Source organism: Aerococcus urinae, from assembly GCF_001543175.1.
GTDB lineage: Bacteria > Bacillota > Bacilli > Lactobacillales > Aerococcaceae > Aerococcus > Aerococcus urinae.
This window is the reverse complement of the sequence record NZ_CP014161.1, coordinates 1614243-1729585: the sequence shown is the minus strand read 5'-3', so window position 1 is coordinate 1729585 and position 115343 is coordinate 1614243. Positions and strand designations below refer to the sequence as shown.

Annotated in this window: 89 protein-coding genes, 7 tRNA genes, 3 pseudogenes and 1 other annotated feature; of the genes and pseudogenes, 87 read left to right on the top strand and 12 right to left on the bottom strand. The window is 46.3% G+C overall.

The genetic code is table 11. The features are described 5' to 3' along the window. Nucleotides 1-149: 149 nt before the first annotated feature. Entirely contained in the window at nucleotides 150-1082 is a 933-nt protein-coding gene (locus tag AWM73_RS07860) for an NAD(P)H-dependent flavin oxidoreductase (protein WP_060778824.1), read from the top strand. A 333-nt stretch (nucleotides 1083-1415) separates the two neighbouring features. On the opposite strand, the gene AWM73_RS07855 is transcribed toward AWM73_RS07860, so the two are convergent. Together AWM73_RS07855 and AWM73_RS07850 are read right to left on the bottom strand one after the other, a co-directional pair. Then, nucleotides 1416-1634, bottom strand: a complete 219-nt coding sequence (locus tag AWM73_RS07855; RefSeq protein ID WP_060778823.1) for a hypothetical protein — start codon at nucleotides 1632-1634, stop codon at nucleotides 1416-1418. A gap of 37 nt (nucleotides 1635-1671) precedes the next feature. Beyond that, entirely contained in the window at nucleotides 1672-3642 is a 1971-nt protein-coding gene (locus AWM73_RS07850; protein ID WP_060778822.1) for a fructose-bisphosphatase class III, read from the bottom strand. Nucleotides 3643-3910: 268 nt separating this feature from the next. Between AWM73_RS07850 and AWM73_RS07845 the strand changes: the two genes are divergently transcribed. From AWM73_RS07845 to AWM73_RS07830, 4 genes are all read left to right on the top strand, one after another. Next, nucleotides 3911-5143 carry a NupC/NupG family nucleoside CNT transporter gene (locus tag AWM73_RS07845; protein WP_076340271.1) on the top strand — a complete coding sequence of 411 codons (1233 nt, stop codon included), beginning with the start codon at nucleotides 3911-3913 and terminating at the stop codon, nucleotides 5141-5143. A gap of 332 nt (nucleotides 5144-5475) precedes the next feature. Continuing rightward, the gene (gene rihC, locus AWM73_RS07840) at nucleotides 5476-6393 is read left to right on the top strand and encodes a ribonucleoside hydrolase RihC (RefSeq protein WP_060778820.1); all 918 of its coding nucleotides are present in this window, start codon (nucleotides 5476-5478) and stop codon (nucleotides 6391-6393) included. 412 nt (nucleotides 6394-6805) lie between these two features. Then, a complete protein-coding gene (locus AWM73_RS07835) occupies nucleotides 6806-7003 on the top strand; it encodes a hypothetical protein (protein ID WP_060778819.1) in 198 nt (65 codons plus the stop codon). A 116-nt stretch (nucleotides 7004-7119) separates the two neighbouring features. Continuing rightward, complete coding sequence (locus AWM73_RS07830; protein WP_013669234.1) at nucleotides 7120-7287, top strand: 2-hydroxymuconate tautomerase; 168 nt, start codon at nucleotides 7120-7122, stop codon at nucleotides 7285-7287. A 68-nt stretch (nucleotides 7288-7355) separates the two neighbouring features. Here AWM73_RS07830 and AWM73_RS07825 read toward each other — a convergent pair whose 3' ends face one another. Genes AWM73_RS07825 through AWM73_RS07815 form a run of 3 tightly spaced genes read right to left on the bottom strand, consistent with a single transcriptional unit; the run spans nucleotide 7356 to nucleotide 9115 of the window. Continuing rightward, nucleotides 7356-8189, bottom strand: coding sequence for a hypothetical protein (locus tag AWM73_RS07825; RefSeq protein ID WP_060778818.1), 834 nt, complete (start codon nucleotides 8187-8189; stop codon nucleotides 7356-7358). Further along, complete coding sequence (locus AWM73_RS07820) at nucleotides 8189-8800, bottom strand: DUF1700 domain-containing protein (RefSeq protein ID WP_060778817.1); 612 nt, start codon at nucleotides 8798-8800, stop codon at nucleotides 8189-8191. The genes AWM73_RS07825 and AWM73_RS07820 overlap by 1 nt, the downstream gene beginning before the upstream one ends. Nucleotides 8801-8803: 3 nt before the next feature. Then, nucleotides 8804-9115, bottom strand: a complete 312-nt coding sequence (locus AWM73_RS07815; protein WP_013669698.1) for a PadR family transcriptional regulator — start codon at nucleotides 9113-9115, stop codon at nucleotides 8804-8806. A 216-nt stretch (nucleotides 9116-9331) separates the two neighbouring features. Between AWM73_RS07815 and AWM73_RS07810 the strand changes: the two genes are divergently transcribed. The 3 genes from AWM73_RS07810 to AWM73_RS07800 all read left to right on the top strand — a co-directional run bounded on the left by AWM73_RS07810 (nucleotide 9332) and on the right by AWM73_RS07800 (nucleotide 11945). After that, complete coding sequence (locus AWM73_RS07810; protein WP_060778816.1) at nucleotides 9332-9562, top strand: hypothetical protein; 231 nt, start codon at nucleotides 9332-9334, stop codon at nucleotides 9560-9562. 2 nt (nucleotides 9563-9564) lie between these two features. Then, entirely contained in the window at nucleotides 9565-9801 is a 237-nt protein-coding gene (locus AWM73_RS07805; protein WP_060778815.1) for a type II toxin-antitoxin system RelE family toxin, read from the top strand. Between the two features lie 251 nt (nucleotides 9802-10052). After that, a complete protein-coding gene (locus AWM73_RS07800; RefSeq protein ID WP_060778814.1) occupies nucleotides 10053-11945 on the top strand; it encodes a purple acid phosphatase family protein in 1893 nt (630 codons plus the stop codon). A 481-nt stretch (nucleotides 11946-12426) separates the two neighbouring features. On the opposite strand, the gene AWM73_RS07795 is transcribed toward AWM73_RS07800, so the two are convergent. After that, entirely contained in the window at nucleotides 12427-12606 is a 180-nt protein-coding gene (locus AWM73_RS07795) for a hypothetical protein (protein WP_060778813.1), read from the bottom strand. A gap of 159 nt (nucleotides 12607-12765) precedes the next feature. On the opposite strand from AWM73_RS07795, the gene AWM73_RS07790 reads away from it, so the two are divergent. The 21 genes and pseudogenes from AWM73_RS07790 to AWM73_RS07700 all read left to right on the top strand — a co-directional run bounded on the left by AWM73_RS07790 (nucleotide 12766) and on the right by AWM73_RS07700 (nucleotide 49437). After that, nucleotides 12766-13389 (top strand): alpha/beta fold hydrolase, encoded by a 624-nt coding sequence (locus AWM73_RS07790; protein WP_060778812.1) that lies wholly within the window; start codon nucleotides 12766-12768, stop codon nucleotides 13387-13389. 227 nt (nucleotides 13390-13616) lie between these two features. Beyond that, the gene (uvrA, locus tag AWM73_RS07785) at nucleotides 13617-16439 is read left to right on the top strand and encodes an excinuclease ABC subunit UvrA (RefSeq protein ID WP_060778811.1); all 2823 of its coding nucleotides are present in this window, start codon (nucleotides 13617-13619) and stop codon (nucleotides 16437-16439) included. Nucleotides 16440-16895: 456 nt separating this feature from the next. Then, nucleotides 16896-18062, top strand: a complete 1167-nt coding sequence (locus tag AWM73_RS07780; RefSeq protein ID WP_060778810.1) for an exonuclease SbcCD subunit D — start codon at nucleotides 16896-16898, stop codon at nucleotides 18060-18062. Nucleotides 18063-18085: 23 nt separating this feature from the next. Then, on the top strand, nucleotides 18086-21208 hold the full coding sequence (locus AWM73_RS07775) for an AAA family ATPase (RefSeq protein WP_060778809.1): 3123 nt from the start codon (nucleotides 18086-18088) through the stop codon (nucleotides 21206-21208). A 449-nt stretch (nucleotides 21209-21657) separates the two neighbouring features. Beyond that, a complete protein-coding gene (locus AWM73_RS07770) occupies nucleotides 21658-22014 on the top strand; it encodes a PspC domain-containing protein (protein ID WP_060778808.1) in 357 nt (118 codons plus the stop codon). Beyond that, nucleotides 22007-22372, top strand: a complete 366-nt coding sequence (locus AWM73_RS07765) for a phage holin family protein (RefSeq protein ID WP_060778807.1) — start codon at nucleotides 22007-22009, stop codon at nucleotides 22370-22372. Before AWM73_RS07770 ends, AWM73_RS07765 begins: the two co-directional genes overlap by 8 nt. Nucleotides 22373-22808: 436 nt before the next feature. Beyond that, nucleotides 22809-23789, top strand: coding sequence for an HPr(Ser) kinase/phosphatase (gene hprK / locus AWM73_RS07760; protein WP_060778806.1), 981 nt, complete (start codon nucleotides 22809-22811; stop codon nucleotides 23787-23789). Next, nucleotides 23786-24676 (top strand): prolipoprotein diacylglyceryl transferase, encoded by an 891-nt coding sequence (gene lgt / locus AWM73_RS07755; protein ID WP_082702889.1) that lies wholly within the window; start codon nucleotides 23786-23788, stop codon nucleotides 24674-24676. The genes hprK and lgt overlap by 4 nt, the downstream gene beginning before the upstream one ends. Before the next feature lie 42 nt (nucleotides 24677-24718). Next, the gene (locus tag AWM73_RS07750) at nucleotides 24719-25801 is read left to right on the top strand and encodes an NAD(P)H-dependent glycerol-3-phosphate dehydrogenase (RefSeq protein ID WP_060778805.1); all 1083 of its coding nucleotides are present in this window, start codon (nucleotides 24719-24721) and stop codon (nucleotides 25799-25801) included. Nucleotides 25802-25970: 169 nt separating this feature from the next. Further along, the gene (galU, locus tag AWM73_RS07745; RefSeq protein WP_060778804.1) at nucleotides 25971-26846 is read left to right on the top strand and encodes a UTP--glucose-1-phosphate uridylyltransferase GalU; all 876 of its coding nucleotides are present in this window, start codon (nucleotides 25971-25973) and stop codon (nucleotides 26844-26846) included. 87 nt (nucleotides 26847-26933) lie between these two features. Further along, complete coding sequence (gene trxB, locus AWM73_RS07740) at nucleotides 26934-27866, top strand: thioredoxin-disulfide reductase (RefSeq protein ID WP_082702888.1); 933 nt, start codon at nucleotides 26934-26936, stop codon at nucleotides 27864-27866. A 683-nt stretch (nucleotides 27867-28549) separates the two neighbouring features. Further along, nucleotides 28550-30931, top strand: a complete 2382-nt coding sequence (locus AWM73_RS07735; protein WP_158083597.1) for a G5 domain-containing protein — start codon at nucleotides 28550-28552, stop codon at nucleotides 30929-30931. A gap of 16 nt (nucleotides 30932-30947) precedes the next feature. After that, nucleotides 30948-37817 (top strand): annotated as a pseudogene (locus tag AWM73_RS09195) (collagen-flanked surface repeat-containing protein); the annotation flags it as partial. Nucleotides 37818-38465: 648 nt separating this feature from the next. Beyond that, nucleotides 38466-38636: pseudogene (locus AWM73_RS09190) on the top strand (collagen-flanked surface repeat-containing protein); the annotation flags it as partial. A gap of 51 nt (nucleotides 38637-38687) precedes the next feature. Then, nucleotides 38688-42149: a collagen-flanked surface repeat-containing protein gene (locus AWM73_RS09185; protein ID WP_195869116.1), complete on the top strand. Its 3462-nt coding sequence runs from the start codon at nucleotides 38688-38690 to the stop codon at nucleotides 42147-42149. 310 nt (nucleotides 42150-42459) lie between these two features. Beyond that, nucleotides 42460-43701 carry an MFS transporter gene (locus AWM73_RS07725; RefSeq protein ID WP_060778800.1) on the top strand — a complete coding sequence of 414 codons (1242 nt, stop codon included), beginning with the start codon at nucleotides 42460-42462 and terminating at the stop codon, nucleotides 43699-43701. A gap of 238 nt (nucleotides 43702-43939) precedes the next feature. Continuing rightward, entirely contained in the window at nucleotides 43940-45661 is a 1722-nt protein-coding gene (locus tag AWM73_RS07720) for a phospho-sugar mutase (RefSeq protein WP_060778799.1), read from the top strand. A gap of 276 nt (nucleotides 45662-45937) precedes the next feature. Further along, nucleotides 45938-46834 (top strand): RNase adapter RapZ, encoded by an 897-nt coding sequence (rapZ, locus tag AWM73_RS07715; protein WP_060778798.1) that lies wholly within the window; start codon nucleotides 45938-45940, stop codon nucleotides 46832-46834. Beyond that, complete coding sequence (locus tag AWM73_RS07710) at nucleotides 46831-47835, top strand: gluconeogenesis factor YvcK family protein (protein WP_060778797.1); 1005 nt, start codon at nucleotides 46831-46833, stop codon at nucleotides 47833-47835. The genes rapZ and AWM73_RS07710 overlap by 4 nt, the downstream gene beginning before the upstream one ends. A 28-nt stretch (nucleotides 47836-47863) precedes the next feature. After that, on the top strand, nucleotides 47864-48787 hold the full coding sequence (gene whiA / locus AWM73_RS07705) for a DNA-binding protein WhiA (RefSeq protein ID WP_060778796.1): 924 nt from the start codon (nucleotides 47864-47866) through the stop codon (nucleotides 48785-48787). Nucleotides 48788-48960: 173 nt separating this feature from the next. Continuing rightward, the gene (locus AWM73_RS07700) at nucleotides 48961-49437 is read left to right on the top strand and encodes a GNAT family N-acetyltransferase (RefSeq protein WP_060778795.1); all 477 of its coding nucleotides are present in this window, start codon (nucleotides 48961-48963) and stop codon (nucleotides 49435-49437) included. Nucleotides 49438-49696: 259 nt separating this feature from the next. Here the strand turns inward: AWM73_RS07700 and AWM73_RS07695 are convergent, their stop codons facing one another. Then, nucleotides 49697-50053 (bottom strand): single-stranded DNA-binding protein, encoded by a 357-nt coding sequence (locus AWM73_RS07695; protein WP_076340230.1) that lies wholly within the window; start codon nucleotides 50051-50053, stop codon nucleotides 49697-49699. A gap of 196 nt (nucleotides 50054-50249) precedes the next feature. Between AWM73_RS07695 and AWM73_RS07690 the strand changes: the two genes are divergently transcribed. The 5 genes from AWM73_RS07690 (at nucleotide 50250) to AWM73_RS07670 (ending at nucleotide 56828) form a co-directional block, all read left to right on the top strand. Next, a complete protein-coding gene (locus AWM73_RS07690) occupies nucleotides 50250-50966 on the top strand; it encodes a response regulator transcription factor (RefSeq protein ID WP_060778793.1) in 717 nt (238 codons plus the stop codon). Between the two features lie 2 nt (nucleotides 50967-50968). Beyond that, entirely contained in the window at nucleotides 50969-52480 is a 1512-nt protein-coding gene (locus AWM73_RS07685; protein ID WP_060778792.1) for a sensor histidine kinase, read from the top strand. Nucleotides 52481-52671: 191 nt separating this feature from the next. Further along, the gene (locus AWM73_RS07680; protein ID WP_060778791.1) at nucleotides 52672-53310 is read left to right on the top strand and encodes a VanZ family protein; all 639 of its coding nucleotides are present in this window, start codon (nucleotides 52672-52674) and stop codon (nucleotides 53308-53310) included. Between the two features lie 3 nt (nucleotides 53311-53313). Continuing rightward, a complete protein-coding gene (locus AWM73_RS07675; RefSeq protein ID WP_060778790.1) occupies nucleotides 53314-54501 on the top strand; it encodes a class I SAM-dependent rRNA methyltransferase in 1188 nt (395 codons plus the stop codon). 608 nt (nucleotides 54502-55109) lie between these two features. Further along, complete coding sequence (locus AWM73_RS07670) at nucleotides 55110-56828, top strand: Mbeg1-like protein (protein WP_060778789.1); 1719 nt, start codon at nucleotides 55110-55112, stop codon at nucleotides 56826-56828. A gap of 343 nt (nucleotides 56829-57171) precedes the next feature. Here the strand turns inward: AWM73_RS07670 and AWM73_RS07665 are convergent, their stop codons facing one another. From AWM73_RS07665 to AWM73_RS07655, 3 genes are all read right to left on the bottom strand, one after another. Beyond that, entirely contained in the window at nucleotides 57172-57930 is a 759-nt protein-coding gene (locus tag AWM73_RS07665) for an SDR family NAD(P)-dependent oxidoreductase (RefSeq protein WP_060778788.1), read from the bottom strand. A gap of 310 nt (nucleotides 57931-58240) precedes the next feature. Then, nucleotides 58241-58666 (bottom strand): lipocalin-like domain-containing protein, encoded by a 426-nt coding sequence (locus AWM73_RS07660; RefSeq protein ID WP_060778787.1) that lies wholly within the window; start codon nucleotides 58664-58666, stop codon nucleotides 58241-58243. Nucleotides 58667-58863: 197 nt separating this feature from the next. After that, a complete protein-coding gene (locus AWM73_RS07655; protein WP_060778786.1) occupies nucleotides 58864-59553 on the bottom strand; it encodes a hypothetical protein in 690 nt (229 codons plus the stop codon). 475 nt (nucleotides 59554-60028) lie between these two features. Between AWM73_RS07655 and yaaA the strand changes: the two genes are divergently transcribed. The 39 genes and pseudogenes from yaaA to AWM73_RS07460 all read left to right on the top strand — a co-directional run bounded on the left by yaaA (nucleotide 60029) and on the right by AWM73_RS07460 (nucleotide 96818). Then, a complete protein-coding gene (yaaA, locus tag AWM73_RS07650) occupies nucleotides 60029-60751 on the top strand; it encodes a peroxide stress protein YaaA (RefSeq protein ID WP_060778785.1) in 723 nt (240 codons plus the stop codon). A gap of 317 nt (nucleotides 60752-61068) precedes the next feature. Next, nucleotides 61069-61563, top strand: a complete 495-nt coding sequence (locus AWM73_RS07645; protein WP_060778784.1) for a PTS sugar transporter subunit IIA — start codon at nucleotides 61069-61071, stop codon at nucleotides 61561-61563. Between the two features lie 161 nt (nucleotides 61564-61724). Continuing rightward, nucleotides 61725-63206 carry a glutamate--tRNA ligase gene (gene gltX, locus AWM73_RS07640; protein WP_060778783.1) on the top strand — a complete coding sequence of 494 codons (1482 nt, stop codon included), beginning with the start codon at nucleotides 61725-61727 and terminating at the stop codon, nucleotides 63204-63206. 118 nt (nucleotides 63207-63324) lie between these two features. Beyond that, the gene (locus tag AWM73_RS07635; protein ID WP_060778782.1) at nucleotides 63325-63690 is read left to right on the top strand and encodes a DUF488 domain-containing protein; all 366 of its coding nucleotides are present in this window, start codon (nucleotides 63325-63327) and stop codon (nucleotides 63688-63690) included. Nucleotides 63691-63705: 15 nt separating this feature from the next. Continuing rightward, a complete protein-coding gene (locus tag AWM73_RS07630) occupies nucleotides 63706-64539 on the top strand; it encodes a hypothetical protein (RefSeq protein WP_060778781.1) in 834 nt (277 codons plus the stop codon). A gap of 21 nt (nucleotides 64540-64560) precedes the next feature. Further along, nucleotides 64561-65475 (top strand): FAD:protein FMN transferase, encoded by a 915-nt coding sequence (locus AWM73_RS07625; RefSeq protein WP_060778780.1) that lies wholly within the window; start codon nucleotides 64561-64563, stop codon nucleotides 65473-65475. A gap of 103 nt (nucleotides 65476-65578) precedes the next feature. After that, nucleotides 65579-66922, top strand: coding sequence for an alpha-amylase family glycosyl hydrolase (locus AWM73_RS07620; protein ID WP_060778779.1), 1344 nt, complete (start codon nucleotides 65579-65581; stop codon nucleotides 66920-66922). A 22-nt stretch (nucleotides 66923-66944) separates the two neighbouring features. Beyond that, the gene (locus AWM73_RS07615; RefSeq protein WP_060778778.1) at nucleotides 66945-67751 is read left to right on the top strand and encodes a Cof-type HAD-IIB family hydrolase; all 807 of its coding nucleotides are present in this window, start codon (nucleotides 66945-66947) and stop codon (nucleotides 67749-67751) included. 51 nt (nucleotides 67752-67802) lie between these two features. After that, nucleotides 67803-68435 carry an NUDIX hydrolase gene (locus tag AWM73_RS07610; RefSeq protein ID WP_060778777.1) on the top strand — a complete coding sequence of 211 codons (633 nt, stop codon included), beginning with the start codon at nucleotides 67803-67805 and terminating at the stop codon, nucleotides 68433-68435. Beyond that, the gene (locus AWM73_RS07605; protein ID WP_060778776.1) at nucleotides 68428-69009 is read left to right on the top strand and encodes an ECF transporter S component; all 582 of its coding nucleotides are present in this window, start codon (nucleotides 68428-68430) and stop codon (nucleotides 69007-69009) included. Before AWM73_RS07610 ends, AWM73_RS07605 begins: the two co-directional genes overlap by 8 nt. A gap of 91 nt (nucleotides 69010-69100) precedes the next feature. Next, nucleotides 69101-69847, top strand: coding sequence for a pseudouridine synthase (locus AWM73_RS07600; protein ID WP_060778775.1), 747 nt, complete (start codon nucleotides 69101-69103; stop codon nucleotides 69845-69847). A gap of 51 nt (nucleotides 69848-69898) precedes the next feature. Continuing rightward, nucleotides 69899-71221 carry a uracil-xanthine permease family protein gene (locus tag AWM73_RS07595; protein ID WP_060778774.1) on the top strand — a complete coding sequence of 441 codons (1323 nt, stop codon included), beginning with the start codon at nucleotides 69899-69901 and terminating at the stop codon, nucleotides 71219-71221. A 209-nt stretch (nucleotides 71222-71430) separates the two neighbouring features. After that, nucleotides 71431-72711, top strand: a complete 1281-nt coding sequence (locus tag AWM73_RS07590; protein ID WP_060778773.1) for a hypothetical protein — start codon at nucleotides 71431-71433, stop codon at nucleotides 72709-72711. 132 nt (nucleotides 72712-72843) lie between these two features. After that, a complete protein-coding gene (locus tag AWM73_RS07585; protein WP_060778772.1) occupies nucleotides 72844-74241 on the top strand; it encodes a sugar transferase in 1398 nt (465 codons plus the stop codon). 563 nt (nucleotides 74242-74804) lie between these two features. After that, nucleotides 74805-76289: a nicotinate phosphoribosyltransferase gene (locus AWM73_RS07580; protein WP_060778771.1), complete on the top strand. Its 1485-nt coding sequence runs from the start codon at nucleotides 74805-74807 to the stop codon at nucleotides 76287-76289. Between the two features lie 45 nt (nucleotides 76290-76334). Further along, complete coding sequence (gene nadE / locus AWM73_RS07575) at nucleotides 76335-77165, top strand: ammonia-dependent NAD(+) synthetase (protein ID WP_060778770.1); 831 nt, start codon at nucleotides 76335-76337, stop codon at nucleotides 77163-77165. 544 nt (nucleotides 77166-77709) lie between these two features. Then, entirely contained in the window at nucleotides 77710-79125 is a 1416-nt protein-coding gene (gene cysS / locus AWM73_RS07570) for a cysteine--tRNA ligase (protein WP_060778769.1), read from the top strand. Beyond that, entirely contained in the window at nucleotides 79125-79529 is a 405-nt protein-coding gene (locus AWM73_RS07565; protein ID WP_060778768.1) for a Mini-ribonuclease 3, read from the top strand. The genes cysS and AWM73_RS07565 overlap by 1 nt, the downstream gene beginning before the upstream one ends. Beyond that, nucleotides 79519-80280, top strand: coding sequence for a 23S rRNA (guanosine(2251)-2'-O)-methyltransferase RlmB (gene rlmB, locus AWM73_RS07560; protein WP_060778767.1), 762 nt, complete (start codon nucleotides 79519-79521; stop codon nucleotides 80278-80280). Before AWM73_RS07565 ends, rlmB begins: the two co-directional genes overlap by 11 nt. Before the next feature lie 26 nt (nucleotides 80281-80306). After that, nucleotides 80307-80843 (top strand): NYN domain-containing protein, encoded by a 537-nt coding sequence (locus AWM73_RS07555; protein ID WP_013669408.1) that lies wholly within the window; start codon nucleotides 80307-80309, stop codon nucleotides 80841-80843. A gap of 21 nt (nucleotides 80844-80864) precedes the next feature. Further along, nucleotides 80865-81470 (top strand): RNA polymerase sigma factor, encoded by a 606-nt coding sequence (locus tag AWM73_RS07550; RefSeq protein ID WP_230080707.1) that lies wholly within the window; start codon nucleotides 80865-80867, stop codon nucleotides 81468-81470. Between the two features lie 111 nt (nucleotides 81471-81581). After that, nucleotides 81582-81734 carry a 50S ribosomal protein L33 gene (gene rpmG, locus AWM73_RS09015; protein ID WP_060785005.1) on the top strand — a complete coding sequence of 51 codons (153 nt, stop codon included), beginning with the start codon at nucleotides 81582-81584 and terminating at the stop codon, nucleotides 81732-81734. Between the two features lie 22 nt (nucleotides 81735-81756). Beyond that, entirely contained in the window at nucleotides 81757-81921 is a 165-nt protein-coding gene (gene secE / locus AWM73_RS07545; RefSeq protein WP_060778765.1) for a preprotein translocase subunit SecE, read from the top strand. A 124-nt stretch (nucleotides 81922-82045) separates the two neighbouring features. Next, nucleotides 82046-82606 carry a transcription termination/antitermination protein NusG gene (nusG, locus tag AWM73_RS07540; protein WP_060778764.1) on the top strand — a complete coding sequence of 187 codons (561 nt, stop codon included), beginning with the start codon at nucleotides 82046-82048 and terminating at the stop codon, nucleotides 82604-82606. 32 nt (nucleotides 82607-82638) lie between these two features. Continuing rightward, nucleotides 82639-82917: a hypothetical protein gene (locus AWM73_RS07535; RefSeq protein WP_060778763.1), complete on the top strand. Its 279-nt coding sequence runs from the start codon at nucleotides 82639-82641 to the stop codon at nucleotides 82915-82917. 141 nt (nucleotides 82918-83058) lie between these two features. After that, on the top strand, nucleotides 83059-83484 hold the full coding sequence (gene rplK, locus AWM73_RS07530) for a 50S ribosomal protein L11 (protein ID WP_013669514.1): 426 nt from the start codon (nucleotides 83059-83061) through the stop codon (nucleotides 83482-83484). 108 nt (nucleotides 83485-83592) lie between these two features. Next, nucleotides 83593-84294 carry a 50S ribosomal protein L1 gene (rplA, locus tag AWM73_RS07525; RefSeq protein WP_060778762.1) on the top strand — a complete coding sequence of 234 codons (702 nt, stop codon included), beginning with the start codon at nucleotides 83593-83595 and terminating at the stop codon, nucleotides 84292-84294. Between the two features lie 483 nt (nucleotides 84295-84777). Then, nucleotides 84778-84917, top strand: a sequence feature (ribosomal protein L10 leader region). Between the two features lie 37 nt (nucleotides 84918-84954). Continuing rightward, entirely contained in the window at nucleotides 84955-85473 is a 519-nt protein-coding gene (gene rplJ / locus AWM73_RS07520; protein WP_013668520.1) for a 50S ribosomal protein L10, read from the top strand. A gap of 68 nt (nucleotides 85474-85541) precedes the next feature. Beyond that, on the top strand, nucleotides 85542-85913 hold the full coding sequence (gene rplL / locus AWM73_RS07515; protein WP_060778761.1) for a 50S ribosomal protein L7/L12: 372 nt from the start codon (nucleotides 85542-85544) through the stop codon (nucleotides 85911-85913). Between the two features lie 434 nt (nucleotides 85914-86347). Further along, nucleotides 86348-87328 (top strand): LacI family DNA-binding transcriptional regulator, encoded by a 981-nt coding sequence (locus AWM73_RS07510; protein WP_060778760.1) that lies wholly within the window; start codon nucleotides 86348-86350, stop codon nucleotides 87326-87328. Between the two features lie 211 nt (nucleotides 87329-87539). Beyond that, nucleotides 87540-88487 carry a sugar kinase gene (locus AWM73_RS07505; RefSeq protein ID WP_060778759.1) on the top strand — a complete coding sequence of 316 codons (948 nt, stop codon included), beginning with the start codon at nucleotides 87540-87542 and terminating at the stop codon, nucleotides 88485-88487. A gap of 15 nt (nucleotides 88488-88502) precedes the next feature. Then, nucleotides 88503-89495 carry a 2-keto-3-deoxygluconate permease gene (locus tag AWM73_RS07500; protein ID WP_060778758.1) on the top strand — a complete coding sequence of 331 codons (993 nt, stop codon included), beginning with the start codon at nucleotides 88503-88505 and terminating at the stop codon, nucleotides 89493-89495. A 133-nt stretch (nucleotides 89496-89628) separates the two neighbouring features. Then, on the top strand, nucleotides 89629-90231 hold the full coding sequence (locus AWM73_RS07495) for a class I SAM-dependent methyltransferase (protein WP_060778757.1): 603 nt from the start codon (nucleotides 89629-89631) through the stop codon (nucleotides 90229-90231). Nucleotides 90232-90505: 274 nt separating this feature from the next. After that, entirely contained in the window at nucleotides 90506-91723 is a 1218-nt protein-coding gene (locus AWM73_RS07490) for a quaternary amine ABC transporter ATP-binding protein (protein ID WP_060778756.1), read from the top strand. Beyond that, nucleotides 91716-93462, top strand: a pseudogene (locus tag AWM73_RS09145) (ABC transporter permease/substrate binding protein). The gene AWM73_RS07490 and the pseudogene AWM73_RS09145 overlap by 8 nt, the downstream one beginning before the upstream one ends. A gap of 176 nt (nucleotides 93463-93638) precedes the next feature. Next, the gene (locus AWM73_RS07475; RefSeq protein WP_060778754.1) at nucleotides 93639-94082 is read left to right on the top strand and encodes a hypothetical protein; all 444 of its coding nucleotides are present in this window, start codon (nucleotides 93639-93641) and stop codon (nucleotides 94080-94082) included. Nucleotides 94083-94208: 126 nt separating this feature from the next. Next, on the top strand, nucleotides 94209-94472 hold the full coding sequence (locus tag AWM73_RS07470) for an ACT domain-containing protein (RefSeq protein ID WP_060778753.1): 264 nt from the start codon (nucleotides 94209-94211) through the stop codon (nucleotides 94470-94472). Nucleotides 94473-94486: 14 nt separating this feature from the next. After that, nucleotides 94487-95842 carry a PFL family protein gene (locus AWM73_RS07465; RefSeq protein ID WP_197904471.1) on the top strand — a complete coding sequence of 452 codons (1356 nt, stop codon included), beginning with the start codon at nucleotides 94487-94489 and terminating at the stop codon, nucleotides 95840-95842. 241 nt (nucleotides 95843-96083) lie between these two features. After that, nucleotides 96084-96818 (top strand): glycerophosphodiester phosphodiesterase, encoded by a 735-nt coding sequence (locus AWM73_RS07460; protein WP_060778751.1) that lies wholly within the window; start codon nucleotides 96084-96086, stop codon nucleotides 96816-96818. A gap of 173 nt (nucleotides 96819-96991) precedes the next feature. On the opposite strand, the gene msrA is transcribed toward AWM73_RS07460, so the two are convergent. Beyond that, complete coding sequence (gene msrA, locus AWM73_RS07455; protein ID WP_174519261.1) at nucleotides 96992-97507, bottom strand: peptide-methionine (S)-S-oxide reductase MsrA; 516 nt, start codon at nucleotides 97505-97507, stop codon at nucleotides 96992-96994. A 347-nt stretch (nucleotides 97508-97854) separates the two neighbouring features. Between msrA and rpoB the strand changes: the two genes are divergently transcribed. From rpoB to AWM73_RS07435, 4 genes are all read left to right on the top strand, one after another. After that, entirely contained in the window at nucleotides 97855-101451 is a 3597-nt protein-coding gene (gene rpoB, locus AWM73_RS07450) for a DNA-directed RNA polymerase subunit beta (RefSeq protein ID WP_060778749.1), read from the top strand. Nucleotides 101452-101654: 203 nt separating this feature from the next. Then, nucleotides 101655-105335, top strand: coding sequence for a DNA-directed RNA polymerase subunit beta' (gene rpoC, locus AWM73_RS07445; RefSeq protein WP_060778748.1), 3681 nt, complete (start codon nucleotides 101655-101657; stop codon nucleotides 105333-105335). Between the two features lie 295 nt (nucleotides 105336-105630). Next, a complete protein-coding gene (locus AWM73_RS07440) occupies nucleotides 105631-108213 on the top strand; it encodes a vitamin B12-dependent ribonucleotide reductase (RefSeq protein ID WP_060778747.1) in 2583 nt (860 codons plus the stop codon). A 797-nt stretch (nucleotides 108214-109010) separates the two neighbouring features. Further along, a complete protein-coding gene (locus AWM73_RS07435; protein WP_060778746.1) occupies nucleotides 109011-109604 on the top strand; it encodes a cob(I)yrinic acid a,c-diamide adenosyltransferase in 594 nt (197 codons plus the stop codon). Nucleotides 109605-109954: 350 nt separating this feature from the next. Here the strand turns inward: AWM73_RS07435 and AWM73_RS07430 are convergent, their stop codons facing one another. Next, nucleotides 109955-110668, bottom strand: coding sequence for a prepilin peptidase (locus tag AWM73_RS07430; RefSeq protein WP_060778745.1), 714 nt, complete (start codon nucleotides 110666-110668; stop codon nucleotides 109955-109957). Nucleotides 110669-110818: 150 nt separating this feature from the next. Here AWM73_RS07430 and AWM73_RS07425 point away from each other — a divergent pair. The 10 genes from AWM73_RS07425 to AWM73_RS07380 all read left to right on the top strand — a co-directional run bounded on the left by AWM73_RS07425 (nucleotide 110819) and on the right by AWM73_RS07380 (nucleotide 115111). Beyond that, nucleotides 110819-110891, top strand: a tRNA-Val gene (locus tag AWM73_RS07425). 4 nt (nucleotides 110892-110895) lie between these two features. Continuing rightward, nucleotides 110896-110968, top strand: a tRNA-Lys gene (locus tag AWM73_RS07420). A 34-nt stretch (nucleotides 110969-111002) separates the two neighbouring features. Further along, nucleotides 111003-111074, top strand: a tRNA-Gly gene (locus tag AWM73_RS07415). A gap of 29 nt (nucleotides 111075-111103) precedes the next feature. Then, a tRNA-Leu gene (locus tag AWM73_RS07410) sits at nucleotides 111104-111189 on the top strand. 18 nt (nucleotides 111190-111207) lie between these two features. Next, nucleotides 111208-111281 (top strand) — tRNA-Arg (locus AWM73_RS07405). A 4-nt stretch (nucleotides 111282-111285) separates the two neighbouring features. Further along, nucleotides 111286-111359: transfer RNA gene (locus AWM73_RS07400), tRNA-Pro, on the top strand. Nucleotides 111360-111415: 56 nt separating this feature from the next. Next, nucleotides 111416-111489 (top strand) — tRNA-Pro (locus tag AWM73_RS07395). Nucleotides 111490-112002: 513 nt separating this feature from the next. Further along, nucleotides 112003-112242, top strand: a complete 240-nt coding sequence (locus tag AWM73_RS07390; protein ID WP_060778744.1) for a DUF739 family protein — start codon at nucleotides 112003-112005, stop codon at nucleotides 112240-112242. 543 nt (nucleotides 112243-112785) lie between these two features. Then, nucleotides 112786-113490 carry an ABC transporter ATP-binding protein gene (locus AWM73_RS07385; RefSeq protein ID WP_060778743.1) on the top strand — a complete coding sequence of 235 codons (705 nt, stop codon included), beginning with the start codon at nucleotides 112786-112788 and terminating at the stop codon, nucleotides 113488-113490. Then, the gene (locus tag AWM73_RS07380; RefSeq protein ID WP_060778742.1) at nucleotides 113483-115111 is read left to right on the top strand and encodes a hypothetical protein; all 1629 of its coding nucleotides are present in this window, start codon (nucleotides 113483-113485) and stop codon (nucleotides 115109-115111) included. The genes AWM73_RS07385 and AWM73_RS07380 overlap by 8 nt, the downstream gene beginning before the upstream one ends. Nucleotides 115112-115343 lie beyond the last annotated feature (232 nt).

The window sequence follows — 115343 nt, the reverse complement described above, 5'->3', positions numbered from 1 at the left end:
TTATATCTCTTCCATAACAATATAGTTATCCCAGAACTCTAAACTTACTATTTTACATGTTGTGAATATAAGCACATAATAGAATTGTTAGAACTATTTCTTTTACAGTATAAAATTGTTGACTAAAAATCTTAAAAAGGAGAGATTGCATGAACCGAGTTTGTGAATTATTAAATATTGACTATCCGATTTTCCAAGGTTCCATGGCAGGGGTCGCTGAAGCGCCCTTAGCTGGCGCTGTTTCTGAAGCAGGCGGTTTAGGAGTGATTGCTACCGCTGGCCGTAAAGGGGACTGGTTACGTGAACAAATTAAAACTGTCCGCGAAATTACTGACAAAACCTTTGCTGTTAACTTAATGTTAATGTCTCACAACACCGAAGAAATCATGGAAGTGATTATTGACGAAGGCATTAAAGTGGTAACGACCGGTGCTGGGAATGCTGCGCCATTAATCGCACCTTTACATGAAGCGGGCATCAAAGTCGTTCCTGTTGTCGCTAATGCCCGTCAAGCCAAGAAAATGGAAGACGCTGGTGCCGATGCCGTGGTCTGTGAAGGGACCGAAGCGGGTGGCCACGTGGGTGAAGTGACCACCATGCCTTTAGCCCGTGCAGTTATCGCAGCCGTTGACATTCCAGTGATCATTGCTGGTGGGATTTCTGACGGTCATGGTTTAGCTGCAGCCTTTGCTTTAGGTGGTGAAGGGGTGCAATTAGGGACCGTCTTCTGCGCCAGTGAAGAAGCTCCAATCGCTCAAGGTTACAAGGAAGCCATCGTTAACTGTGGTTTAACCGATACTGTTGTTGTCGGTCGTTCCATCGGCGCCCCTGTGCGTTTAATCCAAAATGACATGGTCGCTAAACTCCAAGAAGAAATCGACAACGGCTCTACCCGTGATGAATTCGAAAAATCCAACCTTCAAATGTTACTAACCGCTATCACCAAAGGCGACACCGAAAACGGGATCGTAACCATCGGTCAAGTAGCCGGCAACATCACCGAAATTCGCCCTGTCAAAGAAATCATCGACTCCATCGTCGAAGAAGCTCGCGAAGCTCTGAAAAACATGCCAAGTATCTAAGAGTGCGACAGTCACACTAGAGGACGAAAACGCTACGCATACTATATCTGTAACTCGCTAACGCTTCGAACAGCTATAGCAATTGGAGAAAACTGTCATAAGCTCAGCTATAAGGATGTGAGAACGCCGTCAAAGACTTGAATTTTCTGAAGCAACTTCAAGGCTGGCGTACGAACTCAACTAGCCTGAGCGTTGGCAGTTTTTGAAATGGACGTTCGTCCTGTGACTGGAGCAGGTTTGGATAGAGTGTGATTAAAACACATTCTGCATAAACTGTACACATTAAAAAGGACTAGGAATTGACACCTAGTCCTTTTCTTGTCGCAAAAAATTTTATTCGATATCCTCTTCTAGTAAAAGTTCATTTTGTCTATAGTCGTCAGCATATTTTAAGATAGCTGGGTTTTCAAAGAGGTTCTCTTTGACTGGGGTGTAGACAATGGCGCCACTATTGTGACATGCAACCGAAAATTTCATTCCCACGCTAAGCTTATCGTTGTTAGGTAGGGGAAGAACTAATGAATTCCCAACTTGTCTAACTTGAACTTCCAAATGAATGACCTCCTAGTCATGAAGTAATGACACTCGCCTAATGCACTTCCTCCCCAATCAGCCCAGCTTGGTAGGCTTCAATCAGGGCTTTGAGGGCTTGGACCTGGCAAGTGAGCTGCTTACCGATATCCGTTTCTCTGACTGAGATCCGTTCCAACTCCTTGTCGACCACGCGGCGGGTGGATTCGATATCGGTTTCGTATTTAATAGCGTCTTCTTTACCATGGAAGGGATGGTGGGCGACCAGCTGCATGCCATAGGAGTTATAGAGCAGGGTAAAGCCCCCCAGTCCGGTCGTTTTTTGGTAGGCCCGGGCAAAACCGCCGTCGATCACAATCATCTTGCCCTCTGCCTTAATAGCATTTTCTCCGTCCTTGGCCTTAATGGGGGTATGGCCGTTAATGATATGGCCCTTGTCGGGATCGATGCCAAACTCTTCTAAGACCCGGCGGATAAAGTCGATGTCTTCCCGCCAGGAGTAGTAGACATTGCGGTGTTCTTGGTGGGTCTCCTTGTCTGCGATAAAGTAACGTTCAAAGGTGGCCATTTGTTTCTTTCCAAAGAGGGCAGACCCTTCGCCCTGCCAGAGATACCAGGCAAAATCCAGGTCGGGGTTTTTACTTTCATCACTTTGGCGTTTGGCATACATGCGCCGGACCACCTGGTCGAACTTATCCAAGAGGTCTTGGCCAGCCAGGGTTTGCCCATCAATAGTGGCTGCCATAAAGCTGCCGTCCTCGTTCATGGGGATACAGCCGTGGAACATGAGATTATTGTTATAAATCTTATACATGGACCCCTTATTAATCAAGAAGGCCACGTGCTTTTGTAGGCGTTGGCTATCCAAAAAGGCGGCTTGGAGGGCTTCCATGACCGCGTCCTCTTCTTCAGTCAGGGCATAGGGATCATCCGGGTCCACGGTGGGGAAAGAAGTATTGACTAAAGGATAGGTCTTGCCCTGCCAGTGAATGGTCCCGGCTTGGTAGTCGATCTTATCCAAGAGCAGGCGGTTGTCACAGCCGAATTCAGGGTGGCGGCGGATGACCTGGGCCTCTAACTTGAACTGGATAATGGCCATGGCTAGCTGCATGCGGGCTAATTGTTCCACCTCATCATGGTGGTAGTCATGGTCATCGGCTAATTTAGGCATGAAGCCAGTCAGGTCGGCCTCCCGGAAAACCGTATCAGCTAAATTGACCAAGGGCCGGAGCGGGATCCCATAGGCATGTTCGATCACAGAGAGGTTATCATAGCGGGCTTGGATCCGGACCACATTGGCGATTAAGGCCTTGGAGCCAGAAGCGGCGCCCATCCAGATCATGTCGTGGTTGCCCCATTCAATGTCCAGGGAATTCTTCTCCATTAAGAGATCGAGTATCCGGTCGGGAGCGGGTCCGCGGTCGTAGATGTCACCTAAGATGTGGAGGTGGTCGACGACCAGTTCCCGGATTAATTCCGCCAGGCAGGTGATCAGTCGGGGGGCTTCATCCAGGTCAATGACCGATTGGATGATACGTTTATAGTAGTGTTCCTTGTTGGAGAGGATAGAGTCCTTGAAGATCAACTCGTCCATGATATAGGCCATATCCGGGTTCATGGCCTTGTGGACCTTGGACCGGGTATACTTAGAGACCACAAATTGGGTCAATTCCACCAGCCGGCTAGTCGTCAGGGTGTAGAACTCATCGATTTCAGCCTGGGAGTCCATTTCCTTAGTCAGGGCGCGAAGTTTTTCTTCCGGGTAGTAGATAATGGTAGCCAGTTCAGCCCGGCGCTTGGTGGATAGGCGGTCGCCAAAGATTTCATTGATCTTTTCCTTGATATTCCCCGAGCCGTTGCGGAGGACATGGTTAACGGCATCGAATTCGCCGTGTAGGTCGGTCATAAAGTGCTCGGTGCCCTTGGGGAGGGACATAATTGCTTCTAAGTTAATCATTTCCGTGGATGCGGCAGCCTTGTTGGGAAATTTTTCGGCCAGTAATTGTAAAAATGCAGGACTAAATGCCATGGGACTTTCCTTCCTCTCTAGGCGCCAGGGAGCTTTTTAAACTCGCTGGCGCTGTCAATCTCTTTCTATTCTACCTGAAAGCGTTATCGATTTGCCTTTACAGGCGATGATTTAAAAATTATTTAGAGATTATAGCATTATTTCGAAAATTTGGGTAAAATATGGGTGAAAGCGTTTTTAATTCCTGATTTAAGCCAAAAGGGGGCGGTCGACTTTCTTTTCTAGGTAAATGGATAAGCTTTTAAGCTTTGGAAAGGTAAGTGATTCAATGAGTATTGTACAAGGCCTTGTGGGTCTACTGGTCATTTTTGGCTTATGTTATTTTCTGTCTTTTGACCGGAAAAACATTAAATATAAAAATGTTGCGATTATGTTAGTGGCAGAAGTGGTCTTGGCTTTGATCCTCTTCCGGACCAGCCTGGGTTTAACTATCCTGAACGGGATTGCCAGTGGGATGGACTGGTTGATGGCCCAAGGGATTGAAGGGGTTAACTTCGTCTTTGGCGGAATTCAATTGACCGCTGACGGTTTTGTCTTTTTCCTCCACGTTCTAGCGCCCCTAGTCTTTATTACCGCCTTGATCGGGGTTTTAAACTGGCTGGGCGTTTTGCCCTTTGTGGTGAAATGGGTTGGTTTTGGCATCAACAAACTGACCGGGGCCGGGGAACTGGAGTCTTACTTCCCCATTGCCTCTACCGTCTTTGGGACGCCGACTAACTATTTATCGGTGGTTGACCAAGTTAGACGGGCCAGCGAGAAGCAATTATTTACCCTGGCTGTGATTCCTATGTCAGTGGTGACGGTCTCCATGCTGGCGGCCTATATGAAATTAGTCAAACCCCAATACGTGGTGGTCGGTGTTCTTATGCAACTCCTGTCAGCCTTAGCAGTTTCAGTCATTGTCAACCCCTATGATGACAAGGAAGAGATTGCCAAAGGAACCCAGGCCTACCATGAACGGGAAGGCATTGAAGACGACCAAGCTGAGGAAGCTCAAGGGGAAAAGGAAAAAGAACCCTTCTTCTCCATGCTCAGTGACTATATGGTAACCGGTTGGAACACCGCCGTGATTGTGGCTGTTATGCTGATTGGTTTTGTGGCCTTAATTTCCATGTTGAACAGCCTCTTTGAAGGTCTCATCAATATTTCCTTTACCGAATTAGTCGGCTATGTCTTCTCCCCATTCGCCTTCTTAATGGGCGTTCCTAAAGAAGACATTGTCCAAGCCGGTTCAGTTATGGCCCAAAAAGTCTTGGCTAACGAAGTCGTGGCTATGACTTCGCTCTCCGGTTTAGAAGGCTTGAGTGAAAAGACCGCTGCCATTATGGGAACCTACTGCATGAGCTTCTCTAACTTTGGGACCCTAGGCATGGTCATCGGCGGGGTCAAAGCCATCGACGCCCACCAAGGAAACGTGGTCGCCAAATATTCTCTCAAGATCGTCCTCGTCTCCACCCTCGCTTCCATGGTTACTGCGACCATTGTTGGATTCTTGTTCTAGGGATAAGGATGTGAGGAAGTATCAGGGAGGGAGATTCCTTGGAAGAAAAGATGATAAGATCAGCTATAAGGATGTGAGGGCGCCATTAAAGTCTTGAATCACTGGAGAAAAATACCATAAGCACAGGGAACTGTGCGTTGGAATTTTTTGAAGTGACTTCAAGACTGGCAACCGAACTCAACTTGTTGATCGTTCAACTTTTCTGAAAGGATATCCCCTCACCCTTCCGAGCTCAACTAGAGTGCGACAGTCACATCAAAGGACGAAGACCAAGCGATTATAATGAAATTAGATAAAAAAGTTACTGAGTATTTACAAGGAGGAATTTTTTCATGGTAAGAAAAGTTATTTTTGATACAGACCCAGGCATTGATGACGCGATTGCGACCGCTATTCTTTTAAATTCTGACCAGGTCCAAGTGGAATTGATTACTGCTGTGGGTGGGAACGTGGCCTTAGAAAAGACCTCCACCAACGCCTTAAAATTAGTCAATTTCTTTGAAAAAGATATTCCAGTCGCTGCCGGAAACCGCGGCCCGCTCTTGACCGAATTTACCGATGCATCTGAAGTCCACGGCGAATCTGGCATGGACGGTTACGACTTTCCAGAACCCGACAAGAGCCAACTTTTAGAAGAACATGCGGTTCTAGCCATGCGCAAGGTTTTAATGGAAAGTGATGAAAAAATCACCATCGTGGCAGTTGGCCCCCAAACCAATGTGGCCCTGCTCTTGACCATGTATCCAGAAGTTAAAGACAAGATCGAAGAGATTATCATCATGGGTGGGTCTTTCACCCGGGGCAACAAGCACGTTATGGATGAGTTCAACATCGGAACTGACCCTGAAGCTGCCCAAATGGTGCTCCAATCCTCGGTAAAAACCGTCATGGTAGGATTGGATATTGGTTACAATGCCACCATTGGCTTAAAAGAGGCTGCGGAATTAGCGGAAAAAACCGAAACCGGGAAAATGATCCATTCTATGCTCCAACACTACCGGTCAGCTCAAAAGAACCAAGAATGGGAAATGTACGACCCAACCGCCATCGCCTACCTCTTGGAACCCGAAATGTTTGAAGAAGTCGAATGTAATGTCGAAGTCGAACTCGCTAGTCCACTGACTTACGGACAAACCGTCGTCGACCTCGACCATAAAACTGACCGCCCCGTTAACTGCGTCGTCCCCACCACCATCGACACCGCCCGCTTCAAAGAATGGTTCAAAGAAAGCATCTTGAAATGTAAATAAGGATGTGAGGTCGCCGCAAAAGGCTTGAATCGCTGGAAGAAAATACCATAAGCACAGGAAACTGTACCTTGGAATTTTCTGAAGCGACTTCAAGACTGGCGACCGAGCTCAACTATAGAGTGCGAGCTGATGACAAAAAAGCGAAACGCTGGAAGAAATATGCGGAAATCCTTGAAAAGGATTGCCAAATATTTCTGAAGTGGAGATCGATCTGCACCTGGAGCAGGTTTTAATAGAGTGCGACGGGTGCATGTTTTAGCAAAATAAGAATGTCTAATAGTCTTAAAATCGAAGCGATCTGCCGAGTGGTTCTCCCTAGGTAGATCGCTTTTAGAATAGTGAGTCTTTATCTTAATATGCTATAATTGTTAATAGATTTGAGCACTAAATTTTTTAGATAAGGGGGACTCGGATGAAACTTGATTTAAAAACATTACCAACATATATTGAAAAAGATATTCGTGACCTTCTTCATGAACAAGAAGTGGAAGGGCCTTTTATTGGTGAAATTGCCTGTGAACTCTATGGGTCCATTAATTCGGCCATGTGGGATAAAGAAATTTCTAAAGAAGTCGCTGATTATTTATTCTCTAAATATTTAGGATTATAAACAATACTACCTGCTTTATTAGCTAAAAATATAGTCAATAATCAATTTCTCAGATTGATCGCTCCTCTTTTTTTAAGGTATAATTTAAATTAAATTCTTAGGAGGAGGTTTTACCTATGCCGGTTGTAAACATTCAACTTATCGAAGGACGGTCCCAGGAAGTCAAGGCGGCCATTGCTAAGGAGATCACCGAAAGTATTTCTAAGCACGCCAAGACGCCTAAAGACCATGTCCACGTGATTTTTAACGACATGAAAAAAGGTGACTACTACAACAATAATTAACCACCAACTAAAAAAACAAGCCCGGGAGCTTTTGATCAACTCCTGGGCTTGTTTTCTTCTCTGGGGATTTAATTTTCTGGATAGCGGACGCTTACTGTATTGTTTTCGCCATTAAAGTGGATAGGGTCACGCCCCTCACCAATTTGATGGATAAAGGGTTCGGGTTCGCTAGGCTGACTGGTGCTTTCTTCAGTGGCCAAGTCGTCAAGGTCTTGATTGACTGGGATTTCCAGGCTTCGCCCATTAATGGTTGCTTGGGAATAACCGTGGTTGAAGGATAAGGTCGCATTGGCCTCGTCGACCGTCATATCCACAGCCACATCGTCGCCGCTAAAGGTCATAGGGAAGGTGGATGGGCTCTTGATGGTGACTTGGCCGTCATAAACTTCCCAATAGAGGTCTTTGAGGGCTTGGTTGAGACTGAGGTCAGCATAGTTCCCGCTGGCGTTGAGACGGCTTTGCGTGAAGTCCGGTCCGGCAATTTGAATCCGGATAGGGTGGCGGCGGAATTGACCGGTACCAAGAATCTTCTCATTAATTTTTAAGAAGGCCCCATCGGCTTGAATATCGAAGAACTTGGTATCATTAGGAATTTCGTCATTATCCAAGTCCTCGCCTTTAACGTCCCAGATCTTGATGGAATAGCTATCGGCAGGGATGATTTCAATTTCACTGTGGTCCCTAATGTCGATTTCCATCAGGTCAAAGCTTTGGTCAAAGTTCTTTTCATAGACCAATTGCCGGTGGTCAGCGTTTTGTTCGACCTGGTAGGCTTGGATTTCACTGACGATATGGTCATAGTCAAAGTAGAAGAAGGACATGAAGCCCAAAACTAGTGCTAGGAAAGCGACCCCACAGAGGGTCCAGATGCTACGAACGACTGTATTCCTTTGTTTTTTCATTAGTAATCACCTCGTTTGCGCCGCCATTGAATGGCATACCAAGTTTTCTTGATCATATTCCAGCAACCCTTGATCAACCGGAAGATGAGGTAGATCAGGATAATCACCATACAGAAGCAGAAGATTACCGCAAAAACCTTGGTTAAGGGATGGAGCGTATTCAATAAGCCCAGTTGGATGGGGCCACTGATAAAGGCTTGGGGATTGACCAGGCTGGCTAGCAGGGTGATAGCGACCACAAAAATGGTAAAAACCAGGGCCAGAAAGCCGGTGAGTAGTCCCAGAACTCCTCCGCCTAAGCCTAAGAGTACACCCAAAATCAAGGGCAGGCAGACGATCACCAAGAGGGCGATTAAAAGATTGCGCCGGGTCTTGTGGCTAGTGGGCTCTTTTGCTGGCCGTTCATCGATAAAGACCCGCTCATTGTCTAAGTATTCCTTGGCGATTTGTTTGGGACTCCCCAGTTCCTGGCAGATTTCTTCTTCCGACTTGCCTTGGTTGAGAGCGATTTGGAAATGTTCCTGGTAGTCACTCAGGATATCATTAATGACTGAATTGGGCAGTTTATGTAAGTAGAAACGTAGTAAGTCAATAAATTCTTCTTTTTTCATGAGCTAACCTCCTTCAAGGATGGCATTGACTCTTTGGACGAAAGTTTGCCATTCCGCGATCTGTTCTTGGAGCGTGGCCAAACCCTGGCTGGAAATTTTGTAGTACTTCCGGGGCGGACCTGATTCGGATTCCTTCAGATAAGTTGTTACCAGGGCTTCTTTGTTGAGTCGGCGTAGGAGTGGGTAGATGGTGCCTTCAGAAATCGCGATGTGTTCTGAGATTTCTTGAACCAATTCATAGCCATAGCAATCCCGCTCTCGTAACTGCTGGAGGACCAGCATTTCCAAAACGCCTTTTTTCAATTGACTGTTCACATGGACAACTCCCCTCACTATTTTAATTCAATTAGTATCTTGCAATGCCTAGTACCTCTTCAAGTAAAGTATAGCACACTAGCTTGCATTGCACAATAGTTAGAAAGTCAATTCTTGCTCATCTCATATTATCGATTAATCGGTGCACTATGTTATAATGAGGAGGAAAGTTTTATGATTGAATAAGCGAATTATTGATAATTAAGGAGTGATTCCATGACTACTCTAGATAAGGTTAAAAATGAATTAAATCATTTAGATGAAGGGCAGCTGCAGAATCTTCTTACTTTGATTGACTATCTAAAAACCGCTGATCAAGACCTCTATGACGAAAAAGGCCAGGTCATTGTCGATCATTTTTATCGTGATTTAATTAATGAGGTGGATGAAGAGGATTCTGGAGAGAGCTTAAGTGAATCTGATTTGCGTAAAAGATTAGCCCTATAGCCATGCAAGACTTTATTTTTAAGAAAAAGGCCCTGAAGTTTCTCAAAAAACAAAGTAAAATCGATCAAGATCGTCTTATTACAGCTATTTATCGGATTCCAAAAGGTGATATTAAAAATATGGCTGACTATGACAATTTAAAGCGTTTGCGAGTAGGTAAATATCGCATTCTTTTTACTGAGATGGATGAAGGTATTGAAATTTTGAATATCGGAAGTCGCGGAGATATTTATAAATAAAAATTTTAGCTGAAGTATCTATTTTAAAGAGTCTATGACGAAAGGTTATAGGCTTTTTATTATCTCAATGATTAGTAAATAATGAACTTTATTTTAAAAATAGTTAGTATTATTCGCTTTTCTCACCAAAATTTCACTTTTACTTAAAACTTACGGTAAATTTACAGATTTTTTACAATGCTTTGCTATAGTGAGGGCAAGTTGGATTTACTTAAAGTAAAAATGATATTTTGAAAGGAGATACAGACCGTATGCATTGGGATGATCGTATTAAGAAAGTGGGGCTCTTGCTGACTTCGATTTTTGTCTTGGGAGCCTGCGCCGAAACGAATGACAACAGCGATAATGCTTCGGCCGATAGTGCAGTTGAAGAGAGCGTGGCTTCAGGGGATAATAGTTCGCAAGAAAGCGCTAAGGAATCCAAGGATTCTAAAGAAGGTAAAGGGTCCGAGGAAGTTGACCCAGTCTATGGGGAAGAGAATGGCTTAGATTTAATCGAACTCCAAGACGATAAACCTGAAGTGGCACCGGTTCCTGTCAATAATGAACCTAACCGGATTGCCACCAACCTCCTGGAAGAAACCACGGATGCCATGGGCTTTAACTGGTATACCACCGACAAAATGCCAGATGCCAAGGTGAAAGTGTCCAAATCTGAAGATATGTCCGATCCAGTTGAATTTGCTGCAGAAGCGACCGAAGTGACTTCTGAATATGCCGAGCGCGACAAGGATGGCTACTATATCTATGCGGCGGCGAAAAAAGATGACGAGGGTAATTTCATTGTTGACGAGAATGGTGCACCAAAAGAAGTTGAAGGTTACTTCACCGACGAACAAATTACACCAGACAATACCGAATGGACTTCTGAAGGGAGCTCCTTAGGTTACTTGGAACTCCAAGATGTGACAGAATACTCCTATAAGGCAGAGGCCGATGACCTCGAACCCGACACCCAATACTACTACCAAGTCGGTTCTGACGAGGGGGGCTATTCTAAGACTGGATCCTTTAGAACTTCCGGTGAAAAGGGCGAGCCTTTCCAATTTATCCACTATACCGATACCCAGAATGCTTATTGGAATGCTAATGTCAATAACGAGGCCGCTTACGGGGCCGATACTTTAGCCCATGCCCTAGAAGTTGCGCCAGACGCAGACTTTGCCCTCCATACTGGGGACTTTGTTGAAGTGGCCGAAGTGGAAGATGAGTGGGTAGACAACTTGGATATGTCTCAAGACCAAAACCTCCACTTACCTCATGCCTACACCCCAGGTAACCACGATGAATACACGGTTCTAGGGGATGAAAAGGACTTAACCGCCTTCAACGAACATACCAATGTGCCAATTACTAACGATGCTATGACCGGGGGCTCCTACTATTCCTACGACTACAACGGCGCTCACTTTGTGGTCTTAAACACCAACGACAATAAGGAATCGGAAGATAATCCTGAACAAGGCGCTATCGGTAAGGAACAAATGGAATGGGCCAAGCAAGATATCCAAGCAGCCCGTGATGCAGGAGCTAACTGGATCATCCTGGCCTACCACAAACCCATTTACTCAGCTTCCTACCACGCCCTCCAAGATGAGGACGTTCAAGTGACCCGGGAAGAATTCGCTAAATTAGCGGACGAACTCGATGTTGATGTGGTTCTCCAAGGTCACGACCACAACTTAACCCGGACTAAGTCCCTGGTTTACACCTCCGATAACTTCTCTTATGGGGAAGTTGAAGACACCGAAAAAGTCGAAAAAGATGGGGTGGAATACCACGTGAACCCAGAAGGCGTGACCTACATCATCCCGAATACCTCAGGAACTAAGGCCTATGATGCCATCTACATGAAGGGGGCTGACCATGTTCACAAAGTCCGTCCTAAATTAGACTGGATGACTGAAGATGATGTTGAGCTCTGGAACGGTCTCTTCGATGTGGCTAAACAACCCGACGAATCACCAAAATTCGACCACAAACACGAAAACTTCCGTCAATCCCAAAACCAAAACTTCGCGGTTTACACCGTCACCGAAGATGAATTCTTAATCGAATTCTATGAAATGAGCGGTAACCTCCACGAAGGGGAAGAACGGACCGTTGAATTAGTTGATTCTTACGGGATTAAGAAAGAGAAGTAGAGTGTGACAGTCACAATAAAGGACGAAATCGCTGGAGAAAACTGGTATAAGCTCAGTTATAAGGATGTGAGTACGCCGTCAAAAGACTTGAATTGCTGGAGGAAAATACCATAAGCTCAGCTAGTCTGAGCGTTGGAATTTTCTGAAGCAACTTCAAGTCTGGCGTACGAACTCAACTAGTCTGAGCGTTACCAGTTTTTAGTTGGGTTTGACTTGGCAGACTTGGAGTGATTTCACAAGTCAGAAACAAGCGAATGTTTCGCTTTTATTCTGACTTGCTCCAATCATCCAAGTCTAGGCGCCAAGTCTCACACCCTGTGTGAAGCGGACGGTCGTCCTGTGACTGGAACACGTTTGAGTAGAGTGTGACTGGAACACGTTTTAAATAGACTGTGACAGCAGTCAAATTCACTAGAGTCGCTGGCGAAAGTCAGCGGCTTTTTTGTGGTGGCATGGGCGCAGCCGATATTGTTGAAATGGATTAAAAATGAGAAGAAAAAGATAAATCATGGTAGATGTTGGGATTAAGCGTCCTAAAGAGTGTGACAAAAGTCCCAGGCTCACCCACGTGAAAGTTTGCGAGTTCGGAAGCAGTTTTACTTAAAATAATCGCTTGACTATTACCAATTTTGATTAATCTAGCGGATAATACTTTAGTCATAATCCTCTACCTTCTTGTGTTTATTACTTATATTAAAGCAATAAATATAACAATTGTCATAGGTAATAAGGCCGATTTTAAGTCTATATTTGGTTTTGTTAGCTGATATGAAATAATAGATTATATAATACTTACAAACAAATTTACGGAGGGCGATAGATGAAAAATATTTTAATTCATGGTTTAGGCCAAGACCATACAAGTTGGGACCCAGTGAAAGGGCATTTGGGTGAAGAAAATTTGGCGGTTCACTGTCCCAATCTCTTTGAATTAGTCAAAAATGACCGCTACACTTACCAAAATCTTTATAATCAGTTTGAAACTCACATCAATCATTATGATAGCAAGGTCAACTTGTGTGGCCTTTCTTTAGGGGGACTACTGGCTTTAGATTATGCCAAAAATTACCCTAACAAGGTCAATTCCTTAATTTTAATCGGGGTTCCCTACAAAATTCCCAAATTACTCATGGACATCCAGGCAATGATCTTTAGGCTCATGCCCAAAAGAACTTTTGAAAAATTAGGTCTAGCCAAGGATGAATTCGTTAGCTTGATAGCCTCAACGAAGGATTTAAACATAGCTACAAATTTAGAACAAGTAGATTGTAAGACCTTATTAATCTGTGGAGAAAAAGATCGATTTAATCTCAAGAGTAGTCGACATTTTCATGCCCAGATTAAAAATAGTGAACTTAATCTAATAAAAAATGCAGGCCATGAAGTCAATGTCGACAATCCCAAAGTATTAGCTGAGCTGATTTCGGAATTTTGGAAGAAATAGAATAGATCAGGTCATCTAGGAGATACAAGAGAGTCCTTTGCTTTAATTCCGTCTCTTGGCTGGTTATAATGAGGGGTGCAATCCCGACCGTGCTGCTGAGATGGCTTTCCTAGGTCTGGGACTTGATTTATGGTAAACTATTACCAGAACACCAGTTTGTATCAGAGTAAGGAGTGAAAGGGAAAAGCTTTAAGCTGCCTTTTTGCTCAATTAAGGAAGTGACCGATTTGAAAGAAGAAATTGTCGTGCGTGGTGCACGCTCTCATAATTTAAAAGATATTGATGTGACCATTCCCCGTAACCAAATGGTGGTGATTACCGGTCTATCCGGATCAGGTAAGTCTTCCCTGGCCTTTGACACCCTCTATGCCGAGGGTCAGCGCCGTTATGTGGAATCCCTGTCAGCTTTTGCCCGTCAATTCTTGGGCAATATTAAGAAGGCGGATGTCGATTCCATTGATGGTTTGAGTCCGGCGATTTCCATTGACCAAAAGACCACCAACCGTAACCCGCGTTCCACCGTGGGAACCATTACCGAAGTCAATGACTATCTGCGTTTACTTTTTGCCCGGGTGGGTCACCCAATTTGTCCTAATGACGGGACCAAGATCCAAAGTCAGTCCATCGACCAGATGATTGACCGGGTCAAGAATTTAGAAGAGCGGACTCGGATCCAGATCCTGGCGCCCATCGTTTATGGTAAGAAGGGCCAACACAAGAAGCTCCTGGAAAAGGTCCAACAACAAGGCTATGTCCGCGTCCGTATCGACGGTGAGATGTATGACGTGGAGGACCTGCCGGAACTCAATAAGAACAAAAAACATGACATTGATGTGGTCATTGACCGTTTGGTGATTAAGGAAGGCATCCGGGCGCGTTTAGCAGACTCCCTAGAAACCGCCCTGCGTCTGACTGAAGGTTATGCCTTGGTCGATATTATTGGCGGGGAAGAAATTCTCTTCTCCGAACACTATGCTTGTCCCCTTTGTGGTTTCACGGTGGGGGAACTGGAACCCCGGCTCTTCTCCTTCAACGCGCCATTTGGCCGCTGTCCAGAGTGTGACGGGATTGGTTCCAAGATGAAGGTGGACGTCGATATTGTAGTCCCCGACAAGACCAAGTCGCTAGAAGAGGGGGCCTTGGTACCTTGGTATAATAAGGCTTCCGGCTATTATCCGGCCCTTTTGGACCAAGCTTGCCAGGCCTTTGATATTCCCCAAGACAAGCCCTTTGAAGAACTCAGTGAAGACCAACAAAACCTGCTCCTCTATGGGTCTGGTGACCAAAGATTCCACTTTAACTATCAAAATGAGTTTGGTAATGTCACCGATAAGGATATGACTTTTGAAGGGGTGGCCAACAACGTCGAACGCCGCTACCACAATTCTTCATCTAATATGATCCGGGAAAGCATGCGCCAATATATGGCGGAACTGCCTTGTCCTAAGTGTCACGGTAAACGGCTCAATGAACGGGCCTTGGCGGTCAAGGTGGAAGGCTTGGATATCGCCGAAGTGACAGAAAAAGCCATTGGCCAAGTCATCGAATTCTTTAAGGACCTGGATCTAGAAGACCAAGACGAAAAGATTGCCCGTCCCATTATGGAAGAACTCCATGCCCGGTTAGGCTTCCTGGATGAAGTGGGCCTGGATTATTTGACCTTGGACCGTAATGCTGGCTCGCTATCGGGTGGAGAGGCCCAACGGATTCGGCTGGCCACGCAAATTGGGTCCAACCTGTCTGGGATCATGTATGTCCTGGACGAACCTTCCATTGGCCTCCACCAACGCGATAATGACCGCTTGATCCGGTCCTTGAAACGGATGCGCGACTTGGGTAATACCCTGATTGTGGTGGAACACGATGAGGACACCATGCGCCAGGCCGATTACCTGATCGATATGGGGCCAGGCGCCGGAGCCCATGGGGGAGAAGTGGTTTCAGCGGGAACTCCAGAAGAGGTCGCCCAAGACCCTGATTCCCTGACTGGCCAATATTTATCCGGTAAACAAGCTATTGAAGTGCCTAAAAAACGGCGCAAGACTGACAAGGGTTGGCTGGAAGTTAAGGGCGCCGCGGCTAACAACCTAAAAGATGTTGACGTCAAGTTTCCGCTGGGCTGTTTTAACCTGATAACTGGGGTATCCGGTTCCGGGAAGTCCAGCCTGGTTAATGAAGTGGTCAAGAAGTACTTACTCCGCCATCTCAACCGGGCCCAAGTGGTTCCTGGCAAGGTCAAGGCTATTGAAGGTTATGAATCCCTGGACAAGGTGATCGATATTGACCAAAGTCCGATCGGCCGGACCCCACGTTCTAACCCAGCTACTTATACTTCAGTCTTTGACGATATCCGTGACCTCTTTGCCCAAACTAATGAGGCTAAATTGCGGGGCTATAAGAAGGGCCGCTTTTCCTTTAACGTCAAGGGTGGTCGTTGTGAAGCCTGCAAGGGGGACGGGATTGTCAAGGTAGAGATGAACTTCCTGCCGGATATTTACGTGCCTTGTGAAGTCTGCAAGGGGACCCGTTACAATGCTGAGACCCTGGAAGTCCACTACAAGGGCAAGAATATTGCCGAAGTTCTAGACATGCGGGTGGACGAAGCCTTGGAATTCTTCCAATCCATCCCGAAAATCCACCGCAAGCTCCAAGCCATCGCTGACGTGGGCCTAGGCTATGTGGCCTTGGGTCAACCCGCGCCCTCCCTGTCTGGTGGGGAAGCCCAACGGATGAAACTGGCCAGTGAACTGCAAAGGGTAGCTAGTGGCAATACCATCTATATCTTAGATGAGCCCACGACGGGTCTCCACAGCCACGACATCAAGCGACTGATTGGCGTTCTCCAACGTTTGGTGGACGAGGGCAATACCGTCTTAGTCATCGAACACAACTTAGATGTGATTAAGACCGCCGACTATATTGTCGACTTGGGACCAGAAGGCGGAGACGGCGGCGGCACCATTGTCGCCACCGGAACCCCTGAAAAAGTGGCTAAAAATAAGGATTCTTATACCGGCCAATATCTCAAGCCATTACTGAAGAAGAAATAAGCACATTTTATCAAGTAGACAAGCTCTCCAAGTGGGGAGCTTGGTTTTTATAAAGGCGGTTATCCTATTTTTTTAGGGATAGTTATGGTAGAAGTGTGTTTTGTTAAATAGCTGTGAGCAGTAGTGGCGCTTTGAAATTGGTCCTTAGCCATGAACAAGCAAGTGAAGCGAATTATGCTGAAGCCGTTCGAAGCAAAGCGAGTTACGGATTCAGTATGCGTAGCTGGATCGTTGGCGCGCCGCCTTACGAGCCATTTGAGTCTCACTAGGTGAGAGAAGAAAAGAGTAGCAACGTTGCATACGCAACCTTGAACTATATCTCTAAGTCGCTTTGCTCCAAGAGCTATAGCTGCTTGAACCGGTGCCATGGCTTTTCAAGGACCAAATTTCAAAAGCAGAACGAATGCTCTTCAAGACTAATTATCAATTTAAATACTATTATAAGGAGTTGACCCTATGAAAATTATCCATACTTCCGACTGGCATATTGGAAAGATTGTCAATGACCGGTCCATGTTGGCTGACCAGGAAGTGGTCCTCCACCAGCTAATTGACGAGTTTAAGGCCCTTGTGCCGGACCTAGTCATTATTGCGGGCGACTTTTACGATCGGTCGCTTCCCAGCCGCGATAGTGTCCGCTTGGCTAATGACCTGATCGACCGATTGATGGTGGAATTAGCTTGCCCCGTGGCCATTATTGCTGGTAACCACGATGCTGGCGAACGGATTGCTTATGGGGCTAGGGCCTATGAGCGGCAAAATGTCCACCTGGCGGGCCTGCCGCAAAAAGTTCCTCAACACGTCGATTTACCAGGGGCCCGGGTCTACCTCCTCCCCTATGCCGACTACCAGGTCATCCGTGAGCTCTACCAGGATCCAAGTATTGACAGCTTGGAAAAGGCCGCAGCCAAACAGGTTCAAGCTATCACTGACCAGGAAGCTTTTGATCCTGACCGTCTCAACCTGATTGTCTACCATGGTTATGTGACTTCGTCTAGCTTGGAAGAAGCTGGGGCGGACCTGGAAGAATCGGAGTCGGAACGGCCCTTATCTATTGGAACGACTGAATATGTACCCAGCCGGGTCTTTCAAGCCTTTGACTATGTGGCGCTGGGTCACTTGCACGGGGCGCAGCGGGTCAAGGGGGAAAATGTCCGCTACAGCGGCAGTCCCCTCAAATACTCCAAGTCCGAAGCCCACCACCACAAGCAGTACTTGGAGCTTGACTTAACCAAGGAGTCCATCCAAGTCACCAAGCATATGATTCAGCCCAAACACGATGTTCGTGTCATTAAGACTAGCTTTGACCAGGCTTTAACGGGGCAGTCGGAGGACTATATTTATTTTGAACTGACTGACCAGACGCCGGTCCATGACGGAATGAACCGCCTGCGGGATAAGTATCCCAATATTATGAACCTGGAATACGTCAATATCGGCCAGGTCAGCGCCCAGATCGAGGGAAAGATCAGTAAAGACAAACTCAGTCGCCAAGTGGCTGACCCCTTAGAGCTCTTTGCTGATTTCTACCAAGAGACACTCGGCCAGCCTCTGACCGAAACACAAAGTCAAGCAGTGGAGACGGCCTGGTTAGCGGCGCAAAAAGACCAGGAAGACGACTAGCTGAGTGAGAAAGGAAGTGGACCATGATTCCCTTACGTTTAGAAATGAATGCCTTTGGGTCATACCGGGACCTGACCGTGATCGAATTTGACCGGGTCCGGCCCTATGGCTTGTTTATGATTTCAGGAGATACCGGGGCGGGCAAGACCACTCTCTTTGACGCCATTACCTATGCCCTCTACGGGGGTGCCTCGGGGTCCAGCCGGGAAGCCAACGAACTCAAGTCGCGTTTTGCCACGGACTTGGACCTGGCCTATGTGCGCTTTACTTTTGATAGTGATGGCCACCACTACCAGGTCTACCGCCAACCCAAACAAACTGGTCCCGGTGCTGTGGAAGGGCGGTCTAAGGCCTATCCTTCTGAAGTGCTGGAAGTCAAAATCGACGGCAAGTTGGTGTCGGGTAAGAAGAACGAATTGGAAAACTATCTCAAAGCAGCCATTGGTTTAGACAAGTCCCAGTTTACCCAAATCGTCATGCTGCCCCAGGGCGAGTTTAAGCGCCTACTGGAGGCTTCAAGCCGGGACAAGGAGGAAATTTTTACCCATATTTTCCATACTGGGGCTATTAATCGCTTCCAGGACTATTTGCAAGACCAGTACAGCCAGATCAAGAGCGATTTAGACCGCCTCAAGAAAAACCATGATGCGGCCCAAGAACGCTTAAAGACTTTGCTTAGTTCAGAAGACCAAGCCCTTTTAGAAGGTCGCTTAAAAGACCAAGGAGAGGCCAAGATAGGCGAGATTTTAGCTGATTTCTTAGGGGCTAAAGAGGCAGACTTCAAGCAAGCTGAGCAGAAGTTAGAAAACCTAGAGACCAAGCGGACTCATCTTAGCCAGGTCTTAGACTACTTTGACGCTCAGGCTGACCTGGCCCAGGAAAAAGATCGCCTAGAAGCCAAGCAAAGCCAGATGGCTGATTTAAAAACGGCCTATCAAAACTACCAGGCGTCTTTATCTTTTTACCAGGCTTTAAAAGACCAAGCCCAGGCTCAAGCAGAGGCCAAGGACCTGGCCCGAAGTCAGGCCCGACTGGATCAGGAGGAAAAAGATTATCAAGCTGCCCAAGCCGACTATGATAAGGAATGGGAGGCCCAAAAAGAAAACTTGGCCCGTCTGCCCAAAATTAAAGAACAGATCGATCGGGTCCAAGTAGGTCTCAAGGACTGGACCACTTATACAAGCACCCAAAAGGAAGTCCAGGACGGTCAGACTGAATTAGAAAACCTAGAGGCCAGCTATCAAAAAGGGCAAGGCCAAGTCGCTAGTCTAGAAGAAGCCATCAGCAAAGGTCAGGCCCAGGTGAAACAATTAAGCCAGGCCATTCTTGACCCCGACAGTTTGAGCCAAGAAAAGGAAGCGGTCAAAGAATCTGGGCGACAACTGGCTGATTTAAAGGCAGGACTGAACCAGATTAAAAAATGGGACCAAGCCATTGAAAAGGGGAAGGCGGACTTTCTCCAGGCGGAAGATACCTGGCAAAAAGCTAACCAGGCCTATCTGGAAGCCAAGCAGGCCTACCAACGCAATCTGGCGGGGATCATGGCCCAGGACCTAAGGCCAGATAGTCCCTGTCCCGTCTGCGGAAGTTTGGACCATCCCGCTCCAGCCCAAGTCAGTGCCGACACTTCTGCTGAGCATCTGGACCAAGCGCAAGTGGACCAATTAGAAGCCCGGGCCCAAGATGCCAGCCAAGCCTACCAAACAGCCAGCCAAGCTCTTAACTACCACAAGCAGAGCCGGGCCGACTTATGCAAACAATATAACTTTGATCCTAAGGCTAGCGCTAGGGACTGGCAAGATCGCTTAGATCAAGCCCAAGACGCCTATGACCAAGCCAGCGCTGCCTACCAAGAGAAACAGGAAAAAGACCAGGCTAATCAAGAAGCCCTGGCTGAAGCAAAGGAAAGGGTTAAAGAGCAAGAGACTAAGTTGCAAGCCCTCAAGCAGGAACTTTCTAAAAATGAAGGCCAGGTCAACCGGCAAAAAGCTTATCTAAACCAAGTCAAAGAGCGGCTCAAGCAAACCCAGTCCCTCTTGATTGGAGAGTCTCAGGTTGCCTTAGAAGAAAAAAAACAAGCACTTAAGACAGACCAGGCCAATTTAGAAAGTTTAGGCCAAACCTTAGCCCAAAGAGAACAAGCCCTGAAAGAAAAAGCTGCCGTTTTAACCACCAAGCGGGACTACCAAGAAGCGGCGGTCAAGAAAAACCAAGCACAGTCTAAGGCCATTGCTAAGCGTTTAGACCAAGCTCGGAGAGATTCAGATCTTAGTGATGACCAGGTCAAGGCCCTCCACCAAAGTGACCGTGACTGGCAGGCCATCAGTCAAGCCTTATCTGCCTATTCTAACCAGGTCTATGCCTATAAAAAGTCGCTGGAGGCCTTAAAGGCAAAAGAAAAGGATTTGGCGATTGATCAAGACCAAGCCACTTACCAAAAGGAAAAAAGCGAGCTCGACCAAAGCTATGACCAAGCCGCTAGCCAATTAAGTCAGGAGCGGGAAGATTTAATCCGCCTCAAGGACCAAGTGGCCATCCTAACCGATTTATGGCAGGACTACCAAGACCGCTACCAGAGCTTTGGCGATTTGAAGAAGTTGTCGGATGTCGCTAATGGGAAGCTCAACAAGAGCCAGCGGATTTCCTTCCAACGTTATATTTTAGGGATTTACTTGGATTGGATCGTCGACCGGGCCAACCAGCGTTTCTACCAAATGACCAATGGCAAGTACTACTTTAAACGAGCGGAAGACCAGATCGGTGGCAATCAGGCCAAGGGGCTCAACCTCAATGTCTTTGACTCCTATACGGCTAGCGAACGCAGCGTCCACTCCCTGTCAGGGGGCGAAAGTTTCCAAGCCTCGCTTGCTCTAGCCCTGGGACTCAGTGATGTGATCCAGGAAGAAGCCGGGACGGTGGATGTGGGCATGCTCTTTATTGATGAAGGTTTCGGGACCTTGGACTCGGAAACCCTCCAACAGGCCCTGGATACCCTGGTGGACCTCCACCAACGCTCGGGCCGCTTGATTGCTGTCATCTCCCACCGGGAAGAATTGAAACAGGAATTACCCATCCAGCTAGCGGTCGAAATGACCCCTAGCGGTAGCCAATGTCACTGGCAAGGCTTGCCGGGAGCAGAGGAGTAGAGGCTTTTTCACATCCTATCCAAACATGCTCCAAGCGCAAGGCAAGCGTCCACTTCAGAAAATGACGACAAATTCTCTAGTTGAGTTCGTGCGCCAGACTTGAAGTTGCTTCAGAAAATTCCAACGCACAGTTTTCTGTGCTTATGGTATTTTCCTCCAGCAATTCAAGTCTTTAGCGGCGCCCTCTCATCCTTTTTGAGAATTCTTACGTCTTTTTCTTCCAGTGGTCTTGCCTTCTGATGCGCTTGTCGCACTCTATTTCTTTAGAATCCTTTAAATTCGCGCTTTGCTAGGTGGGGAGAGTCGAGTCTTGGGTGTGCTTATGGTAAAATATTCTTATATCCCGCGTTCTAATACCTAATTTTGTTTATATCTTAGTGGCGGTTCTTTAATCGCTTGAACAGACGGGATCGATAGTACTTGTTTTAATCAAGATAAGGAGAGATTTTATGAAAGCACTGAAACGCTCATTAACCAACCGAGTTTTTGCTGGGGTTTGTGGTGGTTTTGCTGACTACTTTGGTATTTCCGCAGTTTGGCTTCGGATTGCCTTTGCGGTGGCTCTTTTTACCCCGCTACGTTACCTAGCTATTTTTATCTACCTGTCCCTGATGGTTTTAATTCCTAATGAAAGTGTGATTAACTTTAAGCGGACTTTCTTTGGTGGGGGACAAGGGGCTAGACAGCGGACCAATCCGCGCCAAGAAGCTTATAGTCAGCGTGAAGATGATGTGGAACCGGTCTACCGAGAGTTAAACAAACGCCAAATTAAGGAAGTGGAGAAGGTTAAGGTCGACCATGATTAGAAATATTATTCGTCTCTTGATCCAAGCCATTCTCCTCCAAGGTCTGGGTCGGATTTTCTGGCCAGCGGTCTATATTCAAGACTTTGCCTCGGCGGTGATTGTGGTATTAGTCATCGCTATCCTTTACAAGTTGGTTTACCCGATTTTGAAGATTTTAGCCCTGCCGATAAACTTTCTCACCCTGGGTTTATTTAACCTGGTCCTGAATGGTTTTATCTTCTGGCTGGCTTCCTCTTTGATGGGGACGGCTTATTTCTGGATATCTTCTTTCTTCTACTGTATGGTTTTGGCCTTAATTTATGGCCTGGCTCAAGAGTTGTTGAAGAAGATCTTTAACCCTTACCGAAGCGACTACTAGAGAGTGCGATGGAAATAGCTTTTACTTAAGTGTTATTAATCGTTAATGGACTGCGACGGCTGTTGCAGTCTTTTTTATTAGTTAGCCTTGGTTCAGGATTCTTTTTGGCTTTTGGTGCACCCGTCACACTCTCAAAACGTGTTCCAGTCACAGGACGAACGTCCGCTTCAGAAAATACCAACACACAGACAGTTGAGTTTGGAAGGGTGAGGGGATGTCCTTTCAGAAAAGTTGAACGATCAGCAAGCTGATCTTATCATCTTTTCCTCCAAGGAATCTCCCTCCCTGATCCTTCCTCACATCCTCATAGCTGTGCTTATGGTATTTTCCTCCAGCGATTTCGTCCTTTGTTGTGACTGTCACACTCTCTAGCCTTACTAATGGCCTGGGCCTATGGTAAAATGAAGTGAGATTTAAAAAGAGAAAGGAAACAATTATGGAAGCAGTAACCGTTAAAGAGCTCAGGGATCAGCTTGGGCTAAAGGTGCTCCAGGGAGAGGAGTATTTAGACCGTTTGATTCAAACCAGCGACATTTCCCGTCCGGGTTTGGAATTATCGGGCTATTTTAACTATTATCCCTCGGAACGGGTCCAATTGTTTGGCCGTAATGAGCACTCCTATTTGAAGAAAATGACTAGTGATGAGCGGCTCTTGATCATGCGACGGATGTCTCGGGAAGATACGCCGGTCTTTATTTTCTCCCGCGACTTGATGCCGGAATATGAGGTCTTTCAAGCGGCTGAAGAAAATCAGATCCCAATTTTACAGGGGAGTGCGGTGACCACCCGGCTCTATTCTAATATCACTACCTATCTTCAGGAGCGTTTGGCGCCCCGGGTGTCCAAGCATGGCGTCTTTGTAGACGTGTATGGTTTGGGAATTATGATTATTGGGGACAGCGGGATCGGCAAGTCCGAAACCGCCCTGGAGCTAATTAAGAACGGCCACCGTCTTGTGGCGGATGACCGGGTGGAACTCCATAAACGCGATGACTATTCTATCGTGGGTGAGGCGCCGGCCATCTTACAAAATATGATCGAAATCCGCGGCCTGGGCATTATTAATGTCCTTACCCTCTTTGGGGCTGGGGCGGTTAAACAAGCCCAACAACTGCATTTGATTGTCCGCTTAGTGATGTGGGATGATGATGAAGATTATGAACGCTTGGGCTCGGAGCCGGAAATGGTGTCGCTCTTAGGAGTGGATGTGCCTCAAATTACCGTGCCTGTCCGCACAGGGCGGAATTCTTCCAATATTGTCGAAGTCGCGGCCATGAATCTTCGGGCCAATAATATGGGCTACAATGCCGGTAAGGAATTCGAGGAAAGACTGACCCACTTAATCCAAGCCAACCAGGAAGCAGATGCCAAGACCCACGCTGAAAACGACCAGGCGGAAGCGGGCGATCAGTCATGATGACGACTTTACTGGGAAATTTGCTACCTAGCTTTAATCTCCTGACCATTGATCCAGTGGCCTTTTCCTTTTTAGGAATTGAGATCCGTTGGTACGGGATTATTATTGCCCTGGGTATGTTTTTGGCGGTGGAATTGATCCTTAAAGAAATTGAACGCAAGGGTTTTGATAGTGACCAGGTCATGGATATGATCATGTGGGCCATTCCCATCGGTTTTATCGGGGCTCGGCTCTATTATGTGATCTTTGAATGGGACTACTACCGGGAAAACCTGGGCGAAATTATTGCTATCTGGCAGGGCGGCATTGCTATTTACGGGGGCGTGATTGCGGGGGCTTTGACGGCGATTATCTATGCCAAGCGTCACGAGATGAAGGTGAGCTTCTTGGCGGATGTGATCATGCCTTACTTGCTTTTAGCTCAAGGGATTGGCCGCTGGGGCAACTTCGTCAACCAAGAGGCCCACGGAGGTCCGGTGAGCGAAAGCTTCTTGCGGGAGGCTCTCCACTTACCTAATTTTATTGTTGAACAAATGTTTATTAACGGCCAATACTACCATCCCACCTTTCTCTACGAATCCCTATGGAATATACTGGGGGTAGGGGTCTTACTCTTCCTCCGTCACCATCATAAGACCTTAAAACTCGGGGAAACCGGGCTCTTATACTTAGTTTGGTACGGGACCGGACGCTTCTTCATTGAAGGCTTACGGACCGATTCCCTCTACCTAGGCCCGATCCGGGTCTCCCAAGCCCTGTCCTTAGTTCTGGTGGTCGTGGGGATTGCCCTCTTGATCTACCGTCGCAGCCAAAAGTCAGACCTGCCTTATTACAGCGACTATGATTACTTAAGTAAGCGGCGGGCCCAAGCCAAAAAATCAGCCTAAGGGCAAGTCAATTTGTATGAAAGTGAATTAAAGGAGAAGATAATGGTAAAACAAGCAATTAGCTTACTGGGTGCTGGTTCCTGGGGGACCGCCTTGGCCATGGTCTTAGCGGAAAATGGCCACCAGGTGACTCTCTGGACCCACCGGCAAAATCAGGCGGATGAAATTAACCAAGAACACACCAATGCCGCCTATTTAAAAGAGGTCACTTTGCCCAAAGACATTGTCGCTACCTCTGATTTGGAAGCGGCCGTTAAAGGGGCCCAAGTGATCGGTTTTGTGGTGCCGACCAATGCCATTCGCGGAGTGGCGGGGCAAGTGGCCGACATTTTGCGACAAGCCGATGCGGATGCAGGCATGCCCCTGGTCTTCCATGCGGCTAAGGGACTGGAGTTAGAAACCCATGAACGAGTATCAGTGATCCTAGAAGAAAGTCTGAAAGGTCTAGCCATCCAAGGACCGGTGGTTTTATCAGGACCCAGTCATGCGGAAGAAGTGGCCCGCCATGATATCACCGGTATTACCGCTGCCTGCCAAGATCTGGCGGCAGCTGAAGCCCTCCAAGCCCTCTTTATGAATGCTTATTTTAGGGTCTACACCAATGACGACGTGGTCGGGGTGGAACTCGGTGGTGCCTTGAAAAATATTATTGCCCTCTGTTCCGGGGCTATCGCAGGACTTGGCTTTGGTGATAATGCTAAGGCCATCTTAATGACTCGAGGTCTGGCGGAGATTACCCGGCTAGGTGTGGCCTTGGGGGCAGATCCCTTTACCTTTGCCGGTTTGAGCGGGATTGGGGACTTAATCGTTACCTGTACCTCGCCTTTTTCTAGGAACTGGCAGGCCGGCTATCAAATTGGTCAAGGTAAGTCCGTCAGTGAAGTCCTCGACCACATGGGCATGATCGTTGAAGGCGTCCACACCACCAAGTCGGCCTATGAATTGGCCCAAAAAGTCGGTATCGAAATGCCCATCACCCAAACCACCTACCAGGTCCTCTATGACCATAAAGACTTGAGAAAACTGGTGGAAGACCTGATGAAACGCCAAGGTAAGCAAGAAGTCGGATTAGACCGCTTGGCCTTAGAACAATCCTTGGCCAAACAAGCTCGATTGAACGATTAAGCGCCTTTTTTAAGAGTTTATTGGGAACTAGCAATCGATAAAAAAGTACTAAGAATCCCCTTAAGGCTTGCTAAATTGCAAAACAACTTTTACATTAAGAGAAGAGACTAGTGACGCCAACTGTCACAATAATTACCGTGAAGATGGATTCACGAATAAAGGAGTAGCTATGACGAAAGTAAGAAAAGCCATTATCCCTGCCGCTGGTTTAGGAACCCGTTTCCTACCAGCCACCAAGGCGATGGCCAAAGAAATGTTACCAATTGTTGATAAACCCACCATCCAATTCATCGTGGAAGAAGCCCTGGCCAGTGGGATTGAAGATATTTTAATCATTACTGGAAAGAACAAACGTCCGATCGAGGACCACTTTGACTCCAATATTGAGCTGGAAGAAAACCTCCATGCCAAGGGCAAGGATGACTTACTGGAAATTGTCCAAGAAACCATTGGCCTCAACCTCTTCTTCAAGCGCCAATCCTATCCTAAGGGACTAGGGGACGCGGTCTTACAAGCCAAGGCCTTTGTCGGCGACGAACCCTTTGTGGTTATGCTGGGCGATGACTTGATGGAAGATGCAGTTCCTTTGACAAAACAATTGATCGACGCTTATCATGAGACTCATGCCTCAAATATTGCCGTCATGCGGGTGCCTCATGAAGATACGGGTAAGTACGGGATAATCGACCCCGAAGCCCAATATAAGGACGGGATCTACAATGTCCGCCAATTCGTGGAAAAACCTGACCCTAGCGAGGCACCGAGTGACTTGGCTATTATCGGTCGCTACCTCTTGACCCCAGAAATCTTTGACCTCTTGGAAACCCAAGAGCCTGGGGCCGGTAATGAAATCCAATTGACCGATGCCATTGACCGTTTGAATAAAACACAAAGGGTCTTCGCCCTGGAATTCAGCGGCCAACGCTATGATGTCGGCAATAAGTTAGAATATATGAAAACCTGTATTTCCTATGGCCTCCGCCATCCTGAAATCAAAGACGACTTACGCGCCTACCTACTTGACTTAGAGAAGGACTTGAAATAATTGTTTAGTCCGCTGGGTTCCTGTCGCGCAGATCGTTTGGAGGCTGGGGATTCAGTGTGACTAAAGAGAAAAAGTGGAGGAATCAACGTGAGTGAAGAAGTTAAGACTTATGATGTGATTGTTATCGGTGCCGGACCAGCCGGCTTAACGGCCGCCTTGTATGCTTCCCGGGCTAATTTAGCGGTGGCTGTCTTAGAACGGGGAGTTCCTGGTGGGGAACTGATTAATACTGCCACGGTGGAAAACTACCCCGGCTACAAGAGTATTTCTGGACCGGACCTGGCCAACAAGATGTACGAAAGCGCCATGCAATTTGGAGCCGAGTATGTCTTTGGTAATGTGAAGAAAGTAATCCCTGGTAAACCTTACCACCTGATTGAAACCGATAATGGGGATTACAAGGCCAAGGCTATTGTTATCGCTACCGGATCAGTGCATCGAACCTTGGATGTGCCTGGAGAAGAAGAATACAATGGTCACGGGGTTTCCTACTGTGCCGTTTGTGACGGGGCCTTCTATAAGGGCCGCGACATCAAGGTGGTCGGTGGCGGCGACTCGGCTGTGGAAGAGGGGAGCTACCTGACCCAATTTGCCAACACGGTCGACATTATCCACCGCCGGGACCAATTACGGGCCCAAAAAATTCTCCAAGACCGCGCCTTTGCTAACGACAAGATTTCTTTTACCTGGGATAGCGTGGTTAAAGAAATCAAAGGCGACGGTAAGCAAGTTACCAGCATTGTGGTGGAAAATGTTAAGACCCATGATCTGACTGAAGTCCCAGCTGGCGGGGTCTTCATCTATGTGGGGCTCCTGCCTAATAGTGAAGCATTTCGTGATTTAGGCATTACTGATGAAGAAGGCTGGATCCTAACCGATGAAAACATGGCCACCACTGTACCAGGAATCTTTGCCTGTGGGGATGTCCGCAAGAAGAAATTACGCCAAGTCTCCACCGCAGTCGGTGACGCCGGCAGCGCAGGACAAGAAGCCTACCAATACGTGGAAGCCTTAGGATAGAGTGCGACAAGCGCATCGAAGAGCAAGACCGCTGGAAGAAAAAGGCGTCTAAAATCTCAAAGAGAATTTAGCGCCTTTTTCTGAAGCGGACGCTTGCTCTGCGCTTGGAGCAGGTTTGGATAGAGTGCGACAAGCGTGTCGAAGAACAAGTTTTGATGATATAGTTTATATTTTATTAAGAGACTGGAACTTTTGTCCTGGTCTCTTTTTTTTGTGCGCTCAGAGAAGAAATTTTCAGCTTGAGATTTTCTGGAGAGTTCTGTTTAGCTAAGCGGTGAAAGTTTTATCCGATGATATGCAATCGATTATATTTATCAAGTGAAAAAAGTTTTTGTTCAGCAAAACGAAAAATAATTAAATTATTTCCAAATAAAGTTAATAATAAATATAATAAAATGTTTTTGGGCTATTATCCTCTTGAAAAATATATACCATAAGCAAAAGAGAAATGCCGTTAAATCAAGCTTCCTGGACTTTTTCAAGCGATAAATACTTATTAGTTTAAAAAATAATCAGGAGTTTTGATTTATTTTTAAAAATCTGCTAGTTTTTCAATTTCTTTTTTGCTTAACTAATAGCGAATTTTTATATTTTATTATACATTATTTGCTTTTTACACTTAAAAACTAAGAAGAATATAAAGAGGGTAATCAAAACATATGCTAGGGAAGAATAACTTTAAAATGATCAGTGAAAAAAGTAGCAATCGCTCCTATCGCTATGCCATCAAACGCTTAAATATCGGTGTGGCTTCAGTCGCTGTTGCTGTCGGCTTGCTCTTTATGGGAGAGACTTCTGTGGCTCATGCAGCTTCAATTGAAGGCGTAGCAAGTGAAAATGTAGCCGACCTTGCAAACGGTCAAGGCCATTCATCAGGAGAGGCAGATAAGGCAGTTTCTCCAGACAGCAGTTATTCCTTGACTGATAAGGTGAGCGAATCAACCAGCCGACCAGTCTTCAGTACAGAAAATCGGGCGACTTACTATACCGACCTGGAAGCCAGCGATGAAGTGCTTGTGGGTGGAGACGAGCAACCTGCCTACGTTGAATATAACCGAGAAGCTGACCAAACGCGCACCGTCGAAGACCGGGTCATTGACCGTAAGGAAGTGACTGATAGCCGAACCGTCACAGAAACTGGCCTGGGTAGAAATCATTTTGATCGGATAGGTCCCAATGTGACCAAATTTGACCCGACAGAATATAACCCAGCCAAGGCCGACCGTGGCCCTGAGAATGTTCAATCAGTTCAATTTGGCAATAGCAATGCCTTGGGATCACGGATGATTCACAATGTTCAAAGCCAACGCGGCGCCTTGGTGAAGAAGGAGGCGGTGAGCTTCGACAAAGACTTTGAGTTGAATTTAGAAGTTCGCCTGGACCACCACAACAATACCACGGCTGCAGACGGCTTTGGTTTCTTATTTATTGAAGGCGCCAACAAGGGTCAAGACTACCTCAATCAAGGCGGTATTCTCAAGAACCGCGGCGTCGCTAAGGCATTTGGTTATAAGATTGACATTCGTTACAACCCAGAAACCAATCAGATGGATAAGCAAGGCATGTCTAACCGCATTGCCGGCAACCAACATCGTGGTTACACAGCCTTCGTTCGCAATGACCAAGCAGGGACCAGTCGGATTGTCGGGTCTAGCCATGGTTTTGAATACAACAACAAGCGGATGCAAGGCCGTTATGAACGTGACGCTGATCAATTCCGTCCTGAAGAATTTGAGCCACTGCTTTTGAAATACAGCGCCCGTAGTGGTCAATTCCAAGCCATCTATGGGGACGGGGCTGGCCGCATTGTCCAATCCATCAATGCCCAAGCCTTGGGGATTGACCGCCGTAAGCAATATACTTTCGCCATTACCTCTGAAGTAGCCCCCTACTACCGTGGAGGTGCTGGGGTGGCTGTTCGTCAAGACGGTACGGCCCGGATCACATACTCTAAGCAAGAGAAAGGGCGTGTCGAAGAAACCCGCCTAGTCCGCCAAGAAAGAGCGAGTGGTTTCGATACCATTTACAAGTACAACCCCAATCTTGGCAAGGGTCTGCGACGGACGATCCAAGAAGGCAAGAAGACTATTGTCGAAAGTCAAATCCATATCAAAACCATCAACAAGAAAGAAGTCAGTCGCCGCTTAGTGAGCGAAAGAGTCCTTCAACAAGGGCAAAATCGCATTATCGAAATCGGCACCCAAGAGGTTCGCCAAGACTCTCAAGTAACCGTTAAGGAAATTCCTTACCAAACCATCACTCGTGAGAATCCTAACCTTGCAAAAGGAGAACGTCGCGTGATTCAAAGCGGAATCACCGGCCGCGTCGAAGAAACCACAACAACGACTTACGTCAATGGACGTCCACAGCCTAACCCAGAAATCACTAGCCGAGTAGTCCGTGACAAACGTGATGAAATTGTGGAAGTCGGTACCCAAGAAGTTCGTAAAGATTCCCGAGTAACTGTCAAGGAAATCCCTTATCAAACCATCACTCGCGAGAATCCTAACCTTCCAAAAGGTGAGCGCCGTGTGATTCAAAGCGGAATTACTGGTCGCGTAGAAGAAAGAACCGTGACCACTTACGTCAATGGGCGTCCACAACCTAACCCCGAAGTTACCAGCCGTGTCCTCCGCGACAAACGCGATGAGATCGTGGAAGTGGGAACTCAAGTTGTTGAAGTGAGAAGAGAAATTATAGTTAAAACAACTGATCCGAGAGTAATTGTGATAGATGATAGAACATTAGCTCCCCGAGAAGAAGTCGTTGTTAATCCTGGTCGAAAAGGGAAAATTAAGACAATCATTGAAACGACCTACATTAATGGAGTCCCTCAACCCAATCCAAAGGTAATTCGAACAGTTCTTGCAACGCCAATGAATCGAGTTATTCGACGAGGATTCACTTTTGACAGCTTTAGTCGTTCAAGTGAAAGAAGTTCAGTTCCAACAGCTTATTCCAATTCTCGAAGATATCGCCCATCAACCTATCGTCCAACTCGCGTGAGACGTTCTGCTAGAGCGCATTATTACAGACCTTCTTACTCAGGTTCCTTTAGAAGATAAGAAAGGAGAAACATATATGTTAGGAAAGAACAATGTCAAATTATACCGTGAAAAAATGGCGAATAAATTCTATCGCTATTCTATTAAACGCTTAAATATCGGAGTGGCTTCTGTGGCAGTCGCTGTTGGTTTGCTCTTTATGGGAGACGCTGCGGTAGCTCAAGCCGCCGTTAATGAAGCAGCCGCCGCTGAAACAAAAGTCAGCCTTCCAAGTAGTCAAGACCAAGGGCTAAGCTCAAGTCAAGGACAAATCAGTCCAGCTGACTTAGCTAGTTCGGACAAGGGTCAAGCCGTTGACAAAAAGGCTACAGCAAGTCAGCCAGTAAGTCCTCAAGAAAATGACAATCAGCCAGCCGCGCTTCCCTTAGATGAAAATACCCCAGCCAGTCCAACAGCCGTTTCTCTTCCAGAAACTCCAAAAGCTGAAGTGACAAGCACATCAGCGCCAAGTAACGATCTAACTTCAAGTTCGATAGAAGAAACAACAAGTCTTGCTCCAGAAGAAACACTTGCGACTACTTATGAAGCGCCAGAAAACGATCAACCGCCTGTGGTTACTGATAATCAGGCTAATTCATTAAGAATTGAAAATGAGAATCTTGAAGGGGATAAGAATGGCCAACGTTACCAAGATTATTTTGGTGGTCAAGCAGAAGCAGGTAAAACCATTAAGGCAGTTTATATCCATGATGGTGTAGAAACGCCAATTGGAGAGACTGTTGCTGAGTCCGATGGTTATTGGAAAATTCCATTAGGCGCCGTCAAAGAATTGCGTGATGGTGATAAGGTTCGAGTAACAGATGGAAGAACAAGCAAAGAAGTTTCTGTTGATAGCAAATTTGGAGCAGTCATTAGTCACTCTCCTCAAATTGTCAATGAAAAGGGAAATGGTAATTTAACCTTAGCTAGCAAAGAATTTTACATTGGTTTTGTTGATGGCATTGGCAAGCAATTGTCTGCTGTTGGAGCTAGAGTAATTGTTACTTATCCTGACGGAGACCCAGAGGAAAAACCACAAGAAATTCCAATAAATACTGCTGAAGATAAGGTAACTGTTAGGATTCCTAAAAATCATCTTCCACTAAAAGTGTTACCAGGGACTCAATTAAATGATTATGCTAATTCTGGAATTGAAATAACTTATGTAGATAGAAATGGCAAACCTATCGTTCTGAACGATTTCACTAGAGAATCGGTAAAAAGAGCGTATAAAAATAAAGAACGTACTTTCAATGTTCTTGATGGACTACCACTAACGAACGTTCCACAAATTGTTGATATCTATAAAATTTCTGGGACAGTCTATGATGACCGCAATGGTGATGGTTCAAGTACTGGCGACCAAACCCTAAGTAACATTAAGGTCAACCTCTACAACCCTGACGATGGGAAATTGCTAGCCAGCACAACCACCGACCTGAATGGCCGTTATACTTTTGAAGAATTACCTGGATACAATAGCTATGTGGTGAAATTTGAAGAACCCAATCGTTTTTCCACGGTTAAGGCAGGCAAGCAATTTGTCGGCACGGAAAAAATCATTAAGAATCTTAAGAAAGATGAAGTGGTTGACACAGCCTTTCGCAAGATTAAGCATTATGAAGTGCGTACTGAAACTGACAAGCACAGCTCATCGGTCGAGACAACCCCTCTCCTTCCTAAGGGTGTCCGCGTGGTTAAACAAACCGGCCATGACGGCGTCAACCGCGTGATTTATGAACAAACCCGTGATGTCTTAGGCGATGAGAACTTAACCGAAGACAACTTTACCGATTACTACACCAAGAAGAATTCCAAGGAATTGATTAAGCGTCAAGATGAAGTCATTCTTGAAGGAACTGGTTCAGCTCTCCCAGATCTGGCTATCGATGTCCAAACCAAGCCTGGGGAAAAAGATGGCAAAAAGGGAACCTATGTCACCTTTACCTATCCAAAATATGATCAAGAGGGCAATAAAACCACTGAAACCAAGACTGCCTTCATTCCAGACGGTGCTAAAGGTGATACCGGTGCCCAAGGGCCTCAAGGTGCTCCAGGTGAACCAGGAAAAGACGGTGGAACGCCACGCTTAGCCATTGTTAAAAATGAGAAGAAAAATCCCCAAGAGCCAAATTCTTATACAATAAAGATTACTAACCCCGATGGAACCAGCCACCAAGCCGTTATTGCAGATGGTAAGGATGGCAAGTCTCCTGAAATTGACTGGGTGGATAATAAAGATGACACCTATACCGTAAAAGTTAAAGATGTCGATGGGACCACCCACTCAGCTACAATCAGAAACGGTAAAGATGGTAAAACCTTCGCACCAGTTATCAAAAAAGACAAAAACGGTGTAACCACCATCAAGTTCTACCCAGTGAATCCAGAAACCGGCCAGCCCGACACCAGCCAAGAAGCCGTTGCCATAGGTGAAATCAAAGATGGTGAACGCGGTCCCCAAGGGGAAAGAGGCGCTCAAGGTCCTAAAGGGGACAAGGGTGACCAAGGAGAAAGAGGACTACAAGGTGCAACCGGTGCCCAAGGTCCAAAAGGAGACACAGGTGCACAAGGCGCCCCAGGTGAAAAAGGAAAAGATGGCGAAAATGGCAAGTCCCCATCCATCTCAACTAAGGATAACGGTGATGGTAGCTACACATTAACAATCACCAATCCAGATGGTTCAACCAATAGCACAGTAATCAAGAATGGTGTCGATGGTAAAGACGGCCTTGAACCAACAGTAACAGCTAAGCGTAACCCAGATAATAACGGTGTCACCCTAACCATCACCCCACGGTCTCGAGATGAAAAAGGCAATATCGTATCTGGAACACCACAAACAGTGGAAATTAAAGATGGAGCCAAAGGGGATCGAGGTCTAAAAGGAGACACAGGAGCTCAAGGCCCACAAGGTCCTAAAGGTGACAAAGGTGACCAAGGTCTTCCAGGCGAAAAAGGTGCCAAGGGAGATAAAGGTGAAACCGGCGCTCAAGGAGCTGCAGGAACCAACGGAAAAGATGGTAAGAATGGCGCAGACGGCAAGTCCCCAGAAATCTCTAGCGCCGAAAACGCAGATGGCAGTCACACCATCACCATCAAGAATCCAAACGGCACGACCACTTCATTTGTCGTGAAAAACGGCCAAAAAGGTGAAGCCGGAGCCCCAGGTAAAGATGGCAAATCACCAATTGTTTCAGCACAACGTGGATTCTCTGACAATACTAATAAAGTTCCAGGAACCTGGTTACGCATTAAGAATCCAGAGACCTTAGAAACCACCAACAATATCTTTATTCCAGACGGTGCTAAAGGTGAAAGAGGTGAAACCGGCGCTCAAGGCCCACAAGGTGAACGTGGTGTTGCAGGTGATAATGGTAAATCCTTCATCCCAGTGCTCACAAAAGACAATAATGGCACAACCACCATCAAGTTCTATCCAGTGAATCCAGAAACCGGTAAAGCTGATACCAGCAAAGAAGCCGTTGCTACCGGTGAAATTAAAGATGGCGCTAAAGGAGAAGCAGGGGCTCAAGGGCCACAAGGCGAAAAAGGCGCTGACGGCAAGTCCCCAGAAGTTTCAACCACGGAAACAAAAGATGGACACACCATCACCATCAAGAACCCAGATGGCAGCACGACTTCATTTGAAGTCAAGAACGGCCAAAAAGGTGACCAAGGTGAACGTGGTCTTCAAGGCGCAGCGGGTGCTGATGGTAAAGACGGCCTTGCGCCAAAAGTAACCGCTGTTCGTAACCAAGCCAATGATGGGGTAACTCTCACCATCACGCCTCAAAGTCGTGACGCCCAAGGCAAGATCGTTGACGGTACTCCACAAAGTGTCGACATCAAAGATGGCGCTAAAGGTGAAGCCGGTGCCCAAGGGCTTGCTGGTAAAGACGGTCTAGCACCAAAAGTAACAGCTGAGCGAAATGTGGCTAACAATGGTGTCACTTTAACCATCACTCCTCAAATTCGTGATGACAAAGGCAATATCCTTGACGGTAAACCACAAACTGTTGAAGTCAAAGATGGTCAAAAAGGTGACGATGGGAAATCTTTTGCTCCAGTGCTCACAAAAGATAAAGATGGCGTAACCACCATCAAGTTCTATCCAGTGAACCCAGAAACCGGTAAGGCTGACACCAGTAAAGAAGCGGTTGCTACAGGTGAAATCAAAGATGGCGCTAAAGGTGAACCAGGCGCTCAAGGTCCGCAAGGTCTAAAAGGTGATCAAGGTGAAAGAGGCTTACAAGGTGAGCGTGGCGAAAAGGGTGAAGCCGGCGCTCAAGGCCCACAAGGTGAAAAAGGGAAAGATGGTGTGGACGGCAAGTCCCCAGAAATTTCTACCACCGAAAACGCAGACGGCAGCCACACCATCACTATCAAGAACCCGAATGGTACCACCAACTCATTTACTGTTAAGAACGGTGAAAATGGGGTTGCTGGAACTAACGGTAAAGATGGAAAAGATGCTGCTCCACTAACTGTTACCAAGACTGAAAAAGATAAAGAAGGCAATACAGTTGTTACCTTATCTGATGGCACAGTCCTCAATATCGCAAAAGGTGATAAAGGTGACCAAGGTCTCCCAGGCGAAAAAGGTGCCAAGGGAGATAAAGGTGACACAGGTGCTCAAGGTCCACAAGGTCAAAAGGGTGACAAGGGAGATCGTGGAGAAACCGGCGCCCAAGGAGCTGCGGGAGCCAATGGAAAAGATGGTAAGAACGGCCTAGATGGCAAGTCACCAGAAATTTCCAGTGCCGAAAACGCAGACGGCACTCATACCATCACCATCAAGAATCCAAATGGTACTACCAATTCATTCGTCGTGAAGAACGGTGAAAAAGGTGCTCAAGGGCTAAAAGGTGAGCCAGGTGCTCAAGGTCCAAAAGGGGATAAGGGTGACCGAGGCGAAAGAGGTCTACAAGGTGAACGTGGTGCTGCAGGAGCTAACGGCAAGACCTTCGCCCCAGTACTTACAAAAGACAAAGATGGCGTAACAACCATCAAGTTCTATCCAGTAAATCCAGAAACCGGCAAAGCTGATACGACTAAAGAAGCGGTTGCCACGGGTGAAATCAAGGACGGAGCCAAAGGTGAAGTCGGCGCTCAAGGACCACAAGGCGAAAAAGGTAAGGATGGCGCAGACGGCAAGTCTCCAGAAATTTCCACCACTGAAACTCCAGAAGGACACACAATCACCATTAAGAATCCGAACGGCACGACCACTTCATTTGTTGTGAAGAATGGTGAAAAAGGTGCCAAGGGTGAAAAGGGCGACACCGGTGCGGCTGGCGTAAACGGCAAAGACGGTCTAGCACCAAAAGTAACCGCCGTTCGTAATAAGGCTAATGATGGTGTGACCCTCACTATCACCCCTCAAAGTCGTGACGACAAAGGAAACATTGTAGATGGCACCCCACAAATTGTGGATATCAAAGACGGAGCCCAAGGTGAAGCTGGAGCTCAAGGGCTTGCTGGGAAAGACGGTCTGGCACCAAAAGTAAGCGCTGATCGAAATGAAGCTAACAATGGCGTCACTTTAACTATTACCCCACAAATCCGTGATGACAAAGGCAATATCCTTGATGGTAAACCACAAACCGTTGAAGTCCACGATGGTCTAAAAGGTGACGACGGTAAATCCTATGCCCCAGTTGTTACAAAAGATAAAGATGGTGTAACCACCATTAAGTTCTATCCGGTGAATCCAGAAACCGGCAAAGCTGATACTACTAAAGAAGCTGTTGCCACAGGTGAAATCAAAGATGGAGCCAAAGGTGAACAGGGTGCTCAAGGGCCACAAGGTCTTCAAGGTGAAAAAGGGAAAGATGGTGTGGACGGTAAGTCACCAGAAATCTCTAGTGCTGAAAATCCTGACGGCAGCCACACCATCACTATTAAGAACCCGAATGGTACCACCAACTCATTTACTGTTAAGAACGGTGAACAGGGGGTCGCAGGAACTAACGGTAAGGATGGTAAAGACGCCGCTCCACTAACTGTCACCAAGACTGAAAAAGATAAAGATGGCAATACAGTCGTTACTCTATCTGACGGCACAGTCTTAAATATCGCAAAAGGGGACAAGGGTGATCAAGGTCTCCCAGGCGAAAAAGGTGCCAAGGGAGATAAAGGTGACACAGGTACTCAAGGCCCACAAGGTCAAAAGGGTGACAAGGGAGACCAGGGGGAACGCGGTGCTCAAGGAGCTGCAGGAACCAACGGAAAAGATGGTAAGAATGGCGTAGACGGTAAGTCACCAGAAATCTCCAGCGCTGAAAATCCTGACGGCACTCACACCATTACCATCAAGAATCCAAACGGCACGACTACTTCATTTGTTGTGAAAAACGGTGAAGCCGGAGCGCCAGGTAAAGACGGCAAATCGCCAGTTGTATTTGCCCAACGCGGTTTCTCTGATAATACGAAGAAAGTGCCCGGAACCTGGTTACGGATCAAGAACCCAGACACCCTAGAAACGACTAACAACATCTTTATTCCCGATGGTGCCAAAGGTGATAAGGGTGACACTGGTGCTCAAGGTCCAAAAGGAAACCAAGGTGAACGTGGCCTAGCAGGTGATAATGGTAAATCCTTCGCCCCAGTCCTTACAAAAGACAAAGATGGCGTAACAACCATCAAGTTCTATCCAGTAAATCCAGAAACCGGCAAAGCTGATACGACTAAAGAAGCGGTTGCCACGGGTGAAATCAAGGACGGAGCCAAAGGTGAAGTCGGCGCTCAAGGACCACAAGGCGAAAAAGGTAAGGATGGCGCAGACGGTAAGTCCCCAGAAATTTCAACCGCTGAAACAAAAGATGGCCACACAATTACCATTAAGAATCCAGACGGCAGCACGACTTCATTTGAAGTCAAGAACGGCCAAAAAGGTGATAAGGGTGATAGAGGTGAAGCTGGAGCAAACGGCAAAGACGGCCTAGCACCGAAAGTAAGCGCCGTTCGTAATCAGGCCAATGACGGTGTAACCCTCACCATTACTCCACAAAGTCGTGACGCCAAAGGGAACATTGTAGATGGCATCCCACAAAGTGTCGATATCAAAGATGGAGCTAAAGGTGAAGCCGGTGCCCAAGGCCTTGCTGGAAAAGATGGTCTGGCTCCAAAAGTAACTGCTAAACGGAGCGATGCCAACAATGGTGTCACTTTAACTATTACCCCACAAATCCGTGATGACAAAGGGAATATTGTTGACGGTAAACCACAAACCGTGGAAGTCCATGATGGTATCAAAGGAGATAAAGGGGTTGCAGGTGACAACGGCAAGACCTTCGCCCCAGTGATCACAAAAGACAATAATGGCGTAACTACTATCAAATTCTATCCAGTAAACCCAGAAACCGGTAAGGCTGACACCAGTAAAGAAGCGGTTGCCACAGGTGAAATCAAAGATGGAGCCAAAGGTGAACCAGGTGCTCAAGGGCCACAAGGTCTTCCAGGTGAAAAAGGTGACAAGGGCGATAAAGGTGACAAGGGAGATCGTGGAGAAACCGGCGCACAAGGAGCTGCTGGAACCAACGGAAAAGACGGAAAGAACGGCCTAGACGGCAAATCCCCAGAAATTTCCACTACCGAAAATGCTGACGGCAGTCATACCATCACCATCAAGAATCCAAATGGGACAACAACTTCATTCGTCGTAAAGAACGGTGAAAAAGGTCAAGCCGGATCCCCAGGAAAAGATGGCAAATCGCCAATCGTATTCGCCCAACGCGGTTTCTCTGACAGTACCAAGAAAGTTCCAGGGACCTGGTTGCGTATCAAGAACCCAGATACCTTTGAAACCACCAACAACATCTTTATTCCAGATGGTGCTAAAGGAGAAAAAGGGGATCAAGGCGCAGCTGGAACCAATGGAAAAGATGGTGTAGACGGCAAATCTCCAACTATCTCAACCAAAGATAACGGTAACGGCTCTCACACCATCACCATCACCAATCCAGATGGCAGCACAACTTCATTCGAAGTGAAGAATGGCCAAAAGGGTGATAAAGGTGACAAGGGGGACCGCGGTGAAACCGGCGCTCAAGGTGCCGCTGGAGCCAACGGAAAAGACGCCGCTCCACTAACTGTTACCAAGACTGAAAAAGATAAAGACGGCAATACAGTCGTTACTTTATCTGACGGCACAGTCTTAAACATCGCAAAAGGGGACAAAGGTGACCAAGGTCTTCCAGGCGAAAAAGGCGCCAAGGGGGATAAAGGTGATACAGGAGCAGCTGGAGCTAACGGTAAAGACGGTGTAGATGGGAAGTCCCCAGAAGTCTCAACCGCTGAAACCCCAGACGGTCACACTATCACTATCAAGAACCCAGATGGCACAACTACCTCATTTGAAGTCAAGAACGGCCAAAAAGGTGAAAAGGGTGACAAAGGAGACCGCGGTGAAAGAGGTCTGCAAGGTGAACGTGGCGCTCAAGGAGCAGCTGGTGCAGACGGAAAATCCCCACTGATCTCAACCAAAGATAACGGCGATGGATCTCACACCATCACTATCACCAATCCGGACGGCTCAACAACTACCACAACTATCAAAGATGGTAAAAATGGAAGCGATGGTAAAGACGCCGCTCCACTAACAGTAACCAAGACCGAAAAAGATAAAGACGGCAATACAGTCGTTACTTTATCTGATGGCACAGTTCTCAATATTGCAAAAGGGGACAAAGGTGACCAAGGTCCACAAGGCGAAAAAGGCGCCAAGGGAGATAAAGGTGACACAGGAGCAGCTGGAGCTAACGGTAAAGACGGTGTAGATGGGAAGTCCCCAGAAGTCTCAACCGCTGAAACCCCAGATGGTCACACTATCACTATTAAGAACCCTGACGGCAGCACGACTTCATTTGAAGTGAAAAACGGCCAAAAAGGTGATAAAGGTGATAAGGGCGACCGCGGTGAAACCGGCGCTCAAGGTGTCGCTGGGACCAATGGTAAAGATGGTAAAGACGGCAAATCTCTTACCGTCACCCACACTGCTAAAGACGACCAAGGCAACACCCTCGTTACCTTATCCGACGGCACCGTCCTCACCATCGCAAAAGGCGATAAAGGTGAAAAAGGTGACAAGGGTGACCGCGGTGAACGTGGCGCCCAAGGTATCGCCGGAAGCGACGGTAAAGACGGTAAAGACGGTAAGGACGGCAAGACCTACCTGCCAGTGGTAGAAAGAACCTCCTATGGGAATCTAATTAATTTCTACCCAGTCAACCCAGAAACGGGTAAGGTGGACACCTCTAAGGAACCTGTTGCCAGAGCCATTGTTAAGGATGGTCTAGACGGTTTAGCACCTAAAATTACAGCCCGCCGGAATGCTACTAACGATGGGGTTATCATCACAGTAACACCACAAGTTCGTGGTACAGATCGTTCGGTTTCGGATGACACACCTGAAGTCACTGAGTTAAAAGACGGTAAATCCCCAGATGTTGATGTAACAACCGATGCTAATGGCAACCATGTTGTGACAATTACCAAAACGAATGGCAAGCAAAAATCAGTCACCATCACTAACGGTAAGGATGGCAAAGCCCCAATCGTTGAAACCTTACCAGGAAAAGACAGCCAAGGACATAGCGGAACTAAGATCCTGGTTAAACATCCAGAGACTGGAGCTGTCATCTCTGAAAGCTTTGTCAGAGACGGTAAAGATGGAAAAGACGGAAGAGACGGCAAGGATGGCAAGGCGCCAATTGTTGAGACCAAGCCAGGCCAAGACCGTGCAGGGCAAACAGGTGCCTATATTCTTGTCAAAAATCCAGAAACTGGGGCAGTGATCAGCGAGACCTTTATCTCTGATGGTAAGGATGGCGAGTCGCCTAAAGTTGAAACCACTCCAGCCACCAATGAAAAGGGTGAAAAAGGCCATTACATCAGCTTCATCCATCCAAAGACGGGGCAAACATTCAGCAAAGTCTTTGTCAAAGATGGAAAAGATGGCAAGGACGGTCAAGATGGCCTAACTCCTGATATCAAGCCAGTCTTCGATAAGAATGGTAAACAAATCGGGGTTGAAATTTCCTTAACCGACCGCAAGGGTAAGCTCTTAAGTCGAGAATTTATCTATAATGGTGAAGATGGTCAAACCCCAATCATCGAAACTGAGCCAAGCGACAATCCTAAACAACCAGGCACCAAGATTATCTATAAGAATCCGAAAACTGGAGAAGTCATCCGCCAAGTCTTCGTTCGCGACGGCAAAGACGGTAAAGATGGCAAGGATGGCCGTGACGGTCGTGATGGTAGAGACGGTAAGGATGCTCAAGGGGTCGAGAAGATTACGGTCAACAATAACGGTGATCTTGTGATTATCAACAGCAACCACACCACTCAAGTGATCCCTCGTCCAAATCAAGGCGGCATTAAAGATGCCAAGGTTGATGAAGCCGGCCACTTGATCATTAGTCTTGACGATGGTCGGACCATTGACGCTGGTCTTGTTCGCGGTAAGGATGGTCGTGACGGTCGCGATGGTAAAGACGGCAAAGACGGAAAAGATGGCCGGGGCATTAAGAATGTCAAGCTTACCGACAATGGCGACTTCATTGTAGTTTACACCGACTACAGTATCGAAGTTGCGGGTAATGTCTGCGGGACATGTCCAAACCCAAGCAAACCATCCCATCCAGACCAACCGAGTCCAGATAAGCCTGGTAAAAAAGGTAAACCAGAAACTCCTGAAAAACCAGGAACCCCAGATCAACCAGGAACTCCAGACAAACCTGGTAAACACGACCAACCAGCCACTCCAGACAAACCATCTGATCAAGGGGACAAACCTAAGCCTAAGGACAAGGAAAAAACGCCGGAAATTCCTCATGAGAAGCCAAGTCCAGCAGCTCCAGCAGGTCCTCGTCCAAGAAAAACAGAGGAAGAAATGGGAGACAAAGTTCAAGAAGAAATCCCTAGTGAACATTCAGACTATCTGGTGACAACCAGCCTGCACAAGAAGAAGGATACGTCGGTGAAGACCTATACACTCACTTATCCTAAAGCCTTCAAAGCTAGCGAAAATGCGTCATTAAGTATTCATGACAATAATGCTTTGCCTAGTCAAGAAGCCAAGCAAGAAGTAGCTGAAGTGAAGAGTCAAGCAACCAGCCTGCCAAAAACAGGTTCAGAAGCTGACTCCACCCTTCCAGTTCTCTTAGCAGCTGCCTTATTGCTCACTGGAACAGGATTGGTTACAATCAGCAAGAAGGATGAATCTCTACATTAAAAAAAGGATGTGAGGACGCCGTCAGAGACTTGAATTGCTGGAGGAAAATACCATAAGCACACGAAAGTGTGCGTTGGAATTTTCTGAAGCAACTTCAAGACTGGCGTCCGAACTCGACTAGGAAGTGTGACAAGTGCATTAAAGAGCAAGACTTCTGAAGTAGAGCTAGCTCTGCACTTGGAATACAACTAAGAGGCCAAGACAAAAGTCGCGGCCTCTTTTTTATTGGGGATTAATAATCAAAATTCCCAACAAAATTTCAAATTACTGGTATAGTAAATAAGTAAGTCTTATAGAAATGAGGAATTCAATGAAAGAAAATAAGTTATTCTATGGTTGGTGGGTCGTACTCGGCGCCATTATCATGCTAGCGGTCATGGGACCGGCTTCGGTAGCCGTAGCCAACCTCTTCCAACCCTATGTCGTTGAAGAATTTGGCATTGCTAACTCAGCCTTTGCCATTGTTAACTCCATTGTGCTGGGGATGGGGATCTTTGTCTCACCCTTTGTCTCCCAACAATTCGCTAAGAAGGGGAATTTCAAGCGCTTTTATCTGATCGGTGTGCTTGCTTATGCCATTTCTTACGGTTTATATGCCTTTGCCCCGAATATTTATGTCTTTTATTTGCTCTCTATTGGGGTAGGCTTCGGTTATACCGCCACCACCATTATTCCAGTGTCCATGCTGGTCAATAATTGGTTTGTGAAAAGTCGGGGGACCGCCCTCAGCCTTTCCTTCGCTGGACTCGGTCTGGGCGGAATTATCTTCAGTCAATTACTAACTTGGTTAATTGGTGACATGGGTTGGCGGATGGCTTACTTAGTTTACGCCATTATCATGTTAGTGGTCGGAATTCCGATTGTGATGATGCTCTTTGTGGAACACCCTGAAGCTAAAGGTCTCCATGCCTTGGGAGCAGCTGAAGTGGATGACACGGCTGACCACCAAGAAGAGGACCAGACGGGGGTGAAATTACCCACCAAAGCAGCCTTCAAGAAGCCTTTCTTTATCATGTTATTAATCGGTACCGTCTTTATCGGTATCTCGAATAACGGGGGCTTGGGGCAATTCCCACCTTACGTCCAACAACTCCACGGCGCGGGTAAGATGGCCCAAATGGTATCCATCTACTCTGGGGTAGGGATTCTTGGAAAGTTAGTTCTCGGTGTGGTCAATGACAAGTTTGGTGTTCGGATCGCGACGCTTTACGCTTCTCTGCTTTGCGCCTTGGCTTACTTCTTGATGCTCTTCAGTGGCAACTATACCTTTGTCTTCCTGATGGCCATTTTCTTTGGCTTAGGGAACGCCATCGGTACCGTTTTACCGCCATTGATGACCTCATCGATCTTTAAAGCCGATGACTATCCTAAAGCATACGGAATTGTTCAAAGCGCCTTGATGTTAGGGATGACTTCTGGGTCGCTCCTCGCAGCAACCCTAGCGGATGTTTCTGGGACCTACCAAACGGCCTGGATCTTCCTGGCAGTCCTCTCAGCCTTAATCGCTGTTTTCTGGATCGCCGCCCACAAACAAGCACACAAGTATATTTAAGCAATAACTTAGACCACTTACCTCTTGGTCTCCTGATGGGAGATTAAGGGGTATTTTTTATTGAGTGCTTTAGGCGACGTCTTTGGGGAATAGGAGCAGACTAGAGTCCATTCACATTCCCTAGATATCCTATTCCCTCAGCAAAAACGATGGGAACGCTTGTTTCGGGAGAAAAGGGAGCAAAGCTAAGGCAAATTTGGTACAATAGAGATACGAAAAATGAAAGAGGAGTGATCCCATGACTTGGAAAGATGCTTATGAGCAATGGAAGAATTTCCCTGATTTAGATGGTCAGGTTCGTGCTGAATTAGAAGAATTAGAAAAAGACGAAGACGCCCTCCAGGAAGCTTTCTACAAAGAGGTAAACTTTGGGACGGCTGGCATGCGTGACTTAATGGGCCCTGGGACCAATCGTTTGAATATTTATACTGTTCGCCAAGCCACAGAAGGATTAGCCCGAGTAATGGAAGAATACGGCCAAGAAGCCGTTGACCGTGGGGTAGCCATTGCCTATGACGGTCGCCATCATTCTCTAGAATTTGCTCAAAATGCGGCTCGGGTGCTGGGCCAACATGGGATTAAATCCTATATCTTTGATGGGGTTCGTCCAACACCAGAGCTCTCCTTTACTGTCCGCCACTTGGGCACCTTTACCGGGATTATGATTACTGCCAGCCACAATAACGAATACTATAATGGCTACAAGGTATACGGGGAAGACGGGGGGCAAATGCCTCCTCAAGATGCTGATGCCTTGGTCAACCACGTCAAAGACGTCAATATGTTAACCATTCCCCTGGCTGATTTGGATGAAATTAAGGACAAGGGACTCTACCAAGTGATCGGTAAGGAAGTCGATGACGCTTACTTGAAGAACCTGGAAACCGTGACTGTGAACCCTGACATTATCGAAAAGATGAAGGACAAGGTCACTATTGTCTACACCCCGCTACAAGGGACGGGACAAAAATTGATGGAAAAAGCCTTAGACAAGGCTGGTTTTGAAAACATTGTCTACGTAGAAGAACAAAAAGAACCCAATGGGGACTTCTCCACCTTGGATGAACCCAACCCCGAATACCCAGAAGCCTTCACCTATGCCATGCGTTACGGCAAGGAAAGTCACGCGGACCTCTTGATTGCTACTGACCCGGATGCTGACCGGATGGGGGCGGCGGCTTTAATGCCAGACGGGTCCTACAAGATTATTTCTGGTAACCAAATTGGGGCACTATTAACCCACTATATCCTTACTGCTCGTAAGGAAGAGGGGACGCTGCCAGATAATGGCGTGATTGTGAAATCGATCGTGTCCAGTGACCTGCCCGCTAAGATTGCGGAATCTTTTGATATTGCGACCGAAAATACCCTGACCGGCTTTAAATTCATCGCCGAAAAAATCCAAGAATACGAAGAGACTGGTGAACATAGCTTCCTCTTTGGCTTTGAAGAAAGTTATGGCTACTTGATTAAGCCTTTTGCACGCGACAAGGATGCTGTTCAAGCGGCCCTCTTATTTGCCGAAGTGGGGGCCTTCTACAAGGACCAAGGCAAGACCGTTTATGACGGACTCCTGGACCTTTACAAGGAATATGGTTACTACCTGGAAAAAACCATTCCGCTTAAATTTGAAGGCCAAGCCGGCGCTAAGAAAATTGAAAGTATTATGGCTAACTTGCGCCAAGAACAACCCCAAGACATTGGCGGTCAAAAAGTCCTATTAACCGAAGACTTCCAAACTGGGGAACGGATTGACGACCAAGGTCAGGTGGAAAACTTCGACATGTCCCGGTCCAATGTCTTGAAATACCAACTGGCAGATGGGTCATGGATTGCAGTACGGCCAAGTGGGACCGAACCCAAGATTAAGTTCTACATCGGGGTCAAGGCTGATTCCGAAGACCAAGCTGCCCAAAAAGTGGACCAATATGGTCAAGTCATGCAAGCTTTGGCAGAATAAAAGTTTTAAAAAACACAATTCAAAAGCCGAACGAATGCTCATTAAGGCTATATGGTCAAGGCCAAAAAAAGTCAATGATTTAAAAAAGGAGCTGGGAATGAATCCCAGCCTCTTTTTGCCTTATTGACCGACTTTGGGACTCTAGGAGGAGCTGGCATCTTCACAAACGTGTTTCAGGCACACTCTAGATTTTTTAGGATTTATTTAATTGCTGGCCCGATTGATGCTTGTTATAATAAGAAGGATTAGGTCTGTGTTCAGACAAAAGGAGACATTATGTCAGAAAATAGTGAATTAAATATTGTAATTATTACTGGAATGAGTGGGGCCGGGAAGACGGTTGCCTTACAAAGTTTTGAAGATATGGGATACTTTTGTGTGGATAACTTACCGCCTTCTCTCTTGCCGACTTTTTCCGAGTTGATCAAGAAGTCTAAGGATATCAACCAAGTTTGTCTGGTGATTGACTTACGGTCGCGGGAATTCTTTGATGAATTTGTCCATGCCCTCCAACTCTTGGACAATAACCCTAAAATTCATTCCCAATTGGTCTACCTAGACACTAGTGATGCGGCCTTGGTGGCTCGCTATAAGGAAAGCCGCCGTAACCATCCCTTGCAAAAGGGCGGGACGATTTTAGAGGGGATCCAACGGGAACGGGAAGAGTTGAGTCCAGTTCGGGCCCTCTCCCACTTGACTATTGACACTACTTCGATCACTCCAAAAGAATTGCGGGCGGCCTTGATCCGCGAATTCCATGTCTCTGATGCCTCAGGCTTCACCATTGAAGTCATGTCCTTTGGCTTTAAGTATGGGATCCCCATTGATGCTGATATTGTCATGGACGTGCGTTTCCTGCCTAACCCCCACTATATCGACGAATTGCGTCCCTTAACTGGGGAAGACGATCCCGTTTATAACTATGTGATGGACCAGGACGATACTGAAATTTTCTACCAAAAATTTGTCGACCTCTTAGACTTTACCCTGCCCCTCTATGAAGCCGAAGGGAAAGCCAGCTTGACCATTGCTATTGGCTGTACCGGAGGCCAACACCGATCCGTGGCCCTAACCCGCCGAATCGGTCAACATATCATGGACACAACCAATTACACCACCCATATCAGTCACCGTGACCAGAACAAACGCAAAGGAACGGAGCGAAATCAATGAGTGAGTCAAGGAACTATTACCCTAAAATTACCGTGATAGGCGGAGGGACAGGTCTTCCCATTCTCCTATCCGGTTTGAAGAGCGCCAACTGCGACTTAACCGCTGTGGTGACTGTCGCAGATGACGGGGGCTCTTCGGGCAAATTGCGGTCGGCCTTAAATACCATCCCCCCAGGCGACTTGCGTAACTGCTTAGTGGCCTTATCGGACTCCGATAGACTCTATAAGGATGTCTTCCAGTACCGCTTTGCCCCTGAGGACCAGGAGTTTTCCGGACATGCCATTGGAAACTTGATTATTGCTGCTCTCACCGAAATGCGGGGGAGTATCTATTCGGCCTTGAAATTATTATCGGTCGCCATGGCAGTCAAAGGCCGGGTCCTTCCCGCCTGTGAAGAGCCCTTGATCCTACAAGCCCACTACCAAGAGGGCGATATGATCGAAGGGGAGACCACCATCGTTGAGGAAAAACGGCCCATCCAGTCGGTCTCGGTTCGTTTGGCTAATCAATCAGCCTCCGACCAAAGGGTTAAAGCCGGACGGGGCGTGGTGGATGCCATCATGGGAGCGGACATGGTGGTTTTAGGTCCGGGATCGCTTTATACCTCGATCTTACCCAATATCGTGATTCCAGAAATCCGCCAAGCCCTCCAGGAGACTTCAGCGACAGTGGTTTATATCTGTAATATCATGACCCAGTTGGGGGAAACGGAAGGCTTCTCGGATGCTGATCACTTGCGGGTGATCAACGATCATTTACAAGGCCACTATGTCGATGCCTGTCTATTGAATCGGACCACTGTGCCTTATGAATACATTGAAAACAATGAGGTCCTGGATTATCTGGTCCAAGTTAGCCACGACCGGCAAGCTTTGAAAGATCAGGAAGCTGAGATTATCGGCTGGGATTTTCTAAACCTCAAGGATTCTGGGGTTTACCATGACAAGGATAAGCTGGTCCAAGCCCTGATCCAAGTGTACCGTGACCACCATCAACACTAGTTATTAAGAAGAGAAAGTAGGCGATCATGTGGTTTCTTTTGCAGCCAGTGTCAAGAAAGAACTGACCCAATTAAAGCTTGACCAAGAGGAAGCGCGCGCAGAACTATCCGCCATTATTCGTATGAACGGTGCTTTGCAGATCGTTGAAGGCGAACTCTCATTGAACATTCAAACGGAAAATGCGGCTATTACCCAAAGAATTTATACCCTTTTAAAAACATACTTCCAGGTCCACGGGGAAATCCTGGTTCGGAAGAAGATGAAATTAAAGAAAAATAATGTCTATATTGTCCGGGTTAAACAAGCCGTTGACCTGCTCTTAGACCAACTGGGCATTCTCGGCGATTCCAGTATCTTAGAAAAAGCTCCAGCAGACATTATTTATAACGATCCCACGCGGCGGGCTTATTTACGGGGAGCCTTTCTGGCTGGGGGGTCGGTCAATAATCCAGAAACCTCCTCCTATCACTTGGAGATCTACTCCAGCCATGAAAGCCATGCCCTCCAGCTGGCAGAATTGATGAATCGCTATCATATGAATGCCCGGACCACCAATCGGCGCAAGGGAGTCATCACTTATCTCAAAGAAGCGGAAAAAATCTCTGATTTCTTGGCGCTTTTAGGAGCCTCTAGTGCCATCTTGCGCTTTGAAAATGTTCGGGTGACTCGCGACATGCGCAATTCGGTCAACCGCATGGTCAACTGTGAAAATGCCAATATGAATAAGACCATTGATGCGGCTGCCAAGCAAATTCGCAGCATCCAGCACATTCAAAACACCATTGGTCTCGATAAATTACCGGATAAACTCCAGGAAGTCGCCCAAGCCCGCCTCGATAACCCCTCGGCCACCATCAAAGAACTCGGCGAACTCCTCCCCTCCGGCCCCGTCTCTAAATCCGGCATCAACCACCGCCTCAGAAGACTCAACCAATACGCGGAAAATCTTTAGATGCCGGCGGGATGTATGGGGACAGTTATGACCTCAACCTCCCTGGCGGAACCTTTGGCTTTGCGGTTAATTTTGGTCGGATTGCCGGAGAAAACGCCGCTAAAATCTTTTAGCTAAAGCGTTGAATAAGAGCTAATTGTCAGGTGTTTAAGTTAGGAGGTTGAAGCTTAACAATGTCAAGTCAATATCAGATCTGTGAAGTGACTCCTAGGGAGAACTATATTTCAGAGCTTCTTGCGATTTGGGAGGCCTCTGTACGAGCCAGTCATGACTTTCTCTCGGAGGCTGCCATCAAGGCTATTAAAGCAGAGGTGCCAGGTGCTTTAATGACGGTTGACCACTTAGTGATGGTTAAGGCGCATACGGGACAAATTGCTGGTTTCATGGGAATGGCTGGCGAAAACCTGGAGATGCTCTTCCTTCATCCAAATTATTGGGGGCAAGGAATGGGTCGAGCCTTGCTTAAGGAAGGAATCGCCTCCTATGGGCTTAGCCAGCTAACTGTGAATGAACAAAATCCCCAAGCAGTTGGCTTTTATCAACAATTGGGTTTTGTTCCTTATCGTCGGACGGCCTTGGATACCGAGGGCAGACCCTATCCTTTGCTTTATATGCACTACCTCAATGAAGCCCAGGAAAGTGAAGAGTAAAAGGGGCAGGCGAGTGGTTTGGGGATAGAGATCAAAACCGCTCTAGCCCTTGTTGACTCTCTGTATTTCAACAAATAAATGTCAAAAGTAGATCGAATGCCCACCTAAGTGTAGGGTCCAGGAGGCTATTTTTATTTCAAAGTCACCCTTAAAAGAATACAGCCAGCTGATTTTTCTAAGAACTCAGCTGGCTGTTTAATTTTCTGAATAAATTAAAGGATAAGGAGCGTAAGCTAGGATTCTTACGGTCAAAAATGGATTAAACCTTAGTGACTTCAATATTAATATCTTGGACCGCCTTGTCGCCTTGCTTCTTGCGCAAGAAGAAGACTTCGCGGATAATGACTTCCAATTGGTAAACCTCCACTTGGTCTTTATTGGTATAGTGGTTCATATGCAAGTTCCCCACGATGCCAATTTCGTCGCCCTTGTCCAGGTATTTATCAATCAGCTGGGCGGTCGCATTCCAAGCGGTAATAGGGATAAAATCGGTCTGCTTCTCTCCTCCGACAAAGCGGTTGACGGCTAAGGTATTGTTTAGGACTTGGTGTTTACTTCCCGTTTGTGTCATTTCAATGTCTCGGGCTAAGCGGCCAATGAGTTGGACTTGGTTCATCACTTCACCTCCTCTCTTCCTATTAAGCCGCAAAGAACTAAGAATTTTCTCCCTTAAGAATTATTTATCTTTTGCATTCTTTGACAAATTTTTCAAAAAATTGCTTATAATAGGTAAGGAATAGGTCCTGCTTATGAAGTAGTGACCATCAGTGATGCCTTATTAAGAGGCACAGGAGAAAAAGGAGGGCCGTGGCGTGAAAATTTTGATGATTGAAGATAATACCAGTGTGGCAGAAATGCTATCCATGTTCCTTGACCAAGAAGAGGGATGGGAGAGTCATTTTTCCTATGATGGCCAGGAAGGTTACGACTATTTCAAGGCCCATGAGGATGAGATTGATATCGTGATTTTAGACCTCAATTTACCTTCAAAGGATGGCATTAGTATCTGCCAAGATATTCGCAAAAGCAACCAAGATGTAATTATTATTATGCTGACAGCACGGGATAGTGAAAGTGACCAAGTCCTGGGCCTGGGCCTAGGAGCAGATGACTATATTACTAAGCCCTTTAGTCCCTTGACCCTGGTGGCTAAGATGCACGCCTTATTGAGACGACGGGATGCCAATGACAACCGGGAAAGCCAAGCCCAAGAAGAGAAGAGCCTGATTAAGACCGAGTACTTAACCATTGACCCCAATACCCGGGAGGCTTCCTTCCACGGTCAAGCCATTGCGAATTTGACACCCAAGGAATTTGATATTCTGGCCCTCTTAGCTTCTCATCCTAAGCAGGTCTTCACCCGCGACCACCTCTTGACCAGTTTGTGGGAAGACCCCTTCTACGGGGACGAGCGGACGGTGGATGCCCACATCAAAAAACTTCGTCAAAAGATGGAAAAGAACGGCCCCCAAGCTATTCGAACCGTCTGGGGTGTGGGTTATAAATACGATGAAAGTGGGGAGAAGTAAACTTGCGTTACCTATACCAACAATTAGCTTCCTTTGCGATTTTGGTTTTGGTGACGGTTTGCGAACTTTCCTTTACCTTTTTTCGTTACACGGAGAGTCAGATCTACCAACAAGTCTTTGATGACTTAGAGACCGTCTATTCCGAAATCCAAGGTCGGCAAGTGTCTCGTGGGATGTTAGAAGAGGCCCAGAATTGGTTTGAAGATTCCTTTCAGATTAAGATTTTCTGGTATAACGCGGATAACCAACGCATCTATCCTCAGTCCCTCACTGACAAGGACAATGGCGACTATGCTGAAGCGGGCTTGCCCCAAGATGACATTGTTTCCATGAAAGAGAAGGGCCGTTTAGGTTTATTCGACTTTGATCTGGGCTTTACCGGGGATAGTCCCGATGCCTATGCTATTGCCGTGCCCCTAGAAGACGGCGATTCGGGTGACTACTCGGGCTACTTGGTGATCGGTCAGGCAGCGGGTGGCATTCGTCAAACCATTAATAAGTTAAAGGCCAATATTTTCCAAGGGGTGGCGATTTCGGTGGTAGCCGCGGTGATCCTAGCTATTATGATGGCCCGCTACCAAACCTCGCGGATCAACCGCCTGCGTCAGGCCACCCGTTCGGTCACCCAAGGCCATTATCTGCAAATTCCTTCCGCCCACCGCGACGAACTAGATGACTTGGCTGATGACTTTAATGATATGACGGCCTCCCTAGCCGAATCGGTAGTGGAGATCGAACGTCAAGAACGCATGCGCCACCAATTGATTATGGATATCGCCCACGAACTCAGGACCCCGCTCACCACCATGAACGGGCTTTTGGAGGGCTTGCGCTACCATATCTTCCCCAAGGACAAGGAAGAACGGAGCTTGGAGCTCTTGCATAAGGAAACCCAGCGCTTGATCCGTTTAGTTAACGATAACTTGGACTATGAGAAAATCCGGGCCCATGAAATTGTCCTCAACCAGGTGACTTTTCCTGTTAAATCGGTTCTAGAAGAACTGGTGATCCAGGCCAAGGAACTGACCGATAAGAAAGATGACCGGATTGTCTTGCATTGTCCGGACGACTTGACCGTGTATGCGGACATGGACCGCTTCCGGCAAATTATTTTTAACCTGGTCCACAATGCCATCCAGTTTACCGAATCTGGTACCATCACTATTGATGCTGACCTCGGTGAAGACCAGTGGACCACTATTCGCGTTCGCGACACCGGAATCGGGATGACCGAGAGCGAATTAGCCAATATTTGGGAACGCTTCTATAAGGTCGATCAGTCGCGTAAGGCCTCAGCTTATGGCGAATCGGGCCTGGGACTGTCCATTGTTAAGCAACTCATGAAAGTCCACCAAGCCGATATCCGGGTAACTAGTGAAATTGATAAGGGCACCCAGTTTACCCTGCGTTTCCCGCCTGAAAGTCAAGTCAAGGCTTGGGAAGATGATCACGAGGCAGCAAATAGTGACTCTCAAACCAGTGATGACTCCTCTGACTCAGCTAATCTCAGCTAAAACTTCATGGTTGGGATCAGCGAGGGGACTACTTAAAATTTTAACCAGAAGGAGACCTTCTACATGTCTACCTATTCCTATCCAGATAGGATGCCAAAAGCGATACTGAGAAAGATAAGCTATTTCCTTGACCGCTATCAAAACCTGCCGGTCAAGCAAAATACCTGGATTAGTGGGGAGTGGATCTCGCGATGATCTTCCTCGGCCCCCTCTATCACTTACTGGCTTATTTACTGGCGGACCGGGTGAATCATTTTCCCCTGATCCGCCTCTTAGTTTTTTCTCTGGATAAAACCATCCTTTATACTTTAATTTTTCTGGCTATTTCCGCCCTAATCGCCCATGTGAAAAAGCGTCACCAGCCTAAGTGGCAGGTCGATAGGTCCAAGTACGGCCATGTCTTAGCTCTCTTTGTCTACTTGGTCCTCCTCCTCCACCTGACAGTCTTGCGCTATGACTGGCAGTGGTGGCGCTTATCCCTAGTTCCTGGAGTAACTTTACGGGACTTCCACTGGCTGCCCTTGGTGGATACCATCAAACTGGCCTATGGGGATTCCAGTTTTTCCTATTGGTATAACTTTTTTGGCAATGTCCTCTGGTTTGTTCCTTTTGGCTGGTTATTGGCTTATTTCTTCCGGGGGCAACGGAGTTTCTTCCGAGTCCTTTTGATGGGAATGGCCTTTTCCTTTATGATTGAATGTGGCCAGCTCTTTTTAGGGACGGGACTTGGCCATATCGATGACGTGATTTTTAACAGTATGGGCGTGGTGATCGGCCATTTTGCCTATGACTTTAAACATTTCTTCCTAATGAAACATGAAAGCAGGTAAAGTATGCGAACACTCACTCTGAAAAAACGCGCCAGTCAAGCGGCTCGCGCGGGACGCTTATTATTAAAAGAACAGGACTTCGTCAAGCCGCCCCACTTTGAAGAGGGCGACCTGGTCCAAGTCCAAGACCAAGCCGGCGACTTTCTTGCTTTAGCCTACCTGGCCCGGCAAAACAAGGGCATTGGTTGGATCTATAGCTATGACTGTCAGACCCGCTGGGGAGTGGACTTTTTCCAAGAAGTCTTCCAAAGTGCCAAGGACAAACGCCAAGGCCTCTTCCACGATGACTTGACCACGGCCTTTCGGGTCTTTAACGGCGAGGGGGACGGCTTAGGTGGCTTGACGGTGGATTACTACGCTGGCTACCTGCTCCTGCAATGGTATTCTCTGGGCATTTACCAGAACAAGGCAGCCATTATTGAAGCTCTAAAGGCTGTCTACCCTGAAGCCATCGCCATGGAAGGAAAAAACCGCTTCAAAAACCAAGCTGTCCCTCATAAAAATGAACGGCTCTGGGGCCAAGCCACTGACCAGCCGGTCTTAATTAAGGAAAACGGGATCAAATATGTGACCCGTTTGGCCGATGGCTGGATGACCGGGATCTTTTTGGACCAAAGACTGGTCCGCGACTATCTCATGTCGAAACTCGCCTTAGGCAAACGAGTCCTCAACACTTTTTCCTATACCGGCGCCTTTTCCCTGGCAGCAGCCATGGGTGGGGCCTTGTCAACCACTTCAGTAGACCTGGCCAACCGAACCAAGGAACTCACTGCCGAGCAGTTTGCAGCCAATGGGATCGACCTAGGAAATAGTCATAAGGTTTATGTTATGGATACCTTTGACTATTTTGCCTATGCTAAGCGCCACGACCTGACTTATGATGTGATCGTGATGGATCCGCCCAGTTTCGCCCGCAACGGTAAGCAGATCTTCAAGGTGACCGACCAATACCCCCAACTGGTCCACGATGCTCTAGAAATTCTCAGTTCGGGTGGTTATCTGATCTGTTCTACCAATGCGGCTAACTATGCGACCAAAACCTTCCAAAGGGATATTAACCAGGGAGCCAAGGCTGGTGGACATCAGATTAAATTAGTGGAAAGCTTCCACCTGCCTGACGATTTTCCGGTACCGCCGCTAAGTCCTGAGAGCGATTATTTAAAGGTGAGGGTCTACCAAAAGCAGAACTAGGCTGATCGTTTGAGGAAATTTATAAATAAGTAAATAGTTATGGGAAAAAATTCAAAAAAGTATGTGTAAGCCCTTACATATGTTAGAAGATCGTGTTACAATAGATGCGAAGCAATCGAGAGATTGCATCATCCTTTCATTTTTGTTTTTTTCCTTTACAACCCACTTAGACAGTGGGTTGTTTTTTTATCTTTACTAAGTAATCTTAATGAGCATTCGTTCTGCTTTTGAATTTAGTCGTTGAAAAGCCATGGCACCGGCTCGAGCGCAAGGTCTCTCGCCTAGCGAGCTTCAAACGGTTCGTACGGCTTATGCCTACGATCCGATATTTCACATCGCTTGCTTGTTCATGGCTAACGACTAATTTCAAAGCGACACTACTGCTCATACCGATAAATAATATTTTTGATAAATACTTGCTCATATAAAAAAGAATACTTTATTATTATGCGCATTATCTAATTAAAATTTGCTCTAAGCGCAGAGCAAACGTCCATTTCAAAAAATGGTCCTGCCCTCTGATGCTCTTGTCGCACTCTTTTTATTTTTGGCTTCCTGAGCGGGTTTATTTATAATAGGGTTAAGTATAAATTGTGAGGAGGGTAGCGATGCGGATTGTTGATTATCTCAAGGCTAATAAGGATCGGTCCTTTTCTGATTTAGGACTTAATGAAGTGGATATTGCGGCTTTGACCGAGTTGAGTAACTTGCCCATCGCTGGGCTTTTGACCAGTGATTTAAGTGGGGAAGACTACTGGGATTTAGAGAGCCTCTACCAGGCTTTAAAGGACCAGGACTATTCATTTCAAGGCTTGTGGCAGTGGATTATGGATGGTCGCTATGCGCTTTTGGAAGCCATGGTGGATAGCCAACGTTTTCAACACATCCGTCTCTATGGCTTTGATTCCCAGTTGAACCGGGGGGCGGTGCTTCAGTTTGCGGCCTTGGTGGTAGAAGTGCCTCATTACTTTAAAATTATCGCCTTTCGGGGGACCGATGACCACTTAGTTGGTTGGCGGGAAAACTTCAAACTGGCCTACCAAAAGGCCATGCCCTCACAAAAGTCAGCCACTGACTACCTGCGCCAAGTTCTGGATAATTCGATAAATACTGAGGAAAGCATTATCGTCTCCGGCCACTCCAAAGGGGGTAACCTAGCTATTGTTGCTTCGATCCAACAAGATAAGGCCTACCAAGACCGATTGAGCGCGGTCTATGCCTTTGACTCGCCCGGTATTCACCGTGAGACCTTGACCCAGGAAAACTTTCACCGAATTCAAGGGCGGATCCATGAATATGTGCCCGAGGATTCCTTGATTGGGATCATTCTCTATGCGGCGGTTAAGCCCGTGGTGGTGAGAAGTTCGGGGATTTCCCTCATGCAACATCTGATGGAGATGTGGGAGGTGGAAGAGACCCACTTTAAGCAGGTTAAAAGCACGACCCCTACCAGTCAGCTGGCCCAAGCCACCATGAATGTCTGGATGCAGTGGCAGGGACAAGAAAATATTGAGCGTTTCTTCGTCTTGGTTTTTGAACTCTTGAACCAGACGGGGATCGATAGTTTTAAGGATATTGACCAGGATTTCTCTGGCTTTATCGCTAACTTGTACCGAGAAGGTAAGTCTTTAGACCGGTCGACCCAGCGTTTTCTGATGTCGACCTTGAATGACTTGGTCTTGATTGGACGGGCCTTGAAGCGTAGGCGCCGGAATAGTGCGGACTCTTACTATCCTCAGTCGATCAGAAATGAAGTCGCCCAAAAAGTTGGCCATTGGCACCAGGACCAACCCTGGGTCAGTGTCTTGGTTGGGGGCGCCTTAATCTTTTCGGGAATCGTTCTCTTAATCAAGCCTAGCTATGACCTCACTTTCCTTGCTGGCTTTTTCCTCTTAGTTATCTTTATCTCGGGGCTTTGGGACTTGCGCTACTTTTGGACCCAGCCCCAGTCACGCCTGCGAGGAACTTACTTATTGGCGGCCATTTTGGCTTTTATGCTCTCGGTGGCGGGGATCTATTTTGGCGGCCGATTTCTTCCTGTTCAGGTGGGGGTGTGGATGATTGGCTTGTCTCTAATCCGCGCTTGGCAATTTTACCGGATCCATCGCGATCACTGGGATATTCCGCTGAGTGGGATCCTGCTGTCCTTAGTGACTTTTGCCATGGGAATTGTACTTATCCGCCAGCCCCATCTGTCCGCCTACCTGCCTATTCTTTTGTCCCTGGCTTTTATTCTCCTGGGCTTAGTCATGGTGGTGTCTCTAATCATCTACCAACGGGAAAGTGAGCTCTATGACTTTATCAACCACTGGGAAGAAGAGAAATAGAGACCTTTACTTTTGAAAAGCGGTGAATTTATGGCATCATAAAATAGCGGAAGGGTACAGATATCCGCCATGACAATCAAAATAGCCAAGATAGTTCAAGATCCTGGTCATTCTTAGCTATGCGGTTTAGCTGGGGAACTAGAATTTCTCAATTTCATTCTCACTAAAAGTGGGGCAACGATGAAGGTGAAGATTTCTTTAATTATAATCAACATCCCCATTCTAGGGCAGTTATCATATTATAGGTTGTCATGAATTTATGTAGCTAGCCCATTGGAAAATAGAAAAGCCGACGCTTCTAATGAACGTCGGCTTTTTTTGCTGGTTTATCAGCAGTTTTATTCTATTCCCCACCGGTGATTCCGATGGCTTCGCCGGTAATCTTAGCGGCACCGTCAGAAGCTAGGAAGACAGCTAAGGCACCAATTTCTTCAGGTTCGATGAGTTCTTTCATCCATTGAGCGCCTAAGATATGGGTTTCCAGCGCTTCTTGTTTGGAAGTGCCATCTTTTTCAGCCAGGTCACCTAATTGATTTTGGATTAAATCGGTATTGGTAGCGCCTGGTAGGATAGAGTTAGCGGTCACGCCAGCTTGGGCATATTCCATAGCTACGGTATTGGTAAAGCCGATTTGACCATGTTTAGCCGCTACATAAGCTGACTTGTATTTATCCGGACGGCGACCATGACCGGAAGAAATGGTAATGACCCGACCCCATTCATTTTTCGTCATGTAGGGGAGGGAGTACTTGGTCATGAGGAAGGTCCCGGTTAAAATTGTGCCGATCACTTGGTCCCAGTCAGAGAGAGGAAAGTCCTCCACGGAATGAATTCTTTGTAAGCCGGCATTGTTGACTAAGACATCAATGTCACCGAGTTCTTTTGCGATGGCTTCGGTGGTTTCCTTCACTTCGTCTTCAACTTGGATGTCACAAGGGAAGCCGTAGAGGTTTTCGTGTCCTTCAGCCGCTTTGTCTAATTTTTCCTTGGTCCGACCGAGGATAGCCACCTTGTCACCGTTCTCTGCAAAGCTCTTAGCGATAGCTAGGCCGATTCCTGACCCGCCACCAGTGACAACAACAACGCGATTGGTATTTGCCATAAATGAGTCCTCCTTATGAATGTTTGTTAAAAATTATTTCTACGATAAAAACAGATGTGATTGTCGCAGTCTTTAGTTGAGTTCGGACGCCAGCCTTGAAGTTGCTTCAGAAAATTCCAACGCACAGTTTCCTGTGCTTATGGCCTTTTCCTCCAGCAATTCAAGTCTCTGACGGCGTCCTCACATCCTTCTCAAACCTGCTCGCTGACAAAAGTGAACTCCGCTTCAGAAATATTTGGCAATCCTTTTCAAGGATTACCTCGTATTTCTTCCAGTGTTTCACTTTTTTTGTCGTCAGCTCGCATCAACTTTATTGATGTGGTTCTACGCGTTCCCATTTGAGTTGGTCTTCAGGGTGGAGGCCGTTATAGATGGATAGGATCTTGCCGTCGATTTGGCCGACACGAGGTTGGGCTTGACCTTCCCAGCTAGGGTTCATGGAGACGTCCATGTGGTGGGTGACTTCCCCTTTTTCTTCGTCGACTTCGAAACGACCGGAATAAGCCATATAACCGTGAGCGGCTTCAGCCATTTCTTCGGTAGTCCCTGTGTGGATGTCTCCCGATTCGTAAGGGGTCCGGCCGACTTTGGATAATTGAGCAGACATGTAGCCGTCAGGGTTGTACATAATAAAGCCCTTAGCGTCTTTACCAAAAGGATAAACCTTTTCGCCGTCTTTTTCGGTTTCGTATGAAAGTAAACGCCAGGTACCAATTAATTGATCACGCATTGACATAGTTCTTCCTCCTCATGTTTTATTCTTGGTGGCCAGATTCTGACCACCTGATATTTTTATTATAAGGGTAATAGTCAGAAAAAGCTGGAAATTCAACTTGTGGACTTATCGACGTAAAAAAGAACAGAGAATAAAAAAGCCCTGAGCGCTATTCTAACTAGGAGAGTAGCGCCCAAGGTTAACTTTTTTAGATCGGTTTAGTCTTTATCAAGCAGTTGGTTGAGTTGGTCTTGGAGTTCATGAGCAACCCGGTCACGTTCTTGGCGGAAGTTTTCTTTTGGACCTTGGAAGGTGACTGCCTGTCCGCAATAGATTTTATGGGTCTTTCGATTAGCGTAGAGGGGGACAAATTGGATATGACGGTGGTATTTGCGGTAGTAGAGTTTCTCCAAGTGAAGAAAGCCTTCATAGATTTTTCCCACGGGTTGGTCCTTACTTTGATAGTCCACATCAGGGAAGATAGTGATGGGGACACGCTCTTCTAGGGCTTGGAGACTAGTAGTGAAGGTCTTCTTGAGCTGGCGACTTCCCCGATAAACAGGAATGACCCGAGCTTGCTTGAGGAAGAATGCCACGATCCAGGCCGCTGGAAAAGCCAAGAGCTTGGCGATGGCTTTAGGAAGATGGAAACGCTGGGTAAAGGTATAGCCCACAAAATGTTGGTAGCAGGCCTTAGGGTCGGTTAACTTAGCTAGGACCCAGATCCGCATAAAAATGGAGGTCCAGACGATAATCTTAAGCGGGCCTCTGAGGTTTTCGTGGTGGGAGACAAAGACAGTCGGTTGTCTCAAGTCGGGTATCGTATCTTGGTCGAGATGGTATGTGGGTATAAATAGACGCACAATTCCTCTCAAAAAGCGCAAAACTGGGCCAAACTCTTTTTCCATTTTCCTCTACTCCCCTAAAAACTGATAAAAAAACCATAATATAATTCGACTTTTTTGTCCAATAAAAGTTATTTTATAAAGTTCAGAGTGCGACAGTCACAAAAAAAGGACGAAAGCGCTGGAGAAAACTGGGATAAGGTCAGCGTAGCTGAGCGTTACCAGTTTTTGAAGCGGACGTTCGTCCTGTGACTGGAGCAGGTTTGGATAGAGTGCGACAAGCGCGTCAAAGAGCAAGACCGCTGGAAGAAAAAGGCGTCAAAATTCTTAAAGAGAATTTAGCGCCTTTTTATGAAGCGGACGCTTGCTCTGCGCTTGGAGCAGGTTTGGTAAGGATGTGAGGGCGACTTCAAGGCTGGCATCCGAGCTCAACTAATAGAGTGCGACAGTCACACAAAAGGACGAAAGCGCATCACATTCTCTTATCCACTCCTATGGTAAAATAAAGCTAACTGACCTAGTATAAAGGAGATTATTTATGAAGATTATTTTTTCCCCGGCCAAGGAAATGTCCCAAGGCCAGCCTCTTAAGGAAGACTGGCAACTTAGTCCACAAAGTCAAGTGCTGGTCCAGGCTTTGAAGTCTTTGAGCCCAGAAGAAGTGGCGAAAACCTTAAAGGTGAAGAATAGGTTGTTAGAGACTAACTTAGCTTATATAGAAGATTTTGATCAAGCGAAGACTTATCCGGCCATTAGCCTCTACCATGGTTTGGCCTACCGGCAGCTGGACTTGGATTTACAAGATCCATCGATCCAGAACTATCTTGACGAGCAGGTGCGGATTTTGTCTGCCCTTTATGGACCTATTCCTGCCACTAAAGCCATTAAGCCTTATCGTTTGGATTTGTCCATGCCTCTAAAAGTTGAGGGGCAGTCCCTCAGAAAATTCTGGCAGGGGACTTTTGACCAGGCCTTTGAGCCGGGTGAAACAATTCTTAACCTAGCCAGCCAGGAATTTGCTAGCTTGTTGGATTCGGACCGTTATGACTGGATCGATGTGGATTTTTACCAAATCAAAGATGGCAAATTCAAACAGCATTCCACGATTGCCAAGAAGGGGAGAGGTGCTCTCTTGAATTACCTGGTTAACCAGCAAGTTACTGATTTAAGTCAGGTCCAAGCCTTTTCTGAGGCGGGCTACCGCTACTTGGCTGAGGAGTCGGATGCCCATCACTTGACCTTTGTCCAAGAGCTTGATTAATAGCTTGGGCAAGGCACTGTTTCTTTTCAGAAAACAAATTTTCTAATCAAAACGTGTTCCAAAGTCAGCCCTGACGTCCACTTCACAAACTATGTGCGATAGGCTTTTGCCTATCTTCCATAGTTTGTTCCAGTTGCTATAGCTGTTCGAAGTGCAAGCGAGTTACAGATATAGTATGCGAAGCGGTTCGGGGCTCTTTTGACTTTGTCACACTCTCTTGGAAATTCCTACGAAAAGACCTGTTATTCCCACATGTTCATGGTAAACTATCCCTAAAATGAAATGCTGGTTGACTAGCCGTAAAAAGGAGTAGAAAAATGTTTGGATTCTTAAAGAAAAAAGCAAAAAACACCTCAGTAGAACTTGAAGCGATCGCTAATGGCCAATTAGTGGCCTTAGAATCAGTCTCTGACCCCGTATTTAGCCAAAAGATGATGGGCGACGGTTTTGCCATTGAACCAGAAGATGGAGCGATATATGCCCCAGTCAATGGGACGGTCACGACCGTTTTCCCTACCCAACATGCCATTGGCATTGAAAGTGATGAAGGGCTGGAGATCCTCCTCCATTTAGGTTTTAATACGGTTGATTTGGATGGCAAACCCTTTACGTCCCAAGTAGCTGCGGGTGACCAAATCCAAGCTGGCCAGGTCTTGACCCAAATGGACTTAGATGCTGTTCGCCAAGCCGGCGCCGATACCACCTGTGTAGTGGTCCTCACCCAAGCAGACCAAGTTGAATCTCTGGAAGTGGCTGACCCTAAAGCCGTCAAAGCAGGGGATAAGGTCGCCCAAGTGACCTTAAAGGGCTAAAGTGAAGCTTTAATGGCTTGATGAATCACTTTAGGCAGCTTGATCTAGCCATAAAGACAATTTTTACCTGCATTTTGGCCCATTCATTTTAATGCGGGGTCAACTTATGGTAGAATAGAAACGATTGAAATCTTTACAGACAAGAGGAGATGGCTAAATTTATGTCCGATAAGATCAGAGTGCGCTATGCGCCAAGTCCAACGGGTTACTTACACATTGGGAATGCGCGTACCGCTTTGTTTAACTACTTATTCGCCCGTCACGAAGGTGGCGACTTCATTATCCGTATTGAAGACACCGATAAAAAACGGAATGTGGCTGATGGTGAGAAGAGCCAAATTGACAACTTGAAATGGTTAGGTTTAGATTGGGACGAAAGCCCAGAAAACCCCGGTCAATACGGTCCTTACCGCCAATCAGAACGTTACGATATCTACCAAAAATATATTGACCAATTGATCGAACAAGGGGACGCTTACTATGCCTTTGATACCGAAGAAGAATTAGAAGCTGCCCGTGAAGCCCAAAAAGCAGCGGGGATCATGCCTCACTATGAAGGCACCTGGCGTGACCGTTCGGATGAAGACATCCAAGCTGCCCGAGACGAAGGGCGTCCTGAAACCGTCCGTTTCCGGATTCCAGAAGGGGAAACCTATACCTTTGACGACATGGTAAAGGGAGAGGTCAGCATCCACTCTGAAGATATTGGTGGCGACTTTATTATCTGGAAGAAAGATAAGTCCCCAACGTATAACTTCGCTGTGGTGGTTGATGACCACTCGATGGAAATTACCCATGTCTTACGTGGGGATGACCACTTGTCCAATACCCCTAAACAAATCATGATTTACCAAGCTTTAGGCTGGGAACCACCAGTATTCGGCCACATGTCCTTGATTACCAGTGCTGAAACTGGGAAGAAATTGTCCAAGCGTGATGGATCCATTATTCAATTTATTGAACAATACCGTGATCTCGGTTACCTTCCTGAAGCGATCTTTAACTTTATCGCTTTACTGGGTTGGTCACCAAAAGGGGAAGAAGAAATCTTCTCTAAGGAAGAATTTATCGAAATCTTTGACCCTAATCGCTTAAGCAAGTCACCGGCTGCTTTTGATAATAAGAAATTGGAATGGATCAATAACCGCTACATGAAGGCCGCTGACGAAGAAACCGTTGCCCGCCTTGCTATTCCTCACCTGCAAGCCGCTGGCCGGGTATCAGACGATCCAAATGAGGAAGAATTAGCTTGGACCAAGAAATTAGTGTCCTTATATAAGGATGAAATGTCCTACGCCAAACAAATTGTCGACTTGTCCGACATGTTCTTCCACGATTCCTTAGAAGTGGACGAACGTGGTAAGGAAATCCTGTCAGCAGACACCGCCTATGAAGTGGTTAATGACTTTAACAATAAGTTGGACGCTATCGAACCCTTCGATGAAGAACACATCATGGCGGCCATTAAACAAGTTCAAAAAGACACCGGCATCAAGGGTAAAAACCTCTACATGCCACTCCGTGTCGCGACTTCAGGCAAGGAACACGGTCCTTCCATTGGTCTAACCATTGAAGTCATGGGTAAAGAAAAGACTAAACACCACTTAGAAGAAGCCCTCGCTAAGATGGGAAAAGCTGAATAAGAAAATGTGGTAAAGAAACTTAGCTGCCTGATTGGGTAGCTAAGTTTTTATTTTGTTTAGCGGCTTTTGTTATACTATATTTATAATATCGATAAGTTTAGAAATGAGTGTATATGTGATGGAGATTGCGATTAAGCGGGCTTATGACGATTATGACCCTAGTGATGGGGAGCGGATTTTAGTGGACCGTTTGTGGCCGCGTGGGGTCAAGAAGGAAGAGGCCCATGTGGACGAATGGGAGAAGGATGTGGCGCCAAGTGACGACTTGCGCAAGACTTTCCACCAAAACCCTGACCACTTCGACCACTTTAAGTCAGCCTATAAGCAAGAACTCAACCAAGACCAAGCCGCCCATGAGGCTTGTCAGCGGCTCTGTCAAAAGGCATCTGACCATAAGATTACCTTAATCTATAGTTCCAAAAATGAAAGCGAAAATAATGCTGTTGTCTTACGTGAGCACCTGCTAGCCATGCGGGTCTATTAGAAGGAAGTGAAGCCTATGAAGCGATGGCTTAGAATAGCCTTAATTGGTATAGTGATGTCTGCTTTACAGCTGGTCTTTGACCTGTTTTTACCCAATCCCTCCTTTCAAGGAATTCTCCCGCCTTCGCCCTTGCTGGAAGCTGGGAACTATCCTTATTTAGCTTTTCTAGTGGGTTGGCTGGTCTTTAGCTTGATGACGGCGGGGTATGAACTGATCGACCTCCGTCTACCAGGGACTAAACGATATAAAACCTGGGTTTACCTGGCTTGTGAACTGGTGGTCTTCATCCTTTACCTGTGTGAACCCTTGCCCCACCGTTTGCCGGTTGATTATTTCTTAAATTCGCTCAAGGCAGTCCTGATCTTCATGGTTCAAGGCGCCCTCATTGAGAAATTATTGGCCACCAAACGCCAACATTACCAACGCAAACCCTTTATCTATAACCGGGCCTTAGTGGTCTATACCTTGTCCATGGTGATTTTTCGTTTCTTTGCCTACCGGGGCTTAGATATTTATAGCTTGGGAAATGATAATTTAACCATTTCCTTGCTTTGGGCAGCCATGCTGGGGCTTACTATGGGGGGTGTCTTTTGCGTCTTGCAACGTTATCTCAGGCGCCAAGATAAGAAAGGCAAAAATTACCAATTTACCTGGGGCTTTTTTGCCCCGGCCGTCTTGGCCTATCACGCCTTCTTTGCCTTACGGTATGAGATTGCCCTGGTTGATGTGGTGAGCCGGGCGGGAGTGGACATTATGGCGGTCTTCTTAGCCACCTGGATTGTCCTCCACTGGCAAATCGATGAGCTGGCCGGAATCAAGCAAAAGCCGACCGTGTCAGGTGAAATTTAATGAATCAGAAAGGGGAAGTCCATGGAAGCCGTAAAATTAGTTGAATTAATGGGAACTGTGATTGAAATGAAAGTCGGCCACCCGGAGGCCGAGGCCCTCTTGGAAAAGAGCGAGGCCAAATTGCGCGATTATGAATATCGCTTTTCCGCCAACCGCGATGATTCCATGTTGATGCGGGTCAATCAGGCGGCAGGAAAGGAGGCCGTTGAGGTGGATGAGGATCTCTTTGACCTGATCCAATTGGCCAAGAAAGTCTCGGTCTCAACGGAAGGGCGCTTTAACTTAGCCATTGGCCCCTTGGTCAAGCTCTGGCATATCGGTTTTTCCGATGCCCGGGTACCTAGCCAAGCGGAGATTGATGAGCGTCTGGACCTGATCGACCCCCATAAGGTCCAGCTCGATCCTACAACCCACAAAGTCTATTTAGAACAGGCCGGCATGGAGATTGACCTCGGTGCCATTGCCAAGGGTTATTTTGCCGACCAGATTGTAGCAGACTGGCGCCGGGCTGGGGCTGACTATGGCTTGATCAATCTGGGCGGCAATGTCTTGGTCATGGGCGATGCTCCCAACCGCCAGGACGGCTTTTGGCGGATCGGTATCCAACGTCCAGACGCCATTCGGGGTGAAGTTATGGCCACTGTCCCGGTAAAAAACCAGTCGGTGGTCACTTCAGGAATCTATGAACGCTCGTTCAAGCAAGAAGGCCATTCCTACCACCATATCCTGGATTCCAAGACGGGTTACCCCATTGAAACCGACCTAGCTTCTTTAACCATTATCGCGCCCCAATCGGTTTTCTGTGAGATTTGGACCACGGCACTTTTTGCTTTAAGTTCAGAAGAAGCAGTGGCTGCCATTGATGACTTAAAAGGGATTGAGGGCTTAGTCGTGACCCAGGCTGGTAAAATCTTGGTCAGCCAGGCCCTAGCCTAGTAGCAGAGAGAAATTAAGCGCTTTTTTAGGCCCTGATATGATATGATAAAAGCGACTGAAGAAAGGTGTAGGCACTTTCAAAAAAGGAGCGTGACATGGACCAATGGCTAAGGTAACCAATTTGACCTTAAGGCATAAGTTAGCTTATAAAATTTTTATCCGAAATTATACTGAAGCGGGGACTTTTCAAGCAGTCATCCCTGACTTAGCCCGTCTAAAGGCCTTGGGCGTGGATATTTTAATTTTGGCGTCGATTTTTCCCGTGACCGACCAGCATCCGGAAGGGGAGGTTGGTAACCCGAATTTTGTCAAGAATTTTAAGGATGTGGACCCTAGCTATGGGACCATGGAGGACTTTAAGGACTTGGTTCATGCAGTCCATCAAGCGGGCATCCAGCTGGTGATTGAATTTCCCATGACCCAATTGGCCAAGGATTCAGAGGTTATTCAAGACCGACCAACTTACTTCTTGCGCAATAAGGAAGGCCAGGTCTATACCCGTTTTCCGGGTTATGAGAAGGGGGTAGACCTCGACTTTTCTAACCCTAAACTTTGGGATGAATTGATTGCCACCTTGAAGGAGTGGGCCCTCTATGTGGATGGTTTTTCCATTCGCGATGCCCAATTGATCCGCACCGAGTTTTGGAATAGTGCCCGGGCTGAAGTGGAGGACGTCCATCCTTATTTCTACTGGATGGGTAACCTCCTCACTGATACGACCATGTTTCGTTTGCGGATGAATAATGTTCACTATTCGACCGAAGGAGAGCTCTATAGTAACTTTGATGTCCTGGACGAGGGCAATTTAGCGGAATTTTACTTGCGTTTTTACCACGGAATTTTGGACTTGGATAATCTAATCTATGTCCTGAATTTAAGCGAGATCCAGCTGCCCTTCACCGCCGTGAAAAACCGGGCTTTGGAATTTGCTAACCACCCCCGGGTTGCTTCCCATGTTAAGACCAAGGCGGATTTGCGGAATTGGACCGCCTTTTCCCTCTTTAAGAAGGGGATGGCCCACTTGATCATGGGGCAAGAATACGGCCTAACTGATTCTATTCCCTGGGACAAGGCGGAAAGCATGGACTGGACTCCCAATGAAGACATGACTGAGATGATCCAACGCCTCTCTTTGATTAAGAAGCGCGAAGCCTGCAAGAGCGGCTATTTCTTCTACCGGGGCGTCAAGCCCAATATCATTATTTGTGGCTACCATTATTACAAGCAACACTTGTTTGGCATTTTTAAATTGAAGACTGATGACCAAACGCCTTGTGAAGTGGAGCTCTCCCTGCCTTCAGGCGACTATACCAACTTGTTGAACGATGACACCTATACGGTGACTGATGGCCGCTTGTGCTTGGGCCAAGACCCTGTCATTATTTCCTACGAAGGTGATATGGAGGTTCAGGTCAATAGCCAAGCCAATGACTTCTTAATCCATTAGAAAATGAAAGGAATTTAAAGAAATGTATCGATTAGCTGCTTTTGACGTTGATGGCACCCTGTTAAAGAGTGACTCCAGCTTGAGTGAGGCCACCCACCAGGCCCTAAAGACCATGAAGGAGTCGGGGATTGAAATCGTGATTTCTTCCGGCCGGCCCTTGCCTGGGGTGGAGCTGATCCAAGACCTGGTCGGTAAGGATTTGGTCCGCTATTTATCCAGCTTCAATGGGGGCCGGATTGTGGATACTTGGTCAGACAACCAGGTGATTTTTGAAGCTATTCTTCCCCCTGCTGAAGTTGGGGAAATTTGTGACTTTCTAGCCGACTATGATGTGGATATTAATACCTATGATGACCACAATGTCCTCGGCCTCAAGGAACCCAACCATCAATATATGGCTCATGAAGCCCAGTTAACCGGGATGCCCATTAAGATTGAGAACTTTGTTGAGACGGAAGCCAAGGTTAATAAACTGATGGTGACTGGCGACCCGGCCTACTTAGAAACGGTCCGCCAAGACCTGCCAGAAGACTGGTTTAACCGTTGGAATATTGTGAAGTCTGCACCTTATTTCTTAGAATTTAATCCGGTTGATGCCAATAAGGGGGCCGGGCTAGCTCATTTGAGCCAAGAAATTGGGGTGGATCAAGCGCAAACCATGGCCTTTGGGGACCAGGAAAATGACTTGACCATGATTGAATGGGCGGGCTTAGGTGTTGCCATGGGCAATGCGGTGGCCAGTGTCAAGGCTGTGGCTGACTTTGTGACCCACACCAACGATGAAGAGGGGATCAGCCACGTGGTCGACCAGTTTATTAATAAAAACTAGCTAGCGAATGGATTCAGTGAGCGGTAAAATAGGCGCTGAGGAGGAAGAGCCATGTTAAAAGACTACCAAGCCTTTTTCAGGGACTATGAGGGTCAGCCTCTGGGGGTGGAACGCTTTTATGCGGTCTTAATCCCAATCGTTTCTCTTAAAGGTCAAGATCCGGCCTTGCTCTATGAACACCGGGCTCCGGGGATTTCTCAAGCTGGTGATGCTGCTTTTCCGGGTGGTCGGGTAGAAGCAGGGGAAAGCTTTGCCCAGGCGGCGGTCCGGGAAACCCAGGAGGAATTGGGAATCGATCGTGATAAAATTCAAGTTCTCGGCGAAATGGACTATATCGTTCAAACCAAGCGGGTCATCGCGGCTTATGTGGCTTATTTAACCATCGATCACTTGGACGACTTAGCCATTAACCAGGACGAGGTCAAGCACGTCTTTACCGTGCCTTTAGCCGATTTGGACCAAGACCAGCCTGAAATTTACCGGATGGAATCGAGACTTGACCGTGGCCATCACTTCCCTTATGATCGTATTCCAGGAGGGAAAAACTACCGCTTCAAGAACTATGTGGAGGAAATCCCTTTTTATAATATCGATCAAGAAAATCTTTGGGGGTTAACGGCCCAACTGACCCAGCGCTTCGTTCAGTTGACCGCTCACTTACGGAAAGGAGCTAGCGATGGCTAGAAGAAAAAATACCGCCCTACAAAATAAAACCATCAGTAGTTTATTTATTGCGATTTTAATTATGCAGACCTTTGTCCCCTGGATCGGCTACATTCCCTTGGGGCCAGCCAATGTGACCATCATCCATATCACTGTTATTGCCGGGGGCATGGTCTTGGGACCGGCTTCAGGCGCCATGTTGGGTTTGGTCTGGGGCGTTTTGTCCCTCTTCCATAACATGATCCAACCCACCATCCTGTCACCGATCTTTTTAAATCCCTTGGTATCGGTGCTGCCCCGGGTCTGTGTCGGTTTTTTGTCGGGCTGGGCAGCTCGCTTCTTAGCTAAGTGGCTGCGTCCGGAAGTCAGCCGGATTATTATTGGGGCTCTAGGGACCATTACCAATACCTCCCTAGTCATTATCATGACCGCTCTCTTTTCTTCCGAATCCTATGCCAAAGCCTTGAACATTCCCGAAACCGCTGTTTTAGGAACCTTTGTGGGGGCTTTAGGGATCAACTTTATTTTTGAAATTATTGCGGCAGCTGTTTTGGTGCCTATCATCGGCAGTGTCTTTGATCGAGTGAAAAAATAGGTCTTTTTTATTTTAAATCACATTCAGCCAACGTCTTGCTTCTTACTATTTGCTTTTAGTAGGGAGGGACGTTTTTTTAAAGGAGTTTTTTATGCGCTTACTGGATCTCATTCAAGCAGAATGTCACTTATCAGCCACCAAGGCCAAACGTCTTATCCATGCCGGGGAGGTCTTCTATAAGGGCCGAGCCCTAGTCGATATTAACCAGGCCCTAGATCCCGACTTGATGGCCATTTATTATCGGGGCAGGCGGATTGGCCAAGGCTTAGGCCACCACTACCTGGTCTATAACAAGGCAGCAGGACAAGTCTCCGCCAAAAAAGATTCCCATTGGCCCACGCCATATGACCACTTACCTGAGCGCTACCAAGGGACTTCCATTGTGGGCCGCTTGGACCGGGACGTGGAAGGTTTACTCTTGTTAACCGATAATGGTCAGCTCCATTACTTCCTCGAACATGCGCGTTTTCATATGCCTAAGACCTATCAGGTGACCGTCAATGGCGACTTGGCAGCTGACCTGGTGGAAAAATTCCAGGCCGGGGTGACCTTTACTGATGGGACGACTTGCCGGCCTGCCCAACTCGAAATTATCGGTCCTCGCCAGGCTTACTTAACTATTGATCAGGGCATGCGTCACCAGGTCAAGAAGATGTTCCTCGCCAATGGACTCAAGGTCACCCACTTAAAACGTCTGTCTTTAGGCCCGCTCCGGCTGGACCCTGACCTGAAAACTGGCCACTTCCGCCCCTTAACTGGAGGAGAAAGCGAACAAATTGTTAAAATCATGGAAAATAATTCGCGAAATCACTTGATAACTGACAATAATTCCGTATAATAGGAATGTATGATTTAATAATGTTCGTATTTAAGAAAGGAAACTCTACCTATGTCAAGCACGCCTCGTAACTCGCACTTAGAAGCCGGTATTGATGACAAGATTCCTGGCTCTGAAGCGCTAACCCTGGGTTTACAGCATGGCCTGTCCATGAATGTTTATATTGGCCCCATGATTATCGCTGGGATTGTCGGACTCAGCACCGGTCAAATGTCAGCTGTGATTCAATCGACCTTTATCGCCTGTGGCCTGGCTATGATTATCCAAACCAAGCTCATGCACCTGCCGGTAGCGCAAGGGGCTTCCTTTATTCCCATTGCGGCCATTAGTGGGATTGCCTTAGCCAATGGCGGCGGTATTGCTGGTTGGGGCGTTGCCATGTCGGCAGCCTTAGTAGGGGCCTTGGGATTACTCTTACTGGGTTTTTCCGGTTTGATGGATAAATTTGTTAATTACTTTATCCCGCAAATTGTAGGGGCCGTCCTCTTACTCTGTATCGGGCTGTCTTTGATGCCAGCAGCGGTGAATAACATCTACACTGCGCCCCAAGCCAGTGTCGGTCAAAATTTAATCCTGGGTTTGGTAGCCATCATTAGCATGGTAACGGCCACGCTCTTAGGCAACCGCCTGACCGGTTTTGCCGGTAAGATCTGCCGGATCGGCTCGATTTTGATTACCTTTTTGATTGGCTGTGTCCTGGCCCAGTTTATGGGAGTTTTAGACTTGAGTCCGGTGGCGGCTGCCCCTTGGTTTAGTTTACCCATGGTTATGTTTAAAGATTTTTCCTTCCAATTTGACCTTCCATCGGTTCTGACCATGCTGGTGATCTATTTACTGCTCTTGTCCGAATCAACTGGAGCCTGGATTGCCCTAGCTAATGCTTCAGAAAGCCCATTAAGCAAGGAACGGATTAATAAAGGGGTGGTGGGGGAAGCCTTGGGTTGTCTCCTGACCAGTTTCTTGGGGACCAGCCCGGTAACAGGATTTTCATCCAATGCAGGGATTATTTCCCTCACCCGGGTCGCCAGTCTCCCTGTTTTCTATTACGCTGGTGGACTCTTTATTCTCTTTGGCCTGTCCGGAAAATTATCCGCCTTGATTTCAGTCATTCCTGGTGCCGTTATTGGTGGGGTCTTCCTGGTCATCTGTGGAACGATTTTCCTAGCCGGTTTGCAAAGTTTGCAAAACGTGGAGATCAAGGAAAAGGAAACCTTCCTGATTGCCTTATCGGTAGGGACGGTGGTCTTGATCCAATACATGCCTAACGATTTCCTCTTGAGCCTACCACCCGTTCTCCAATATTTCTTCGGTTCACCAATTTCAGTGGCCTCCATTGTAGCCATGGCCCTAAATAAGGTCTTACCGGAAGGCTAATAACTATTCAAGCTGTTAAAGCATTCTCCTTAGAGGGTGCTTTTTTATTTTTCTTATGGTCATTTTTATAAAAATTTCTTAAAATGGCTGTATTTGCGGTAAATAAATAGTAGAATGAAGACTAAGTGTCTAATGAATGATAAAATTTAGTAAGTCAAGTTGAGACTTTGATCTCAATCAATGAATAAGTAATGAGGAGCGGAGAAAATATGAAGAAACGGCTGAATTGGAAAGCAGTCATTGTTGCCTTACTTTCCGTGGTGGTCGTCTTGGGCGGCGGTGTTTACGCGGTCATGCAGAACCAAGACATCAAGCAGGAAAAAAGTGATGGGAGCGTGGAGGCCGCTGAAAAGGCAGTTTCCGCCCTGTACTATGATGACCATAAAACTTTCCTAAAAGAAAATATCGCTAAAACTGAAATTGAAGCAGTGAGAGGCCAAGTGGAAGGGCTAAACCGTTATTCCGGTGCGCGCAAGGACCTGAATAAGCAGTTGGACCAAGTGGAAGCGCGCTTTAAGGCTCAAGAAGGGGTCAACCATCTCTTTGAAAAGATTAAGGATAAACCGGCCTTGAATGGGGCGACGGTGCAGAAATATGTCTTGCTCAATAAAGACCTTAAAGAGGATGACCTCAATCAATTTAAGGAAGACCAAGTCAAAAACTGGCCCAGCCAGGCTGATGAATTCTACCAGACCCTCAATGGTTTAGTCGACCAAGCGGATAAACAAGGCCAACGCTTTAAGGCCTTTGATGAAGCGATTCAAAAGCTCAAAGACAATCCCGGTTTGACCTATGACCAATTAGACCAAGCCATGGAGGACATGGAGAAAAAGATTGAAAAAGAAGACAATCCTTATTTGAAGGCGGAATTATTAGATCGCTTAGGCAAGGCTCATCAAGAAGTGATCGATGTTATCCGCAATCGCAAGCTACAAGCGGCTAATGATGCCAAGGCAAGCTCAGAAGAAAAAGAAAAAATTGAGGCGGAAGCTAAGCGTGAAGAAAGTCGGGTAGAAGAGGAAAATAAAAACCTACAAGCAGAAAGCCAACGCTTGCGCCAAGCAGCTGACCAAGCCAATGCTCAGTATGAACAACAAAGCCGGCAAAACCGTCCGGCTAGACAGCAACAAGCAAGAGAAGAGCAACCTGCAAATAATCAATCACAATCTCAATCTCAGACCCAAGCTTCTACTTCTCAAGGCCAATCCCCTAGTCAACCAGCTTCCAGTAGTCATACCAGCCAATCCTCTCCGGCTGAAAAACCTCAAGAAGCTAGTCAAAATAGTCAAACCGGTTCAGAAAATAGTCAAACAAACACGCCATCAACCAGCCAACCCGCCCCACAACCAGAAGGGCAACCCAACCAACCGAGTGTGGACCCAAGCCCGCAACCCTCTGGGGGCGAGCAAGGATCTCATCTAGGCGAAAGTGGCGTGGTTGAAAGCACAGCACCAACAACTACGGAGAGTGGAGCGGCGAATGGCCAGTAAGATTTAAATGAATCTTAACAGGGCAGCTATTCTCATTGCCTGCTTTTGTGCTAAAATAGGCCTAATGAACTAGGAAAGAGCGGTTCAGCCGCTCTTTTTTGATGGAAGAATCTACAGAGGAGGCTTTAAGCCATGCAAAAAAATGGAGAATGGACCAATTGGTACCGCATTGTCATTTGGGCAACTGAGGCGCTGATTTTATTCCTTTCCTATCTGATTTCCTTTTTAATCCGCTATCAAAGTCGCTATATTCCCTTAGAAAATGGGGAGGCCTTCCAGAGTGTCTTTCCTTGGATCATGCTGATTTTCTTAGTGATCAACCTCTTGTCCGGGGTCTATGTCCTCTACAACAAGACTCGGGGAGACCTATTTTTTATTACCTTGATTGACCAGGGTTTGATTGCAGCCATGACCATGATCTTGAGCTTTATCGGGCGTTGGTTTGCCTTTCCTCGCTTAGTGATCTTGATTGATTTCTTTGTCAGTGTGACCCTCCTGTATTTCTTTAGGAGTCTGGTCTTTAGTATCTACCGTCGCTATGCTTCGACCAAGCGGGTCATGATTATTGGTTACGAAGATGAGGTTTTTTCGGCCATTTATAACTTTAAGAATAGTAAGAGCTCTCGTCACCTGGTAACCCATGTGGTTTTATCGGATTTCTATAATAATATTTGTAAACGTCTGGACGATATCGATATTGTTTATATGGCTTCGTCCATTCCTGAAAAAGAGAAATTAAAAATATATGGGCTCCTCATGCAGAAAGAGAAGAAACTCTTCCTCAATTCCAAGTTTGAGAACCTGGTTATGGTTAACCCCAATATCATGAGCTTTGAAGATGAGTCGATTATTGAGACATCTGACTTTCGGATTCCTGCCGACCAGGCCTTGATCAAGCGCGGCTTAGATATTATTTGTTCCTTGATCCTGTTAATCATCGCTTCACCAATTATGCTCTTAACCGCCATTGCCATTAAGCTAACTTCCAGGGGCCCGGTGTTCTACAAGCAAGTCCGGATTACTGAGAATAGCAAGGAATTTGAAATTCTCAAGTTCCGCTCTATGGTAGTCGACTCTGAGGTCAAATCCGGGCCGGTCATCGCTCGTAAGAATGACTCGCGGGTTACCCCAGTAGGTAAGTTTATCCGGGCCGTTCGGATTGACGAATTACCCCAACTAATCAATATTTTGAAGGGGGACATGTCCCTAGTTGGCCCCCGTCCAGAACGGCCCTTCTTTGTGGACCAGTTCCAAAAACAAAACCCCCATTACTACTTGCGCCATAATGTCAAAGCCGGCCTAACTGGTTACGCCCAAGTCTATGGGAAATATGCTTCTGACTTTAATAGTAAGTTGAACTTTGACCTTATTTACATCAAGACCTATTCCTTGATTTTGGATATGAAGATCCTCTTACAAACCATTAAAGTCCTCTTCGAAAAAGTTTCCTCCAGTGGGGTTGATGAAGATAACCTGCCCAAAGAAGACCGCGAAGACATCGAAAAAATGGGGATTGAACTAGTGGAATAAGAGTGCGACAAAAGTCGTAAAGAGCCCTGAACCACTGGAGCAAACTATGGGAGATAGGCGAATGCCTATCGTACATAGTTTGTGAAGTGGACGTCAGGGCTGACTTTTGGAGCAGGTTTGGTAAGGACGTGAGGGTGACTTCAAGACTGGTGTTCGAACTCAGCTTGCTGATCGTTCAACTTTTCTGAAAGGACATCCCCTCACCCTTCCGAACTCAACTTCAAAGTGCGGCTAAAACACATGTCTAGAAAAACAATTACTTTTTAACAGGCTGGGAGCAAATTCCAGCCTTTTTTGCACCCGTCGCACTCTATCCAAACCTGCTCCGGGTGCAGATCGATCTCCACTTCACTAAAGTGCAAGAAATTCTTTTCAAGAATTTTTGCTCTTTAGCTCCAGTGTTATCGATCTTTGTTGCACCCGTCGCACTCTAGGGCTTACTGATCGTTAATTTATGTTACAATTGGGGTTAAATCTATGGCTTTAGCTGGTAAAATGGTATAATAGAAACACTCAAATAACGCTAAGTTGAAGCAAAATTAAGAGAATGTGGAGTGAAAAAAATGACAATCTATCCAGATGATAGTCTGGCCTTACACACTGACCTTTATGAAATTAATATGATGAAGACCTACTGGGAGGCGGGAAACGCTGACCAACGTTGCGTCTTTGAAATGTATTTCCGTAATAACCCCTTTGAAAATGGTTATGCCATCTTTGCTGGTTTAGAGCACTTGACCCAATACCTAGATAATTTGAAATTCAACGAAACGGATATTGCTTATCTGCGTGAAACCCAAAATTATCCCGAGGAATTCTTGGACTACTTAGCCAACTTCCAATTTAACGGAACCATCCGTTCCATGGTTGAAGGGGAAGTCTGCTTTGCCAATGAACCTCTCCTCCAAGTGGAAGGCAGTTTGGCTGACTGCCAATTGATTGAAACCGCCCTCTTGAATATTATTAACTTCCAAACCCTGATTGCTACCAAGGCTTCACGGATTCGGACGGTGTGTGGCAATGATTCCTTAGCTGAATTTGGCGCACGCCGGGCCCACGAACTCGATGCCTCCATTTGGGGAGCGCGGGCGGCTTACATCGGTGGCTTTGACTCTACGTCCAATGTCCGGGCTGGAAAGATTCTTGGCGTTCCTGTTTCAGGGACCCATGCCCATGCCATGGTCCAAGCCTACCGGTCTGACTATGAAGCCTTTAAGCACTATGCCGAGTCCCACAAGAATTGCGTCTTCTTAGTGGATACCTATGACGTCTTGAATTCTGGCGTTCCTAATGCTATTCGGGTGGCCCGAGAAATGGGCGACAAGATCAACTTTGTCGGTGTCCGTATCGATAGTGGGGACATTACTTACCTTTCTAAACGCGTCCGTAAGATGCTGGATGAAGCTGGCTATCCTGATGCCATTATCGTCGCTTCCAATGACTTGGATGAAAAAACCATCCTTAACCTAAAAATGCAAGGAGCTAAGGTCGATTCTTGGGGTGTCGGGACTAAGTTAATTACGGCCTATGACCAAGCCTCCCTGGGTGGGGTTTATAAGTTATGTGCCATTGAAGACGAAAAGGGTGATTTGGTGCCAACCATGAAACTTTCCTCTTCCCCAGAAAAAGTGACCACCCCAGGTAAGAAACAAATTTGGCGGATCACCAATAACCTGGATGGTAAGTCTGAGGGTGACTATGTGACGGTTGAAGATGAAGAGCTTGATACCAGTCAACCCCTCTACATGTTCCATCCTACCTATACCTACATTAACAAGACGGTTGAAGACTTTTCTGCCCGTCCGCTCCTACAAACCATCTACCAAGATGGCAAACGGGTCTATGACCTACCAGCTCTAGAAGAAGTCAAGGCCTATGCGGAAGAAAGCTTAGCGGCACTGTGGGACGAATACAAACGCATCCTCAACCCAGAAGCTTACCCAGTGGACTTGTCACAAGAACTCTATGACTTGAAGATGGATAGTATCCATGCCATCCATGAACGGGTCAAAGCTGGGGCCAAGAAGAACCCAGTCAATGCGGATTAGTTAGACCAGCGTCGATTGAAGCAGGAAGATGAGGAGAATAAGACCATGCGACAACAACAAGCAGAGATTATCCAAGCCTTAAAAGTGACGCCTAGCATCGACAGTGATGATGAAATTGAGCGCAGCCTGACCTTTATTACTGACTATCTCAAACGCTATCCTTTCCTGAAAACCTTGGTCTTGGGGATCAGTGGGGGGCAGGACTCCACTTTGGCGGGGAAGTTGTGCCAAATGGCCATTGAACAAATCCGCCAAACGACCCAAGATGAGACCTATCAATTCATTGCGGTGACCCTGCCTTACGGCCAACAGTACGATGCCCAAGATGTTAAGGATGCCCTGGCTTTTATCCAACCTGACCAGGTCTTGGAGGTCAATATTAAAGGGGCGGTTGACCAACAAGTGACCGCCTTAAAGGCAGCGGGGCTGGAGCTTTCCGACTTCAACAAGGGCAATATCAAGGCCCGGCAACGGATGGTGGTCCAATATGCCATCGCCGGCCAATCTAGTGGGGTGGTGGTAGGTACTGACCATGCTGCTGAAGCCGTGACCGGTTTTTATACCAAGTTTGGTGACGGAGCCTCTGATATTGTTCCTCTCTGGCGCTTAAACAAGCGTCAAGGCAAGCAGTTACTCAAGGCCTTGGGTTGCCCGGCCCACCTCTATGACAAGGTGCCCACCGCTGACTTAGAGGATGACCGGCCCCAATTGCCGGATGAAGAGGCCTTGGGAGTGTCCTACCAGGCTATTGATGATTACCTGGAAGGGCGGGAAGTGAGTGACCAAGACGCCCAAACTATCGAAAACTGGTACCAAAAATCCCAACATAAACGCCACCTGCCGATTAATTTGTATGACACCTGGTGGCGGGAATAATTGGATAAAGAATGCAAGAGGCTGCTGACTATGATCAGGGCCTTTTTTCTTGGCCTCGGCTGACTTGTCTTTAGCTTTATTTTTATTTATCGCTCATTTTTCTTTAAAAGGAACATTTCACTGGATAAGTTTGTTTATTAATTGCCCAGCCGAGAGGAACTTTAATTTCCTCTTAGTCCATTCTCATGAGACCGCTTTCATTTCTTGGATAAGATATCCCTTTTTAATCAGGGCTGATCAAGAGAAACTCAGGGCATCTTGTATTGCAAAGAAGTGGATGATTATCGCTGAAAATGATGGCTAATTTCAGAGTGAAAAAACCTGGAAACAAGGGCTTGGTTGACAGTTTCTGAGGAGATTGGCTTTAATGAAGGGGCAGTGAGAATTTTAGGTATTTCCTGCTAAAAAAGATTCAACTCGGGAGAGGGGGATGCCTGAGGTCACAGCCTAGTAAGGAGAGATTGTTAAAAACCGGCAATCAATGGTAAAATGGTCCTAAGATTCTATTTGAACTATTGAATTTATTGCTGAAGGGATTTTAAAAATGTTAACAGTTTACAATACCTTAACCAAATCCAAAGAAGAATTTCACCCCATTAATGACGGTAAGGTGAATATGTATGTGTGTGGACCGACTGTCTACAATTATATTCACATCGGTAATGCCCGCAGTATCGTAGCCTTTGACGTGATCCGTCGCTACCTGGAATACCGCGGCTATGAAGTGAACTTTGTGTCTAACTTCACTGACGTGGACGATAAAATTATCAAACGCAGCCAAGAAGAAGGTATCACTAGCCGTCAAGTCGCTGACAAATATATTGCGGCTTATTATGAAGATATTGACAAGCTCAATGTCAAACGCGCAACCCTCAATCCCCGGGTTCTGGAAAATATTGATGCTATTATTGAATTTGTCCAAGACCTGGTGGATAAGGATTATGCCTATGTGGTGGACGGGGATGTCTATTACCGGGCCCGGAGTTTTTCTTCTTACGGCAAATTGAGTGACCAATCTATTGATGACTTAAGAATTGGTGCCAGCGAGCGTGTGAGTGCCGATGAGCAAGGGAAGAAAGAAGATAGTGTCGACTTTGCCCTCTGGAAGGCGGCTAAGGCCGGCGAACCTTCCTGGGATTCTCCATGGGGGGCAGGACGGCCGGGCTGGCATATTGAATGCTCGGTCATGTCTACCCGTTACCTGGCCGACACCCTGGACATTCACGGCGGCGGGGCGGACTTAGTCTTCCCTCACCATGAAAATGAACGGGCCCAATCGGAAGCCCGGACCGGGAAAACCTTTGTTAACTATTGGTTACATAACGGTTTTGTGACCATGGGTGATGACGGGGAAAAGATGAGTAAATCCTTAGGAAACTTCGTCCTGGCTCACGACCTCTTGAAGGAAGTTGACCCCACCATCGTGCGTTTCTTCCTGGCCAGTGCCCACTACCGGGCTCCACTCAAGTTCAGCCACAGCAACTTGGAAGAAGCTCAAAGAAACTTGGAACGCTTGCAAACCGCCCATGATAATATCAACTATCGTTTACAAGATGCTAAGGAAAGTCTAGCAGATGATGAGAAACACTTAGGTGAATTACAGGCCATGGATGAACATTTTATCCAAGTGATGGATGATGACTTCAATGTTCCTAACGCCTTAACCGTGATTTATGAAGCTCTCAAACGGATTAATATCTATATGGAAGCGCCGCAAGTTTCCCAAGCGGTTCTTAAGGCCTATGACCAACAACTCAGCCAATGGTTAGCCATTATTGGGATTGAATTCCAAGAGGCATCTATCTTGGATAGTGAAGTCCAAGCCCTCATTGAAGAAAGAGACCAAGCCCGCTTGGATAAGGACTATGACCGTAGTGATGCCATCCGCCAAGAGTTACTTGACCAAGGGATCATCTTAGATGACACCCCTCAAGGAACCCGTTGGAGAAGAAGTAAATAATGGATAAAAAAGCAGTCAAACAATTAAGCGGCCTGACCCTGGCTTACCTGGGGGACGCGGCCTGGGAAATCCAGGTACGGACCCATTTAGTGGCTAGTGGTCTCACCCGCCCCCATGATCTTCACGAACGGGCCACCCACTTTGTCAGTGCCAAGGCCCAAGCCAAACTGGTCAATCACTTGTTGGATAGTCAGCTTTTAAGGGAAGAAGAAGTAGGAATTTTTAAGCGGGGGCGTAACAGTCAAAGCCACAGTTCAGCCAAAAACGCTGATATCCATTCTTACCGGCTAGCGACGGGGTTGGAAGCTTTGATGGGCTACTTATACCTGGTGGATACTGACCGCTTCCAGACCTTGACCCAAGCTAGCTTTGCATACTTAGAGGAGGATAAGGATGAGTCCTAAGTCAAAAAAATCGCCAAAAGATTTCGTCTTGGGCTACCATGCAGTCCAAGCTGCTTTGGACAGCTCACAAGAAATCTACCAAGCCTACCTGCAAGAAGGCCAACATTCTAAACGCCATCAAGCAGTCGAAAAAGGCTTGAAGGACCGTCAGATTCCCATTAGTTACCGGTCCAAGCGCGATTTGGACCAGTTGACCCAAGGGGCTAACCACCAAGGTTTTGTCTTGGAAGTGGCAGCCTACCAGTATTACAGTGTGGATGACCTATTCCAAGTGGCTAAGGACCGCGGGGAAGATCCTTTCTTTATCCTCTTGGACGGGATTATGGACCCTCATAACCTGGGCAGTATTTTACGGACAGCGGATGCCTGTGGGGCACATGGAATTATTATTCCTAAGCATCGGGCAGCTGGCGTGACCCCGACTGTGGCTAAGATTTCGACTGGGGCCATTGAATATGTGCCGGTAGCCCGGGTAACCAACATGACTCAAACCATTGAAGAGTTAAAGGAAAGGGGCCTTTGGGTCTTTGGAACCGACATGGAAGGCCAGGACTATTGGGACATGGATGCCAGCTTACCGATCGCCGTAGTCATTGGTAACGAAGAGAAGGGGATTTCTCCCCGGGTCAAGAAGGCCTTGGACGGGGTCTTAACCATTCCCATGCGGGGCCATGTCCAGAGCTTGAATGCCAGTGTGGCGGCTGCCTTAGTCATGTATGAAGTCTATGGAAAGCGGCGGCTGACCCCTTAAGAAATGCCAAGGTGGTGAAAAGATATATGCGCAGGGAAGTACTTATTGTGGATGGCTATAATATGATCGGGGCTTGGCCGGAATTGGTTAAACTCAAGGGCCAAGACGACATTGAAGGCGCCCGCGACCAATTGCTACAGCGCTTGTCTAACTATGCGGCTTACCATGCCTTGGCCTGTTGGGTAGTTTTTGATGCCATGTTTGTCCCCGGACTCTCCAAGTCCTATAAGAAGTACCGCTTAAATGTGGTCTTTACTGCTGAAGGGCAGACGGCAGACTCCTACATTGAAGCCATGATCCAGCGGCAAGTGGGGGTTTTAACCAATGTCACGGTGGCCACCTCGGACCTAGCTGAACAGCGGCTGGTCTTTCAACAGGGGGCTATCCGCCAATCCGCCCTGGAACTCTTGAAGAATGTTCAGCAAACCGAAAAAAATATCCGCCGGGGCGAAAAAAATCACGACCGGCTCGCCTTGAATTACCAAAGGCGGAATCCGTGGACCTATCACCAATTACAAACGCTCAAGAATCTGCTGGATGATCTCAGTCAGAGTGAGGAGTAATGGAGTGATACCGTGGAAGAAATGCTTTCCTATGAGGAAATGGAAAACCAAGATTTAATTCATTTGTTAGTGGAAGGCCGCGATGACCAGGCCTTTGAAGTCTTATATGAACGCCATCGTTCAACCGTTTATTTCTTTTTGCGTAAGTATTACGGCCATATTGAAGATGTGGATGACTATTTTCAATTAGCGGCCATCAGTCTCTATGAAGTCTGCCAGGACTACCAGGCCCTGGGTTACAGCTATAGTCTTTTTTCTGCCTTAGGGCGACGAATTGAAAGTCGGATCATTGACCAGATGCGTAAGCAAGGCTCCAAAAAACGCCTCCCCAAAGCAAAAACGGTCTACTATGACGGGATCGTCTGTGAAGACGGGGGACCTGCCTTCCTTAACCAGATTCCCCAACGGCATTATTCTAGTCCGGACCAGGCCTATTTATTGAAGGAAAGCTACCAAACTTACCAGCTGACCCTGTCTCCCTTAGAAAGGGCGGTCTTAAATGGTCACCTGGCCCAAAAAAGTGATGAGACCTTGGCCCAAGAATTGGGGGTGTCAACCAAGCAGGTGAGACATGCCTATTACCGCTTGCGGGCCAAGTGGCGCCGTCACCAAATCGAAGACATGTGAAAGCTCGCTCTCAATAAAAAAGCCAGAGGGGGCACTTTTCCCAAGAAAAAGTTGACTTTGACTTCTAAAGTCGTTACCATGTTTAAGATGGAAGAGAAAAGGAGCTTGACTATGGCATCCAATAAAATCATTTTAGCTTGTTCGGAGTGTGGTTCGCGTAATTACACCATTAAGAGTAATAACACCGCCCGGACTGAGCGACTTGAAGTGAAGAAGTACTGTCGCTTTTGCAACAAGCACACCTTGCATAAGGAAACCAAGTAGGATTAGTTATTGAGGAGAGCATATGATTAACGCATTTAAAGAACTAAAAAAGGTTACCTGGCCTAGCGGACGTGAACTACGTCGCGATACCGCTATCGTTATTTTTACCATTATCATCATGGCCATCTTCTTAGGGCTCACTGATGAAATCGTTACCCAACTATTTAACCTCTATATCCAACTCTAAAGGAGATCCTATTGCCCCTACTGGGCGCTTGTTTCTCTTAGTGAGTGTGGTATAATAACAGCAAGTAAACAAGGACCTTTCCCTAGCGGAAGGTTTTTTCATTTAGGATAAAAAGGAGAGACTTATGGCGACTGAAATTGAACCACAAAAACAATGGTATGTCCTGCACACTTATTCAGGATACGAAAATAAAGTCAAGGAAAACTTGGAAAGCCGGATTACGTCCATGGATATGGAAGAATATATCTTCCGCGTGGTTGTTCCAGAAGAAGAAAAATTACAAAAAACCAAATCAGGCCAAGAAAAAGTAGTGAAGACCCAAACCTTCCCGGGCTATGTCTTCGTAGAAATGATTATGAGTGACGAAGCCTGGTTCGTGGTCCGCAATACCCCCAACGTAACTGGTTTCCTCGGTTCTCACGGTCAAGGGTCTAAACCCGTCCCCCTACTTCCAGATGAAGTTCACCGCCTCTTACGTTCTCAAGGCATCTCTGCACCTAAACGTGATATTAGCTTTGAAGATGGCGAAGTGGTGGAAGTTATCGATGGCGCTTTCCTTGGTTTAGAGGGTCGGATTGAAGAAATTGATGAAGAACACCAAAAACTCAAATTAACCATTGAAATGTTTGGCCGGGAAACTATCGCTGAAGTGGACTTTGACCAAGTGGATAAGCTAGACGCCTAAGTCTAGGACCTTGACGAGGGGAGGAGTAGGACATGGCCTGGTTATGGCTATTTTTATTGGCAGTTCTTATCGGCAGCCTCTTGGGTCAAGTGCTCAACCATAAGGTCAAAGCAGGCGCACTTTTGCCTTGTATCTTCTGGACCCTTCTCGGAGCAGGACTGGGCCAAGTGATCGTTAGCGGCTGGCATCTCTTTGTGGCCTCGCTTTCCTGGCTGACTGTCCTTCCCCTAGCCCTCCTGTTTGGGATGGCCTATAGTGCTTACTATAATTATCGTTACCGCTACCGTAGTGAACAAATGGAGAAAAGTTAAAATATCACTTGCAAAGCGTGTTGCTTTGTGCTTTAATAATAAATTGTGTACGTCCTCTTAGAAGACGCTACAACTGTGGGAGGAGAAATCTTTAAACTCCACTAAACCACAACACGGACAAGAACTAAGGAGGAATGTTTCGTGGCTAAAAAAGTAGACTCAGTTGTTAAATTACAAATCCCTGCTGGGCAAGCAAGCCCTGCACCACCTGTTGGTCCTGCATTAGGTCAAGCGGGTATTAACATTATGGGATTCTGTAAGGAATTTAACGCTAAAACTCAAGAACAACAAGGGTATGTTATTCCTGTTGTGATTACTGTTTATGAAGACCGTTCATTTACTTTTGTTACCAAGACCCCACCAGCAGCAGACTTATTGAAGAAAGCCGCTAATGTGGAAAAAGGTTCCGGCGAACCTAACAAGAACAAAGTCGCTACCGTAACAAAAGATCAAGTACGTGAAATTGCAGAAACCAAAATGCAAGATCTTAACGCAGCCGACGTTGAAGCTGCTATGCGTTTGATTGAAGGTACTGCACGTTCAATGGGAATCGTTGTAGAAGGCTAATCCCTAGCAAACGTTGTCTAGATCGCTCAGTCAATCGCCATAACGCCTAATGAGGTGTTATGAGTGGGAGGACTATCCGTTAAAACCACATAGGAGGAATGAAATAAAATGGCAAAACAATCTAAGAAATTAAAAGCAGCATACGAAAAAATCGATGCGACTAAAAAATACGATGCCAAAGAGGCCATCGAATTATTAAAAGACATTGACTTCGCTAATTTTGATGCTTCCTTTGAAGTATCTTACCGTTTAGGGATTGAAGTGAAGAAAAACGACCAACAAATCCGTGGGGCTATGGTTTTACCTAAAGGAACCGGTAAAACTCAAACTGTTTTAGTCTTTGCTCAAGGTGAAAAAGCGCAAGAAGCTAAAGACGCAGGTGCTGATTATGTTGGTGACGACGACTTAGTTCAAAAAATCAATGATGGTTGGATGGACTTCGACGTTGTTGTAGCAACCCCAGACATGATGGGTAAAATCGGTCGTTTAGGTCGGGTATTAGGGCCTAAAGGTTTAATGCCTAACCCTAAAACTGGTACCGTTACCCAAGATGTGACTAAAGCGGTTAACGACATCAAAGCTGGTCAAATTGAATACCGTGCTGACAACGGTGGGAACGTTCATACCTTAATTGGTAAAGTTTCCTTCAGCACTGAAGACTTACTTGAAAACTTCAAGGCTATTCATGATACCTTAGTTCGTGAAAAACCAGCTGCAGCTAAGGGTCGTTACATCAGAAACTTAGTCATCACCACAACTATGGGACCTGGTATCCAAGTGGACCCAAGCTCAATCGGTGAAGACATCTAATTCAATCAAACAAGAGGCTGTGACTCAGGTCGCAGTCTTTTTCTTTAGTAAATCGTTATGAGCATCCGTTCTGCTTTTGAAATTTGGTCGCCGAAAAGCCATGGCACCAGTTCGGGCCAAAGTCCCTCACTTAGCGAGCTTCAAAGTCAGAGTGCGACAAAAGTACCAGAGCCCTGAACCACTGTAATAAACGAAGGTAGAGCCTTGTCTAAGGCTCGGACATCGTTTATGAAGTGGACGTCAGGGCTACTTTTGGAACAGGTTTGGGCTAGTACGGCTAATGCCTACTATCCGGTAATTCACATCGCTTGCTTATTCATGGCTAACGACCGTATTTCAAGCGTCACTCCTGCTCATAACAAAAAAACTAACTGACCAATCTTGAATATTGGCTCTTATTTACGAATAGTCAATAAGCCAATATTTTTTTCAAAAGAAGTGTTGACAAGTCTGATTGATTTGAGTATCATATCTAATGTTGATTATTTAAATCAAAGCGAACCGAAGACAGTTAGTGGCTTTTGGCCTTAATTTCTAACCGAGGGAGATAATAACACTATAAGCCTTATAGTGTCTGCATAATCTCTGTGTCTTTTGGGGACATGGAGTTTTTTATTGCTTATAAAAAACTCTATCTTATTTTATCGGAGGTGAAACTGAGTGAGTGAACAAGCTATTGCTAAAAAACAACAAGAAGTTGATGCAATTGTTGAACGTATTAATAATTCAATTTCCTTCGTGGTAGTTGACTATTTAGGTCTTACAGTTTCTGAGGTTACTGAGTTGCGTAAACAATTACGTGACGAAGATGTTTTCTTCAAAGTAATTAAGAATACAATGATGCGTCGTGCTTTAGACCAAGCTGGTATTGAATACCATGAAGAAGTCTTCCAAGGACCTACTGCTGTGGCTTTCAGTGCTGAAGATGCTGTTGCACCAGCACGTATCTTAGCAAACTTTGCTAAAGATGCTGATGCCCTAACACTTAAGGGTGGGGTTATCGATGGTAAGATCATGTCTAAAGAAGAAATCCACAAGATTGCTTCCTTACCAAGCCGCGACGGTTTACTATCTATGTTACTTTCTGTATTGCAAGCACCAGTCCGCAACGTGGCTTATGCTGTTAAAGCAGTACAAGACAAGATGGAAGAAGATGCTCCAGCTGAAGCAGCTGAATAATCAGTGGCTTTTAGCTTAATGATGTAGAATCCCAAAAAAATCACTTAAATAAATGGAGGAATTTAAAGATGGCTTTAAATATTGAACAAATTATTGCTGACTTAAAAGAAGCAACAATCTTAGAATTAGCTGACTTAGTATCAGCAATTGAAGAAGAATTCGGCGTTTCTGCTGCAGCTCCTGTAGCAGTTGCAGGTGCAGGTGCTGGTGAAGCAGCAGCTGAAGAAAAAACTGACTTCGACGTTGAATTAACCGAAGCAGGCGCAGCTAAGATCAAAGTGATCAAAGCTGTTCGTGAAGCAACTGGCTTAGGCTTGAAAGAAGCTAAAGACTTAGTTGACGGCGCTCCAGCAGTTGTTAAAGAAGGTCTTCCTAAAGAAGAAGCTGAAGCTCTTAAAGCTGCTATCGAAGAAGCCGGCGGTAAAGCTGAACTTAAATAATAAAATTAGAGTGTGACAGTCACGCTAAAGGACGAAACCGCTACGCATACTATATCTGTAACTCGCTAACGCTTCGAACAGCTATAGCAACTGGAGCTAAAGAGCAAAAATTCTTGCAAAGAATTTCTTGCACTTTAGTGAAGTGGACGTTCGTCCTGTGACTGGAGCACGTTTTGGAAATATTTCCATAGTTAAAGGGTTGTAACATCAGTTACAGCTCTTTTTTTATTAGAGTGTGACTGGAGCACGTTTTAGATATATTCATAACTCAAAGAATTTAAGATGTTTTGTCTTAAGCTCTTTTTATTTACTGGGGAATTGTCATCAGCATGGCCAATAAGCTCCTTGAAGGCTAATAAAAAGCATATTATATTTCAAAAAATCCCCTCTAGGTCTGCTATAATAGATAGGACTAAATGGGAAAGGGATTAGTAATGAATAAACGCGTGACCATCCAAGAAGTAGCCGACCAAGCCGGGGTATCTAAGACCACGGTGTCGCGCTATCTGAATAAGAAATATCATAAAATGTCGCCCGCTACCAAAAAGCGGATAAAGGCCGTCATTGAAGCGCTCGATTACCGGCCTAGCCGTCAAGCCCAGGCGCTCAAGTCCAAGCGCTCCTATTTAATTGGTGTGGTCATTGCCGATATTTCCAATATGTATGCTTCTTTATTGCTCAAGGGAATGAGCCAGGTCTTCAACCAGGCCAAGTGGCAGATGATCATCTTGGATTCCTTAGGGGAGGTCGACTTGGAAAGCCAATATCTGGAACGCCTAATTGACCAAAATGTCGATGGGATCATCCTCCAACCAGCGGCTATCACGAGTGAGAATTACCAGTTTATTGAAGACATGCAGCTGCCACTTATCCTGGCTGACCGGAAAACCTATCCTAGCCAGTGGTTAACCATTGGAACTGATAATGAAGCGGTCATTAGCCGACTTTTTGACCAGATCCACTTGGCCGACTACCAGTCCTTTGTCGTGGTGAGTGAAGTTCTGGCTCCGGTTTCTACCCGCCAAGACCGTTATCAAGCTGTCGTTACTGCCTGTGCTCCTGCTCCCGTCCACTTAATTGAAGTAGGACAAAATAACTGGCAAAAAGCCATCTTAGACCTAGCCGGACAACAGAAAACCCTCTTTTTCTGTAACAATGGCCGAGTCATGATTGAAGTCTTGCGTATATTGAAGCAAGGAAACTTTCAGGTTCCTCAAGAGGTGGGGGTGACGGGTTTTGACGACTGGCACATGACCGATATGATTGGTCCAGGTATTACCAGTATTGAACAACCCACGGAAAGGATCGGGGCCGCCCTAGCGGAAAACTTACTACAAGCCATAGAGTCTCAACAAATCTTGAAAGCCGGTTACCAGGCCATCCCCTCCCATATTTCTTTACGGTCCTCGGTGTAATGGGAAAATAACTTTTTAGATAAAAAATTTTAAGAATGAAAACTTAAGTGCCTCTAGGGGCACTTTTTTTGATAAATACTATCGAAGCGCTTACATTTTTTCTTGACTTTACCTGCTTTTGTCTTTATCCTTTAATTAGGAAACCGGTTAACCAACCATCAAAAAGGTTAACCTGACAGTGTAGTGAGTAGACTTAGAGGAGGCAATCGATATGCATTTAGATTTTGTAACTTTTGGTGAACCTTTATACATGTTTTATGCCAATGAACCAGGGGCTTTAGAAGACGTCAACAACTGGTCTCGGGCCTTAGCTGGGGCGGAAACTAACGTGGCTGCGGGCTTATGCCGTTTAGGCCACCAAACGGGTCTGGTGACCAAGTTAGGTGAGGACATGCTGGGCCGCTTTATTACTAAGGCCATGGCTAAGGAAGGCATCGATACCACAGGGGTTCAAACCACAGATGAACGTTTTACCGGCTGGTACATTAAGGAAAAGAATGAAGAGGATGACCCAGCCATTGAATACTTCCGTAAGGGTTCAGCCGCTTCAACCATGAGCGTGGAAGACTTTGACGAAAATTATTTTGGCCAAGCCGACTACATGCATGTGACGTCAATCTTTGCGGCTTTATCAGAAGACTGCTATAACTTCTCCAAAAAAGCGGTGGAATACATGCACAAGGCGGGTAAGGTAATTTCCTTTGACCCTAACTTACGTCCCCAACTCTGGGACCACGACCGCATGGTGGAATTCGTTAACGAAACCGCTAAATCAGTGGACATCTTCCTACCTGGTTTAGAAGAAGGCAAGATTTTAACCGGCTTAGATACGGCAGAAGATATCGCTAAGTTCTACTTGGATTTAGGTGTAAAAATTGTGATCGTTAAAACTGGAGCTTCAGGAGCCTACTATGCAACCAGTGAGGGCAAGAGTGGCCAAGTGGCAGGTTACCAAGTGACCCCAATCGATACCGTTGGTGCCGGCGATGGCTTTGCGGTCGGTGTGATTTCCGGCTTGAAGGAAGGTCTCTCCTTAGAAGACAGCATTTTACGTGGTAACGCTATCGGCGCCCGTCAAGTGACCTTTGAAGGCGATAATGACGGTTTGCCTACTCAAGAGGAATTAAAAGAATTTATGGCTAATACCAAACGGGCTTAAGGAAGGTGTTTTAAGATGAAAATTGAAAAATCGATAGCTAAAATCCCGGGAGGTAATATTATTGTCCCTCTCCTGGCGGGGACTTTACTTAATACCCTCTGGCCCACTGCCCACGAATATTTTGGTGGGGTGACGGGGGCCTACTTGACCGGGTCGTCAGCGGTCTTATTCTGTTTCTTCTTCTGTGTGGGCGCCTCAGTCAATCTCAATGCTTCTGGGGGCTACATTGCTAAGAAGGGTTTACTCTTATCCGGCGGCCGGCTCTTAATTGCTTTGGCCCTGGGTTTGATCTTGGGTGCCATCTTACCAGCAGAAGGGATTCAAAGTGGACTCTTGACCGGGGTATCGACTTTAGCTGTAGTTACCGCCTTTAGTCAAACCAATGGGGGCCTCTATGTTTCTATTATTCCTGAAGGACGGGAATATGACCTGGCAGCCTTCCCAATGATTGCGATTCAATCGGGACCATTCTTTACCATGTTGATTCTTGGCTTAACCGGGGCTAGTTTCCCCTTTGGTTCCATTATTTCTACCCTCTTACCCTTTGCCTTAGGTTTAATTGGAGGAAGCTTGGACCCAGATGTGCGGGAAAAATATGCGCCTGGGGTAGGAATTTTGATTCCTTTCTTTATCTTTGCCTTAGGTTACACTTTGAACTTTAAGACTATCTTCCAAGCGGGTCTGAGTGGCGTGATTATCGGTGTAGCTGTGGTACTAGTTACCGGTGGCTTGCTCTCCTTCTTAGACATTAAATGGTTAGGCTCAGATGGTGTAGCGGGTTGGGCCCAATCCTCTACTGCCGGAGCAGCCGTTGCCGTTCCAGCCGTGATTGCAGGGATCTCTGAACAATTCCAACCCGTAGCTGTATCCGCAACCGCCATTGTGGCTACTTCAGTCATTGTGACCGCTATTCTGACCCCACTAGTGACTTCATGGGCTAGAAAACAAGCTGAGAAGAAAAAACTTCCCGAAGCCCCCGCTGAAGTCTTAAAAGAAGTCAAAAAATAAGAATCAGCAGGCCTAGGCCCTAATAGTTAACTAACAAGCGATGGTAGAAAAACTAACCATCGCTTTTTTATTGGTAATTTATCTTGTAGCTAGGAAGAACTACCAGTAGAATAAGGAGGAAGGATGTGAAGTGATGAGCCATCAATATTTTGAAGACAACAGCCAATTGGCCCATGATAAGAAGACCTGGCAAACGGTGGTTAATGGGCGGACCTATGAATTTATCACCGATAGTGGGGTCTTTTCCCGGGGGCGCTTGGACTATGGAACCCGGGTGATGCTGGAAGCCCTCTTAAAGGAAGGGAAGACTTATCATAAGATCTTGGACTTGGGCTGTGGGTACGGTCCGGTAGGAACAGTTCTAGGCGACCATTATCCTAAGGCCCACTTGGACTTGGTCGATGTCAATGAACGGGCCCTGGCCTTAGCCAAGGAAAATCTGGCCCTCAACCAGGTGGGGCCCGCTGATTATTACTTTTCCTCGGCCTATGACAATCTCAGTCAGCAGGATTATGACCTGATTATCACTAACCCTCCTATCCGGGCTGGAAAAAAAGTGGTCCATGCCTTTATTGAAGGGGCCTATGACCACTTGAAAGCAGGGGGAGACCTGGTCCTAGTGATCCAGAAGAAACAAGGGGCTCCCAGCGCCAAAAAGAAAATGGAAGAGGTCTTTAATAACGTGACCGAGATTGACCGCGACAAGGGTTACTGGGTCCTAGTCAGTCAACGTTAAGCAGACAAAGGTTAGATTTTAGACGGAAATTTTAATAAAAATAAAAATTCTTAGAAAAGCCTTTACATTGTATTAAAAGTGAAAAAAGTCTAGAAAAAAAGCCGCTGCTTATGCCTATTGCTAAGCGGTTTTTTTAATTTTATGAGAAAAAGATGAGAAAAATGAGAAAAACTCTCTTCAGCCAGACCGGCTAGTCATAAGTTTTGAAATATAGACCGGCTTTTGATAGGTTTATTATTGTGTTTTTATTATCAATTGCGAGAGAGGAGAAATTATGGCGTCAATAAAAGTAGAAAATTTGACTAAAATATTTGGCTCAGCCCAAGCCATAGATAAAGCAAAAAAGTTAGTGGAAAAAGGTGAATCGAAAGAAGAAATCGTTAACCAAACCGGCGCCACGGTTGGGGTTTACGATGCTTCTTTTGAAGTCAATGATGGCGAGATCTTTGTCATTATGGGGCTTTCTGGTTCAGGGAAGTCGACCTTACTGCGAATGCTCAATCGTCTCATTGAACCGACCCATGGCCAAGTAAGTATTGATGGGGAAAGTGTCACGCAAGCCAATGATGAAGAATTGCGCAATATCCGCCGCAAGAAAGTCAGCATGGTTTTCCAAAGTTTTGCGCTTTTCCCTCATAAAACCATTCTCGAGAATACGGAATTTGGCCTAGAAATTCAAGGCGTAGACGGAGAAGAAAGAAGGAAGCGGGCCCAAGATGCCTTAGAAACCATGGGCCTATCAGCCTACCAAGACCAGCTGCCAGAACAACTATCTGGTGGGATGCAGCAACGGGTGGGCTTGGCGAGAGCTTTAGCTAGCGATACCGACATCCTCTTAATGGATGAAGCCTTCTCAGCCCTAGACCCCTTGATTCGTGCCAATATGCAAGACGAACTCATTGAACTGCAAAGTAAGCTCAATAAGACCATCGTCTTCATCACCCACGACTTGGATGAAGCCTTACGTCTAGGTGACCGCATTGTCTTGATGCGTAACGGCCATATTGAGCAAATTGGTACCGGGGAAGAAATCCTCGAAAATCCTGCCAATGACTATGTGGAAACCTTCGTTGGCGGCGTGGACCGGTCCAAGGTCTTTACTGCAGAGAATGCTATGGAAGCTCCGGGTTATGTCTTCAATAAGGACCGGGTTGGCGCTCGCGTAGCCTTGAAGATCATGCAAAACGAACATACCTCGACCTTGTATGTCATTGACAGCGATCGTAAAATTCATGGTTATGTCACTGACAAGGACCTGGCTGATTTAATCCGTCAAAATAAACATACGAAGAATATTCATGTGGACGAAATTATCCGTACCGATAATCCTTTGGTCAACCGCAACACGCCAATTAACGAAATGTATGACCTCATGAGTGATACTAATATGCCGATTGCGGTGATTGACGATGACGAACGTCTACTTGGCTATGTGGACCGTCGCTTAGTGATCGACCAATTATCCGGACAAGGAGGCGATAACAATGAATAATATCCTATTATTTCCTTTAGAACCCCTACCAGTTGCTGAATGGATTGAAGCAGCTACCTCTTGGTTAACGACAACTTTCTCAGGACTCTTTGATGTGGTCCAAAGTATTGGTTCAACGGTGATGAACTCGGTGAATGATGTTTTACTGTGGTTCCCGCCCTTCCTTTTCATTCTCCTAGTGGCTGTTTTGGCTTACTTTGCCACTAACCGGCGCTTTGGCGTTCCAGTCTTTGTCTTGCTTGGTTTAGGCTACGTTCTTAACCAAGGTTTGTGGAGCCAGTTGACGCAAACCATTACCTTGGTCCTGATTTCCTCCTTGGTTTCCATTGTTATTGGGATTCCATTAGGGATTTTATCGGCCAAGAGTAAGTGGGTTCATATTATCCTCAAACCGATTCTGGACTTTATGCAAACCATGCCGGCCTTTGTTTACCTGATTCCGGCGGTTGCTTTCTTTGGAATTGGGATGGTACCGGGAGTCTTCGCTTCTGTGATCTTTGCCCTCCCACCAACGGTTCGTTTTACCGAATTGGGAATTACCCAAATTTCTACCGAATTGATCGAGGCAGCCGACGCTTTCGGGTCAACCCCATGGCAAAAACTCTTTAAGGTTGAACTTCCCTTAGCCCAAGCTACCATTATGGCAGGGGTCAACCAAACCGTGATGCTAGCTCTTTCCATGGTTGTTACTGGGTCCATGATTGGGGCACCAGGTTTAGGACGCGATGTCTTATCTGCCTTACAACGGGCCCAAGTCGGTAGTGGTTTCGTGGCTGGTTTAGCCATCGTTATCCTAGCCATCGTGGTGGACCGGATTACCAATGGCTTTGCCTCACGTGACAAGTAAAGGAGGATGAATAGTGTTTAAAAAAATTGCCCTCGCGCTCTTAGCTATCCTTGGCTTACTCTTAACCTTTGGGAGTGAAGATTCCTATAAAAGTAGCCTCTTTTCAGGAGGTGGAGCTGGTGGCGAAACCGTTACCCTAGCTTATGTGAACTGGGACAGTGAAGTGGCTTCAACGCAAGTGATTGCTGAAGTCTTACGCCAAGAAGGCTTTAACGTTGAACAAGTTCCCTTGGATAACGCTATCATGTGGTCTTCAGTGGCCAGTGGCGAATCGGATGCCATGGTGTCGGCCTGGTTACCGATTACCCATGGGGAGCAAATTGAACAGTATGGTGACCAAATTGTTCATGCAGGTGTCAGTCTTGAAGGTGCCCGTACTGGTCTAGTGGTGCCAACTTATATGGACCAAGTCAACTCCATTGAAGACTTGAGTTCAGAAGCCGGCCAAACCATCACCGGGATTGAACCGGGAGCCGGCATTATGGCCTCCACTGAAAAAGCACTCCAAGAATACCCTAATCTAGGATCTTGGAACTTAGCTTCTTCTTCCTCAGGGGCCATGGCCACTTCTCTAGGCCAAGCTTACAATAACCAAGAAGAGATTGTGGTAACGGGCTGGAACCCTCACTGGAAATTTGCTAAGTATGACTTGAAATACTTGGAAGATCCAAAAGGGGTTTACGGCGAAGGAGAAACCATTAATACTTATACCCGTCAAGGCTTCCAAGAAGATAATCCTCGGGCTTATCAGATCCTAGCCAACTTCCATTGGACCCTTGAAGATATGGAATCCGTGATGTTAGATATTGCTAACGGGACGGACCCTAGTCAAGCGGCCCAAAAATGGATTGAAGCCAATCCAGACAAGGTGAGTGAGTGGACAGCGGAATAGGTCATCCGCTGACCAAAGTAAGAAAATAAAAAACATGAATTCACAAGCAAGCTTTTTTTAAAAAAGAAAGCTTGCTTTTTTGTTTGATGTCATAGTATAATGAATCTGTGAAATAAATCACTAACTTTGGATACTAACAAAGGAAAAAGCAATTAATGAGAAAGGAAGTTATTCGAATGACAAAAGCAATGAAGTCCTTAGAGTTTCATTTTCATAATGGTGGGGTATGGGAAATCCCTATAGAACATGTGGGAGATATCTGGATTGGCCGGATTACCACCTCTTATGGTCGGATTAACGGCCAAGGCGATATTGTCGAAATTCACCCATGTAAGACCTTTAAGATTGAAATCCTTCCTGATGCCGATGTTTTCCAATCCAAAAGCATCGTGCAAGGTGGCTTAATGGGCGGTATGTTTGAAAATGTGGTTAATAATAATGACCTAGAATACCTTACCATCCGTTGGTCAAGCGGCCGGGAATCAGAAATCTACTTCCCATTTAAGGCTTCCACTACCGACAAGGTCGATAATGTTTACATGAGCTCTAAAGTGAAAGACAATGGGAATCTTTATATTGTGATTAATCGTGAAGCCACTGTTGATGACATCTTTGAATAAGCGAATGAAATAGCCTTCATTCGATGAGAAGTCGGGACTGAACGTTCTGACTTCTTTTTTCATATTTTAAGAAAGTTTAACTTATGCTATCATAGGTTGCATAAAAATTAAGGAGGTTTACTGCTTATGAATGCGGTAATTACTGTTGTAGGTATTGATCAAGTTGGAATTTTGGCTAAGGTAAGTACGGCCTGTGCCGAGAACCAGGTGAATATTGTGGATGTCGCTCAAACGGTAATGGATAATTATTTCACCATGACCATGCTTGTGACAGTCGATGAAGGGCAAGTTGCTTTTGATGATTTCCAAGAAAGCGTCGAAAATTTAATACCAGGCATGCAGATTACGGTCATGCACGAAGATATCTTTAAGGCCATGCATCGTTTATAGGAGGCAGACTCGTGATAGAAATTAATGATATTCTAGAAACCGTCAATATGATTGCCAAGGACCACCTCGATGTCCGTACCATCACCATGGGGATCTCCTTACTCGATTGTTGTGACACCAATATCGAGCGGTCCTGTGAGAAAATTAAACAAAAAATCAGCCAAAAGGCCAAAAATTTAGTGCCGGTGGCTGATCAGTTGAGTCGGCAATTGGGGATACCGATTATTAATAAGCGCCTCTCGGTGACTCCAATTGCTCATCTGGTGGCTGTTTCTGGTGGGGACCCAGTCCGTTACGCCAAATGCTTGGACCAAGTGACTAAGGATATTGGCATTGACCTAGTGGGGGGCTATTCCGCCCTGGTTCAAAAAGGCTTTGCTGCGGGAGACCGGGCCTTGATTGAATCCATTCCCCAAGCCTTAAGTGAAACTGACAATGTTTGTTCTTCAGTTAATATCGGTTCCACCCGGTCAGGGATTAACTTAGATGCTGTCGCTCTAATGGGGCAAACCATCCGCCAAGCCGCTGAAGTCACCAAAGACCGGCAATGTGTCGGGGCTACCAAGCTGGTCGTCTTCTGTAATGCGGTAGAGGATAATCCTTTTATGGCGGGGGCCTTCCACGGCAGTGGGGAGGCTGATTGTGAGATCAATGTCGGAGTTTCTGGCCCTGGGGTGGTTCGTCAAGCCTTAGAACGTCTGCCAAAAGATGCGCCGATTAATCAAGTGGCTGAAACCATCAAAAAGACCGCCTTTAAAGTCACCCGCATGGGGCAGTTAATCGGAAGTCAAGCTTCAAAAGCCTTAGGGGTACCTTTTGGAATTGTGGATATTTCCCTAGCCCCTACCCCTGCGGTGGGCGATTCGGTAGCTCGGATCTTAGAAAGTATGGGCTTGGAAACCGTGGGTGGTCACGGGACAGTGGCGACCCTAGCTATCCTTAATGACGCCGTGAAGAAGGGTGGCTTGATGGCGGCTGAACGCGTAGGTGGACTCTCAGGGGCCTTTATCCCAGTTTCAGAAGATGAAGGGATGATTGCTGGTGCCCAAGCTGGAGTCTTGGACCTACAAACTTTGACTGCTATGACCGCAGTCTGCTCAGTGGGGCTAGACATGATTGCCGTACCTGGTGAAACCACAGCTGAAGTCTTAGCGGCTATTATTGCCGATGAAGCCGCTATTGGGATGATTAACGGGAAGACCACAGCGGTCCGTTTAATTCCTGCTATTGGTTACCAAGCTGGAGACTGCTTAGAATTTGGTGGTCTCTTTGGTTCGGCGCCAATCATGCCGCTAAAGACCGCTTCACCGGAAGTCTTTATCCACCGCGGAGGCCACATTCCTGCGCCAATTCAAGGTTTGAAAAATTAAGCAGTAAACAATCGATTATTGAGTCAAGAGACTGGGGGTTATGCCCAGTCTTTTTTTATGGAATCTCCCTCCCTGAACCTTCCTCACATCCTTATGTCCCTTAACCTTATCTTTACAAAATTTATTTGAACTTTACTTCAAATTTACTCTGCTTTAATAATGGCTGGTTAGAATAGGGGTGATGTGAGTAGGGCTAATTCGAGCAACTGGAAAAAGGAAGATAAGGAGATGCCAAACAAAAATGAAATTATATGCCCACCGTGGTTATAGCACCCGCTATCCGGAAAATACTATGCTGTCCTTTATTAAGGCTTATGAAGCTGGGGCGGATGGGATTGAGTGTGATGTTCAATTGACCTTGGATGGCCAGGTAGTCATTTGCCACGATGAGCGTTTAGACCGGACTGCTAATGCGACTGGTTGGCTGCGTGACTATAACTATGCGGACTTGCGTGGCCTCCGCTTTGACCGTCTCCACCTCCAGGACTCTAATCTCGACCTAGTTCGTATTCCCCATTTAAGCGAATTACTAGCCTGGGCTGAACTCTTGGACTCGACCTTGAATATTGAGTTAAAGACGGGACTTTTCCCTTATCCTGGCTTAGTTGAAGCGGTAGTTGACTTGGTCGAGGACTACCAGATGCAAGACCGGGTGATTATCTCTTCTTTTAACCACCAGAGTATGCTTAAGGTCAAGGTCTTGGCGCCTGACCTGACCTGTGCTTTCTTACAGGAAAATTATCTTGAAAACCCAGGAGCCTATTGTGCGGCTCGGGGAGTGGACTACTATCACCCTGACTACAAACTACTTGACCCGGCCACGGTGAATAACTTGCACGATCACGGCATTAAGATTAACGCTTGGACAGTCGATGATCGCAAGGTCTATAAGAAATTTAAGGGCTGGGACCTGGCGGGAGTTATTACTAATGATAGCCACTACCTAGAAAGTGCTCCAGTTTTAGCAAGTTATTAACAGACTTTGTGGAAAAGAAAAACAGCAGGGGAAGAAATTCCTTGCTGTTTTTAAATGAGCTATTATTTTAATAAATTCTGTTTTAGTTGCTATAGCTGTAGGAAGCAAAGCGAGTTACAGAAATAGTATGCGTAACGGTCTTGCTCTTTATCGCGCTTGTCGCACTCTACTCCTTATTTCCATTTATTTTCGATGAATTGGTGGCGGGCGATGGCGCTTTCGTCGGCTTGGTATTTATCGGGGCTCTTCTTATAGAAGTCTTGGTGGTAGTCTTCTGCTGGGTAGAAGGGGCCGGCGGGGGTGATTTGGGTGACGATAGGGTCATCGAAACGCCCGCTAGCGGCTAGGGCTGCTTTGGAAGCTTCAGCAGCTTGGCGTTGGTCTTCAGATAAGTAGAAGATTTCGGGACGGTATGATGAACCCCGGTCTTCAAACTGGCCCATAGCATCGGTAGGGTCAGTTTGTTGCCAGTAAATCTCCAGCAATTCTTCGTAAGAGATAATGGCGTTATCGAAGCTGATCTCTACCGCTTCGGTGTGGCCGGTTTTGCCACTTTTCACTTCTTGGTAACTGGGGTTAGCGATGTGCCCTCCCGTATAGCCAGAAACGACCGCTTCAATGCCTGGCAATTGGTCGAAGGGTTGGACCATGCACCAGAAACACCCTCCCGCAAAGATTGCACGTTCTATAGCCATAATGACATCCTTCCTCTTTTTTTATTTTGAATCTATTATACAAAAGCCCTGGCTAAGAAGCTATCGGGAAATCATTCTTTAAAAAAATTCTTGACAAAGGAGTAAATAGCTAGTAATATAAATAATGATTGATTATTAAATAGAAGAAGTGTACGAAATATTGTCCGTAGGCTTTGATGGGATAAAACAAAAGAAGTAGGCATGGCCTTGAGTCTTTTGTCTTTTTTTTGCCCAAAAACGGGTAAAAAGAAGCGAATTTATCTAATTTTAATCATTTCTTAATAGTTTCTTAATAATTTCAGGCTAAAAGATTTACTTTTTGGAGAGGTGGCTACTCATTCATGGCAGGACATAATGTTGAATACGGCAAACACCGCGTACGGCGTTCTTACTCGCGCATCAATGAAGTGCTCGAGTTGCCAAACTTGATTGAGATTCAAACCGAATCTTATCGTTGGTTATTGGATAAGGGCATTCGGGAAATGTTTAGTGATATTTCACCGATTGAAGACCACGGAGGCAAATTGGCCCTAGAATTCGTGGACTATTCCTTCCAAGAACCTAAATATGACATGTCTGAATCGCGTCAACAAGACACTAACTATGCGGCGCCAATGTATGTTAAATTGCGTTTAATCAATAGCGAAACCGGTGAAATTAAGGACCAAGAAGTTTTCTTTGGGGACTTCCCATTGATGACTGATAGTGGGACCTTCATTATTAACGGTTCTGAACGGGTTATTGTTTCGCAATTGGTCCGTTCCCCAGGGGTTTACTACAATGATAAAGTAGACAAAAATGGGAAACTTTCTTATGGAGCTACCGTAATTCCTAACCGGGGTGCTTGGTTAGAAATGGAAACCGATGCCAAGGATATTTCTTATGTACGGATTGATCGGACCCGTAAGCTACAAATGACTGTGTTAATGCGGGCCCTAGGCTTTGGTTCTGATGACCAAATCCGTGAACTTTTTGGTGACAGTGAAACTCTGAGTCTAACCTTAGAAAAAGATGTCCACAAGAACCCATCGGACTCCCGGACTGAAGAAGCCTTAAAAGATATTTATGAGCGCCTCCGTCCTGGTGAACCAAAAACCGCTGAATCCTCCCGTAACTTATTAAATACGCGTTTCTTCGACCCACGTCGTTATGACTTGGCTGCTGTTGGGCGCTACAAGATCAATAAGAAATTAGACTTGAAATCCCGTCTATATAAACAAACCCTAGCAGAAAACTTAGTCGACAATGAGACTGGTGAAATTGTCCTCGAAGCAGGGACTGTCTTCACCCGTGAAGTCTTAGATGACATTAGCGACAAGTTAGATAATGGCCTCGGTTTAGTGACGGTTTATCCAAATGATGATGCGGTGATTACTGATCCCGTTGACATTCAATTAATTAAGATCGTGGCACCGAAGGACCCAGAACGTGTTGTTCATGTCATCGGTAACGCTATGCAAAATTCTGACTATAAGTCCTTAACCGTTGCTGACGTTTTAACTGCAATGAACTATTTCTTAAACCTTTATGAAGGCTTAGGAACTACCGACGATATCGACCACTTGGGTAACCGTCGGATCCGTTCTGTGGGTGAATTGTTACAAAACCAACTCCGTATCGGTTTAAGCCGGATGGAACGGGTGGTAAGAGAGAGAATGTCTATCCAAGACATCGATACGGTTACCCCCCAACAATTGATTAATATCCGCCCAGTGGTGGCATCGATTCGTGAATTCTTTGGGTCATCCCAATTATCCCAATTCATGGACCAAAACAACCCACTTTCTGAGTTGACGCACAAACGTCGTCTCTCTGCCTTGGGACCTGGTGGTTTGACCCGGGACCGGGCCGGTTACGAAGTGCGTGACGTTCACTACTCTCACTATGGTCGGATGTGTCCAATTGAAACTCCTGAAGGACCTAACATTGGTCTGATCAACTCCTTGGCGACTTATGCTAAGATTAATGACTTTGGTTTCATTGAAACCCCATACCGCCGGGTGGACTGGAATACCCACAAGGTTACCGATAAGATTGACTACCTAACAGCGGATGAAGAAGACCGTTTTGTTATTGCTCAAGGGAACACGCCTTTAAATGAGGATGGTTCTTTTGCGACCGATACCATTATGGCACGTAAGATTGAAGAAAATATTGAAGTTTCACCAGAAGAAGTCGACTACATGGACGTTTCCCCTAAACAGGTGGTTTCTGTGGCAACGGCATGTATTCCTTTCTTGGAAAACGACGACTCCAACCGGGCCTTGATGGGGGCCAACATGCAACGGCAAGCGGTGCCGCTCTTAAACCCTCATGCACCTTTAGTAGGGACCGGGATGGAATACAAGGCTGCCCATGACTCCGGGGCTGCAGTGACCTGTAAGCGGGCCGGTGTGGTGGACTATGTCGATGCCCGTGAAATTCGTGTCCGTACCGAAGAAGGCGCCTTAGATAAGTATGAATTAGTGAAATTCTACCGGTCTAACGCCAGCTCCTGCTACAACCAAACTCCATTGGTACGCAAGGGTGACCAAGTGGACAAGGACGAAATCCTCGCCAACGGACCTTCTATGGAAGGTGGGGAATTAGCCCTGGGGCAAAACCCAATCATCGCCTTCATGACCTGGGATGGTTATAACTATGAAGACGCGGTTGTTCTTTCCGAACGTTTGGTGAAAGAAGACGTCTATACCTCAATCCATATTGACGAACTTGAATCTGAAGCCCGTGACACCAAATTAGGGCCAGAAGAAATCACCCGGGAAATTCCTAATGTGGGTGAAGATGCTCTCCGCAACCTCGATGAAAACGGGATTATCCGCATCGGTGCGGAAGTCACTGATGGCGACATCTTAGTGGGTAAAGTAACCCCTAAAGGAGTGACTGAACTCAGTCCTGAAGAACACCTACTCCATGCCATCTTTGGTGAAAAAGCCCGTGAAGTCCGTGATACTTCCTTACGGGTACCTCATGGTGGCGGTGGTATTGTTAACGACGTTAAAGTCTTCCACCGTGAAAATGGCGACGAACTCAAACCTGGCGTTTCCATGATGGTCCGGGTCTACATTATCCAAAAACGGAAGATCCAAGTTGGGGATAAAATGGCTGGTCGTCATGGTAACAAAGGGGTTGTTTCTATTGTTTTACCAGAAGAAGACATGCCTTACCTACCAGACGGAACCCCAGTCGATATCTGCTTGAACCCATTAGGGGTGCCTTCACGGATGAATATCGGACAGGTGTTAGAACTTCACTTGGGAATGGCTGCCCGGAACTTAGGTATCCATGTGGCAACCCCAGTATTTGACGGGGCCCAAGACGAAGACATTTGGGAAACCGTTAAAGAAGCCGGCATGGCTGAAGACGCTAAGACCGTTCTTTACGACGGCCGGACCGGTGAACCTTTTGATAACCGTGTTTCTGTAGGGGTTATGTACTACTTGAAACTCTCCCACATGGTCGACGACAAGCTCCATGCGCGTTCCATTGGACCTTACTCCCTGGTTACCCAACAACCACTTGGTGGTAAAGCGCAATTCGGGGGACAACGTTTCGGGGAAATGGAAGTTTGGGCTCTTGAAGCTTACGGTGCGGCTTACACCCTACAAGAAATCCTTACCTATAAATCAGACGACGTGGTAGGCCGGGTGCAAACCTACGAAGCCATTGTGAAGGGCGATCCAATTCCTAAGCCAAGCGTACCGGAATCCTTTCGCGTGCTCGTCAAAGAGTTACAATCCCTAGGTTTAGACATCCAAGTCCTCGATGAAAGTGACAAGGAACTTGACTTACGTGATGAAGACCCAGTCCAAGTCACCCGTCGTGATCACAAAGAAAATCAAGAACAAGAAGATGAAGACAAGGATAAGAACCAAGAAGAAAAACAAAGCGAAGGCAATGACGAAGAAATCATCGCCAAAAAACAAGCAAATGAATAGAGTGCGACAAGCGCAATAAGAGGGGAGACCATTGGAAGAAGTACGCAGTAAATCATCAAAGAGGATTTGCAAGGACTTCTGAAATGGAGCTCACCTCGCGCTTGGAACAGATTTTCAATAAAGTGTGACAGCCACACCAAAGGATAATGTCAATTTGCTCTAGCTCTTAGCAGTTTCAGTGATTAATGAGGGAGGTTGACCTCTTGGTCGATGTAAATAAATTTGAAAGTATAAAAATTGGTTTAGCCTCACCAGATAAGATCCGTTCTTGGTCTTATGGTGAAGTCAAGAAACCAGAAACAATCAACTACCGTACCCTAAAACCAGAAAAAGACGGTCTTTTCTGTGAACGTATTTTTGGGCCAACCAAGGACTATGAATGTGCTTGTGGCAAGTATAAACGGATCCGTTATGCGGGTGTAGTTTGTGACCGCTGTGGAGTTGAAGTGACCAAGGCCAAAGTCCGTCGTGAACGGATGGGCCATTTGGAATTAGCTTCACCAGTTACCCACATTTGGTACTTTAAAGGCATTCCAAGTCGGATGGGCCTGATTTTAGATATGAGCCCACGGTCCTTAGAAGAAGTGATTTATTTTGCTTCTCACGTAGTGATTGACGGTGGTGACACGCCTTTAGCTCCTAAGCAATTGCTTTCTGAACGGGAATACCGGGAGTATAAGGCGGAATATGGTGACCGTTTCCAAGCGGGCATTGGTGCCGAAGCCATTAAGGAACTTCTACGCCGCGTAGACCTTGATAGTGAATGTGCGGAATTAAAAGAAGAATTACGGACTGCCAAGGGTCAAAAACGGACCCGGGCGATCCGTCGCTTAGACATCATGGATGCCTTTAGAAAATCCGGCAATAAACCGGAATGGATGGTTCTCGATGTGATCCCAGTGATCCCACCTGAACTCCGTCCCATGGTGCAACTAGATGGGGGCCGTTTCGCAACTAGTGACTTAAACGACCTCTACCGCCGGGTAATTAACCGGAACAACCGTCTAAAACGTTTGTTAGACCTCAACGCACCAAATATTATTGTTCAAAATGAAAAACGGATGCTCCAAGAAGCCGTTGACGCCTTAGTCGATAATGGCCGTCGGGGACGTCCTGTGACTGGGCCGGGTAACCGCCCATTGAAATCCCTCTCCCATATGTTGAAAGGGAAGCAAGGTCGTTTCCGTCAAAACCTCTTAGGGAAACGGGTGGACTATTCTGGACGTTCCGTTATTGCCATTGGACCGCACTTACAATTCTATCAATGTGGTCTGCCTAAGGAAATGGCACTAGAACTCTTTAAACCATTCTTGATTCGGGAATTGGTGGACCGTGAAATTGCCACCAATGCTAAACATGCTAAACGGATGATTGAACGTAAGGATGACGCTGTTTGGGAACCCCTCGGAGAGATCATGCGTGAACACCCGGTATTGCTTAACCGGGCGCCTACCCTCCACCGTTTAGGGATCCAAGCCTTTGAACCAGTCTTGGTTGAAGGAAAGGCCATCCGTCTTCACCCCTTAGCCTGTGAAGCTTATAATGCCGACTTTGACGGGGACCAAATGGCGGTCCACTTACCTTTAGGAGAAGAAGCCCAAGCTGAAGCTCGTATCTTAATGCTGGCCGCTTCCCACATCCTAAACCCTAAAGATGGTCAACCAGTGGTTACCCCATCCCAAGACATGGTCTTAGGGAACTACTACTTGACCCAAGAAGAAGCCGGAATGACTGGGGAAGGCATGAAGATTTCCTCACTCAGCGAAGCCCATATTGCTTATACCAATGGGGCCGCTCAATTGCATACCCGGGTCGTGATTAGTCCGAAACACTTCCCTAAATATGCATGGACCGACCAACAAAAAGAACAATTAATGGTTACTTCTATTGGTAAATTGTTCTTTAATGAGATCATGCCGGCTGACTTTGCTTATATTAATGAGCCCACTTCAGAAAACTTAAATGGTCAAACCGCAGATCGTTTCTTCGTCAACCCTGGGGAAGATACCGGTAAAGCCATTGCTCAATTAGAGACCACGGCGCCATTTAAGAAGGGCTACTTAGAAGAAATTATTGCTGCAATCTTTAAGCGTTTGAAGGTTACTGAAACCTCCCAATTCTTAGACCGCTTGAAGGCTTTAGGTTACTACTACTCCACCAAGTCAGGGATTACCGTTGGGATTGCTGATATTACCGTTTTAGATGCCAAGGACCAACACGTGGACAAGGGGCACAAACGCGTTGACAATATCATGAAGCAATACCGTCGTGGTTTAATTACCGATGACGAACGCTATGACCAAGTCATCAGCACTTGGAATGATGTTAAAAACGACATTGAAGACGAATTGAAACACAGTCTGTCTCCAGACAACCCATTCTTTATCATGATGGACTCTGGTGCTCGTGGTAACATCTCCAACTTTACCCAATTAGCGGGGATGCGTGGTTTGATGGCGGGGCCAAGTGGTAAGATTATTGAACTGCCAGTTACTTCTAACTTCCGTGAAGGGCTATCGGTTCAAGAAATGTTTATCTCCACTCACGGGGCACGTAAAGGGATGACCGATACCGCCTTGAAGACGGCCGACTCTGGTTACCTAACCCGTCGTCTGGTTGATGTGGCCCAAGACGTGATTATCCGTGAAAATGATTGTGGAACCGACCGTGGCTTGACCGTTTCAGCCATTAAAGAAGGTAATGAAATGATCGAAAGCCTGGCTGAACGTCTAACTGGTCGTTATATCCAAAAAACTGTCCGTGATCCAAAAACCGGTGAAGTCCTCGCTCACCACAATGAACTGGTTTCACCAGAAACCGCAGCTAAAATTGAAGCTGCTGGCTTCAAACATGTTACTATTCGCTCTGCCTTTACCTGCCGGACCCGCCATGGGGTATGTAAGTACTGCTATGGTTCTGACTTGGCAACTAATGGTGAAGTGGAAGTCGGTGAAGCAGTTGGTATCGTGGCTGCCCAATCCATTGGGGAACCTGGTACCCAGTTGACCATGCGTACCTTCCATACCGGTGGGGTTGCCGGGGATGATATTACCCAAGGTTTGCCTCGTGTTCAAGAAATCGTTGAAGCCCGTCATCCAAAAGGGCAAGCGGTGATTACTGAAGTGACCGGGGAAGTCGTGGCCATTGATATTGAAGAAGAAACCCGGACCAAGACGGTTACCGTCAAAGGGGAAACCGACGAACGGGAATACAAGGTGCCTTACACTGCCCGTATGAAGGTTAGTGAAGGTGACTTAATTGAACGCGGTGCCCAATTAACAGAAGGGTCCATTGATCCCAAAGAATTGCTCCGGATCACTAATTCCCTCACCGTAGAAAACTACATGTTAGCGGAAATCCAACGGGTTTACCGTCAACAAGGGGTGGACATTAACGATAAGCACGTGGAAGTCCTCCTACGTCAAATGATGCGTAAGGTAAGAGTCTTAGACCCAGGCGCTTCTGACTTGTTGCCAGGACATTTAATGGACATTGGTGAATTTGAAGACGCCAATGAGGAAATCATTAAGACTGGCCAACAACCAGCTACCTGTCAACCAGTCCTCCTAGGAATTACCAAGGCAGCCTTGGAAACCAAGTCCTTCCTATCTGCCGCGTCCTTCCAAGAAACTACCAAGGTCCTCACTGACGCTGCCATTAGCGGTAAACGGGACGAGTTACTTGGATTGAAAGAAAACGTCATTATTGGTAAGATAATTCCTGCTGGTACTGGTGTCGGTCGCTACCGTCACATGGAACCAGAAAAATTAGGTGTGGAACAAGTTGTTGAAGTGCCGGCCCATGAGCCATCTGACAACGAAAACCCAGCCGAAATTGCGACAATTACCAAACCAATCGATGAAAACTATAGCGGTATGCCTTAATTAAGGTAGAAGCCATTAAAAGAGGATAGGCGCATATCCGACTACAAGATATGCGCCTCTCTTTTTGCCCAAGGCCATGAGACTGGGCTTTGATCGATTTATGCAAAGCAACAACACTACATATAGTGTTGTTGCTTTTTAATTGATACTATATATTGATTTTTTAGCTTGCTTTCTCCTTAAGTTTTTCCTATAATAGCAATGCAGCTAATTTTTAGCAGATAGACCATTAACTTAACTCACGCTAAAGCAGCTGAAAAGTCTACGAACAAGTAAAGTATAAAGGAGATTCATTATGGAAACTGCGATGAAGAATATTGTGGAATGGAATAAAGAGGCGCTTAACCAAGCCATCAAATCCTTCCCTCAAGTTTATCCGATGACAGAAGACATGAACAAAACCTTCTCTGGCATCAGTCGGATGGTCATGTTGGACCGTTATTCCTTTAAAGACACTATGAAGGAAACCCTAGCTCCGGGGGACTTAGTGGTCCTAACTGTCCGTCCTGACCCTCAATACCCAGGACGGGGGATTGGGATTGTCCAAGCCATTGACGGGAAGACCGTGACCATCTGGGTCGAAGAAGCCTATCGTGGGTCCTTAATGGGCGAAGAGCAGGAAACTGGCCTGGTGAAGCGCCCAATGGATGAAATCGACAAACCTTTAGAAATCTACTATGAACAAATCGCTAAACGGAATGCCCATGGCCTAGCAGCCATTGATAAAAATGAAGACCGCCGCCAAGAGATTGAAGCGGCCTTCTACCAAGAAGAATCCAAGGGTAACTTTGTTCCTGCAGGTCGGGTCTTATATGGGGCCGGTTCGGGAACCGATGTCACCTACTTTAACTGCTACGTGATGCCTTATGTGCCTGACTCCCGGGGTGGGATTGCTGACCACCGTAAGGAAGTGATGGAAATTATGTCCCGTGGTGGGGGCGTCGGAACCAATGGGTCAACCCTGAGACCCCGTCACTCCCTCGTTCGTGGGGTTAACGGCAAGTCTTCCGGGGCGGTTTCCTGGTTAGACGACATTGCCAAATTAACCCACCTGGTGGAACAAGGCGGTAGCCGTCGTGGGGCCCAAATGATCATGCTGGCTGACTGGCATCCAGATATTTTGGAATTCATTATTTCTAAGATGCAAAACCCACGTATCCTCCAATTTATCAAGGAAAGCTCCAAGGACAGCTACATTAAACAATTAGTTGATGAAAAGTTAAAATTTGTTTATTCAACTCCAGCTCAAATCGACATGTACCAAGCCGTTGTTGACCTCAAGGAAAAACAAGGCGGCCAAGTCAGTGATGCAGCTTACGCTGAAGCCAAGGAAAACTTGGAACTAGGTGGCCATTATGAAGTCAATGAACCCGACTTCTTAACTGGGGCCAATATTTCAGTAGCCATTTCATCAGACTTTATGGAAGCTGTGAAGGAAGGTAAAGATTGGAGCTTACGCTTCCCAGCGGTGGAAAAATATGACCAAGAAGAAATGGCCGCTTACGACAGCCAATGGCAAGAAATTGGCGATGTCCGTGAATGGGAAGCCATGGGTCATGAAATTACTACTTACCGGACCCTACCTGCCCAAGAATTATGGCAATTGATCAACATTTGTGCTACTTACGCGGCTGAACCAGGGATTTTCTTTATCGACCGGGCCAATGAAGACACCAATGCCGTGGCTTATGGTCAAAAGGTCGTGGCCACTAACCCTTGTGGGGAACAACCTTTAGCCCCTTATTCCGTATGTAACCTGGGTGCTATTAACCTGGCCCAAATGGCGGACAAGGAAAACAAACGCCTGGACAAGGAAAAATTACAAGAAACAGTGGCTACCGCTATCCGTATGCAAGATAACGTGATCGATGCCACCCCATACTTCTTGGAAGCCAACAAGAAGCAAGCCCTGGGTGAACGTCGGATTGGTTTAGGGGTCATGGGTCTGGCTGACCTCTTGATCTACTGTGAAAAACGCTATGGTTCCAAAGAAGGTAACCAATTAGTCGATGAAGTCTTTGAAACCATCGCCGTGACGGCTTACCAAACCTCCATCGAACTGGCCAAGGAACGGGGTAGCTTCCCATTCTTAATCGGTGAAACAGATGAAGAAACCCAAGAACTGAGACAACGCTTTGTCCAATCCGGTTTCATGCAAAGAATGCCGGAAAGCATCCGCCAAGACGTCTTGAAGTATGGGATCCGTAACTCCCACTTACTGACCGTGGCGCCAACCGGCAGTACCGGGACCATGATGAATGTCTCTACCGGACTCGAACCTTACTTTGCCTTTAAATACTACCGGACTGGTCGTTTAGGGAAGTTTATTGAAGTCAATGCTGATATTGTTCAAGAATACCTCGACCAACATCCAGAAGCCGATGCTGACAACCTCCCTGACTTCTTTGTTTCTGCTATGGACTTAAGCCCAAGAGAACACGTTGATGTGCAAACCACCATCCAACGTTGGGTCGATAGCTCTATTTCTAAGACCGTTAATGCGCCTAAGGGCTACGCGGTTAACCAAGTGGCTGAAGTCTATGAAAAACTTTATGAAGGTGGCGCTAAGGGTGGTACCGTCTATGTTGACGGCTCACGCGACTCTCAAGTCCTCACCTTAAATAAGGATGATCATGAAGACAGTGACCAAGCCAGTCAAACAGACCAAGCTAGTCAAGATGAGGTAGTGGTCGTTGACGATAGTGAAGAACTCCGTCAACTGGTCGACCAAGCCCAAGCTGAAGACAACGAAGGCGAAGTGGTCTTTGGTAGTGAACTGGGTAATACCTGCCCAATCTGCCGGACCGGGATTGTGGAAGAAATCGGTGGCTGCAATACCTGCTCCAATTGCTTCGCCCAATTAAAATGTGGCTTATAATCAAATAACTTTCAAAAGAATAAACTAGATTAATGTAATAACCCCCAAAAGTTGAACTCATGTTTCAACTTTTGGGGGTTATTTTAATAGGTAAATAATCATTTGATATATTGCAAAAAAGGAGTTATGAAAGTCTTATCTAATAGAGCAGAAATAAATTCTACTATTTTACGTAGGTAGATGAATAATTAATGTGAATTTGGTGTTGATATTTTAAAGAGAAGGCGAGCTAAATAAGTTTACTCTATTGAAGTCAAATGAAATGCGATAGATTTGATCTTAGCTAAAATCATTAATAAAATAAAAATGAAAACGATACCAAAATAGTATTTAGAGGTGATTTTATGTTGTCCCCAAGAGAACAAAAACTAGCAATATTCGGATATTTTATGCTGATGGTATCTTTATAAGGATTCTATTCAATTTATTTAAATAGTTCATCATCCCCACTAAGTATTTGGATAATTTTAATGTTGGTTGGGGGATGTATTGTCGGTTGGAAAACGTTGAAATTTCCTTCTCAAGAACAAATAAAGTTAGTTTTATGTGACTTATTATTTATTTTAAACTTCTATATTCTTTCAAAGTGGGAGCTTAACTATGGTTTAAATTACATTTTAGCGGGATTTTTGGGGCTAATATTGATATCATATATTGAAAAAATTTTTTTAAAATAGAACGATAATGAAGTGATATAAAGACAAGACTCTTTTTTTTGCGCTTGTCACATGCTATTTTTTCTCTTTTAAATCGTATTTATTGGGGAAATACTTTATAATGTAAGTGAGGTGATTAATATGCAAATTTATACCCGAACAGGGGACAAGGGGACGACCCGGATTATTGGTGGCCAGGAAGTTCCTAAAGATTCCTTACGTGTTAATGCTTATGGGAGCGTGGACGAATTAAATTCATGGATTGGTGTGACGATTAGCGAAAACGAATCATGGCCGGAATTAAATGAGGAATTGATTCAAATCCAACAGTATTTATTTGACTGTGGAAATGACTTTGCTACGCCAGAGGGCAAGGGCGAGTACCGCTTAAAACAAGCCGCTATTGATTGGCTAGAGGAGCGGATTGATACCTACAATCCCCAAGCCCCTGCAGTGGAGTCCTTTATCCTCCCCGGTGGTAGCCGTTTAGCCAGTCGTTTGCACTATGCGAGAACCGTAACCCGGCGGTGTGAACGTCACATTGTATCCTTCATGCGGGAAGAAAGTTCCAGTCCCGTCGCTTTGAAATTTATTAACCGCCTATCCGACTACTTCTTTGCGGTCGCGCGCTTAGCTAATGTCAAGGTTGGCCTATCAGATATCCTCTATGAACGGAGTGGCAAGGTCTTCCATGACGAAAGTGAATTAAGCAAGGCTGACCTCAAGGATGATTAGTTTCTTTATCAATAAATTTTAGTTAATAATTATGAGCTGGAGTGGAGCTTTGAAGTTGGTCGTTAGCCATGAACCAGCAAGCGATGTGAAATATCGGATCGTAGGCTTTAGCCGTACGAACCGTTTGAAGCTCGCTAGGCGAGAGAAGAAAAGAGTAGCAACGTTGCATACGCAACCTTGAACTATATCTCTAAGTCGCTTTGCTCCAAGAGCTATAGCTGCTCGAGCCGGTGCCATGGCTTTTCAACGACTAAATTTCAAAAGCGGAACGCAAGCTCACGAATATTATTTGCTTAAAAATCTTATTAGCTAGGCTGGGAGCAAGTCCCAGCTTTTTAATTGATAGAAATTTAATAAAAGAAGATCAAGGTCAGGTCAAAGGCTAGCCAAATCAAGGGGAAGAAGGCTAGGGGGTCTTTTAGTGACCGTTGCTTCAGCCAAGTAGCTAGTAAGAGGTAGGCCAGGGCTAGCCCGGAAGCCAGACAGATAAAGAGGGAATAGACCCTAGGTGAAAAGAAGAGGGCCAGGCTGAGGAAAATTTTGATATCTGCTCCTCCCAAGCTTCCCGGCAATAAATAGACTAAGAGGGCCAAGACCAGACCACAGGCCAATAGATGAAACAAAAGATTGGGATAGTGGCTAGGCGGGGTATAGAAGCCATGGTAAGCAATCAGGCTCAAACAGAAGAGGACTTGAAAACGGTCAGGCACCCACATTTCCTCCAGGTCAGTCATGGCCATAATAAAGAGGAGACTGTGGAGGATGACCAGGGAAATCGCTTGCCCAGGGGAAAAGCGGGCCAGGATAAAGAGACTTAGGAGGGCAAAGAGTCCCTCAAATAGGGGATAGGTCAAGGAAATGGGATGCTGGCAGTGAAAACATCGTCCTCTTGATAAGAAATAACCGGCGATTGGAATGAGGGCCAGGGCTGACAAAGTCACCTGGCACTGGTCGCACTGGGACCGGGCCCAGACAAAGGGGAGTTTCTTCAGGTAACGGTGGCTAAAGGCCATCAAACAAGAAGCTAAGGCGGCAAAAAAGAAAAAGACTAGGCTAAGTGGCATGTCAAACACCTCCTAGCTTATTCATCCGCAAAGGGTAAAAAAATTAGCTGACTAGATAATTTTTTATCAAATTCACTTGACGCTTATAAAGAAAAGTGGTATTATTTAATAGTTGTCTGATAAAGACAGCGGCCAAGCAATAAGCTTTAGGGAGAATTAGCTCAGCTGGGAGAGCGTCTGCCTTACAAGCAGAATGTCGGGGGTTCGAGCCCCTCATTCTCCATTATGATTCGTTAGCTCAGTTGGTAGAGCATCTGACTTTTAATCAGAGGGTCGGGAGTTCGAGCCTCCCACGGATCATTATTGTAAGCATACCTAGTATTGACTTACAAATGCGGAAGTAGTTCAGTGGTAGAACATCACCTTGCCAAGGTGAGGGTCGCGGGTTCGAATCCCGTCTTCCGCTTAGCCAAATGGCTTTGAATTAATTAATATGCCGGGGTGGCGGAACAGGCAGACGCACGGGACTTAAAATCCCGCGGTGGTTAAACACCGTACCGGTTCGATTCCGGTCCTCGGCATACCGTTTAAATAATCAAGCACCCATGGCTCAACTGGATAGAGTACCTGACTACGAATCAGGCGGTTGCAGGTTCGAATCCTGCTGGGTGCATTACCGGGAAATAGCTCAGCTTGGTAGAGCACTTGGTTTGGGACCAAGGGGTCGCAGGTTCGAATCCTGTTTTCCCGACTCGATGGAAAGCGTCAGTAAGGCGCTTTTTATTTTACTTAAAAAGTCTACGATGACGGGAAGTAGCTCAGCTTGGTAGAGCACTACGTTCGGGACGTAGGGGTCGTCGGTTCGAATCCGGTCTTCCCGATAAGCTGATAAGAATAAGCTTTCTAGCGATCTTTGGATCGCTTTTTTTGTTTTCTCGAAGAAATTGCTGGCACAACCCCTAAATCTTCTGGTAAAATCAGTAAGATGTTATTTATTAAAGAAAAAAATAAATTTGTTAAATTTAACTTAATTTAGAAGGGCTTTTAATAGATTTTTAGACAGAATAGTGTATAGTAAGTGAGTGGGCACTCATTTATTAAAATGGCTGTGAATTAAGCTCGGTTGACTTAAGGATGTTGGTCCTTGGACTCATTAGTGGACCAGCGGATAAAGGCAAACAAATTTTGGCTTAAAGTCAGGCTTTGGATGCTTAGGCTTTAAGAATGCTTGAGACAGAGCACTTTATCGGACTTAATACGCGAGGCTTAAGAAAATCTTGGGGATAAGTCCACATAATAATTGGCGGGAATTTTGGATAACTTCTGCTGATGATCCTTATCCCTATAAGTCATTGAATGAGTTTTAACAAGTGAATGTGGATTGGAGTGTGTTTATGGAATTCGACTATCGAAAATTACGTGGCAGGATTATTGAGATTTATGGTTCGGTTAAGAATTTTTCCAAGGCAATGGAATTGTCAGAGCCGACTATGTCCATGAAATTAAATGGTGGTTTGTCTTTTAGTCAATCACAAATTTATAAGTCTTGCGAATTATTGGATATCGACCATGAAGAAATCGGCCGTTATTTCTTTACTCCTAAAGAAAATAAGGCAGAAACAAATGATAATTAATAAATAATAGAAGCGATAGGCAAAATGATGGACCTATCGCTTTTTTTAGCAAAAATGTGTTCCAAACGCGAGGTGAGCTCCATTTCAGAAGTTCTTGCAAATCCTCTAGTTGAGTTTGGTCGCCAGCCTTGAAGTCGCTTCAGAAAATTCCAACGCACAGTTTCCTGTGCTTGTGGTATTTTCTTCCAGCAATTCAAGCCTTTGATGGCGTTCTCACATCCTTATAACTGAGCTTATCCCAGTTTTCTCCAGTTGCTATAGCTGTTCGAAGCGAAGCGAGTTACAGATATAGTATGCGTAGCGGTTTCGTCCTTTGATGTGACTGTCGCACTCTTTTCCAAACGTGCTCCGGGTGCAAGGCAAGCGTCCACTTCGCTAAAGGTCGGCGAAGTCTCTTTGAGACTTCTTTCGCCCTTTAGCTCCAGTGGTCTTGCCTTTTAGTGCACCCGTCGCACTCTGTTTGGCTTTAAGGCGCTTTCATTATTTGGTATACTTGCAATACAGACAGCCCTGGGGCTGAATAGACAAATGGAGGCGACTAGCATGGAATTGCGCTTAGAAAATATCGAAAAGAGCTTTCAAGATCAAGAAGTCCTCAAGGGAGCGACTTACACCTTTGAAGCTGGTCATATCTACGGACTCTTAGGCCGGAATGGGTCAGGAAAGACCACCCTCTTTCGAATCCTCTATGGGGACTTGGAAAGTGATGGCGGTCAAGCTCATTTAGTTGAGAATGGCCAAGAAAGAACCATTGAGCCAGAAGATATCGGCATGGTCTTTGCGGAAAATTATTTACCGGACTTTCTCACGGGTTATGAATACATTAAATTTTACATGGATATCCACGCCCCCAAGGATACTTATTCCGTTGACGATTACTTGGACCGCTTGGGCTTTAGTCAAGAAGACCGCCACCGAATTATCAAGGGTTACTCCAGTGGGATGAAGAGTAAGTTAGCCATTCTTTGCCTCTTGATCTCTAAACCTAAAATTATCCTCCTCGATGAACCCCTGACCGCTATTGACGTGATTTCCAGTTTAGAAATTAAGCGCCTGCTCCTTGACCTGGGTAAGGACCATATTATGATCATGTCCACCCATATGATCCAATTGGCTAAGGATATTTGTGATGACATTGTTCTATTACACCAAGGCCAGCTGCGCCACTTTGAGAGTGCTCTAGAGGATGAGGACTTTGACCAGTCCCTTATTGAAGCCTTGAGCGTGGAGGATGAGGGCCATGACTAACTACCAATTCTTACAGCGACTCAAAGCCACCCGGTCATTTAATGTCTTTCTCTACTATCTCCAACGCCTTCCCCTGATTGGTAAGCATATTCCCAATCGTTGGTTTGAAGCCAAGCACGTCAAGAGTTTGACTGCTTGGTTGGGTACAGTGGGGGAAGTTTTCAAGCAAATTTTTGGCAAGAGCTTTTATTTTGGGGCCATCTTTCTCCTTGGTTTTATTGGTGATCCTGGCCAGGAAAATACGGTTCGCTTGCTAGCCATCTTTTGTTTCTCTTTAGTCTTAGCCACCTTTTGGGTCAAGTTAATTGACCCCAACCAAACCTTTGACCGGCTCTGTATCTATTACTTAAAGATGAATCCCAAACGCTATTACCTGAATATGACTTTTATGGAAGGTTTAAACTTTGTGATTTTTTACGGTCTAGCCGCGACCATCACCTTAAGAGCCATGGGTCTCTCCCTCTTTAGTGGGATGAATATGACCCTCTTTTTCCTCGGCTTACGGCTTCTGGCCCAAGCCCTTTACCTGAAGCTAGTCAATCCTAAGCGCCAGGTCCCTAACCAACCCTTTACCATCGTGATGATTGCCATGATCTTTGTTTCTGGGGGATTGTTTGTGGGCTTGTCGTTGATGGAAGAATCAGGCACCTTCCACTTACCCATCAACTGGCTCTTCCAGCCCCTCACCGCTCTGGCTGGGGTAGTCCTGGCTGGGATCGGCGCCCATTGGCTAGCCAAATCTGACAAGTACCAGGCCCTGGCCCGGTCAAGCATCAACCATAGCAGCATCCGCCACATTAATCAGGCCGTAACCAATGCCCAGTCCGCCAATGTCAAAGTGGAAGCGGAAGATATCAAAGTCCCCGCTACTTCCGACCACTATGACCACTTAAAGGGGATCACTTATATCAATGCCATCTTCTTTGACCGCCTAGGCCACCGCTTGAACAAGCAACGGCGAATTATCTTTCTGATCGTTCTCGGCCTCTTTGCCTTAATCAGTGGGGGAATCTTTATTTACCAATTCTTCTTCCAGGGTGACTTAGGCATCAGCCAGGCCGACTTGGAAAAGACCTACCAGACCTACTTGGTGGTGATGGTGATCTATGCCTGCCTTTTCTTGAATATTGGAGAATCCTTTACCCGCTTTTGCTTTTTCAATATGGATCGCTACTTGATGCACAATAACTACTACCGCAATCCTGACCTCTTAGCTGAGGCCATGGTAATCCGCTTTAAACGCTGTTTCCGTTACAATTTCCCTACCTTATTGGTTTTAATGTTAGGGTCCAGTCTGGTCTACTTCCAGTTAGGCGGGCAACGCTTACTGCCATTGGGGATTTTACTTCTTAGTCAAGTAGTTGTGATGGTCTTCTTTACGGTCCATTACCTCTACCTGTATTACTGGCTCCAACCCTTTACCGCTAACTTGGAAAGCAAGAGCCCCCTCTATAATATTATCCGGTCCTTGAGTATTTTTATTCCCTACCTACTCTATATGAATGCCGAATCGATTGGACCGCGGGTGATTTTAGGAATTTACCTCTTTATCATTGTCTATATTATTTTAGGCTATCTCTTGTTGAAGTTTATCGGTCCTAAGCGCTTTGTCTTGCGCTAGATGCTTCGAGCCTGGGATAAAAGTCCCAGGCTCGTTTTAAAACACGAACTATCTATTCAAAACGTGCTCCAAAAGTCAGCCCTGACGTCCACTTCATACAGGGTGTGAGACTAGGCATTTAGACTTGGATGATTGGAGCAAGTCAGAATAAAAGCGAAGTATTCGCTTGTTTCTGACTTGGGAAATCACTCCAAGTCTGCCAAGTCGAACCCAACTACGAACTATGTGCGAT

Bases quoted from the DNA above. Each gene is read 5' to 3' on its own strand.
- AWM73_RS07860 (WP_060778824.1), top strand. From the start codon at position 150: ATGAACCGAGTTTGTGAATTATTAAATATTGACTATCCGATTTTCCAA.
- AWM73_RS07850 (WP_060778822.1), bottom strand. From the start codon at position 3,642: ATGGCATTTAGTCCTGCATTTTTACAATTACTGGCCGAAAAATTTCCC.
- AWM73_RS07845 (WP_076340271.1), top strand. From the start codon at position 3,911: ATGAGTATTGTACAAGGCCTTGTGGGTCTACTGGTCATTTTTGGCTTA.
- rihC (WP_060778820.1), top strand. From the start codon at position 5,476: ATGGTAAGAAAAGTTATTTTTGATACAGACCCAGGCATTGATGACGCG.
- AWM73_RS07835 (WP_060778819.1), top strand. From the start codon at position 6,806: ATGAAACTTGATTTAAAAACATTACCAACATATATTGAAAAAGATATT.
- AWM73_RS07830 (WP_013669234.1), top strand. From the start codon at position 7,120: ATGCCGGTTGTAAACATTCAACTTATCGAAGGACGGTCCCAGGAAGTC.
- AWM73_RS07825 (WP_060778818.1), bottom strand. From the start codon at position 8,189: ATGAAAAAACAAAGGAATACAGTCGTTCGTAGCATCTGGACCCTCTGT.
- AWM73_RS07820 (WP_060778817.1), bottom strand. From the start codon at position 8,800: ATGAAAAAAGAAGAATTTATTGACTTACTACGTTTCTACTTACATAAA.
- AWM73_RS07810 (WP_060778816.1), top strand. From the start codon at position 9,332: ATGACTACTCTAGATAAGGTTAAAAATGAATTAAATCATTTAGATGAA.
- AWM73_RS07805 (WP_060778815.1), top strand. From the start codon at position 9,565: ATGCAAGACTTTATTTTTAAGAAAAAGGCCCTGAAGTTTCTCAAAAAA.
- AWM73_RS07800 (WP_060778814.1), top strand. From the start codon at position 10,053: ATGCATTGGGATGATCGTATTAAGAAAGTGGGGCTCTTGCTGACTTCG.
- AWM73_RS07795 (WP_060778813.1), bottom strand. From the start codon at position 12,606: ATGACTAAAGTATTATCCGCTAGATTAATCAAAATTGGTAATAGTCAA.
- AWM73_RS07790 (WP_060778812.1), top strand. From the start codon at position 12,766: ATGAAAAATATTTTAATTCATGGTTTAGGCCAAGACCATACAAGTTGG.
- AWM73_RS07780 (WP_060778810.1), top strand. From the start codon at position 16,896: ATGAAAATTATCCATACTTCCGACTGGCATATTGGAAAGATTGTCAAT.
- AWM73_RS07775 (WP_060778809.1), top strand. From the start codon at position 18,086: ATGATTCCCTTACGTTTAGAAATGAATGCCTTTGGGTCATACCGGGAC.
- AWM73_RS07770 (WP_060778808.1), top strand. From the start codon at position 21,658: ATGAAAGCACTGAAACGCTCATTAACCAACCGAGTTTTTGCTGGGGTT.
- AWM73_RS07765 (WP_060778807.1), top strand. From the start codon at position 22,007: ATGATTAGAAATATTATTCGTCTCTTGATCCAAGCCATTCTCCTCCAA.
- hprK (WP_060778806.1), top strand. From the start codon at position 22,809: ATGGAAGCAGTAACCGTTAAAGAGCTCAGGGATCAGCTTGGGCTAAAG.
- lgt (WP_082702889.1), top strand. From the start codon at position 23,786: ATGATGACGACTTTACTGGGAAATTTGCTACCTAGCTTTAATCTCCTG.
- AWM73_RS07750 (WP_060778805.1), top strand. From the start codon at position 24,719: ATGGTAAAACAAGCAATTAGCTTACTGGGTGCTGGTTCCTGGGGGACC.
- galU (WP_060778804.1), top strand. From the start codon at position 25,971: ATGACGAAAGTAAGAAAAGCCATTATCCCTGCCGCTGGTTTAGGAACC.
- AWM73_RS07735 (WP_158083597.1), top strand. From the start codon at position 28,550: ATGATCAGTGAAAAAAGTAGCAATCGCTCCTATCGCTATGCCATCAAA.
- AWM73_RS07725 (WP_060778800.1), top strand. From the start codon at position 42,460: ATGAAAGAAAATAAGTTATTCTATGGTTGGTGGGTCGTACTCGGCGCC.
- AWM73_RS07720 (WP_060778799.1), top strand. From the start codon at position 43,940: ATGACTTGGAAAGATGCTTATGAGCAATGGAAGAATTTCCCTGATTTA.
- rapZ (WP_060778798.1), top strand. From the start codon at position 45,938: ATGTCAGAAAATAGTGAATTAAATATTGTAATTATTACTGGAATGAGT.
- AWM73_RS07710 (WP_060778797.1), top strand. From the start codon at position 46,831: ATGAGTGAGTCAAGGAACTATTACCCTAAAATTACCGTGATAGGCGGA.
- AWM73_RS07700 (WP_060778795.1), top strand. From the start codon at position 48,961: ATGTCAAGTCAATATCAGATCTGTGAAGTGACTCCTAGGGAGAACTAT.
- AWM73_RS07695 (WP_076340230.1), bottom strand. From the start codon at position 50,053: ATGAACCAAGTCCAACTCATTGGCCGCTTAGCCCGAGACATTGAAATG.
- AWM73_RS07680 (WP_060778791.1), top strand. From the start codon at position 52,672: ATGATCTTCCTCGGCCCCCTCTATCACTTACTGGCTTATTTACTGGCG.
- AWM73_RS07675 (WP_060778790.1), top strand. From the start codon at position 53,314: ATGCGAACACTCACTCTGAAAAAACGCGCCAGTCAAGCGGCTCGCGCG.
- AWM73_RS07670 (WP_060778789.1), top strand. From the start codon at position 55,110: ATGCGGATTGTTGATTATCTCAAGGCTAATAAGGATCGGTCCTTTTCT.
- AWM73_RS07665 (WP_060778788.1), bottom strand. From the start codon at position 57,930: ATGGCAAATACCAATCGCGTTGTTGTTGTCACTGGTGGCGGGTCAGGA.
- AWM73_RS07660 (WP_060778787.1), bottom strand. From the start codon at position 58,666: ATGTCAATGCGTGATCAATTAATTGGTACCTGGCGTTTACTTTCATAC.
- AWM73_RS07655 (WP_060778786.1), bottom strand. From the start codon at position 59,553: ATGGAAAAAGAGTTTGGCCCAGTTTTGCGCTTTTTGAGAGGAATTGTG.
- yaaA (WP_060778785.1), top strand. From the start codon at position 60,029: ATGAAGATTATTTTTTCCCCGGCCAAGGAAATGTCCCAAGGCCAGCCT.
- AWM73_RS07645 (WP_060778784.1), top strand. From the start codon at position 61,069: ATGTTTGGATTCTTAAAGAAAAAAGCAAAAAACACCTCAGTAGAACTT.
- gltX (WP_060778783.1), top strand. From the start codon at position 61,725: ATGTCCGATAAGATCAGAGTGCGCTATGCGCCAAGTCCAACGGGTTAC.
- AWM73_RS07635 (WP_060778782.1), top strand. From the start codon at position 63,325: ATGGAGATTGCGATTAAGCGGGCTTATGACGATTATGACCCTAGTGAT.
- AWM73_RS07630 (WP_060778781.1), top strand. From the start codon at position 63,706: ATGAAGCGATGGCTTAGAATAGCCTTAATTGGTATAGTGATGTCTGCT.
- AWM73_RS07625 (WP_060778780.1), top strand. From the start codon at position 64,561: ATGGAAGCCGTAAAATTAGTTGAATTAATGGGAACTGTGATTGAAATG.
- AWM73_RS07620 (WP_060778779.1), top strand. From the start codon at position 65,579: ATGGCTAAGGTAACCAATTTGACCTTAAGGCATAAGTTAGCTTATAAA.
- AWM73_RS07615 (WP_060778778.1), top strand. From the start codon at position 66,945: ATGTATCGATTAGCTGCTTTTGACGTTGATGGCACCCTGTTAAAGAGT.
- AWM73_RS07610 (WP_060778777.1), top strand. From the start codon at position 67,803: ATGTTAAAAGACTACCAAGCCTTTTTCAGGGACTATGAGGGTCAGCCT.
- AWM73_RS07605 (WP_060778776.1), top strand. From the start codon at position 68,428: ATGGCTAGAAGAAAAAATACCGCCCTACAAAATAAAACCATCAGTAGT.
- AWM73_RS07600 (WP_060778775.1), top strand. From the start codon at position 69,101: ATGCGCTTACTGGATCTCATTCAAGCAGAATGTCACTTATCAGCCACC.
- AWM73_RS07595 (WP_060778774.1), top strand. From the start codon at position 69,899: ATGTCAAGCACGCCTCGTAACTCGCACTTAGAAGCCGGTATTGATGAC.
- AWM73_RS07590 (WP_060778773.1), top strand. From the start codon at position 71,431: ATGAAGAAACGGCTGAATTGGAAAGCAGTCATTGTTGCCTTACTTTCC.
- AWM73_RS07585 (WP_060778772.1), top strand. From the start codon at position 72,844: ATGCAAAAAAATGGAGAATGGACCAATTGGTACCGCATTGTCATTTGG.
- AWM73_RS07580 (WP_060778771.1), top strand. From the start codon at position 74,805: ATGACAATCTATCCAGATGATAGTCTGGCCTTACACACTGACCTTTAT.
- nadE (WP_060778770.1), top strand. From the start codon at position 76,335: ATGCGACAACAACAAGCAGAGATTATCCAAGCCTTAAAAGTGACGCCT.
- cysS (WP_060778769.1), top strand. From the start codon at position 77,710: ATGTTAACAGTTTACAATACCTTAACCAAATCCAAAGAAGAATTTCAC.
- AWM73_RS07565 (WP_060778768.1), top strand. From the start codon at position 79,125: ATGGATAAAAAAGCAGTCAAACAATTAAGCGGCCTGACCCTGGCTTAC.
- rlmB (WP_060778767.1), top strand. From the start codon at position 79,519: ATGAGTCCTAAGTCAAAAAAATCGCCAAAAGATTTCGTCTTGGGCTAC.
- AWM73_RS07555 (WP_013669408.1), top strand. From the start codon at position 80,307: ATGCGCAGGGAAGTACTTATTGTGGATGGCTATAATATGATCGGGGCT.
- AWM73_RS07550 (WP_230080707.1), top strand. From the start codon at position 80,865: ATGCTTTCCTATGAGGAAATGGAAAACCAAGATTTAATTCATTTGTTA.
- rpmG (WP_060785005.1), top strand. From the start codon at position 81,582: ATGGCATCCAATAAAATCATTTTAGCTTGTTCGGAGTGTGGTTCGCGT.
- secE (WP_060778765.1), top strand. From the start codon at position 81,757: ATGATTAACGCATTTAAAGAACTAAAAAAGGTTACCTGGCCTAGCGGA.
- nusG (WP_060778764.1), top strand. From the start codon at position 82,046: ATGGCGACTGAAATTGAACCACAAAAACAATGGTATGTCCTGCACACT.
- AWM73_RS07535 (WP_060778763.1), top strand. From the start codon at position 82,639: ATGGCCTGGTTATGGCTATTTTTATTGGCAGTTCTTATCGGCAGCCTC.
- rplA (WP_060778762.1), top strand. From the start codon at position 83,593: ATGGCAAAACAATCTAAGAAATTAAAAGCAGCATACGAAAAAATCGAT.
- rplL (WP_060778761.1), top strand. From the start codon at position 85,542: ATGGCTTTAAATATTGAACAAATTATTGCTGACTTAAAAGAAGCAACA.
- AWM73_RS07510 (WP_060778760.1), top strand. From the start codon at position 86,348: ATGAATAAACGCGTGACCATCCAAGAAGTAGCCGACCAAGCCGGGGTA.
- AWM73_RS07505 (WP_060778759.1), top strand. From the start codon at position 87,540: ATGCATTTAGATTTTGTAACTTTTGGTGAACCTTTATACATGTTTTAT.
- AWM73_RS07500 (WP_060778758.1), top strand. From the start codon at position 88,503: ATGAAAATTGAAAAATCGATAGCTAAAATCCCGGGAGGTAATATTATT.
- AWM73_RS07495 (WP_060778757.1), top strand. From the start codon at position 89,629: ATGAGCCATCAATATTTTGAAGACAACAGCCAATTGGCCCATGATAAG.
- AWM73_RS07490 (WP_060778756.1), top strand. From the start codon at position 90,506: ATGGCGTCAATAAAAGTAGAAAATTTGACTAAAATATTTGGCTCAGCC.
- AWM73_RS07475 (WP_060778754.1), top strand. From the start codon at position 93,639: ATGACAAAAGCAATGAAGTCCTTAGAGTTTCATTTTCATAATGGTGGG.
- AWM73_RS07470 (WP_060778753.1), top strand. From the start codon at position 94,209: ATGAATGCGGTAATTACTGTTGTAGGTATTGATCAAGTTGGAATTTTG.
- AWM73_RS07460 (WP_060778751.1), top strand. From the start codon at position 96,084: ATGAAATTATATGCCCACCGTGGTTATAGCACCCGCTATCCGGAAAAT.
- rpoB (WP_060778749.1), top strand. From the start codon at position 97,855: ATGGCAGGACATAATGTTGAATACGGCAAACACCGCGTACGGCGTTCT.
- AWM73_RS07440 (WP_060778747.1), top strand. From the start codon at position 105,631: ATGGAAACTGCGATGAAGAATATTGTGGAATGGAATAAAGAGGCGCTT.
- AWM73_RS07435 (WP_060778746.1), top strand. From the start codon at position 109,011: ATGCAAATTTATACCCGAACAGGGGACAAGGGGACGACCCGGATTATT.
- AWM73_RS07430 (WP_060778745.1), bottom strand. From the start codon at position 110,668: ATGCCACTTAGCCTAGTCTTTTTCTTTTTTGCCGCCTTAGCTTCTTGT.
- AWM73_RS07390 (WP_060778744.1), top strand. From the start codon at position 112,003: ATGGAATTCGACTATCGAAAATTACGTGGCAGGATTATTGAGATTTAT.
- AWM73_RS07385 (WP_060778743.1), top strand. From the start codon at position 112,786: ATGGAATTGCGCTTAGAAAATATCGAAAAGAGCTTTCAAGATCAAGAA.
- AWM73_RS07380 (WP_060778742.1), top strand. From the start codon at position 113,483: ATGACTAACTACCAATTCTTACAGCGACTCAAAGCCACCCGGTCATTT.